A 112,242-nucleotide genomic window follows, 5' to 3' on the forward strand; every position below is an offset into this window, starting at 1 on the left:
TGACGTCTCCGAACAGGCGGGCCGGAAGAGCGGCAGCCGCGTCCTGAACCCACCACTGGCCTTCGTCAAATCCAGGGAGCATGGTCACGGACCCATGCAGCAAGGTCCGTACCGTTCCGGTTGCAAGGGCCTCACCATGCAAGCGGGCAGCCCAGCCTTCGGGATCGGATTTCACGGTGAGATCGAGCGCCGGTTCCACACTGATGGCAGCCGCCATGGCGCGCGCCGTGTGTTCGCCGTAGGCGTTAATCCAGCGTGTCACCAGCCAGGGCGGCAGGTCGAGCATCTCGGCTTTGACTTCGTCGATGAGCGGTTGCCCTTCTCGTGCGCAGCGCCGCAGCACCGCGTTGACAAGACCGGCATATTTCGCGGCCCGGCGGTCTGCCTGCACCAATCGCACCGACAGATCGACCGCGGCATGATCCGGTACATCCATCCAGAGAATTTGCGCGGCGCCGATCAACAGCGCGCTCTGTGCGCGCGGAGCGTCGGTCGGGACGCCACGGTCAAGCAGCCGCGAGAGGACATGGCCGAGGGTGCCGAGCCGCCGCAGGATTGTCGCCACCAGGCGGCGCATCAATGCGCGGTCCCGGTCCGACAGCGTCTTCAATCCTGGATGCGCGCCGGTGCCGTCGAGCTGATCGTCGAGCATGCGTCGCTTGTGCAGCACGCCATCAAGAATGTCGGCCGCGATCCGGCGCGCTGCGAGGCCGGGTACCTCGGTCGGCGGAGCGAATCTCGAAGGCTTCATGTGCAGAAAACAGTCTGTGAATGGGAAAATCGCGACGGACGTCGCAACGAAGGCCATGTGGTGGCACGTGAATATGCCAAATGTAAGAATCCCAATGTGCAGCAAGTGGAAAGCGTGGGAAGAGACGCGGCTGGAACGCTCTTATGCAGAAAAGTTTTGGCCGTTTTGTAACGGCCGTAAGTGCCTTGCATTTTTGATAAATTGCATGCTTTCCATACGGTTGGCCAAGCCTTGAACCGTTATACTGCGCGGTTAGATTTGGAAAGCTAGATCGGCTTCAACAGGATTTGTAACGATGGACGATCATACAGTTCGGAAGCCATTGCCGCCGGCCGCTCAACGCGCATTGGCGGAAGCTGAAGAGCGCCGGCAAAAAGCTGCTCAGGAAAAAGCGCAGCCGGCTCCGAAAGAATTCGACGGCCCCAAGGGTCCGGAACCGACACGATTTGGTGATTGGGAAACCAAGGGGATCGCTTCGGACTTCTGAGGCGTCGCTTGGACGGAAATAAAAAGCCGCCCGAAGGCGGCCTTGGTTGCTCAAGGTAGATCCCAAAATCAGCGGGTCATCACGACCGTCGTGCCGACGTTCACGCGTTCAAACAAATCGCTGATGTCCTCGTTGAACATGCGGACGCATCCGTACGAGACATAGCCGCCGACTGAATTGGGACGGTTGGTGCCGTGAATGGCATACTCGCCGCCGGCCAGCGTCATCGCGGCAACGCCCATCGGGTTCGAAGGCGAGCCGCCGGCAATCACGTCCGGAATGCTTGGGTTATCGCGCTTCACATCGGCAGGTGGCGACCAGGCCGGCTGACGGTACTTTCCATCGATGCGTGTGGTTCCAGCCCACTGCTTTCCTGGCTTGCCGACACCGACCGGATATCGGATCGCGCTTCCGTCACCGAGAACGTAATACAGGCGCCGTTCTTTCGTTTTCACGACGATGGTGCCTGGCCCATAGCCGACAGGTGACGCCACAACGTCTGGCCGCGCTTGCGCAGCTGTTCCCATCAAGCCGATCACCATGGTGACCGCTAGCGCCACCGTGAATTTACGCAACATTCCAACCTCCGATGCACTCCGGGCACCCCGGTGGGATGAACGGAACTGTCATTGAATCGCTTAGCCGCCACTGTGGAGGACGAGGTTCAACATGCGGCTAGTCCGGCGCTCGCAATATGGCGCCGGGCGCGGGCATAAAGAGAAAATTACAGGGTCAAAGTAAATGACCGGGAAACAACACCCTCCTGCAAATGCCCTTAAAAGCAGGACCAGTTGCTGACATTTGCGTGAGCCCGGCCCTAGCAGGCGATGGTCAAGCGAGCGTGAACGCCTCATGCACGGCGGATTGTACCGCGCCGCCGGTCACCGCGCCGCCGCCTGCAACATAGATCCAGTCGCCGATCGCGGCTGCGCCGACCGCGTGACGAGGTGTCGGCATTGGCGCATGGCTTCGCCACGCGTCCGTTGCCGGATCGTAGCTTTCCATTTGGCCGAATACCTTGCCTTGGGTAATTTGCCCGTTGCGGACGATCCCTGCCTCGCCGCCCATCGCAAACAGCCTGTCGCGATAAACCACAAGCCCGTGACCGGAACGCGTGGTTGGCAGCGGCGCCCGCGGTTCCCAGGTGTCGCGTTCCGGCAAATACACGTGATGCAGATCGGTGTTGTACTCGAAGGTGTTGAAGCGGCCACCAATGATATGGATCACGCCGTTGTATGCGACACAGCCCACATGATCGCGTGCACCGGGTAGCGCTTTGAGCGTCGTCCACTTGTCGGACTGCGGATCGTAGACTTCGTGCCAGCCAACACTGGCGCGCTCCATCGTCGGCTCCGACGCGCCGCCGATCAGATGAATGCGGCCATTCAACACGACTGCAGCACCGGCACCGCGTGGACGAGGGAGCGGGGCGATCTTGTCCCAGCGGTTGTTGGCGACGTCGTAGGCGAACGAGTTGTGGTCAGGATTGCGATTCTGTTCGATGAAGCCGCCAAGCGCATAGACGCGGCCGGCATCAGCCGCCACCGCAACATGGTTTGCGCCACGCGGCAACGGCGCACCATTGAGCCATTGATCCGCGGCAGGGTCGTAGATGTGATGGTAAGCGCGATCGACGCGACCTTCGCCGTAGCCGCCGACGATGTGAACGCGGCCCGCCCAAGCTGTGGCCCATGCCATCTCGCTACGAGGAAGCGGCAGTGCCGCACGGGTTACCCATTTGCCCGGCGCACCTTGCGGTGCGGGGCTATCAGTGACGCGCTGGGCCTGTTCGTCCGGTGTGATGTGATGCGGTGCGCCGCTTCGCAGATTGGCAAAGGGATCAGCTGAAGGCGCGGCTTGCGGGAGTGGTGCGTGCTGATGCTGCGCATGCTGGGCGCGGACCGATGTGGCACCAAGCGCGAGCGCTGCACCGGCGATGAACGTCCTGCGATCCATGGCTGTCCTCCAAGACCCGTATGATTTGAGAGTATCACGAACCGCATATGACGAGAGCGACTGCGCATCAGGTAAAAATCGTCGCATCGTGTGCGTTCGCCAGAACCGAAGAATTTCGACTTAAAAGCAAATGGCCGGGACAAGCCCGGCCATCAGGAGTCTAAATCATTGGCGGTCTAAACGCCTTATGCGCTGGCTTTCTTGTTTTGCCGATTGTGGACGAGATCTTCGACGACGGCGGGATCAGCCAATGTCGAGGTGTCGCCCAGGCTCGAGGGTTCGTCTTCGGCAATCTTGCGCAGGATGCGGCGCATGATCTTGCCGGAGCGCGTCTTCGGCAGGCCAGGTGCAAACTGAATCAGGTCTGGCGACGCGATGGGGCCGATATCCTTGCGCACCCACGCGACCAATTCCTTGCGCAGCGTTTCAGTGGGTTCGACACCCTTCATGAGCGTCACGTAGGCGTAGATGCCCTGGCCCTTGATGTCGTGCGGATAACCGACGACAGCGGCCTCAGAGACGCATTCGTGCGCCACCAGCGAGCTTTCAACTTCCGCCGTGCCCATGCGGTGACCGGAGACGTTGATCACATCGTCGACGCGACCGGTGATCCAGTAATAACCGTCGGCATCGCGGCGGCAGCCGTCGCCGGTGAAGTATTTGCCTTTGTAGGTCGAGAAATAAGTCTGCTCGAAGCGGGCGTGATCACCGTAGACCGTGCGCATCTGGCCCGGCCATGAGCGTGCGAGGCAGAGGTTACCCTGGGTCTCGCCTTCGAGGACCTTGCCGTCCGCATCCACGATTTCGGGAACGACACCAAAGAAAGGCCGCGTCGCCGAACCGGGCTTGAGCTTCGTTGCGCCCGGCAGCGGGGTGATAAGAACACCGCCGGTTTCGGTCTGCCACCACGTGTCCACGATCGGGCAGCGGTTGTCGCCCACCACGCGGTAATACCATTCCCATGCTTCGGGATTGATCGGCTCGCCGACCGAGCCCAGCAACCGAAGGCTCGCACGCGAGGTCTTCTTCACAGGATCATCGCCTGCCTGCATCAGCGCGCGGATCGCTGTGGGCGCGGTGTAGAATGTGTTGACCTTGTGCTTGTCGATGACCTGCCAGAACCGCGAATTGTCCGGATAGTTCGGCACGCCTTCGAACATCAGCGTGGTCGCACCGTTGGCGAGCGGCCCGTAAAGAATGTAGCTGTGACCCGTGACCCAACCGACATCCGCGGTGCACCAGTAGATATCGCCTTCGTGATAGTCGAAGACGTATTGATGCGTCATCGACGCGAACACGAGATAGCCGCCGGTGGTGTGGAGCACGCCCTTCGGCTGGCCGGTCGAGCCCGACGTGTAGAGAATGAACAACGGATCTTCCGAGTTCATGTGTTCCACGGGACAGTCGGTGGTCACCATGTCAGCTGCTTCGTGGTACCAGACGTCGCTAACCGGGTTCATCTCAACCTTACCGCCGGTGCGGCGCACGACAATCACATGGTCGACGCCGCCGACCTTGGCAATCGCCGCATCGACATTGGCCTTGAGCGGAATCTTCTTGCCGCCACGCACGCCCTCGTCGGCGGTGATGATGACCTTCGATTTGCAGTCGATAATACGCTGCGCGAGGCTGTCGGGCGAGAAGCCGCCGAACACCACCGAATGGATGGCGCCGATGCGCGCGCAGGCGAGCATGGCGTACGCCGCTTCAGGAATCATCGGCATGTAGATGGTAACGCGATCGCCCTTGGCCACATTCCGTAGCCGCAGGATGTTCGCCATCTTGCACACTTCGTCGTGCAATTCGCGGTAGGTGATCTTCTTGGAGTCGGCTGGATCGTCGCCTTCCCAGATGATCGCAACCTGATCGCCACGCTTTTCGAGGTGGCGATCGATGCAGTTATAAGCTGCGTTCAGCACGCCATCTTCGAACCACTTGATGGAAATGTTGCCGGGCTCAAAAGAAACGTTGTCGACCTTCGTGAAGGGATGAATCCAGTGAACGCGCTTGGCTGCTTCCTCACCCCAGAAGCCGGTCGGGTCCTTGATCGAGCGCGCGTACATCTCTTGATATTTGGCGTCATCGATATAGGCGCGCTTCGCCCATTCCGCGGATACATCGTAAACTTTATCGGACATGATTTCCTCCCAACGCCGGGCGAGTGAACGCCCACAATTCATCAGTTTCTGTTCGCTCTATTATGCTGTCACGGGGCCAAGCGACAAGGCGCCAAATATAGCACTTTGGTCAGGCTGCCGGGTTGACCGACGAGCCGGAGGGCTCGCAGCGTTTCCTTTAAAGCGTCCACACCGCGGTTTGCTTGATGTCGGCATCCTCGAGGTCACGGGTCACCGGTACACTGTAATCGGCAATACGGCGCAATTTGTCGCGGGGCAGGTAACTGCGTCCCGGATCGCCGATCAATACGGTAGCGCCGTTTGCGGCATGCCGCTGCACAAAATCGAATGCGCGCTGCGCAGTGTCGCGCTCGTAAAAGATATCACCCGCAAGGATGATGTCCCAGGCGCATGAGCTCGTCCCGAGAAGCAAGTCTTCTTCCGTGACGGACACATGAACGTGGTTCCGTGCGGCATTGAGCTTTGCTGCTGCACACGCGAAGGCATCGATATCGGCAATTGTCACCGCTGCCGCTCCCGCCTTCATGGCGGCGATACCCACGAGGCCAGAACCGCTGGCAAGGTCGAGGACAGCTTTGCCTTGAACAAGAACAGAGTGATCCAGGATATGCCGTGCCAGCGCCTGGCCACCGGCCCAGGCAAATGCCCAGAACGGCGGCGGCAACCCCGCTTCTCCAATTTCTTCCTCGGTCTTGTGCCAGAGCGGCACGGCTTCATCCGCGACGTAGAGTGAGATCTCAGGGGCGAGTGGGACAGGACGAAGTCGGGTATTGGCGCGGATGAATGCGTCTTTGTCGGTGATGGCGTGGCTCTGTTCCACAATTGCCTCAACGTCGGTTGCTACGGCTCAAAGCCCGCCCATCTTGCAAATCAGCTTCCACTCCTCCGGCTTCACGCTCTGAACTGAGAGGCGTGATAACTTCAGCAACTCCATCTCAGCGAGCTTTGTCTCGGCTTTAGCGGAGACCAGCGTGACAGGGGTCTTCAGCGGTTTGTCGGCGGCAATATCGACGCAGACGAACTTGCCGGTCTCGTCGGTCGGATCCGGATAGTGCTCGCGGACGATCTCCACGATGCCGACAATCTCTTTGCCTTCGTTGGAGTGATAAAAGAAGGCGCGGTCGCCTTTCTTCATCTTCATCATGTTCAGCTTCGCGGTGTGATTGCGTACGCCGGTCCATGCCTCGCCTTTGGCCCCTTTTGCCACCTGCTGATCCCATGACCAGACCGAAGGTTCGGATTTCACCAGCCAATAAGCCATCGTTCCTGTCCTCTTTATCCTTCAGCCTTGAATGGCCGTGTCAGCAGCATGTCGATCGCTTCGTTGATCGTCAGCGCGCTGCCAAGAACAGCGGCCACGGCGCTTGCGATCGGCATTTCGACATTTTTCTGGCGCGCCAGCTCAACCAGCACAGGTGCTGTGAACTCACCTTCAGCGAGCTTGCCTTTTGGTGGCGCCTCGCCGCGCCCAAGTGCGACGCCATAGGAGAAATTGCGCGACTGTGAGCTTGAACAGGTGAGAAGCAAATCACCCAATCCTGAGAGACCTGAGATCGTCTCGGGCCGTGCGCCACAAGCACGACCAAGACGCATCAGTTCGGCAAATCCCCGCGTCGTCAGTGCGGCCTGTGCGGAGGCGCCGAGCTGCTTGCCCGCGACGATGCCGGCGGCAATCGCCAGAACGTTCTTTGCTGCGCCGCCGATCTCAACGCCGCGCACATCCGTGCTGTGGTAGGGCCGGAATGTATCCGAACCGAGCGCGTGCACCAGCGCGGTGGCAATTGTCTCATCAGTGGCAGCGAGAGTCACGGCTGTCGGCAGACCGCGCGCGACGTCGACATCAAAACTTGGTCCAGACAGAACCGCAGGCACGGCCTGTGGTAAAACCTTCGCGATAATTTCTGTCATGAATTGATGCGTGCCGCGCTCGATGCCTTTGGCGCAAACGATCGCAGGAATATCTTTCGCGAGGTGTGGTGCAAGCGATGTCGCGGCCTCGCGCAGGCTTTGGGCCGGTGTGACAAGCAAAAGGGCGTCGGCCACAGCGGCTTGCTTGAGATCGCTTGTCACGGCCACGGATGCTGTAAGCTTTATATTCGGAAGCCGCGGATTTTCCCGCGTACGTGAGATTGCTTCCGCTGCAACGGGATCACGCGCATAAAGAGTCACATTGCGCCCGGCGCGGGCGGCAGCATTCGCCAGCGCCGTGCCCCAGGCGCCAGCGCCGATCACCGAAATGTATTGATACGAAGGCATGGCCATCCGGGTGATCAATGCCGTGCGCGGGTGTTGGTGAACTTTGCAGGCGTCTGCGTGTTTTCGTCCAATCGCCAGCGGGCACGAGGCGCAGTGTCCATATCGTCGAGCAAGCCGAGCGCGAGTCGCTCCGCGCCTGCCCATGCGATCATCGCGCCATTGTCGGTGCAGAGTGCGGGCGGCGGAACGACCAGCGTCGTCTGTGCCCTGTCGGCGATCGCCTGCAACGCGCCTCGAATCGCGACGTTGGCGGCGACACCGCCTGCGGCGACAAGGGCGCTCGGGGGACCGAATTGATCCTGAAATAACCTCAAGCCGACACGGATACGATCTGCGGTTAGATCGAGCACCGCGGCCTGAAAGCTCGCGCAGAGATCGGCGATATCCTGCGGCTCGAGTGGATCCAGTCGCGCGGCTTCGTTGCGCACGGCCGTTTTCAACCCGGACAGGGAAAAATTCGCGTCAGGCCGGCCGACCATCGGACGGGGAAAGGGGAAGCGCATGGGGTCGCCATACACGGCGAGTTTCTCGACCTGAGGTCCTCCCGGATAGGGGAGGTCCAGCATTTTTGCGACCTTGTCGAAAGCCTCGCCGATGGCGTCGTCCAACGTGGTACCGAGGCGGACATATTGTCCGACACCGAGCACGGCGACGATCTGCGTGTGACCGCCCGAAGCCAGGAACAGGCAATAGGGGAACGGCAGCGGAACCGTCAGACGTGGCGTGAGCGCATGCGCTTCCAGGTGGTTGACGGCAATGAGCGGTGTGCCGTGGACGAGAGCGATGGCTTTTGCCGTAGTGAGGCCGACAATCACGCCACCGATCAGGCCGGGACCTGCGGCGGCGGCAACGCCCGTCAACGCATCGAACCGCGTGCCGGCATCTTCCATGGCGGTGCGGATGATGCCGTCGAGCATGTCCACATGGGCGCGCGCGGCGATTTCCGGAACCACGCCGCCAAACGGCGCATGTTCCTCGATCTGTGAACGCACCACATTGGACAGGATTCTGCCGCTGCCGTCGCCACGGCGTTCCACCACTGCGGCCGCAGTCTCATCGCAGGTGGTTTCGATCCCCAGCACCAGTGTGGGTTTGCCGTTTGTCAATTTCAGTCCTTGCCTTCGCGATCAAACCGGCGTTTCCCTTGTCCGTCTCGCCAGGGGCATTCGGCGCTGTGCCAACCTGGCGTCATCCAAAGGGATCATAAGCCATTCATGATCTTTAAATGGTCCTTGGGGTTCATAACGTGAAATCGTCATGCAGGCCATCCTTGCGTGAGCTTGTTGGAGCCCAAGTTGCTGGAGTCATGCATGGCCGTTCTCGTGACACGTCCCGCACCTGACAATCAAAGGACGGCGGCAGCTCTGCTTGCGCGGGGATATCACGCATTGTTGTCGCCGATGCTTCGTTTCGAAGCTGTCGCGTTCCAGGATGACGGTGCCGCATGTGAAGGTATCATTCTGACCAGCGCCAATGGGGTTCGCGCGCTTATCCATCACCCCGCGATGGAGCGCCTCGTGGACTCTCCTGCATTTACAGTGGGCGACCGGACGGCGGAGGCTGCGCGGCAGGCAGGATTTCGCAACGTCATCAGCGCAAAAGGGGATGCCGAGGCGCTGAGCGAACTTGTCATTAAGGCGGCTACCGCAGGGAAGATAAAACAAGATGCCGTGCTCTGTTACTTCGCGGGCGCTGATCGGGCGCGTGATTTCTCCGACGACCTTGGCGCGCACGGCTTTGAGGTCACCACCCGTACGGTTTATCGCATGGCTCCGGTGCGCGATTTATCGCCGGAGGTAAGCGGAGCTTTTGCTTCAGGCGAAATCGATGTGGTGCTGCATTATTCCCGTCGAACTGCGCGGGCGTTTCTCGCTGCCACACGGACCGATGGTATCGAAATTTCGGCCTTGGCTTTGCCGCAATGTTGCATCTCCGATGCCGTTGCTGCGGTGCTGCGCGAGGCAGGTGCCACGCAGATCATTGTGGCGCGCACGCCTGATGAAGAAGCTGTTATCGACGCCCTTGTGCGGTGTATCTGACGTTCGTATCAGAATTGGCCACACGTTCATCATACGAACGTCAGATACAAAACCGCACTAGATTCATGATTTTGCTAGTGTCCCTCAGGTTCTGACATTCGTAAACGAGCTAGCCGCAAACAGATACGAATGTCAGAACCGGGACACTCGACAGGACAATGCAACCATCGTTGCGGTAAAATATTCGCGTCGAATCTGATAGGTTTCGGCGACAGGAGTAAAGTTCGATGGATGACAACAAGCAAGACGATGCAGGTACGCCGCCTGCGGGAGGTTCGCGCAAGCGGCCGCCGCCAACCATCGAATTAACCGCCTCGGATGTTTCCGAAAGTCCCCAGCCCGCCGGGGAAGCGCAAGCCGCTGGACCGGACGACGTAAATCAGTCCGAACAAACACCGCCAGAAAATCGTGATGCCAACAACAAGCCAGCGCCGCGGAAATTTTCGACGCGATCTCGCCTGCTGTTGGTGACCTTACTCGCCTCCGCGGCAGCAGGCGCCTTTGCCGGGGGGCTCGTGCTCGGCGCGGCCTATATCGCAGGGTGGCAAAACGCGGCACCTCAGCCTGTTGTCTCTTCACCGATCGCGGCAAATGACGTATCCGCCAGGGCAGACATTGCTGCACTAGATACACGTGTCGCAAAAGTAGAATCGAACGCGACGAAGGCCGCCTCATCTTCGGTTGATGCCGCTGTGATTGCGCGCATCGATGCATTGGAAAAATCGATCACCTCGTTGCGAAACGACATCACGGCGGCTCGCGGCCAAAGCGAAAAGGCGGTTGCCGCGCTCGACGACATCAAATCCGCCCCGCGCGATAGCGCTGCACCATCAGTGGATGTATCGGCGATCGAACAGCGGCTCGATAAAGTCGAGCAGGCAACTGTCGCTTTGTCAGCTGTTGCGAATGCTCCGGCGCCTGCACCTGCACCGCAGCCGCCGGCGGAAGATCCGGCGCTGCGCCGTGTGGCTGCGGCAACTCTGTTAGACTCTCTGGTTCGTCAAGGCGAGCCGTATGCTGCCGCGCTCAATGCGGCCAAGTCGTTTGCGAGTGATGCTGATAAGCTAAAACCTCTCGACGCCTTCGCTGCAACGGGCGTACCGTCGTCACGTGCCTTACTGCGTGAGTTGGAACCGTTGTTGCCGAAGCTCGCATCTAAGCCGGAAGCTGCGCCGGCCTCAACAGGACTATTTGATCGCTTGCGGCAGAGTGCTGCGAAATTGGTTCGAATTCAAAGAACGGATGTTGCGGCCAGCGGCAATGATGCTGTGATTGCGCGTGTAACGACGGCGGCTGCGCATTCCGATCTCGATGCCGCAAAGCGTGCTGTGATGGAGTTGCCGGCGGCCGATCGCGCGCCCGTGCAATCATGGATCGAGAAGGTCGATGCACGTGATGCCGCGCTCGCGGCGTCCCGGCAATTTGCGTCAGATACGATGACAGCGCTTTCAGCCCCGGCGCGATAGGTAGTTTCGATGATCCGGATCATTTTGTTTCTTTTTCTAGTCGGTGTAGTTGCTCTCGGTGCTGCGGTCATTGCGGATCAAACCGGCGATGTCACGCTGTCATGGAGCGTTTGGCAAGTTCAGACGTCACTGCCGGTGCTGGCATTGGCGTTTGTCATCATCGTGTTTGTGGCGATGCTGCTCTGGTCGATGATGAGTGGTGTCCTCCGAACGCCTGAGCGGATCCGCCGGGGACGGCGTGATCGCCGTCACGCACGTGGGCGTCATGCCATCACGCAGGGCCTGATTGCGATCGGCACCGGCGATCATTTCGCCGCTCGTCGCCATGCGGATGTTGCGCGGCGTCTGGCGAAGGAAGATCCGTTAGCGATGCTGTTGCATGCCCAGTCGGCGCAACTCAACGGTGACCGCGAGGGTGCGCAGCGCGCCTTCCATGCCTTGGCTGAGCGCAAGGATACGCGCCTGCTCGGTTTGCGCGGCCTGTTCATCGAGGCGCAGCGGCGTGATGACGTCGTTTCCGCTGTCGCGTTGGCGGAGGAAGCGCTGAAAGTCGCGCCATCTGCAGCGTGGGCGTCGCATGCGGTGCTTGGCTTTCGTTGCAGCCGTGGCGATTGGGATGGTGCGCTGAAAATCCTGGAAACCGATCTGGCTTCCGGATTGATCGAGCCCGCGGCTTACAAGCGTCAGCGCGGCGTGTTGTTGACGGCTCGCGCGCTCGATCTCGAGACGAAAGACCGTGATCGTTCGCGCAACAGCGCAATGGAAGCCGTCAAGTTTGCGCCAACGCTGGTCCCTGCAGCGGTGCTGGGGGCAAAGTTTCTCAGCGAGCAGGGGCAGGCGCGCCGGGCTATGCGAATCGTCGAGGATGCCTGGAACCTACAGCCGCATCCGGACCTCGCGGATGCTTACGCCCACATCCGTCTCGGCGACTCGGCGGTTCAACGGCTGGCGCGAGTCGAGAAGTTGGCGGCAATGTCGCCAGGTCATATCGAGGGCGCACTTGCCATCGCTCGCGCAGCGATTGATGCGGGCGAGTTTGCTCGGGCCCGCGAGGCACTCAAGCCATTTATCGAGGCTCCCACTCAGCGCGTTGCGATCATGATGGCGGAGCTGGAACGCGCGGAGCATGGCGATGGCGGCGAGGCGCGAAGCTGGATGCTGCGCGCGGTTCGCGCTGCGCTGGATCCGGTGTGGACCGCTGACGGCTATGTGTCGGATCTCTGGCGGCCAGTGTCGCCGGTCTCCGGCCGCCTGGACGCGTTTCAGTGGCTGACGCCAGTGGCGGCGCTGCCATCGGACAAGGTGCCCGTCATCGATGCGGACATCATGAAGATGAAGGCGATTGTGAGCGAGCCCGTGATTGCGCCGCTTCCTCCCACGCTGACCAGGGCAGAAGACGCGGAGGAAGCGAAGGACGCGAAAGAAGATGTCTCGTCCGTGGCCGAGACAATTATCCAGGACAATTCGGTGACCCTAGAAAACGCGACAGTTGTTTCGGAGCCCTCAGATCCAGCACCCGCTGTTTCGTCGCCTCCCCCACCTCCGCCACCCGTCGGGGAGGTCGCGCCGCCGGTGTTCCGCCCGCGCCGCGAGCTGGAGAAGGCCCAGTCCATTCCGGCCGTCATCCCGATCATCCGGGCGCCGGATGACCCGGGCGTGGAGGATGAGATTCGCCGAGACGAATTTGACGATGAGATGAAACCGAGCGGCGCCCAGGAGGGTGGCTGGCGAGGATTTTTGTCCCGACTTGTCAGTTGATTAGCGGTTTCACGCGCTGATGTTCTTGCAAAGCAGCGCGTGGGCCGATATCAGGTGCGGGTACCGGTTCTGGGTCTGCCGCAATAGCTCAGTTGGTAGAGCACGTCATTCGTAATGACGGGGTCACAGGTTCGAGTCCTGTTTGCGGCACCACCGGGCGCCCCACAAAAAATAAGCGCGTCATCGGCCGTACTGCAGCGACCTCAGCGCCTATTGGAAACTCAATCCCTTGATTGTCCCGCACGGCGCCACTGTGCCGGTGTGACGCCCATGCGTTGCTTGAACGCGCGCTGAAAGGCGGCTTCCGATTGATAGCCGACGGCTTCTCCCACAGCTCCGACCGAGGCCGATGATGTCCGCAGTTCATTGGCGGCCAGCGTCATGCGGATATCGGTCAACAGATCGCTAGCGGAACGGCCCAGCCGTTCCTGGAAATAGCGCGCGATGGTGGCGCGGGACATGTTGCAGAGCTCTGCTAGCTCCGGAAGCGTCCATGGGCGTGCAGGTTCAAGAAACAACGCTCTCAAAGCGGGAGCGAGGCGAGGCTGACTGGCGAGAGCCAGCAAGCCCGTCGGCGCTTCGTCTGATTCGCCGGAGAAGCGCAGGGTCAGAGCGAAAAGCGCGGCGGAAAGGGCATTGAGCATGGCCTGCCCGCCGAGGTTTTCGCTGCCGGCCTCCGCCCGCATCAACTCCATCAGGGCTGTGAGCTGAGCGCCCGTTCCCGACGCTGTCGCGTTGTTGTCAGGTTTCGTCGTGCTTACAATCAGACGTGGAGGCAGGTAGCTCAACAAAAGGCGATCGTGCGGTGGCGCGAGGATGAAGCGCCCGCAGAGCATATCCAGCCGCGCACCGGTGCCTGCATTCTCGCTGATGATGAAGTTCAGGCCGTCGCGATTGTTGGCCTTGCCCGGGCGGCGTCCGCTGCCGTCGTGCAGAACGTGCGCGCCGCCATGGGGCAGCAACAGGATATCGCCAGCAGTCAGATGCTGCGGCGGGCCACCGTCCAGGTCATCCAGCACCGCCGAGCCGCCAACAATCACGTGATACGGCATCTCTCCCCGCTCGGACACCTCGTAGGCCACGCGCCACGGCGCACCGTAGTGGCAGCGCAATTCGAGCTGCCCGCTGACGGGCATCATTGTGAGGAGGTTACTAAGCCAATCCATCGAGGAGCCTTCAAGATGAGACGATTGAGCATATCATTGAGATAAACGAATATCAACAGTCTCAATTCCGCTCTGTAGGGTGACACCGTTGCTTCAACAAACCCTCGCACAAAGGAGTGTCACCCATGACCCGCATTGCTAACCCTTCCGTTGAATCCGCCGCCACCGCTGAAGTCTATGCCCAGATCAAAAAGGCCGTTGGCAAGGTGCCGAATACTTTTGTCGCTATCGGCGCTCACGGCCCTGCCGCGCTGAAGGCGATCCTGCAGGCCGATGCCGTGCTCGCGACTAGCACGCTGAGCAAGCAAGATCAGGAAACCATCAAACTGCTCGTCAGCGAAGTTGCAGGTTGCGACTACTGTGTCGCTGCGCACTCCCTGCTCGGCAAAATGACGGGTCTCGCGCCTGATGTTCTGAAGCAGATCCGTGCGGGCCAGCCCACGGGCGATGCCAAGCGCGATGCTCTGGTTCGCTTCGTCGGCAAGCTGGCAAAGACGAGCGGCACCATCAGCGACGAAGAGTTCTCGGCCATCAGAGCCGCTGGTTACACCGATCAGCAACTGGTCGACATCAGCCTGGCGATTGCCGTGACGACCTTCACCAACGTCTTCAACCGCATCAATGACACCGCCATCGACTTCCCCGCAGTCGCTTGAAGCGACGCGGCCGGCAAAGTCACGGCTTCACACAGATTAGGAATGGAACAATGAACACTCTCATCAATATTTTGAATCGGTCCGGTCTTCTGAAGGACGACCTCGACTACCACCTCGTTCGTGCCTCGATGGTGATCATCTTCCTGTTCTTCGGTTATCAGAAGTGGTTCGAATACGAAGCGCAGATCCTGATTCCCTACATCAGCAACGGCCCGCTGATTTCCTGGATGTACCCGGTGTTCGGTATTCGCGGCGCCAGCACGTTCCTCGGTGTCGCTGAGTGGACCTTCGGTGCCCTTATCTTCGCCGGTTTCTGGAATAAGACGGCGGGCATACTCGGTGCGCTGGGATCGATCGCGACCTTCATCGGCACCGTCACCATCATCCCCTTCATGCCGAATGGCTGGGCTGAATCCGCCGGAGGTTTCCCGGCAATGGTCGGCAACGTTCCCTTCCTGATGAAGGACGTCGTTCTTCTTGCTGCATCAGTCTACTTGTTGAAGCAAGATGTCGTGCGAGTGTCGGCCGCACACGGCTGACATGGTCATGGGTCTGATGCAGCGGCCGGCGGGATCAACAGTCCCGCCGGCCACTGCATTTCTTTATGCCGTTTTGCGCGGTGAGCACGAGATATCCTGGATCAGTGAGATCGCCGATCGCGTTTTGAGTGCTTGCGCGGGGCGGTTTTCACGTCGGGAGGCGCCGTTGGCTGGAGTGCTTTACGAGATTCAACCAGCGCGCGGTCATATCCTGGAGATGTTGTGGTCGTCGGCGGTCGCGCTGCCGCCGGTGAGACTGCGAACCAGCAAGCAAATGTGAGCATTGCACACGCTATTCCAGTCTTGGGGGCCATCTTCATAGGCACCTTCTGTTTGTTCGGCAAATCGATGAGTGGGCTATCCGAGCTTAGACATCGCGCGCTCTGCGTCCAGAGCATAACCCCCTGCGACAAACATCCTTACCCGTGTTGGTCGCGAAGTCGTTGCGATCTCCCTGCGCCTGTGTCGAAATGCGTTTCGCGCGGGAGCCACGGCGAATTGATCGAAAACGGCCGCCTGGCAGCTATAGGTGTGTCGGGCGACCATCCACTTGCCGCACTTGCGCGTTGTAGTGCTATCGAACCGCTGAAGGGTGAGGCGCCGCGTGAGCATTGCAGAAAGTTTTGATTCATCGAATCAACGAAAGCCGCTGATCCCGCCGCGGCCGCCGCTGGCGCCGGAGAATCTGACAGCGCTCGACCGCTTGTCTCTGATCCGTAGAAACGCGATCGCAAGCTGGGGCAAGGAAGCGTACGAAGAGGACATCGTCAGAGGACGATTCTTCCGCCGCAGCAGCTTCATCCTCAATACGCCGGAGGCAATCCGGCATGTTCTGGTCGATAACTACGAAAACTATACCCGGACGCCTGCCGGCTTCCGCGTCTTGCGGCCGATCCTCGGTGAGGGGCTTTTGCTCGCCGAGGGTCGCGCCTGGAAGACCCAGCGCCGGACGTTGGCGCCCGCTTTCTCGCCGCGTGCGGTCCCGCTGCTCGTGCCGCATATGGTGTCCGCCATCGATGACGCGATCGCCGCTCTTGATGCCAAGCGCGGCTTGCCCGTTGATCTGCGTGAAGCCATGCAGCATCTCGCGCTGGATGTCGCCGGGCGCACGATGTTTTCATTCTCGACTGCGCGACATGGTGCGGCGCTGCGAGGCTTCGTCAACGATTACGGCGAACGTCTCGCGCAACCGCAATTCCTTGATCTACTATTGCCGCTCGGCTGGCCGAGCCCGAAGGATATTTCGCGCGCGCTCTTCCGGCGCAAATGGACTCGCTTCATGAGCATGCTTATTGCTGAGCGAAAGGCGATGAGGGTGGAGAGCGGCGCTCCACGAGATTTGTTCGATCTGATGGTGGCGGCACGCGATCCCGAGACCAATGAGGCGTTCACAGACGCTCAGCTCGGTGATCAAGTCTCGACGATGATCCTTGCGGGTCACGAAACGACGGCGACGGCGCTGTTCTGGGCGCTCTATATTCTGTCGCTCGATCCGTCGACACAGGAACAGGTTGCCCAGGAAGCAAACGCTGCGGTGCTTTCAGGCGGTGCGCTGGATATTTCCCAGCTCACGTTGACCCGCGCTGTCATCGACGAAACCTTGAGGCTCTATCCGCCAGCGTTTCTGATCGTGCGGGCCGCCCTCGGACCGGATGTGGTGGCCGGCATGGCGATTGCGCGCGGAGATGTTCTGATGGTGGCGCCGTGGGTCTTGCATCGGCATGAAAAGCTTTGGCGCGATCCTAATGCGTTCGAGCCGATACGCTTTCTCCCGGGCAGTCCGCAGCCCGATAAATTCGCCTACCTGCCTTTCGGGGTCGGTCCGCGTGTTTGTATCGGCGCACAATTTGCAATCACCGAAGCAACGCTGGCGCTGGCGAAAGTAATCGGGACATTCAAAGTCGAGCTTCTCGACAAGGCGCCGATCTCGCCGATAGCCGTCGTGACCACGCAGCCTGATCGCTCCCCGATGTTTCGGGTCGAGCGACGCTAGTCTTTAGGCACGTTGCGCTGCAACGGAATGAATTTCCTAGGGTGCGCGCTATCCGCATTATTCCAAAGTCGGATGAAAGCTTAACGCAAGGCGCGTCGTAGCGTCGCATCACGCCGATCATTGTTGCAAATCCCCAGCGCAAGCCCTTGTCTTGCGATCAATCACAAGAAGCCAATCAAAACGGCTGACTTAAGCAGGGGAGAACACAATGACCGAATCGAAGAAAGACAAGCCGACACGCCGCCGCTTTTTGAAAGCGGCGGCGGCCGGTGCGGCTGCGACTGTCGCAACACCGGCGATCGCGCAATCGCAGGGACCGATCAGCATGCGCTGGCAGAGCACATGGCCGGCGAAAGATATCTTCCACGAGTACGCGCTGGACTACGCCAAGAAGGTCAACGACATGACCGGTGGCGATCTCAAGATCGAAGTGCTGCCCGCGGGCGCCGTCGTTCCGGCGTTTGGCCTGCTCGACGCAGTCTCAAAGGGGACACTCGACGGTGGACACGGTGTGCTCGTCTACCACTACGGCAAGCAAACTGCGTTGGCCTTGTGGGGATCCGGGCCCGGTTACGGAATGGACGCCAACATGCTGCTCGCCTGGCACAAGTATGGCGGCGGCAAGGAGTTGCTGGCAAAGCTTTACGCGTCGATCGGCGCAAACGTCGTCTCGTTTCCCTATGGGCCAATGCCGACGCAGCCACTTGGCTGGTTCAAGAAGCCAGTGACCAAGTCGGACGATCTGAAGGGCACAAAATTCCGCACCGTCGGCATCTCGATCGACGTGTTCACCGGCCTGGGTGCCGCGGTCAACGCGTTGCCTGGTGGTGAAATCGTCTCGGCGATGGATCGCGGCCTGCTCGATGCGGCCGAGTTCAACAACGCATCGTCGGACCGTATTCTCGGTTTCCCTGATGTCTCCAAGATCTGCATGCTGCAGAGCTATCATCAGAATGCCGAACAGTTCGAAATCATGTTCAACAAGACCAAGTACGACGCGCTGCCGGAGAAGATGAAGGCGATCATCGCCAACGCGACGGAGGCTGCGAGCCAGGACATGACGTGGAAAGCGATCGATCGCTATTCCAAGGACTACGAGGAGATGCAGACCAAGGACAAGGTCAAATTCTACAAGACGCCTGACTCGGTCCTGCAGAGGCAGCTTGAGGTTTACGACGAGGTTGTCGCCAAGAAGTCTACGGAAAATCCGCTGTTCAAGGAGATCGTCGAATCCCAACTGGCGTTTGCCAAACGCGCAACGCAATGGGAGCAGGATACGGTGGTCAACCGGCGCATGGCTTATAATCACTACTTCGGGCCGAACGCCAAGAAGAAGACCTAACGGAATCACCTGCTGCGATTGGGGCATCATCCGGGATCAAAATCCCGGGTGGTGCTTCGTATCGTTTCAAGAATTTTTGACGATCCTCATACTTTGGCGGGCGCACGCACATGAAAGCGCAGCGTTTATTATACACCATCGACGGTATCAGCACGTGGACCGGAAAGATCGCGGCGTGGTTGATCATCGGCCTGATGACTCTCGTATGTCTCGAGGTCTTCAAGCGCTACATCATCAACATGCCGACCGCGTGGATCTTCGATGCGTCGAACATGCTGTACGGCACACTGTTTATGCTCTGTGGCGCGTACACGCTGGCGCAGAACGGCCACGTGCGCGGCGATTTTCTCTACAGTTCGATGCGTCCACGCACCCAGGCCTTATTGGACTTTGTGCTCTACATTGTGTTTTTTCTGCCCGGTATCGCCGCCCTCGTTTATGCCGGTTGGGACTACGCCTACGACTCCTGGCGCATCAATGAACATTCGAACGTCACGGCCGATGGCCCTCCGGTCTACCACTTCAAATTCATGATCCCGCTCGCGGGCGCATTGTTGCTGCTGCAAGGCCTGGCGGAAATCATGCGCAGCGTCATTTGTCTCAGGACAGGAGTATGGCCGGAACGTCTGAAGGACGTCTCCGAGATCGACGTGGTGGAGGAGCAACTCGCTCAAAGCCAGTACGTCGATGAAGCATCACGCAAGATGGCGATCGAGCAGGCGCAAAATATTGAAGAGAGCGCGCGGCAACGCGGCATGGGCGGGGAATTGAATCGATGAGCGATCCGGCACTTGGACTTTTGATGCTCGGGCTCATCGTGGTCGTCATCATGATGGGTTTCCCGACGGCCTTCACGCTGATGGGCCTCGGCATGTTCTTCGGCTTCTTTGCCTATCATCGTGCCGGAGAAGCCTGGGGCGATAATCACATCTTCGACCTGATGGTCCAGCGCACTTACGGCGCGATGACCAACGACGTGCTGATCTCCATCCCGCTCTTCGTGCTGATGGGCTACGTGATGGAACGCGGCGCGCTGGTGGACAAGATGTTCTATTCGATCCAGCTTGCGTTCCGCCGCGTGCCTGCATCGCTTGCTGTGGCGACGCTGATCGTCTGTACGTTCTGGGGGATCGCCAGCGGCCTTGTCGGCGCGGTGGTGGTGCTCATGGGCGTAATTGCCTTCAACCCGATGCTGAAGGCCGGTTATGACGTGAAGCTTGCTTCGGGCGTCATCACTGCGGGCGGTACGCTCGGTATTCTGATTCCGCCATCGGTCATGATCATTGTTTACGCTGCCGTGGCGGGGCAGTCGGTCGTCAAACTTTACGCGGCGGCAATGTTCCCGGGATTTTTCCTGGCGTTGCTCTACCTGATCTACATTATCGGGTGGGCATTGCTGAATCCCAAGATCGCACCAAAGCTGTCCGAGGAAGAGACACGTGTGCCGGTGCGGCCTTGGGTCAGTCAGCTTCAGCAAAGCTACTCCCGCAAATTGCTGCCGGCGTTGCTCGCAGCGGTGTTGGCGCCGTCGAAGGCCCTGGCAATCACGGCTGACGGCGTTCACGTCGGTTACAAGATGTTGCTCAAGAACCTCGGCTTTGCACTGGTTCCGCTGGTGCTCACGTTGGGAACGTTGTGGGGCGCATGGTGGTATGTTGTGATCCACCAGCAGCCGGATATCGCGTCACCGACCGCGACGGCCGTCGAGCAACTCGGCAGCGGGGCAAGCCAGTCAACGGAGCCCGCAGAAGAAAAGCTTGAAGAGCTGGGTGGTTCGGCCGGCGCCGCGAGCAGTGAAAAGGAAGGTGCGTCCGAGACCCTACAGCAGATGGGCAGCGCTGAACTGCAGAAGGGCGGAACAGCAGCCCCTGTGGCGGCGGGGCCGCCCCCGCAGTTCTACACTTACTTTGCCTTTACGGCGGCGATCCTGCTGCTGCTGCTGTTTTACTATTATTGGACCATGGAAGCGGAGCAGTTCGAGGTTCTTCGGCTGCTGATCACGTCGGTGATGCCGCTGGGCATCCTGACGGTGATAGTGCTTGCAGTGATCCTGCTCGGAATCACGACCGCCACAGAGTCGGCTGCTGTCGGAGCGGCCGGTGCTTTCCTGCTCGCCTTCCAGGCGCGAACCCTGGACTGGAAGCGCACCAAGGAAGCCGTCTTCCTGACGGCGAAGACGACGTCGATGGTGTGCTGGCTGTTCGTCGGCTCTGCCCTGTTCTCGGCAGTGTTCGCCATCCTCGGCGGGCAGGCGCTGCTGGAAAGCTGGGTGCTGTCGCTGAACCTGACGCCACTTCAGTTCATGATCCTGTCGCAGGCGATCATCTTCATTCTGGGCTGGCCGCTGGAATGGACCGAGATCATCGTGATCTTCGTGCCGATCTTCCTGCCGATGCTCAAACATTTCGGCATCGATCCGATCCTGTGGGGCGTGCTGGTGTTCGTCAATCTGCAGGCGGCATTCCTGTCGCCGCCGGTAGCGATGTCGGCCTTCTATCTGAAAGGAGTGGCGCCATCCCACGTGACGCTCAATCAGATCTTTGGCGGCATGATGCCCTATATGTTGATCGTCATCATTTGCATGGTGCTCATGTACATATGGCCGGGTCTGACGCTTTGGCTGCCGGAGTATCTCTACGGCAACTGAGGGGTTGCGTTCTGGCCGCGCCAGAATGCCCGCGGATGATACGAAAATGTGACAGGCGGCCGTTTCACCGGCCACCTTAGGCCACCTTAGGCCGCCTTAGGTCGCATGGATTGCTTGGATACGCGTCCGTTCTGCCGTAAAATCCGGCCATGAGCGACGTCCAATCACTTTTCTCTGTCCTGAAGCAGACTGCCGATCCGAAGGTGGTCAATGCGATCCAAGATCTGATCAAGACCGGCGCTGATCACGAGCTGAATCGAATCAATCTGATCGAATTCGCCGCCAAGGCGGATCTCGGTGAAGAGCCGGTTATATCGGCATTCCTTCATGCCTCGCGGCTCGGCATTTTCGACCTGACATGGAATGTACTATGTCCGGGATGCAGCGGCGTGCTGGGTGCGCACGATACGCTGAAGCAATTACGTCCTGAGGACTATCACTGCGGTCTGTGCGCGGCGGGTTATGAACCTTCGGTCGACGATCAGGTCGAGGTGGCTTTCACAGTCAGTCCGCGGGTGCGACGCATCGCGGCTCATGATCCGAACACCCTGCCGAACTGGGATTACTGGCGTCAGATCTTCTGGAGCTCGGGTATCGATATCTCAGAAGATTCCTTCGGGCGCCTCGTTGATGAGGCGACGCTGGAGGCGATCGAACTGCCACCCGGGGAAAAGGCGGTGCTGCCGCTTCAACTGCCTGCGGAGTTCGTGATCGTGTTCGAGCCCGTCACGCATTCGGCGCTGTTCCTCGATGTCAGAGGCGAGCCATCGCGTGAGAAACAGACAGCGTCGATGACCTTCGACGGTGTGCATGCTCCGACGGGCACGATTCCCATGCATCCGGGCCCGTTGCGTCTGTCGCTGGAAAATCAGACCGACGCGCGTGTGCTGCCTTCGGTCTGGATTGCGGGCGAAGCGCTGCATGACCTGCTCGGCAAGCGCAAGCCAATTGTCACCGCGAAGCGGATTCTCGCCAATCAAACGTTCCGCGACGTTTACAAGGCCGACAATCTGAACATCGATCAGCGTCTCAAGATCACCTCGCTGACATTCCTGTTTACCGATCTCAAGGGCTCCACCGCACTTTACGAGCGTGTCGGGGATCTAGCTGCCTTTGACCTTGTCCGAGCCCACTTCCGCGCGTTGCTGGAGATCATCGCATCTGAGGCTGGCGCGGTGGTGAAAACCATCGGCGATGCGGTGATGGCGACCTTTGTGCGACCCGAACAGGCCATCGCGGCGGGACTGCGCATGCGCAAGGCCATGGATGCGTTGAACGAAGAGCGTGGGACGCAGGATCTGCTGGTCAAGATCGGCATCCATGAAGGGGCATGCCTTGCGGTTATGCTTAACGAGCGGCAGGACTATTTTGGACAGACGGTAAATATCGCCGCGCGGGTCCAGGGGCAGGCCGGCGCACAGGCGATCAATGCGACGGGGGCGGTGGTAAAATCCCCGGCGGTGATGGAGCTTTTACGCAAGGCCAATCTATCCCCCGTCGAGAAAAGCGTGGAACTGCGCGGAATTTCCGACAAGGTCGTGATCTACGAAATCCCGTGACGGGTACCCCAATAAATCCTCTTTTCGGCTATAGCCCGGATGGGTCATGGCGACCCGGGAACCCCTGCAAACATTGCCAGAGTTTCATTTTCAGGCCATAGAACATCAAGGTGCCGTACTTTAGAACACTGGGCATCTGCCCTCCTGCTCCCGATTGCAAAGATTGATGCTGGACAAATTACGCCACTTTATCGCGGACGTTGTTTCCCCCTCCGGACATGAAACCCGCACTTTCGGTGATGGTGACTACCGTCTGGCGGCGACAGCTCTCCTGATTCATGTAATCTCGCTTGATGGGCCACCTTCAGAGGTTGAGAAGCGAAAGCTGCATACTTTGCTTGAAACGCGCTTCGCGCTCGATCCTGGGACGGCGGACAAATTGATTGCGGACGCAACTCTTGTCGAAGGGGAGGCGGTTGATCTTTACCACTTCACCAGCGTCATCATGCGTTCTGTCGATGAGGTGGGCCGGCTGCGCATCATTGAGATGATGTGGGAGTTGGTTTATGCGGATGGGAATGTCAGCGAGTTCGAAGACAACATCGTGTGGCGCGCCGCGGATTTGCTCGGCATTTCGTCGCGTGATCGTGTCAACCTCAAACGTCGTGTCGCAGACAGTCAACTGACGCCCGACAAGGCAACGTAATTCTGCAGGCTTCCGTCTTGGTATAAAGCTGCTTCCTGTCTTTCAGTTTCTGACATCCAGAAAATCCGGACCACATTGAAGTATAGGTATGACTGAACGCGTCACGTTGATCACCGGAGCTTCATCGGGCATCGGCGCAGAACTGGCGCGGATTTTCGCCACGCATGGCAATCGGATTGTTTTGATTGCCCGCCGCTCTGATCGCCTCAGGCAACTCTCGGACGAGATTGTTGCTGCCGGTGGTCCGAAGCCATTCGTCATCACCTGCGATCTGCACCAGCCCGATGCCTGCGACCTGATCGCCGCGACGCTGGCGAAGATGGGCGTCGAGGTTGAAACGGTCGTCAATAATGCAGGCTTTGGCCTGTTCGGCGAGGCCATGGAGCTGGATCGCAACCAGCAGCTCGCCATGGTGGATCTCAACGTTCGCGTCCTGACCGATCTGTCGCTGCGGTTCGCCGAGAGCCTGGTCCGCCATCGCGGCGGTATCCTCAACGTCGCCTCGATTTCAGCATTTCTGCCTGGTCCCCGGATGGCGGTGTACTACGCCACCAAGGCTTATGTGCTGTCCTTTACCGAAGCCATGCGTGGCGAACTGGGCCCGAAGGGGGTTCGGGTGACGGCGCTCTGCCCCGGACCGGTCCCGACGGAATTTCAGGGCCGGGCGGGATTCAGCCCCGGATTTGATTCGGCTGTGCTCAATGTTTCGGCGGCAGCGGTGGCAAGAGCCGGTTACCGTGGCCTAATCGCCAACAAGCGGCTGATCTTGCCGGGCGTCGGCGTCCGGATGATCCCGTTTTTGCTGCGATTTGCCCCACGCAGCCTGGTGTTGGCTTCGGTCTCCAAGGTCCAGCGCAAGCGCGGCTAGTCTCGCTCCAGAGCGAACTCTTGAACCGCGGGGCTAGCGCAGGCCTTCTTTGCGACAGTACGGCAACAAAATATTTCCAAATTTGGTATTCGATACGTTAGCTTTATTGCGCCGGGACTGCCCAACGAAGAAAAAGCATGTTGCCACCTGACAAGGATCGAGCGTTCGTCGCCCCAAAGCAGCCCCGTCTAACGCAGGTTGGAGGCTTTGCCTCAACCAAGGCTCTTCCCGACACCCTTCCAGTCCTGATCGTTTTGCATGGCCCGTTGTCGACCCCAGGCCGGGTGGGAAACGCCCTGCGAGCCCTTGGCCACCCGCTCGACATCCGCCGCCCGATTCTCGGTGACGCATTGCCCGCCACGCTCAAGGGCTATGCCGGAGCAGTGGTGTTCGGCGGTCCGATGAGCGCCAACGACAGCGACGACTTTGTCCGCCGCGAGATCGATTGGCTGGCGGTTCCGTTAAAAGAGAACAAGCCCTTCCTAGGGATTTGCCTGGGTGCTCAGATGCTGGCGAAGCATCTCGGGGCACGGGTCGCTCCACACCCGGAAGGCCGCGCTGAAATTGGATACTATCCGATCCGACCTACGGACGTCGGCCACAAAGCCTGCAAGCACTGGCCGGCCTACGTCTATCACTGGCATCGGGAGGGATTCGATCTTCCGGTGGGGTGCGACTTGCTGGCGGAAGGCGATGACTTCCCAATTCAGGCGTTTCGCACCGGACGCGCCTTCGGCATCCAGTTTCATCCCGACGTGACCCAGGCCATGATGCACCGGTGGACCACGCGTGGTCATGAGCGAACGTTCATGCCCGGCGCACAATTGCGTGCCGCGCATTTCGCTGGCCGCATGGTTCACGATCTTGCTGAACGCGCCTGGCTCTCTGCCTTCCTGGACAACTGGCTGCACCGTCCGCCGCGTTTCGCTGCCGCGACGAACGATGCGGAAATGATCTCGATCGCATCGCTCGCGGCGGAATAACGGCTACTCTGTCGCGCGGGTGACGATATCGATCTCCGATGTCAGCGTGCGATGCACGGGGCATTTATCGGCGATTTCGAGCAGCTTCTTGCGCTGTTCCGCATCGAGATTGCCTTCCATCGTAATCGTCCGATTGATGCGGCTGATCATGCCTTCCTGCGTCTCGCAGGTTTCGCAGTCCTTGGCGTAGATCCGGCTATGCTTCAGCGTCACCGTGGTGCGCTCCAGCGGGATCGATTTTCGCTCAGCATAAAGCCGCATTGTCATGGATGTGCAGGCCCCGAGACCCGCAAGCAGGAAATCATAAGGACCCGGTCCGCTATCGAGGCCACCCGCGTCGACTGGCTCGTCGGCAATGACACGGTGCTTGCCAACCAGAATCTCCTGCTGCAGTTTGCCTGCACCTGTTTCGCGAACGACAACTCCCTCAGGAATTGCATCCGCGGATGGCGCGTCAGCTGCAGCCGGCGCGTCGAGAAAACGCGCCGCCCATGCTGCTATCATGTCGGCCACGTAAAGAGCGTCCTGTTTCTTTGTCAGCAGATGATCCGCTCCAGCCAGTGAAACGAAGCTCTTGGGGTGTTTGGCTGCGATGAAAATCTTGGTCGCATTGTCGATGCTGACGTAATCGTCGGTCGGGGCATGAAAGATCAGCAGCGCTTTGTGGAGTTTGGCGACGATGTCGAGCAGGCGGTGCTCGGCGACGTCATCCAGAAACTCGCGCTTGATCCGGAACGGCCGTCCCGACAGCGAGACCTCGACTTCGCCCTGTTCGCGGATCGCAGGAATGTGGTCCTTGAAAAGATGAGTGACGTGAGCAGGGTCTGAAGGCGCTGCGACTGTGGCGACGCATTTCGCTTCCGGAATTTGTGCTGCCGCCGCCAGGATCGCCGCACCGCCGAGGCTGTGGCCGATCAGGATCGCCGGTGCCTGGTGCGTCTTGCGCAGATGATCCGCCGCCAGCACCAGGTCCGCGATGTTGGACGAAAAGGTGCTGTTGGCGAATTCGCCTTCGCTGGCGCCGATGCCCGTGAAGTCAAACCGCAATGTCGCAATGCCGTGCTTCGCGAGCCCGTCGGCGATACGCTTGGCTGCGAGTACGTCCTTGCCGCAGGTAAAGCAGTGCGCCAACAGGGCGTAGGCGACAGGCTCGCCCGACGGAAGATCGAGGGATGCAGCCAGCATCTGGCCATCTGAGCCCGGAAATTGAAATCGTTCGGTGGGCACGTGAGGCTCCTTGGTTCGCAATGGCGCGACAGGCCGCTCTGCCGCGGCCGGTTACTACACAGTCTAATGCATCGAGATGTCGGAAGGAAAAACCGCTTTCGGCGGATGGGTATTTGGTGGAGCCAGGCGGGATCGAACCGCCGACCTCGTCATTGCGAACGACGCGCTCTCCCAGCTGAGCTATGGCCCCTTATCTCGGCAATACCGACCGATAAGTGAGGCCATTTACAATCCAGGACAACGCCAAGTCAAGAACGGCCGCCCCCCCGTTTTCGGGCGTCCTTCACGGGAAACCTCCCTTGTTTGCGGGGCAGCGAACCGGTATTGAGGCAATAGTTCCTCACGCGAGCCAGATCCGCCATGCGCGCCATTCTCGACATCATCCTGATCGTTCTCAATCTGTATGTCTGGTTGCTGATCGCATCGGCCATTTTGTCCTGGTTGATCGCCTTTAACGTCGTGAACACGCGCAACCAGTTCGTCGCCTCCGTGGCAGAATTTCTCTACAAAATCACCGAGCCGGTCCTGCGTCCCATCCGCAACATGATGCCGAATTTCGGCGGCCTCGATATCTCGCCGATCATTGTCATCCTGATCATCATGTTTATCCAGCGCGTGATCGAATATTACATCTACCCCAACGTGATCTGATTATCGGGACGGATCGTCCTTGACGCTGCCGTGGCGATTTTCCGTTCAGGGCGTCAGCGTTGCGATCCGGGTGACGCCCCGCGGCGGTCAGGACGCGGTCGACGGAATTGAAACACTGGCCAACGGCCGCAGCGTGCTGAAGGTACGCGTCCGCGCCATCGCCGAGGGCGGCGAGGCCAATCGGGCCGTGATCGAATTGCTTGCCAAGGCGCTGCGGGTGCCGAAGAGCAGTGTACGTGTGATGTCAGGCGTAACGTCACGGCTCAAGCAGATCGCCATCGACGGCGATCCGAAAAAATTGGGCGATGCCCTGCAAAGTTTCACGGAGATAAAAGAACTCTGATGTCAGCACGGATCATCGATGGAAAAGTAATTGCCGCCGACCTGCGTACGCGTGTTGCCGAAGAGGTTGCGCGTGTGAAACGCGAGCACGGTCTGACGCCGGGCCTGGCGGTAGTGCTCGTCGGCCATGATCCCGCCAGCGAAGTCTACGTCCGCAACAAGGCGAAGCAGACTGAAGCTGCCGGCATGACATCCTTCGAGCACAAGCTGCCGGCCGATACATCGCAGGCTGATCTCATGGCGCTGGTGGCGAAGCTCAATTCTGATCCCACGGTGCATGGGATTTTGGTGCAATTGCCATTGCCGGCCGGGCTCGATTCTCAGGCTGTCATCAATGCCATCGATCCGGCCAAGGACGTTGACGGTCTCAATCCGATCAATGCGGGGCGGCTCGCCAATGGTCTGCCGGCGCTGACGCCATGTACGCCGCTGGGCTGCATTATTTTGACCAAGACGGTGCATGCCTCGTTAGAGGGTATGAATGCCGTCATCATCGGACGGTCGAACCTCGTGGGTCGCCCACTGGTGCAGTTGTTGCTGAACGAAAACGCGACCGTGACGATCGCGCATTCGCGGACACGCGACCTTGCCGACATCTGCCGCCACGCAGACCTTGTGTATGCGGCGGTGGGCCGGCCGGAAATGGTCAAGGGAAGCTGGCTCAAGCCGGGCGCCACTGTGATTGACGTCGGCATCAACCGCTTGCCGGGGGCTGATGGAAAAAATCGGCTGGTGGGCGACGTCGCCTATCAGGAAGCGTTGGATGTCGCGGGTGCCATTACCCCTGTGCCCGGCGGCGTCGGGCAGATGACGGTGGCGTGCCTGCTGGTGAATACGCTCCGGGCGGCTTGTGCCATCAAGGGTCTGCCTGCACCGAGTGTTTAGCTATCGCCCGTCATAAAAAAGCGGAGCGTGTTCGACGCTCCGCTTTATTTTGGTCACGCTTTACTTCGCCTTCTTGGCGCGCTCGATACCTTCGAGGATCAGCTTGCGGGCTTCCTCGGCATCGCCCCAGCGGAGCACCTTCACCCACTTCTTGGGTTCGAGATCCTTGTAGTGCTCGAAGAAGTGCTGGATCTGATGCAGGGTGATGTCCGGCAGATCGCTGTAGTTCTTCACCTTGTCGTAGCGCTGCGTGAGCTTGGATGACGGCACCGCGATGATTTTTTCGTCGCCGCCGGCTTCATCTTCCATGAACAGCACGCCGACCGGACGCACGCTCATCACGGCGCCGGGCACGATCGCGCGGGTATTGGCCACCAGCACATCGCAAGGATCGCCGTCGTCGGATAGCGTGTGCGGAATGAACCCGTAATTCCCCGGATAACGCATCGCCGTGTAGAGGAAACGGTCGACCACCAGCGTGCCGGCTTCCTTGTCCATTTCATATTTGATCGGCTCGCCGCCGACTGGAACTTCGATGACGACGTTGACGTCTTCGGGTGGGTTCTTTCCGATAGAAACTGCGTCGATACGCATGACAAACCTTGGTGAGTGTTTCAGGCAAATAAACTGGAACCCGCCAGATGCGTCGGCATCATGGCGGGAACCAGTTCGATTAGTGGGAATGCAGTATCAGGCCGTCCAGGCGAAAGCGACCTTGTCGAGCGATTTGCCGCCAAATCGTTCAGATGAACGGGCAACCATGCGCCCGCCGAGGGTCCGGTAGAATTCGACAGCCGGCTCGTTGTCCGACAGCGCCCAGATAACCATGCTCTTTAGGCCGCTTTGGACCAGATCGCGTTTTGCCGCTGTGAACAGGCGGCGACCGAAACCGAGGCCCTGGAACTCAGGACGCAGGTAAAGCTCGTAAATCTCGCCTTCGAAGTGGAGGCTGCGTGCGCGGTTACGCCCGTAATTGGCATAGCCGGCGATCTTGTCGCCGAAGGACAACACGCTGACGCGGCTGCCCTTCCGGATCGCGCTATCCCACCACTGCGGGCCGCGCCGATTAATCAGTTTTTCGAGTTCGGCACCGGGGATAATGCCCTGATAGGCAGAACGCCATGCTTCGTCATGCGTGGCAGCAATTGCTGACGCGTCTGACGCTTTGGCCGGTCGGACCTCGATAAGGATCGTGCTCATGGATGCAATCAAAGCAAGTCGCGGGCTGGGCTTCAAGGTCCATCATTAATTATCAGTTAATATGTGAGCTTTTTGCATCACGTCTTGCGGCGTCTGTTTCGAAAAGGGACACAATTGCCTGCAGATCCCGGTGGCGCGGCCGGTGGCGGTGGATAATTATCCGCATCGCAATGATTGAAATCAAAATCTCCCAGATTATCGGCCTGTTTTTGTCGGTTAGTTTTTTGCTCGTTGCACCGGCGGTAGCTGAGGTGCAGCTCGGGCCACAGAACAACGAGACGTTTGCTTATCGGCGGCAGGAGTGGCTGGTGCCGAGCGGGGACCCGATCACACCTTCGCGAGCCGTGTTGTTTCGCCCAGCCGGACAGGGGCCTTTCCGTCTCGCAATCATCGCCCACGCGTCGATACAGAACCCGTTGCAAAGAGCGCAAATGCCGCAACCGGAATATTCCGGGTTAGCTGCCGCCTTGGTGGCGCGTGGATTTGCTGTGCTGGTTCCGCAGCGGCTGGGCCATGGCAAGACAGGCGGCCCTTACCTTGAGGACCAGGGCGAGTGTGACAATGCCGAGTACACGCTCTCCGCGCACAGAACGGGGGACACGATCCTCACCGCGTTGCGCTACATGCACGCGCAGCCGTTTGTGCGAAAGGATGCCGCTGTCGTCTTGGGTCATTCCGCCGGAGGGTGGGGCGCACTGTTTTTGGCGAAGCAGGATCCCAAAAATATTTCTGCCATCATCGTATTCGCGCCCGGGCGCGGCGGCCGCGCCAATGATCGTGCCGACAACGTCTGCGCGCCGGACAAGCTGCTCGCGGCGGCAGGGAGCCTTGGTGACGGTGCGCGTATTCCAGTGACGTGGCTGGTGTCGGAGAACGATTCCTATTTCCCGCCAGCATTATCTCAGCGCATGGCCGACGCTTTTCGCGACGCCGGCGGCAAGGTTGATTTTCGTGTGCTACCGCCCTTCGGCAACGAGGGCCACTGGCTGGCGGAAAGCAAAGAGGAAGGGTTGCTGTCGTCACTCACCGCGAACGTATCGGGACTGAATGTGCCATCGTCCGCGGGGCAGGATCGAAGCACCGCAAAACGGCGCTGACGATTATCGTCATGTCACGCTGTCGATAAAGCGGCCATCACTTCCTTTGCGGCGCGCACGCCGCTTTCCTGTGCACCATGAGCTGTGGTGAAGAAATTCGGTGACGTCGCCTCGCCTGCGAAGAACAGGCGGTCATCGACCGGCGCCGCCAGTGTGGCGCGATCATCGGAATGACCCGGCAGGGCATGCGAGTAGGAGCCGAGCGCGAGCGGATCGTGCGCCCAACGCGATTCTCCGATCGGCCGAACTTTTTTGCGAAAATCGGCGCCGATCAGCGCGACAAGTTCATCGATAGCCTGCGCTGCAAGCGCGCCTTCACCGGCATCTTCAAGCTGGCGCGCGAAGGTGCCGCCGAAAAATCCAGCGATACAGGGCTGTCCGAGGGGCCGCAGGTGATAGCTACCGGTGCCAGCGCGGTCGAGGGCGCCGTAGAGATGGCCGTCACGCGGCAACGATTCGGAGTCGTCCAGTGCCAGCATCACCTTGTCGGCAAGGCCGAGCGGGAGGCCTGCCGCTGCTGTGACTTTCTCTGGAATGGCGGGATGAAAACGAATCGACTCGTTTGCAATCAGGTTAGTCGATGCTGTGACGATCACTTTGTCCGCGGTCAGTGTGCCGCGCGAGGTTTCTATCCTGATCCGCTGGCCGGAATGATCGATCAGCGTGACGTGCGTGTTGAGCACGACCTTGCAGGGCGCACCATAGGCGGCAATCAGGGCGCCATAGCCCTTGCTGAGTCGCCAGTTCACGCCGGTGTCTTCATAAGCATCAAAGTCGTAGGTCGAAACCTGGTCCAGCTCGCAACCGTTGATGTAGGTGCTGATGGCATCGATCTGCGCGTTCCAGCGATTGCCCGGCTCGAGCCATTTGCTCGCGACGGTATCTTCCGGAAGGTCAGATGCTGCTTCGATGCGCGCGTCGAATTCATCCATCGCCTTCAGAAATTCATCGCGCTGTTCGGGCGGGAAGCCGAGATTGAGACTCTGCTCGCGCCAGCGCGGTCGCGTCTTGTCGATCGCGAATCCAAGTTCGTCTGCGATCGTCACGAACGGATTTTTGTCTGCTGAATGCAGCCACTCGCAGCCGACATCGAAGATGATGTTGTTCTCAAGAGTGACCGTATGGCTGCGGCCGCCGATCCGATCGCGCGCTTCGAGAATGAGGATGGAGAGCGATGAATCTCCCAGCGTGCGAGCCGCGGCAAGGCCTGCCGCACCGGCTCCGATAATTGCAACGTCGATATGGGACGGAAGGGACATGGCGGCGGTCATACTGTCATAAAATGTTGGAAGCGAACGACATTATGGCGAATTCAATATCACCCGTCATGTGCCGGGTTGTGATGGCCGCACTGCTTTACCAGTAACTTCATAAAAAATGGCCGGGACAAGCCCGGCCATTTGTTTACAGATGACAGATCGTTGAAAGCGTTAGCTTGCAAGAGCTTCCTTGCTCTTTTCAGCGCGCTTGCGCTCGTTCGGATCGAGGTGGCGCTTGCGCAGCCGGATCGACTTCGGTGTGATCTCGACCAGTTCATCCTCCTCAATGTAGGCGAGCGCCTTTTCCAGCGTCATCCGAATCGGCGGCGTCAGGCGTACCGCTTCGTCCTTCGACGTGGTGCGGATGTTGGTGAGCTGCTTGCCCTTGAGCACGTTGATCTCGAGGTCGTTGTCGCGGGTGTGCTCGCCGACGATCATGCCTTTGTAAACCTTCCAGCCGGGCTCGATCATCATCGGACCGCGGTCTTCCAGCTTGAACATCGCGTAGGCAACCGCTTCGCCCTGATCGTTCGAGATCAAGACGCCGTTGCGGCGGCCCTGGATCTCGCCCTTGTACGGCAGGTAGTCATGGAACAAACGGTTCATGATCGCTGTGCCGCGGGTGTCGGTCATCAGCTCGCCCTGATAGCCGATCAAGCCGCGGGTCGGAGCGTAGAATACCAGACGCAAACGGTTACCGCCGGACGGGCGCATCTCGATCATCTCGGCCTTGCGTTCGCTCATCTTCTGCACGACCACGCCGGAGAATTCCTCGTCGACGTCGACGACGACTTCCTCGACAGGCTCCAGAATCTTGCCGTTCTCGTCCTTGGTGAACACGACGCGCGGACGCGAGACGGAGAGCTCAAAACCCTCGCGGCGCATGTTTTCGATCAGGATCGCAAGCTGCAATTCGCCGCGTCCGGAGACTTCCATCGAATCCTTGTCGGCGGCCTCGACCACGCGCAGCGCGACGTTGCCTTCGGCCTCACGCAGCAGGCGGTCGCGAATGAGGCGGCTGGTGACCTTGTCGCCTTCCGTGCCGGCGAGCGGTGAGTTGTTGACGATGAATGACATCGACACGGTTGGCGGATCGATCGGTTGCGCCTGGATCGGCGTCTCGACCGACGGATCGCAGAACGTGTCGGCGACAGTGCCCTTGGTGAGACCTGCGATGGCGACGATGTCGCCGGCTTCGGCGAGATCCACCGGCTGCCGCTCAAGACCACGGAACGCGAGGATTTTTGTGATGCGGCCGGTTTCGACCACCTTGCCGTCGCGCGACAACACCTTGACCGCCTGGTTGGGCTTCACCGAACCGGATGCGATGCGGCCGGTGATGATGCGGCCGAGATAGGGATTGGCTTCCAGGATGGTGCCGAGCAGGCGGAACGGACCTTCTTCCACCACTGGTGGCGCGACATGCTTGATCACGAGGTCGAACAGCGGCTTCATGCCGACGTCATGGGATGCATCCGGGCTGTCGGCCATCCAGCCGTTCTTGCCCGAGCCGTAGAGAATCGGGAAGTCGAGCTGCTCGTCAGTGGCGTCGAGGGCAGCGAACAGGTCGAACACCTCGTTGACCACTTCAGTGATCCGCGCGTCGGGACGGTCCACCTTGTTGATCGCGACGATCGGCTTGAGGCCGAGCTTGAGCGCCTTGCCGACCACGAACTTGGTCTGCGGCATCGGGCCTTCGGCAGCGTCGACGAGCACGATCACGCCGTCGACCATCGACAGAATGCGCTCGACCTCACCGCCGAAGTCGGCGTGGCCGGGTGTGTCGACGATGTTGATCTGGGTGTCTTCCCATTGCACCGAGGTGCACTTGGCGAGAATGGTAATGCCGCGCTCTTTTTCCAGATCGTTGGAATCCATCGCGCGTTCGGTCACGCGCTGGTTCTCGCGATAGGTGCCGGACTGCTGGAGGAGTTTGTCGACGAGGGTGGTCTTGCCGTGGTCGACGTGAGCGATGATGGCGATGTTGCGCAGATTCATGGGTCTTCTTCTGGTTTAACGGTCTGGGTGCCCTAAAGCGGGTTCAACAAAGCTCTGGCCTTGCGCTCTACGACGCGGGCCGGTGTCACCTCGTCTGAAAACGCGCTGGGGCAATCCCTGCAAAAGCAAACCCGGCCCAAAAGGGACCGGGTACTCGGACGCGTTGCGGCGCAATATAGTCAGAAATCGCCGGAAAACAATGCACATTCGGGGATTTGGTTAGCCCATTTTGGGGTCCAAAGTGATCGACCAAAGGGCCGTATCGGCCCTATCCCGGAGGGTCACGGTCATTTGGCCCGTCGCCCCCTCGACTTTGACATGGCCGAAGAACTGGAAACCTTCCGATGGCGGCAGGTTCTGGCGGTCAGCCCCCGGAGCCTTCACGAAACGCACCTCGGGGCCAAACGTGTTGTCCATGGCTCCTGGGCCGAAAGTTCCGGCGTGGAAGGGGCCGGAGACGAACTCCCAGAACGGCTCGAAGTCCTGGAATTGGGCCTTGTCGGGATTGTAGTAATTGGCGGCGGTGTAATGGACGTCAGCCGTCAGCCAGACCGTGTTGCGGATGCCGGCGGTCTTGATGAAACGCAGCAGGTCGGCGATTTCGAACTCGCGGCCGCGCACCGGACCGTCGCCCTGGGCGAAGGCTTCGGAGCCCTTCTTTGCAGTGGCATCGTCATACACGATGATGCTGAGCGGCATATCGGACGCGATCACCTTCCAAGTCGCTTTCGACTTCAGCAATTCGCGCTTGAGCCAGGCCAGTTGGTCCGGCCCGATGAAATAAGCATCCGGCCCATAACTTGTCTGCAGGTTCTCACCGTTCGGGCCGCGATAGCTGCGCTCGTCCAGCATGAACACGTCAACATGTGGGCCGTAGTTGATGGTCCGGTAGACGCGGCCCGGTTCAACGATGCTTTCGCGCATCGGATACATTTCGTGGAACGCTTTCGCTGCGCGTGCCGCGAGCAGCGTGATGTCGCGTTCTTTGTATGTGGCCGGCAGCTGCTTCGACAGCGACCAGTTGTTGGTCACCTCGTGATCGTCCCACTGCACGAAGATCGGCACTTCGGCGTTGAAGGCGCGGACGTTGTCGTCGAGGAAGTTGTACTTGTGCGCGGCGCGGTATTCGTCGAGCGTTTCCGCGACTTTCGCCTTCTCGGGAATGGTGATGTTTTTCCAGACCTTGCCGTTGTCGAGTTTGACTTCGGACGGAATGACGCCGTCAGCGTAGATCGTATCGCCGGAATGGATCAGGAAGTCGGGATTGTGCTTGCGCATTGAGGCGAAGGTGAACATGCCGCCATCGTCTGGATTGATGCCCCAGCCTTGTCCGGCGACGTCGCCGCCCCAGACAAAGGACACGTCGCGGCGGCTTGCCGGTGCGGTGCGGAAGCGGCCGACCACAGGCTCGCCGACGATGTTGATGTGAGACAGGTCGCGAAAGCGGGCGCGGTAGAAGATCGTCTGATCGGACGGCAGGTCCTCGATCAGCATCTTGGCGGTGAAATCGTTTTCCGGCATCGCATTGATCGGTGGTAGCGCGCGCGCGTCCTTGAACGACTCTGTCGTCGAAACCTCGACCATCAGCTGCGCCGGGCGGTCGGCACGTGCCCACACTACGCCGCTATCGACGTTGACGTCACCCGACTGCACGCCGTGAGATACCATCGGGCGATCAGCTGCCCGGCTAACGTATGGCAAAGCGATGCCGCTCGCTGCGGTGATGCCGCCCGCGGCAGCAGTTGTCAGAAAACGTCGGCGCGTCATGCGAAGGGTCACGAAAGCCTCCAGAGGTGTGCGCGAGTCCAGCCCACGACTCAGCGGCCGGCACCATGCAACGTGAGCCTGACAGAATAAGGAAGGTTATGTGACGCCTTGGCGAAACGACCTAAGAAGAAATGCATAGAACATATCGACAAGCGATATGGGTCGCTCGGCGCTGCGTAAGTCTGCGAGAAGTCTTCAGGCCACTTGAGGCCGGGGCGCGCGGGTCGGAGGTTCCGGCATCTGCAGCAGAAATGCCTTCCGGTCGGCCACCGCATTGTGGAACTGCTCCAGCGCAATGCTGAATGCGGTCAAGGAGCCCTCTTCTATCGCACCGTCCTCAAAGCAGTGCAGGGTGCTGGTCATGATCTCATCGGCTTCGGCCTGCATCGCGTCCAGTTCCTCCATGGAGGTGGACTTGCGGGCGGCCGAAAGCATTTCCAGCAAGCGTTCCCGCAATGAGGAATTGGTGACGCGCTCGTCCTTGCGCAGATAGCTCGCAAACCACGCACCGGCGGAGCCGAGTGCGGACAGCAACATCAAGCTGCCCCAGATATAATCGCTGTATTTGTCGAGGAAGGTTTTTTCTTCACCGTCGACATAGGCGGCCGCACCAGGATGTGCGGGGATCGCGGCATCTTTGTCGGTGTCCGGCGTTTCAAGTTTCGCGGAGAGCGGGAATTCGTTCTGGATGCTTTGGCGGATCGCGAACAATTGACGGGTGAGCGCGCCGACGGTCGTCTCCGACAGCGAACTGCGCGCAACGATGTGGTGATCGAACGTAATGGTATCGATCTTGTCGTCGGGCCGAGCTGGATTCGCGCCAAATGTTCCTGCGGGGATTTCGCCGGAATCATAAGCCGGGTATTTTTGCGCGATCGCATCGGCCGTATCAATCGACAGGAAGGTGACCTTCTTGTCCTTCACTGTGGCAGCGATCGCGTCGGAGGTGATTTTGCTGTTGAGCGGGCCGACGGCAAGAAAGGCGTCGATCTTCTCGGTTTTAATAGCGTCGGCAAAACCGGTGGTGCTGAACTGAACGGTCTGCACGCTGTCGAAATTTACGCCGGATTGCGTCAGGATCACCTTCAGTAAATTGATGTTGGCCGGAGTGCGGCCGATCACGCCAATGCGTTTGCCCGCGAGTTGCTCGATCTTGGTGATGGCACCCTTGCGCTGGGTGCCGGGGACCCACAACACCGCGAAGTTCTTGCGAATGCTGGCAACGGCTTGCGCATTCTTCGGCAGGTCGAGATCGCCGCGCACGACCGCGAGGTCTGTGGTGCCCGCGCTCAGACTGGCGGCGCTCGCGGTGGCCCCTTCAGTGACGATCGGCCGCAGCCTGACATAGCTGCGATCACGCGAGAACATTTGGGCCATGGATTGAATGACCTTCACATCGTCGCTGTTCGGCGGACCGACTGCGATCCGCAGGTGGACCGCACGCGTCATGTAATAGGTCGTCCCGCCCACGGCAGCCACGGTGGCGAGCACCGCCGCGATGACGATCAGCAACGCTTTCGATTTACGGGACCTTAGCGTGAGGGTGCCGGGCGTCTTGGCCGGGTCCAGCGCAGGTCTGGAAAACATGTCACTGATGCCCATTGTTCGTCACGCCTGTGGGGTCGCGTCGGAACTCTAGCAAATGGATAGCATATCCGGTGATTCCATGGTGTTCATGGTTAGCAGCCTTCAAGGCTTTTTTATCGAGTGGCACGTCCTGCTCCCTACGACGTTCTAGTATCCCGATTCCGAAGTTCGCACAGGTTTGCGGCTGGCTTGGATGCGAGCTTCGGAACCGGGATACCAGCAAGCCTATGATTCTAGGGCCGCTTTTGGATTTGAAGTTCTTCATAGAGCTTGCAGCTACACCCGGAAGAATTTCAAATCCGCGGCACCAGGACGGAACGCAGGTGCGCGCGGTAAAGTTCAGGTGAAGGAGGTTAACATGGTTGAAAAGCTGTCCCTCGAGGCGCGGAAGACCGCGATAGCAAGTCTTAACGGTTGGTCGGACGTACCCGGTCGCGACGCGATCGCGCGAACCTTCACCTTTCGGAATTTTAATGAGGCCTTTGGCTTCATGACCCGCGTTGCGCTGATCGCCGAGAAGAACGACCACCACCCCGAATGGCGCAATGTCTACAAGACCGTCGAGGTGGTCTTGAGCACCCATGACGCAGGCGGTGTGACCCAGCGTGACATCGCGCTGGCCGAAGCGATGAACAAAATCGCCGGCTAGCTGTTGTGGCGCCCGGTGGGAATTTCCACATAACAAAGGACAGCGGCACGCTGCCGATGGGTGAACCTGGGAACCTGATGATGGCATCAGACGACACCATGCATTTCGGACCGGCCGACGAGTTGGCAAAGGATCCTGAGCGCCTACGCAAGCGCTTCTGGACCAAGTTCAAGCGCGTCGTCGCCAGCCTGCCGTTCGCCGAAGAGCTGCTGGCGGCTTACTATTGCGCGTTCGACCGCGAAACGCCGCGCCACGTTCAGGTCTCGTTGCTTGGCGCGCTTGCCTATTTCGTGCTGCCGTTCGATTTCATTCCCGACGTTCTCCCGGTGCTTGGATTCACCGACGACGCTGCTGTGCTGGCAACGGCTATTCGGATCGTGTCGAGCCACATACGGCCAGATCATCATGAAGCTGCACGCACCGCGCTGAAACGTGTGCTGGACAAGAAAGACTGAGAGCAGCTTAAGCGCCGCATGTTCGTGATGCTTAGCTTGGAAAGATCCAGACAAGAAAAAACGCGCGGGTTTTATCCCGCGCGTTTTTGTTGCGTTGAAGATCAGGGGTGAAGGATCACCTTGCCCATGGCCTGACGCCCGGCAAGAACCTTCAGGGCGTCGGCGGTTTGCTCCAGCGGGAAGGTGCGATCGACGTGAGATGAAATCTTGCCTTCTGCTGCCCACCGCATCAGCTTTTCGAGATTGGCGCGGCCGTCCTTGGGATCGCGCCGCATGTACGCGCCCCAGAACACCCCGCGAATATCGCAGCCCTTGAGCAAGGCCAGGTTGAGCGGGATTTTTGGAATTTCGCCGGCGGCGAAGCCGATCACCAGGAAGCGTCCCTTCCAGGCTAGCGAGCGAACACCGGCTTCGGCATAGGCGCCGCCAACCGGATCGAACACGATGTCGATTCCCTTGTCGCCGCCAATGCGCTTGAGCGCCTCCTTCAAATCTTCCTTGGCGTAATTGATGGTCAATTCGGCGCCATGCTGTTTGGCGAATTCGAGCTTCTCGTCGGAAGACGCACAGGCGATGACCTTGAGGCCGAGCAGCTTGCCGAGTTCGCACGCAGCAAGACCGGTGCCGCCGGCGGCGCCGAACACGGCGAGGGTTTCGCCCGGCTTCGGATCAGCGCGATCCTGCAGCGCGTGCAGTGCCGTTCCGTAGATCACGATGATGCCCGCGGCGCGGTCGAAATCGAGATTGTCTGGGATCTTCACAACTGACGATGCTGGCAGTGCGATCTTCTGACGCGCTCCGTTGTGTCCGCATGAGGCTGCAACGCGATCGCCGGGCTTCACATCGATGACGCCGGCGCCGACGCTTTCCACAACGCCTGCGATCTCTGCCGCCGGTGAAAATGGAAACGGGGGTTTCACCTGATACTTGCCCTGGATCATTAGCAGGTCGAAGAAATTCAGCGCCGCCGACTTGATAGCGATGACGACTTCACCGGGACCTGCAACCGGTTCGGGAATATCGCTCAACACGAGATCATCAGGACCGCAGAACTGCGAGCAGAGAATGGCTTTCATGAACACACCTGGAATGGAGGCCAACCGGAGTCGAGAAGAAGATGCGCGAGGAATTGTTCATGGCGGATTTGAGGCCGGTCCACAATTCAATTCGCTTCTCCCGTACATTGCGCGTAACCTTGTGGCCCCGCAACCGCCTTTCCAAAAAGAGATTTCCTGTTTATTTCATAAATGGAATCTTCACCGGCAAAGGGCACGTTCGAGACGGGATCATGGAGCGAGGGCTAGCAATGCGAGGTCTGCGAATACCGATGCGGCAAGTGTTAGCCGTGCTGATGACCGGCTTGCTCGTGTGCGGCTTCTCTGGTCTTGCACAATCACAGACGACATCGAAGGCGGGGTCTGCGAAGTCGAAAGCTCCTGCGGCAAAGTCAGGTGCTGCGCCGGCAAAGCCTGCCGCTGTACCGACGGTGGGTGGCGCGGAGCCATCACTGGTCGGACAGTTCGGCACATGGGGTGCTTACACTGCAACGCCAAATGGCAAGAAGGTTTGTTTCGCGTTGGCGAAGCCTGCATCCTCGAAGACCAATCCGCCGAATCGGCCGCGCGATGCAGCGTATGCGTTCATTTCGACTCGTCCCGCAGAAAAGGTCACGAACGAAGTTTCGATCATGATCGGCTATCAATTGAAGCCGGGCTCGGAAGGAACGCTCGAGATCGGCAGCGCGCGCTACGCGATGTACAGCCAGGGTGACGGTCTCTGGATCAAGAACGCCGCCGAGGAAGACCGCATGGTGGATGCGCTGCGCAAGGGCGCGGATGCCACCGTCAAAGGTGTCTCGTCCAAGGGCACCGAGACCATCGATGTTTTCCCGCTGAAGGGCCTCTCCCAGGCGCTCGACAAGCTGGCGCAGGAGTGCCGGCGATAGGGGCATTCCCGACCCGGACCAAAAAGCTCTGAAAAATTAAAGCTTTAGAACGGCGGTTGATGTTATAGAGCGGCATCAGTATTTAAAGCGCTCACCGGATTAACCGCCATGACCACTTCTTCACCCGAGGCTGCGCGCGCGCCTGTATTGGCGCGCGGGGTTCCCTTGGAAAAGACAGCGCTCGAAGCCTATGTGCCGCCGGAGCAGCCGTCACTGATCGGCTTGTCGCGCGCCGAACTGGCCGAAAAGCTCGGAAGCGTCGGCGTCTCTGAGAAGCAGCGCAAGATGCGCGCGCAGCAGCTCTGGCACTGGATGTATGTGCGTGGTGCGGAAACGTTCGACGAGATGACGAACGTCTCGAAAGACATGCGTGCGGAGCTCGAAAAGCATTTTACGGTAGCGCGCCCTGAAGTTGTCGCCGAGCAGATCTCCAATGATGGCACGCGCAAGTGGCTGCTGCGGCTGCCGAGCGGTCATTCGTCCGAGCGGCCGCATGAGGTCGAATGCGTCTACATTCCCGAGACGGATCGCGGCACGCTGTGTGTGTCGTCACAGGTCGGCTGCACGTTGAACTGTTCGTTCTGTCACACCGGCACGCAGCGTCTGGTGCGCAACCTCACCGCGGGCGAGATTGTCGGGCAGGTGATGGTCGCGCGCGATCGTCTCAATGACTGGATCGATCGCGAGACGCCGAACGGCAATCGCCTCGTCACCAATGTGGTGATGATGGGCATGGGTGAGCCGCTCTACAATTTCGATGCGGTGCGCGATGCGCTGCTGATCATGTCGGACAATGAGGGCATCGGCATCTCACGGCGGCGGATCACGTTGTCGACATCCGGCGTGGTGCCGAACATCGCCCGCATGGGCGAGGAGACTGGCGTAATGCTGGCGATCTCGCTGCATGCTGTCCGCGACGATCTGCGCAATGAACTGGTGCCGCTCAATCGCAAGTATCCGATCGCTGAACTGCTCGATGCCTGCCGGGCTTATCCCGGCTCGTCAAACGCGCGGCGAATCACGTTTGAGTATGTGATGCTGAAGGGCGTCAACGATTCACTCGATGACGCCAGGCTGTTGGTGAAATTGCTCAAGGGCATTCCGGCCAAAATCAATCTCATTCCGTTCAATCCATGGCCCGGCAGCAAGTATGAATGTTCGGACTGGGAGCAGATCGAGAAGTTCTCTGAATATGTCTTCAATGCCGGATATTCGTCGCCGGTGCGTACGCCGCGTGGTCGCGATATTCTCGCGGCTTGCGGGCAGTTGAAGTCGGAAACCGAAAAGCTCTCGGCACGCGAACGCCAGGCGCTGCGTGCCATGGCGATGACGGATTGATCCGCGATGGCGCTGATCGGCCGGCTGTTCGCGATTTTCTTCGGCTTCCTGGCGGCGTGTTTCGTTGCAGGAGCCGTCATCGTATATATGCTGCTGTTTCCTGAAATGGACATGCAGTCGCTTGAAGTCGACAGCGGCGCTGTGAATCTCGTCCTCGGCTTCGGCTTTATTCTTCTGAGTGGCTTTGCATTGCTGCCGGCGCTGATTGCCGTCCTGATCACCGAAGCGTTTTCGATCCGGCACATCCTCGCTTATGCGGTTGCAGGCGGCGTCGCGGGCTTGTGCTGCTATCTCGCGTTCATTCCGTTCGATACCGTTACCATGACGTTTGAGGGCATCATCCGCCGCCATCTCGAAGTGATGGTGGGCTCCGGCATTCTCGGTGGCGTGGTTTATTGGATGATTGCGGGACGTAACGCCGGCGCGTGGCGCACGGCATCGGTTCCAGCGCGGCGGCAATCTTAACCCTTCGCCAAATTCCACGATTTGATGCCGCTTTCCATCATGTGTCGTCTCGGCTAGACAGCACCCATGAACAGGACTGGTCTTTTCATTGCACTGGGGCTGACGCTTGTCGTCGGATTGCTGTTCGGACTCTATCCCGAGCTCGACATCAAGATTGCCGCGCTGTTCTTTGATGCAGCGACGAAAACATTCCCCTTAAAAGCAAGCACATGGGCGGCCATTGCGCGAGATGGCGCGATGTGGGTGGCATGGGCCTTCGTGCTGCCGGCGTTGATCACCTTCGTCGTGAAGTTGCTCCGGCCAGTCAAGCCGCTGATGATGTCCGGCCGCGCGATGGTGTTTCTGCTCGTGACAATGCTGCTTTCGGCGATCGTGCTGTCGAACATTGTATTCAAGGGCTATTGGGGCCGACCACGTCCCGTTGTCGTCACGCAGTTCGACGGCAAACTGGATTTCGTGCCGTGGTGGGATCCACGCGGCAAATGCCCGAAGAACTGCTCTTTCTTCTCCGGTGAAGGCGCGACTGCATTCTGGACTTACGCACCTGCCGCGCTGACCCCGCCGGCGTGGCGGCCAGCGGCTTATGTTGCTGCAACAGCATTCGGCCTTGCGACAGGAGGCCTGCGGATGGCATTCGGCGGCCACTTCGCCACCGATGTGCTGTTCTCGGGGATTGTCTCGTTTCTTGTGGTCTGGCTCGCTTATGCCTTGATCTATCGCTGGCCGTCCACCCGGCTGACGGATTACGGCATCGATATCTGGCTGACGCGCTTGGCGTGGCCTGGCTACCGCTGGCGGCAAAAACTGCTGGGACGGGACATTGGCGACGCGCCCCGCATTCGCCCCGGAACGGATGCCCCGAACAATGGGCAGGTCCCATCGGATAGCACCCGCGCGGCTCTCTGATCTTGCGTCAGAGGGCGTTCCGCATATAGTCCGGCCAAATTCGCTAGTGTCCGGGTTCTGAAATTCGTATCAGATCCACCGCACTAGGCCGTTTGCCGCAAATTCCATAGGATTTTCATGAGTAAAAATGTGAAGAAGGTCGTGCTCGCCTATTCGGGCGGGTTGGACACCTCGATCATTCTGAAATGGCTGCAGACCACCTACGGCTGCGAGGTCGTCACCTTCACCGCGGACCTCGGCCAAGGCGAGGAACTCGAGCCGGCACGTCAGAAGGCGCTGCTGCTCGGCATCAAGCCGGAAAACATCTTCATCGAAGACTTGCGCGAGGAATTCGTTCGCGATTACGTCTTCCCGATGTTCCGTGCCAACGCGGTGTATGAGGGGCAGTACCTGCTCGGCACCTCGATCGCCCGTCCTTTGATCGCCAAGAAGCAGATCGAGATCGCGGAAAAGACCGGCGCCGATGCCGTTTCTCATGGCGCGACAGGCAAGGGCAACGATCAGGTTCGCTTTGAGCTTGGCTATTACGCCTTGAAGCCGGATATCACCATCATCGCGCCATGGCGTGAATGGGATCTGCGGTCGCGAGAACAGCTGATCGCGTTTGCTGAGCAGAACCAGATTCCAATCGCAAAGGACAAGCGCGGCGAAGCGCCGTTCTCGGTGGACGCGAACCTCCTGCATGCGTCGTCCGAGGGCAAGGTGCTGGAAGATCCTGCGCAGGAAGTGCCTGACTACGTCTATTCGCGTACCATCGATCCGCAGTCGGCACCTGATACGCCCACCGTCATCTCCATCGATTTCGAGAAGGGCGATCCGGTCGCCATCGACGGCAAGAAGATGTCGCCTGCCACCTTGCTGGCGAAGCTCAACGAGCTCGGCAAGGCCAACGGCATCGGCCGTCTCGATCTCGTAGAGAATCGTTTCGTCGGCATGAAGTCGCGCGGCATGTATGAAACGCCAGGCGGCACTATCCTGCTGCAGGCTCATCGCGGCATCGAGCAGATCACGCTCGATCGCGGCGCAGGGCATCTGAAAGATGAGCTCATGCCGAAATATGCCGAGCTGATCTACAACGGCTTCTGGTTCTCACCCGAGCGCGAGATGCTGCAGGCCGCGATCGACCACAGCCAGCAGCTCGTCACCGGTCAGGTTCGGCTCAAGCTCTACAAGGGCAACGTCATTCTCATTGGCCGTGATAGCCCGTATTCGCTCTACGATCAGGACCTCGTCACCTTCGAGGAAGGTGCCGTGGCTTACGATCACCGCGATGCCGCCGGCTTCATCAAGCTCAATGCGCTGCGCCTGCGTACGCTCGGACAGCGCAAGAAGAAGCTGGGATTGTAAGTATCCTGGACTGCTGTTGACACAATTCCTCTCCTGGCACCGCGTGTCGGGAGAGACGAACTCATGAAATGGGACTCCACATGGCATGGGAACACGTAGCGCCGGACGGCGAAATCTTCTCTCCTCATCTGTATCCCAACGGGCTTTACCGTGTGGCAGATCCTGCCTTGGGCGACGTGAAGCATCACGCCAAGAACCAGCTTTCAGCCAGAGAAGATCAGATTGAAAGTTATTTGCAGCGCGGTTTCTGGTTGCGCATGAAAGGCGATGTCGGCGGAAAAGTGAACCTGATCCCGCCCGCTGAGATCAAGCGGACTTGATTCAATAGTCGCCATTGCAGGCAGTGATATCTGCGACATGGTGATGCAGTCGTGGATGAGACGGGAGTCATCTCGGCGGGATAGTCGAATGCTATAGGTTTGTACTGCGGGTAAACAGCGTTACCCGCTCTGTGCAATCCGGGATGTCGATAATGTCCAAGCCAATAGCGGCTATTGCCGTCGTGGCCTTCCTTTCAGCATCGTCCGCATGGGCGCAAACGATCTACCCGATCGACCGCGCCGAAATTCTTTCCGGCGCGCGTTTCGACTTCAAGGTCGAGTTTCCGGATCGCGTTGAGGCCGACAAGATCAAGGTTCTGATCAACGGCGAAGATCACGCTGCGGCGTTCGGCCGGTCCGCGGCTTATGTCGCGCGTGAGGACGACAAGGATCAGTCGGCGTTGATCCTGCGCGATGTTTCTCTGTCAAAGCCCGGTCGCTACATCATCGAAGTCAGTGACGGCGAACGCAGCCGCGCCGTGTCGTGGAACGTTTACGGCACGGGACTGCGCAAGGCGAAGAATGTGATCCTGTTCATCGGTGATGGAATGTCGCCCGCGCATCGCGTCGCCGCGCGTCTGTTGTCCAAGGGAATCGCGGAAGGCAAGAGCCTCGGCAAACTCGCCATGGACGACATGCCGCATATGGCGCTGGTGGCGACCGCGGGCTCGGATTCCATCATCACCGATTCAGCGAATTCTGCGAGTGCCTACGCCACGGGTCACAAGTCTGCGGTCAACGCTATGGGCGTTTATGCCGACCGCACTGCCAATCCGTTCGATGATCCGAAGGTTGAGACCATCACCAGCCTCGCGAGACGGCAGCGTGATCTTGCAATCGGGATTGTCACCAACACCGAGATCGAGGATGCGACGCCTGCGGCGATGTTGGTGCATACGCGTCGCCGCGCTGCTTACAACGAGATCGTTGAGCAGTATTTCGCGGCGAAACCGGACGTGCTGATGGGCGGTGGCCGCGCGAATTTTCTGCCGCAGAGCGCGGGCGCGGCGTCGAAGCGCAAGGACGATGTTGATTACGTCGCACGTTTTCGCGATGTTGGTTACGCTATGGCGGCGACGGCAGGTGAGCTCAGCGCAGTGGCTGCGAAATCCGACACGCGCAAACTGCTGGGCCTGTTTGCGCCCGGCAACATGGACGGCGTGTTGGATCGAAAGTTCTTAAAAGGTGGCAGCGTTGCGAAATTTCCGGAGCAGCCTGATTTGACCGAACAGGTGCAGGCCGCGTTGACTATTCTGTCGCGTAACGAGGCTGGCTTCTTCCTGATGGTGGAGTCCGGCCTTATCGACAAATATGCCCACGCGCTCGATATGGAACGCTCGGTCTACGACACCATCATGCTCGACAACGCCGTCCGGCTGGCGCGTGACTGGGCCAAGAAGAACGGCGACGAGACTTTGATCCTTGTGACGTCCGATCACAATCATCCCAATAGTCTTGTTGGGACGATCAACGACGATATGGCGGCGGCATCCGACAAGCCGTTACGCGAACGTATCGGCGTCTATGAGAAGGCCGGCTTCCCGAACTATCCAGCGCCCGACGAGGATGGTTATCCATCAAAAGTGGATGTCAGCCGGCGGCTCGCGATCTTTTCCGCAAGCCTCCCGGATCACTACGAGACCTTGCGGCCGAAACTCGACAGTCCGAACGAGCCGACCGAGAAGGGTGACGCCCCGAATACCTACAAAGCCAACGAGAAGTACAAGAGCGTCCCGGGAGCGGCGCTTCGGCTCGGCAACCTCCCGGCGATGATGGGGGCGAGCGTGCATTCCGGCGAAGATGTGATTCTGACTGCGATGGGACCGGGCAGTGAGCGGGTGCACGGTTCGCTGGATAATACGGATGTCTTCCGCATCATGGCGGACGCGCTGGGCCTTGCACCGCAAACACCGTAGCGCTTCTTTCGCTCAAGTGGGGCTGTGGAACTATCAGCTTTCAGTCAGCCCGCGACAACATGCGGCACCTCTCTCGGCTAGCCGAAAACATTGTCCATCCAACATAGAAGCGGATCAGCGCTCGGAGAGCTTCCATGGCCAAATACCGCCACAGCCTGCCGCAGATGGAAAGCATGACGTTCCTCAGCGATGGCGGCATGGAAACAACGCTGATTTTCCATCACGGGATCGACCTGCCTCACTTCGCATCATTCGTTCTGCTCGACACGCCAGACGGCAGAAAGCATCTGGTCGACTACTACGAAAACTATCTCGCCATCGCGCGGGATCATCGGGTGGGCTTCGTGCTGGATACGGCAACGTGGCGCGCCAATGCTGACTGGGGCGGCAAGCTCGACTATGACTCGCAAGGACTGAGGGCGATCAACACCGCGGCGGTCGCGATGTTGGAGCGTCTGCGCGACAAATGGGAAACGAGCGATACGCCTTGCGTGATCAGCGGCGCGGTTGGTCCGCGTGGTGACGGCTACAAGGCCGGCCGCATGGATGCGCGTGAGGCAGAAGATTATCACCGGCCCCAGATCGAGGCGTTTGAGACGGCCGGTGCCGATATCGTCACGGCCTACACGATGAACAATGTGGATGAAGCGATCGGCATCGTGCGCGCCGCGAAAGCGTGCGATATTCCATGTGCGATCTCTTTTACGGTTGAGACAGATGGCCGTCTTGCCACAGGCTCGACCTTGCGTGAGGCTGTTGAAACAACAGATGCCGAGACGGGCAGCTATCCCGCCTACTACATGATCAATTGTGCGCATCCGATGCATTTCGAAAGCGCTCTTAAGACGGGTGAGTCCTGGTTGTCGCGGATACATGGTGTCAAGGCTAATGCATCAACGAAGAGCCACGCGGAACTTGATGAATCCGAGACACTCGATGCCGGCGATCCGGTTGATCTCGGGCGCCGCTACAATGACCTGCGGCGGTCAATTCCGACAATGCGGATTCTCGGCGGTTGCTGCGGCACGGATCACCGCCATGTCGCAGCGATCTGCGAGGCCTGCCTGCCGCCACGCGCGCTCAGCGCTTGACCACAAAAAATGGCCGGGATTGTCCCCGGCCATTTTGATTTCTTGAATGGTTGATCAGCGTGGCGGTGCGGTGCCCGGAGGAGGCGGCGGCAGTGATGCCTGCCCACCATTCAGCAAAGGCGTGATGTTACGGATGGTGACGCGCCGGTTGATACGGCTCGGACCGTCCGTCTGCTCCTTTAAGTACTGCTCGCCGTAGCCCTGCGAGGTGAGATTTTCCGCAGGCACACCGAATTGCTGGGTCAGCAACGTTGCAGCGGACTCGGCGCGTCGATCTGACAGCGACAGATTGTCGATGTCGCTGCCGACCGCGTCGGTATGTCCTTCGATCAGGAATACCGCGCGCGGATTGCGCTGGATCGCACGATTGAGTCCGTCCGCGATCGCTTGCAGCTTCGCTGCCTGATCGGGCGGAATGTCCCATGATCCAGTCTCGAAGTTGATGGTGTCGAGATCGATACTCGGCATGCGCTGACGGACCGACGGGCTGTAGCGGATTTCGTCGAGCGAGTATGCCCGCTCGATGCGGTCCACCGGTGGCGCGATCAGCGTGTCGTAGATCAGCTCAGGCGGCGCGCCTTCGGCTTCGACGATATAGCGATCCTGCGGGATGCGAAGTACCGGCGGCGGTAGCGCCACGAAGAAGCCGCCGATGCCGCGTGGACCGCGAGGCCGGTTGTCGATGATGATCACCTCGCGCCCGTCCGGACCACGCCGGATGCGGCGAAGCAATCCACCATCGGGATCGTTGACCGTGATGATCTGCGAGCCGTCCGGGCGAACCACAATGGTTTGCATGTCGTTGCCCTGGCGGGTCACGCGGACGTCACGCGCGCCGTACCGGAAGCGGTCGACATCATTGTGCCGGACGAAGGATTGCCCGTTGGGATCCTGAACGATCACGCGGCCCGGTTCGGTGATGACCGTGCGTCCGCCGACCGTCGATTGCTGGCGCTGGCTGCGGAAATCATCCATCCGTCCAACAGGGCGCATACCAGGCTGTTGTACCGGGATGGGAGCGGCCTGAACCGCAGGTGCTGGCGGCAACGGTGCTGCTACCGGCGCTGCAGCTGGCGCAGCTGGTGTGCCTGCCGGCATGCCGGGCGGCGGCGCGAAGCGCTGCGTGCGACGTTCTCCGGGTTGGCCGGGCGCAGGTTGTTGACCCGGTGCAGGTGCGGTGGCTGGAGCTTGCGGAGCTGCGCCTGGCGCAGGCGCCGCAGAGGGACGTGCACCGGGCTGGCCCGGAGCAGGTGTCGGTGCGGCAGCCGGAGGCGTCGCCGGCCGTCCATTCGGCGCGGTCTCGGGGGCGCGTTGAGGCGTGACATCGCGCACGCCGGGGGCGACAGGCGCTGCATTCGGAGCCTGCTGCCGTTGAAACTGCGGTGCTGCCTTCTCGGCGGGACCCGGAGTTGGGTGAGGGGCTGCGGCCGGCGGCGCGCTTGTCGAAGGTGCTGCCTTTGGTGCCTGGGGCGGCGGTGGAGGAGCTGCTTTTGGAGCCTCAGGCGCGGGCGCGGCCTTGGGCGCCGCAGGAGGTGGCGTTGGGGCAGCTTTGGGAGCAGCCGGTGGTGGAGCAGCATGCGGCGGTGCGGGCGGTGCCGGAGGCGCGGCTTTCGGCGCAGCTGGCGGAGGCGGCGCAGTTGGATGAGCAGGAGGTGCGGGCGGCGCTTTTGGTGCGGCGGCAGGAGGTGCGGCGTGCGGCGGCGGTGGAGCAGCCTTCGGTGGTGCAGGAGGCGCTGCCTTGGGTGGCGCTTTCGGCGCAGCCTTTTGATCTTCGGGAGCTGGCGCTGCCGCTTGTGCAACGATGAAAGAGGACGCCGTCTCGGCATGAGCCGAAAGATGTGGAATCTGCGCGGCTGCGATTGCAGTCGTCGTCAGCAGGATCATTCGAAAGTTTTTCATGTTGTCCTGTGTGTGAGGGGAGAATCAGTGCGGGAGGATGCCGCTCTCAGCATCGCATATTTGTGCTCGATGTTTAGCCGATAGTGATTAGGCGGCAGCAATGTGGCGAAGCTGCTCGATGATTCGACTATTTTGCATGGAACGCGAGATTGCTGCATCGGGAATGAATGGGCGTTAAGTTTCGTTGCTGAAATCGACATCGCTCATAGCGACATCGGCTCACCGAAACCCGTGCTTCCTTGTCTAGCTCTTGCGATGCTCGCGCGACTTGCGGGATTAGGTCTGCGGCTTCGGTCCACGAACTGGGAGCTCGTCAGGCGTGCGACCGGGAAGCTCGTTCGGATGCGATGGCTCCGCCGGATCATTCATTGGCGGCGGCACTTCCGGACGTGGATTGCCGGGTGGGCTTTCAGATGGCGGCTCGGTTGGTTGTCCCGGAGTAGACGGTGGAATCTCTTCCGGATCACCCATCGTCGAAATATTCACCATCACATCGCAACCTTGCGGTTCTCGCCCATATCGGGACGCGAACCCGTCATTGCCGCAACTGCCATCTTCACTGTGCTCACGACCTTCCCCGGCGTGTCCCAATATTCCGCGTGTGTTGGTTCGACTTTGAGCAGACAAATGTTCGGATCATCCGCGGATGACCACCATGCTTTTGCCCATGGAGACCAGAGCTCCTTGATCTTCGCGCGATCGTTGGAAACGGATGCTTCACCGGTGATGGACACATACTTCTCGCTGCTCGTGTCAGCGAAGGCGAGGCACACTGTCGGAAATTTCCTAACGTCATCGTCCTTGTGGTGTCGCTTGTCGGCAAGGAAATAGAACGCGTTTTCATCGCGGGCGACATGCGCACTCATTGGCCGCGAATGCGGCTTCTCACCGTCCCAGCTCGCGAACATCGCGATGGATATCTTGTCTGCCAATTCCCATACGCGATCTGATTCGCTCATCGTTATCTCCTTTGATTCTGGAGTTAACGTTCAGGTGAATGCGATGTTCCTCAGGAACCACGTTGACAGCGACATCGAAACGTCGTGACAGTGATTGCGGAACAAGGAGCTGGAGTGTCGATGCCGTTTGCTTACTGGTGTGTCTTGATCGCAGCGCTGCTGCCGATTGTCTGGGCCAAATATGCGAAGACGGGATTCGTTGGCGACAATCGCCATCCGCGGGACATCGTCGACAGTTTGCCGCCACAGAAGCGCCGCGCCTATGCCGCGCATCAGAATGCGTTTGAGAGCTTCCCGTTCTTTGCTGCCGCTGTGATCATTGCCATCACGCAGGGGGCGTCGGTTGGTGTGGTGAATGCACTTGCCGGATCGTATGTCCTGCTGCGCATCGTGCACGGATGCCTGTATGTTAGCGATCAGCCGTCGTTGCGCTCACTCGTGTTCGCAGCGTCGTTCGCTGTGAACATCGCAATCTTTCTGTCGCCGATCTTCAAATAGATCATTCAGGCGCGTGGCAGACGGCCTCGATGTTGTGGCCGTCATGATCGAACACGAATGCTGCGTAGTAGTTCGCATGATAGTGCGCGCGTAGACCGGGTCCGCCGTTATCTCGTCCACCCGCAGCAAGCGCTGCTTTGTGAAAGGCATCGACAGCGGCGCGATCGTCAGTCGTGATGGCGATGTGAACGGGCTTGTTGAGCCCGCCTTCCCCCCCGATCCAGAAATCCGGCTTGCCGTTGATCCCGAAGCCTGCTGCGGGAGCATCGTTCTGGTCCTGGCTCACCTCCATGATGAGGCTGTAACCAAGCGGTGCGAGAGCCTTGGTATAGAAAGTCTTCGCGCGTTCGTAGTCGGAAACAGGGAAGCCGATGTGGTCGATCATGCGAGCCTCTTGTAAGAACTAGAAGCGGTCAGCGTCGTACCAAGAGCGTGTTGCTGCGTGTCTTGCCGGCGACAGCATAGCCCCGCGAAATCATATCGGCGATGCAATCGTCGAGCCATGCCTTTCGTTCCAGATGCTCGATGGCGATCGCCTGCGGCCAAAGGGATTGCGGCGCATCACGGAAGAACCCTGTCAGCACACGGTCTTCATAACCTTCCACGTCGATCTTGAGTGCGTGTACCTGCGTAATTCCGGCATCTTGCAGGATTGTTAGGAGGCGATGTGCCGGTACTTTGAAACCGGTGGTGGTCGAGATGTGACTGGCGCCGAGGTTCTCGCCGTCGGTCTCAATCATTAGTTCGCCGTCGATGTCGCCGGCGGCAGCCCGGACGAGGGTCAGGTTTTTCAAAGCCGAAGCCGTTGCATTAAATGCGAGCCGCGCGTTACTGACGGGATGTGGTTCGATTGCAATGACGCGGCCTGTGGCTCCGACGTGCTTTGCGAGCGCGACGGCATAGGTGCCGACGTTGGCGCCGACATCAATGAAAGTCGCTCCTTGCGGAGCGTGCTCGCGGAGGAAATCGAGTTCGGGAAGATTGTAGTCGGGGTTGAACAGCGCGCCGCGCTCTGTACCGCTCGCCAGATGATGCAGGCGGAATGATGCGCCCTGATAGGTCGCGTCAATAGGGCCTGCTCCCAACAGATGGACGAGCCGCGACAGCCAGGGGCGGAAGGCGCCGCGCTTCAGGCCGGAACCATGGGCGGCTGCGATGACGAGACGTTGCATAGCGTTTGGCGCGTGTGCGCCGAACGGTTCTTGGTCGCTGTGAGATTGGTTGCTCATTCAGGTTTCATCGCGCGGGAAGCAGCACGATTCAAGAAGAAAAGCGAGGTGGAGGCGAACTCCGGCCTTCTGCGTCCTGAAATCCAACCTTATCGTCCTTACTGAATCTGCTGCCTGCCGGGCCACATCCGCCGCAGGACGGAGGTCTTGAGAACATAGTGATGAAGGAGCGCTGCGATTGCATGCAGCAGCGCGACAGCCATGATGACATTCGCACAGAGATCATGCCAATTGTTGATCGTCTTCCGTAAGTCGCTGTCACCCATCCTTGGAAACCGCCAGATGTTGAATATTGGCGATGCGTGGGTGAACACGTTGATCACACCGAGCACGACGACGGCAGCGAGGAGCAGATAGAGCAACCAGTGGACGGCGCGGGCCAGCAACTCGAGTGTGCTGTGATCGACAGAGGGAAGTTTCCGTCCGTTCGTCACTCGCCAAACAATCCGCGCGATTAATACACAGGCTAGCGTCGCACCGAGCAGGATATGCACCGACCACATATCGAGCCGCAGTGGGCCTCGCGGCATAAAGCCGATTGTTCGACCCATCAGCCAAAGGATCGAGACGAGGGCCGCTGTCGCCCAATGTAGCCGGATCGTAACTTTGTCGTAGGTGTCGGGGACGGTGTTGATGGATGCGAGTGTCGTGTCGTTCTTCATTTGGTCGGGTAATCTGCATTTGTGGGAAAGAAGGGCCAAAACGGCCCACAACTTATCTACGCTTGTAAGTAGGGACGATGACGTATTCGCGGGTGCTCACGTAATCCTGATGGGCCGCAGTTAGATTGCTTCTAATGCGGATGGTCCGCTGGGATCAGCAGAAACGCACTGAAAGATGCCGCCACGCACGCCAGCGCGCCTGCAATTGCGGCGCCTTTTGCCGCGGACAGAAGCGCTGGCCCGGTCATGACCAGCACCGATCCAATCAGCGCCGTTGCGACCAATCCGCCATTGCGTGCGACAGCGCTGTTCAATCCGGATGCCGCGCCGACGTGAGGCGGATCGACGGACATCAGAACTGCGGTTGTCAGTGGCGCAACGCTCGTTGCCATCCCCACCGCGATCATCACCATCGCGGGGAATACATCCTGCCAATAGTTTTCGCCTTGTCCCATCCGAAGTAAGAGCAGAAAGCCGAGGGCGACAATGATCGGCCCAAGGGTGAGGGGCATACGTGGCCCGATCTTCGCAGAGAACGCACCGGTGACCGGCGAGGCGAGGGCAATCACGAGAGGGAGCGGCAACAGCGCGGCGCCCGCGCCGGTCGCTGAGTAGCCGCCGGCCGTAATGAGCACGTAAGGCACCACCACAAACACGCCGCCGAGCGCGCCATAAAGCAGGAAAGTCAGCAAGGTCAGTCCAACAAAGCTTGGGGATCCGAACAACGCGAGCGGCAGCATCGCCCCTTCGCCGCAACGGTGCTCGAACAGCACAAACCCGGCCAGAAGAAGAATGCCCACGAACAATGTTGCCAATGCAGGCAGCGACCAGCCGTATGCGGAGCCTTGCGTCAGCGCCCAGGTGGTCACACCAAGCCCAGCAGTTGCAAGGAGCCCGCCGATCCAATCCAACGATTCAGAATCGCGATCTTGATCTGCAGGGACAAAGACGTATGTCAGCGCGATAGCGGCCGCTGCCAGCGGCAGATTGATCAGGAAGATCAGCCGCCAACTGCCGACATCGATCAGCCATCCGCCAAGAACCGGTCCGATGGCGCCGGCCGCGGCGCCGACAGCGGCCCAAATCCCGATTGCACGGCCTTTGGCTTCACCGGAAAAGCTTTGTCCTAGTATTGCGAGGCTGTTCGGCATCAGCATCGCGGCGCTGACGCCCTGTAGGAATCGCGCGACGAATAGCGCGGTGAGATTTGATGCGAGCGCGCAAGCCAGTGAGGCGAGCGCGAACAGCGCCACGCCTGCGATCAGCAAACGTCTACGGCCATAGCGGTCGCCGGCGGCTCCGCCCAGGAGAAGCAGCGCGCTTAATGGCAGCAGATAGGCGTTCACGATCCACTGCAGGTCGCTGACATTGGCCTTGAAGCTTGCGCCGATCGCTGGAAGGCCAACATTCACGACCGATCCGTCGATGAGCGCTAAACTCGAGGCGAGGACCGTGCTGGCAATGACGAGCCGGGGATGGCCGGTCTCACGCGCGCAATCCGCAGCTTTTGCGGCTGCGACATCGCAGGATGCGTACAGGCCGTTGCTCATGGTTGCTTGTACGAAAATTCGCTGAACGAAACAAATGAGTCGGGATGCTGCCAAGCCGCGATCCGCTGTTGCGTCTCGCAGGGAATCGTATGAGCGGAGGAACTAGGCCTGAAATAATTTGAGGCGGTGAAAGCAATTTCACCGCCTCAAGACTACGTTGTCGCTTGTGACGGAACTCGATCGCCAACGCGGCGAGCAAGTTCTTCCTGAAGATCAAACCTGCCGTTCGACCATTTTAAGCTTGAGGTCGGCGATCGCCTCAGAAGGATTAAGCCCCTTCGGGCACGCCTTGGCGCAGTTCATGATGGTGTGGCAGCGATAGAGCCGGAACGGATCTTCCAGATTGTCGAGACGTTCGCCCGTGGCTTCATCGCGGCTGTCGTTGACCCATCGGTCGGCCTGCAGCAGAGCAGCGGGGCCGAGGAAGCGTTCGCTGTTCCACCAATAGCTCGGGCAGGATGTCGAGCAGCATGCGCAGAGGATACATTCATAAAGACCGTCGAGCTTCTTGCGATCTTCAGGAGACTGCTTCCACTCCTTCTGCGGTGTCGCCGTCGTGGTGTGGAGCCAGGGCTCGATCGACGCATACTGCGCGTAGAAGTTGGTCAGATCCGGCACAAGGTCTTTCACCACCGGCTGGTGCGGCAGCGGATTGACCTTCAATGCGCCGTCGTCGACATCGTGCATCGATTTGGTGCAGGCCAGCGTGTTCTGGCCGTCGATGTTCATGGCGCATGAACCGCAAACGCCTTCACGGCAGGAGCGGCGGAAGGTCAGCGTCGGATCGATGTTGTTCTTGATCCAGATCAGACCGTCGAGAACCATCGGGCCGCAATCGTCGGTGTTGACATGATAGGTGTCGACACTTGGATTTTTGCCGTCATCCGGATTCCAGCGATACACCTTGAACTCGCGCGTATTCACAGCACCGGCTGGCTTCGGCCACTCCTTGCCGCCGGTGATCTTCGAGTTCTTCGGAAGTGCGAATTCAACCATCTCTCGGACTTTCGCTTAGGCGTTCGTTAAATCAGGCGATCAGTACACACGCGCTTTTGGCGGGATGTACTGGACGTCGTTGGTCATCGTGTAGTCGTGCACCGGCCGGTAATCGATAGTCGACGCTCCCTTGTCGTCCATCCATGACAGCGTGTGCTTCATCCAGTTCTTGTCGTCGCGCTCGGAGTAGTCCTCGCGGGCGTGAGCGCCGCGGCTCTCAGTGCGGTTTGCTGCCGAGTCCATGGTCACGACGGCCTGAACGATCAAGTTGTCGAACTCGAGGGTCTCGATCAGATCGGAGTTCCAGACCAGCGAACGATCGGACACTGCAATGTCTTTAATGCCACCGTGCACCTTGTGGATCAGATCCTTGCCTTCGTTGAGAACTTCGCCGGTGCGGAACACCGCGCAGTTGTTCTGCATCACCCGCTGCATGTTATCGCGCAGCTTCGCGGTCGGCGTGCCGCCGGACGAGTAGCGATAGTGGTCAAGGCGGCTGAGAGCGAGGTCGGCAGAGTTCGCCGGCAAATCCGGCTGCTTCGCATTCGGCGTCAGCTTTTCGGCGCAGCGCAGTGCGGCGGCACGGCCGAACACCACGAGGTCGATCAGCGAGTTCGAGCCGAGGCGGTTGGCACCATGCACCGACACGCAGGCCGCTTCGCCGACAGCCATCAGGCCCGGCACGATTGCATTGTCGTCGCCGTTCTTCTTGGTGACGACTTCGGCGTGGAAGTTCGTCGGGATGCCGCCCATGTTGTAATGCACCGTCGGCACGATCGGGATCGGCTGACGGGTGACATCGACGTTGGCGAAAATCTTGGCCGATTCCGAGATGCCGGGCAGGCGCTCGTGCAACACCTTCGGATCGAGGTGATCCAGGTGCAGATAGATGTGATCCTTGTTCTTACCGACGCCGCGGCCTTCACGGATTTCGATAGTCATGGCGCGAGACACCACGTCACGCGAAGCAAGATCCTTCGCGGAAGGAGCGTAGCGCTCCATGAAGCGTTCGCCTTCGGAATTGACGAGATAGCCACCTTCGCCGCGCGCACCTTCGGTGATCAGACAGCCTGAGCCATAGATGCCGGTCGGGTGGAATTGAACGAACTCCATATCCTGCATCGGAAGGCCCGCACGCAGCACCATGCCGCCGCCGTCGCCGGTGCAGGTATGAGCCGAGGTGCAGGAGAAGTAGGCGCGACCATAACCGCCGGTGGCGAGGATCGTGGTCTGTGCGCGGAAGCGATGCAGCGTACCGTCATCAAGCTTGAGCGCGATGACACCGCGGCACACGCCCTGATCGTCCATGATCAGATCGATGGCGAAGTATTCGATGAAGAATTCCGCCGAGTGGCGCAGCGCCTGGCCATACATCGTATGCAGCATGGCGTGACCGGTGCGGTCGGCCGCGGCGCAGGTCCGTTGAGCCTGGCCCTTGCCGTAATCGATGGTCATGCCGCCGAACGGGCGCTGATAGATCTTGCCGTCTTCGGTACGGGAGAACGGAACACCCCAGTGCTCCAGTTCGTAGACAGCTTCAGGTGCATTGCGCACCATGTATTCGATCGAGTCCTGATCGCCGAGCCAGTCCGACCCCTTCACGGTGTCGTACATATGCCAGCGCCAGTCGTCCTTGTGCATATTGCCGAGGGAGGCCGAAATGCCGCCCTGAGCAGCAACTGTGTGCGAGCGAGTCGGGAACACCTTGGTGATGCAGGCCGTGCGCAGGCCGGCCTCGCTGCAGCCGACAACGGCGCGCAGACCAGCGCCGCCGGCGCCCACAACAACGACATCAAAAGTGTGATCTTCGATCGCGTAGGCTTGGCCGTTGGCGGCCGGAGCGCCGTTGGCTTGGGTGCCCATGCGTTAAACTCCAGATGAAAGTTTGAGAATGGCATAGATCGACGCGAGGCCGACCGCGAACGAGAAGAACGTGTTGGCGATGATCAAGGCCAGCTTGAGCTTCTCGTCGGTGATGTAGTCTTCGAGCACGACTTGCATGCCGATTTTCATGTGCCAGACGCTGGCAATAACGAAGAGGATCAGGACAACAGCCACTAGCGGCGAACCGAGGATCGCTGCTGCGCCGGCCTGATTTCTGCCGAGCATCGACATAATCACGATGATGACCGGTACAATAAGCAGGACCATCGCGATCGCGGTCACGCGCTGGCGGAAAAAGTCCGAGGTGCCGCCGTGAGCGGAACCGAGATTGCGGACTCGGCCGAGCGGCGTGCGCATCGACTTCTTCACGGAACCGTTGGTGTCTTGCGCGCTCATCGTCCGCCTCCGACCGCATAGGCGACGATCCACAGAACGATCGTCAGAGTGATGCCCCCGATTAATGCCGCGCGGGTCAGCCATTCGCGCTCGCTGGCACCAAAGCCGTAGCCGAGGTCCCAGACCAGGTGGCGGATACCGCTGAGCATGTGATGGATCAGGGCCCACGTGTAGCCGAACACGACGATGCGGCCGATCCAGCTGCTGGTGAAGGCCTGGAGATTGGCATACGCACCGGGGCCGGAAGCGGTAGCGATCAACCACCACGCCAACAGCACGGTACCGGCGTAGAGGGCGATACCGGTGATGCGGTGGACAATGGACATCGCCATCGTCAGCGTCCAGCGGTAGGTCAAAAATGGTGAAAGAGGGCGGTCGATCCTGGGAGCCATTGAGCAACTTTGACGGTTTGCGGCGAAAAAATGGTGCCGACTTTTTATGCGGGATCGGGTTAGAGGATTTCTATTTACGAAGTGACAAGATTGAGCGCAACGCAGAAATCACTATGTAGCGAATCTTCGGTCACTTCTTGATTCATCCGCAAATATTGCTGGTATATTGGATATTGGTATGCCAGGACGCTGTTGTTTGCCCGGTGAAATGAATCGAAATTCATAAATATCGCGAGGCTCTGCCGGGTTATTCTTTTTCCAGGGTCATGGGCGGCACAGGCATTGGATCGAGCCACTGGTCAGTCAGGTAGTCGATGAAGGCGCGAATTTTTGGTGACGACAGTTTTGTATGCTGGAAAACCATATGCACCGGCGCGGGCGGACGCTCGTAGTCGGCAAGGATGCGCTTCAGTCGACCGGAAGCGATATCATTCGTGACCTGCCATGACGGCACGCGCGCGATGCCGACACCGCTTATAGCTGCTGAGACGAGAGCATCGAGACTGTTGGCAGAGAACCGGCCCGAGACGGTGACGGTCTTGCGCTCACCAGAAGATCGAAAGCGCCAGTCCGCAGCACCGGGCGTTTCGGAAAAAATCAGACAGTCGTGATCGCTGAGTTCTGCAGGCGTTTGCGGAGCCCCGCGCCGCGCAAGATAATCCGGCGCAGCGCATAGGATCATGTGTACGTCCGCCAACTTGCGCGCGACGAGTTGGGAGTCGGGCAAGCGGCCGACTCTGATTGCGATATGAATGTTGTCCTCAACAAGATTGATCGCGCGATCAACCAGAAGCAGATCAATCGCAACGGATGGGTGGCGAGCCAAAAACGCCGGTAACTTTGGAGCCAACAGCATCCGTCCGATCAGCACCGGTGCGCTGACGTGCAGGCGCCCCGTCGGTTCGCTCTGTCCAGAGGACAGTGCGAACTCAATGTCCTCCAACTCACTGAGGATCGTCTTGGCGCGATCATAAAGCAGTCGCCCGTCCTCTGTGAGAACCAGGCTTCGGGTCGTTCGTCGGAGGAGCTGCGTTCCTAGTTTTTCCTCCAGCGCAGTGACCTGCCGGCTGACGGACGTCAAAGACGTCGGAATCGCGCGAGCAGCCGCCGACAGGCTGCCTGTCTCGACAACCTTCACAAACGTGGCCATGGCGGCAAACCGGTCCATTCCCGCAATCTTCCGCTATTCGCAAGAGATATTGTCAGAAAGGAAGGATAATCCCGTTCTGCGGAAGGGTATAGGCTGCGTGCCAGACCATGACCCGGTGGAGCGGAGAATGAATCACGCAATCTGGATGAGGGGGCGTAACGACCGCCAAAATGACGATGACACGTTCGTCACTGTCCTGGCGTTTTCGCTGACCGGATTGCTTGGTTGCCTCGTTTCGCAGGCGCCGTTAGATGGTCCAGCCTTCACTCTCGTCAGGTCAATATTGATCCTGGCATCCGCTCCCATTACCGCGCTGACAGGCTTCATGTTCGGAGCCGGGCAATGATGACCAATTCTCCCTAGAAACATCAGGCAGCAAATACATGATCGCCGGGGTTAGCTCATCCGAACTTCTTGAATTGGCTGTGTTGTTGCTCGGCACCGGGGCGGCCGCCGGATTTCTGGCCGGTATCTTCGGCATCGGCGGCGGGGCGGTTCTGGTCCCCGTCCTCTATGAATGTTTTCGCATAGCTGGTGTGCCGCTGGATGTGCGGATGCCCCTCTGTGTCGGCACCTCCCTTGCCATCATCATTCCCACATCGATCCGCTCCTGGCGTGCCCATCAGGCGCGCGGCTCGGTCGACATGGACATCCTGAAGCGCTGGGCAATTCCGGTTCTGGTGGGTGTGATCGCAGGCAGCGTCATCGCCAGATACGCGCCCGAGCGGCTATTCAAGTTCGTCTTCGTCGCCGTGGCGTGGTCGGCGGCGGCCCGATTGCTGTTTGGCCGCGAAGACTGGCGGCTCGGGAAGGACTTTCCAACCGGGTTTCTTATGCGGGCGTATGGCGCGATCATCGGCCTGCTCTCGACGCTGATGGGTATCGGCGGCGGACTGTTCGCAAATCTGGTGATGACGCTCTATGGCCGTCCGATTCATCAGGCGATCGGCACCTCGGCGGGATTGGCAGTGTTGATCTCAATTCCCGGCGCGCTGGGCTACATCTATGCCGGTTGGCCGGCGGCGACGCGATTCCCTGAAGTTGCCGCGCTGCAGTTGCCGTTTGCGGTCGGCTATATCTCGCTGATCGGTGCAGTCCTTGTCATGCCGACAAGCCTGCTGGTGGCGCCGCTCGGTGTGAAGGTTGCGCACCTCATGTCGAAACGGCAGCTTGAAATCGCGTTCGGCCTTTATCTGGTAACCGTCAGCATGCGCTTCGTCATCAGTCTGACGACGGGATATTGAGCGAACAACATCCGTGCCGCCGTATGCTTTAGCGACAACGGCACCGAGTTCGCACGAATGCGCCTACGACTTGTAAAGCCCGACATAGGTGTCGCGCAGAACGTTCTTCTGCACCTTGCCCATGGTGTTGCGGGGCAGGTCGTCAACGAACAGCACGCGCTTCGGCATCTTGAATTTGGCGAGTCGTCCTTCGAGCGTGTGGAGCACAGCCGTTTCATCCAACGCTGAGTTCTTGTCTTTCACGATGACCGCTGTGACGCCCTCGCCGAAATCCGCATGCGGCACGCCGATCACCGCGCTTTCGATCACGCCCGGCATCGCGTCGATTTCGGATTCCACTTCCTTCGGATACACGTTGAAGCCGCCGGAAATCACGAGGTCCTTCCCGCGGCCGAGAATATGGACGTAGCCACGTTCGTCGATCTTGCCGAGATCGCCGGTGATGAAGAATCCATCGTCTCGGAATTCCGCCTTGGTTTTCTCCGGCATGCGCCAGTAGCCCTTGAACACGTTGGGGCCTTTCACTTCGATCATGCCGATGGAATCGCGCGGCAACTCCTTGCCGGTCTCCGGATCGGTGACACGCGCCGATACACCTGGCAGAGGGAAGCCCACGGCGCCTGGCACGCGGTCGCCGTCGTAAGGATTTGACGTGTTCATATTGGTCTCGGTCATACCGTAGCGCTCGAGCACGGCGTGTCCGGTGCGAGCCGACCACTCACGGTGCGTGTCGGCGAGCAATGGTGCAGATCCCGAAATGAACAGGCGCATATTGCTGGTCGCTTCGCGGGTCAGCGCCGGGTTCTGCAGCAGGCGCGTGTAGAACGTCGGAACGCCCATCAGCACCGTGGCGCGCGCCATCAGCTTGATGATCTGGTCGGCATCGAATTTGTTCAGGAAGATCATCGATGCGCGCGAGAACAGTGTCACGTTGCTGGCCACAAACAAGCCGTGCGTGTGATAGATCGGCAATGCGTGAATCAGGACGTCCTGATCGGTAAAGCGCCAGACGTCGATCAGCGTCAGCGAGTTCGAAGCGAGATTGTCGTGGGTCAGCATCGCGCCCTTGGAGCGGCCCGTTGTGCCCGATGTGTAAAGAATCGCGGCGAGATCGTCGCCGGAGCGTGCGACGGTCGCAAACTCGGCGCCGGCCTTCGCCGCGCCGTCCGTCAGCGAACCTTTGCCGTTTGCATCGAGCGTATCGACCTTGGCGTTGATCTTTGCGGCAATCGCGCCAATGCCCTCGGCCTTTGATGGATCGCACACCACCAGCGACGGCTCGGCATCACCGATAAAATATTCCAGCTCGTTAAGCGTGTAGGCGGTGTTGAGCGGCAGATAGACCGCGCCCGCGCGCACGGATGCCAGATACAGCACGAGCGCAGGCACGGACTTTTCGGTTTGCGCTGCAACACGATCGCCTGGCTTGACGCCTCGCGACACGATGAAATTCGCCATTTGCCCCGATTGCGCGATCAAATCGCCGTAGCTGATGTGGCGACCGTCCGTCTCGATGGCGAGCTTACCGGGATCGGTCAGGCCATCAAACAGGCGGGAAAACAGGTTGGCGTTGGCGGTGGTGTTCATGCATCATCTCGGAACAAGGCGTGATCGGTTTGGAAACGTCATTAGCAAAACCATCCTTTGGAAGGCAACGGAGACGACCAATATGAGCGATAACAAGAAACGCGTGGCCTGGATTACGGGTGGGGGAAGCGGCATCGGTCTCGCGGGTGCCCAGGCGCTGGCGGCGGAAGGCTGGACGGTTGTGATCTCCGGGCGCCGCAAGGACGTGATCGACACGGCAGCGGCGGATATCGCGAAGACCGGAGGCAAGGTCGAAGCGATGGCTCTTGATGTCGGCAATGCCGACGACGTCAATGCGGTCGCTCAGGCCATCGTAGCCAAGCATGGCCGCATTGATCTTTTGGTCAACAGCGCTGGCTTGAATGTGCCGAAGCGGAGCTGGGATGATGTGACGACGGAAGGCTGGGACAAGGTCGTCGACATCAATCTCAACGGTTTGATGTATTGCATGCGCGCTGTGCTGCCGACGATGCGCGCGCAAAAGGATGGCTGCATCATCAACGTCGCATCGTGGGCAGGGCGTCACGTTTCGAAGTTGACCGGTCCTGCCTATACGGCAACCAAGCATGCGGTGCTCGCGCTGACGCACTCGTTCAATATGGAAGAATTCCGGAACGGGCTGCGGGCATGCTGTCTGTCACCCGGCGAAGTTGCGACGCCGATCATGAAGTCGCGTCCGGTGCCGCCGAGCGCCGAAGACATGGCGCGGATGCTGCAGCCCGAAGATCTCGGGAAAACCATCGCATTCGTCGCGAGCATGCCATCGCATGTCTGCATGAATGAAATCTTGATCAGCCCAACATGGAACAGAAGCTTCCTCACGGCGACGCTGTAAGCGCTCTCTTTATCGAAGGAAGCGCTCCACGTATCGCAGGGTTTAAAGTTTCAGATTCTGCGAAATTTATTCTTTGAAACGCGCCGCTGGATGTCCGCGTAACTCGGATATCGGCGGCGCGGTGCTTTGTGAAAGTCACCGCCGCTGGCAAACGCCCGGCGGTTCTCGCCGGGATGTTCAATCACCGGGAGACGATTGATGTCCAAGCTCAGCTCAACACGCATCGCATTTCTATCGGCCGCCGCATTTGCTGCAATGACGGTCAGTGTCGTTGCGCCCGTTCAGGCGCAAGACAAGATGATGAAGAAAAGCGAATTGTCCGGCGAGAAGACCGTGATGGTCGGTGGCGCGCCGATGTATCGCACCAAGAACATCGTCGAAAATGCCGTGAATTCGAAAGACCACACCACGCTTGTCGCGGCGGTGAAGGCTGCTGGTCTGGTCGATACGCTCTCCAGCAAAGGCCCGTTCACTGTCTTTGCGCCGACCAACGCGGCATTCTCGAAATTGCCTGCCGGAACGGTTGATACACTGGTGAAGCCCGAGAACAAGGCGACGCTGACCAAGATCCTGACCTATCATGTGGTTCCGGGGAAGATGGAAGCCTCCGACCTTACCGACGGCAAGAAGCTCAAGACCGTCGAGGGGGAAGAGCTCATTGTGAAGAATGCTGGCGGCAAGGTGACACTCACCGATGCCAAAGGCGACGTATCGACGGTCACCATTGCGGACGTGAATCAGTCCAACGGTGTCATTCACGTTATCGACACAGTGCTGATGCCGAAGTCCTGACATCATCGAGATGTGGTTCGTTTCCTCTCCCGATATCGGGAGAGGAAACCTTCACATTCGGGATGGCATCGTCTGAGATGCCCGCTCGCGCGTTCGTGAACGATGCTTTGCGGCGTTTCATCGCTGTCCGGACGCTTTTTCCTGACGCCACAGCGTAACAAGACTAGAATATCATCGTATTGTTGGTGTTAGTGACTTCATCGGAACGGAAGCGCTCATGTCCAGCATTGCTACCCACCATTCGGAAGCGGAACACGTCGCCACACCTGGGAAGGTGATCCAGCCCGCCTGGGTGAGGATCGTTCACTGGGTCAATGCCGTCGCCATGGTCCTGATGATCATGTCCGGCTGGCAGATCTACAACGCGTCCCCGCTGTTCAATTTTACCTTCTCCCACTCGATCACGCTGGGTGGCTGGCTCGGTGGCGCGCTGCAATGGCATTTCGCGGCGATGTGGCTGCTGATGGTCAACGGTCTTGTCTATCTGTCGCTGGGATTGATCACCGGGCGGTTCCGCAAAAAGCTTTTGCCGATTTCTCCAAGCGGTGTGCTTGGCGACACCAAAGCAGCACTCACCGGCAAACTTTCACACGCTGACCTCTCAACCTACAACCAGGTGCAGAGGCTGCTTTATGCCGGCGTCATCGTCGCCGGTATCTTGATCGTGCTGTCAGGGTTGTCGATCTGGAAGCCGGTGCAGCTGCAATGGCTCACGGCCCTGTTTGGTGGCTATGACTTCGCGCGCTACGTCCACTTTACCTGCATGGCTGCAATCGTCGGCTTTCTGGTGATCCATGTCGCTCTCGCGATCGTGGTGCCGAAAAGCCTGCGCGCCATGATCATTGGCCGCTGATTTCAAAGGACATCGATCATGGGTCTTAAACGCAAACTCATCATCCCCGGCGTCGACAAGAAGCTGCTTGTTAAGGATGCCACGAAGCTGATGCCGGATTTAACGCGTCGCCGGTTCCTTGTGGGCGGTGCAAGCCTCGGCGCATTGACGATGCTGACAGGCTGTGACGTCACCGACAGCTTCTCCGCGGAATCGCTGCTGGTGCAGATTTCCAAGTTCAACGACGGCGTGCAGCATGCGTTGTTCAATCCAAATACGCTGGCGCCCACCTATCCGGAAAGTGCGATCACCAGGCCGTTCCCATTCAACGCTTATTATTCTCAGGATGAGGCCCCCCAGATCGATGGCAAGACCTGGAAGCTCGAGGTTCGTGGACTGGTCGACAACAAGAAGTCCTGGACGCTTGAGGAGCTTTATCAGCTGCCGCAGGAAAAACAGATCACGCGTCACATCTGCGTGGAAGGTTGGAGCGCGATCGGAAGCTGGACTGGCACACCCTTGCGCCACTTTCTGAAATTGATCGGTGCCGACACCCGCGCGAAATATTGCTGGTTCCAGTGCGGCGATCAGGACGGCTACAACAGCCCGCTCGATATGGCGACGGCGCTGCATCCACAGACGCAGATGACCTTCAAATTCGGCGACGAGATATTGCCGACCGCTTACGGCTATCCGATGAAGATTCGCGTGCCCACCAAGCTCGGATTCAAGAACCCGAAATACGTGGTCTCGATGGAAGTCACCAATGATTACAAGGGTGGCTACTGGGAAGATCAGGGCTACAACTCGTTCAGCGGCAGCTAATTGGTTTAAAGGACGTCATGCCCGTTTCGTGCCGGGAATGACGACAGACTCTTCGCGCCGTGATTTGCGGGATCGCAACTTGTCGAGACAGGTGCGTGCGACAACCGTGGTCAGCCGGCCGCCGAAATTGGCGACGTCGCTGGTGTCGGCGCGGCTCAAACTCAGCCATGCTTCTCGGATCGCGTCGCCGGCTTCGTTCGGGGAACCGAGCATGCGGTAGGCAACAGCCCGCAAGTGATTGCGATTGGCCTCAAATTGCTCTGCCAGAATTTTCGTCTCGCCCATCGGTCACATTCCTTCATCGCCATTCGTCATAGCCCTGACGAATGAGCCGTGGCCGACGTGACAGGCTCTCGGGGCCATTCGTTGGAATGGGAACCGGACGCTTTTGGCGTCCTGGTCCAGCAAGACGAACAGGAGATCATGATGCAAGCTCGAATCACTAACCCCGCCCTCGTTCTTCCCGACGCATTGCAGGCGCTGCAAGCCCTGAACAAATCGATTGAAAAGGACGGAGTGCCCTATGCGACGCATAAGCTCATCCAACTGCGCGCGAGCCAGATCAATGGTTGCGGCGTGTGTGTTGATATGCACGCGCGTGAACTCAAGAAGGCCGGGGAGAAAGACGAACGAATTTTCGCGGTCGCGGCGTGGCGGGATACGCCCTATTTTAACGACGCCGAACGCGCCGCTCTGGCACTCGCGGAAGCGGTCACCCGAATTGCGGATCAGGCCGATCCGGTACCGGATGCGATCTGGCACGAGGCGGCGAAGCACTACGACAAACAGGCGCTTGCGGTTCTGGTCGTCTCCATCGCGCTGATCAATGTATGGAATCGGCTCAATGTATCCGTCCGGCAGATTGCCGGCGCAGCCTGGAATTGAGTGACGCGATAGAGATCAGCCGAAGAGCCTTGCTTAAATAATATCTCCTCGCGTTGTGCGGGGAGATATCAGTTGATCGGACCGTGCCTCTTTTCGGGAGTGATTGGTCCGATTGCCCCAAAATCTTGCCGGTTTCGCGGCTGGCCGGGGTGGCAATGATGTCTTGCCAAGAGTGCAGCGGCGTTTTAGCACTTCGCGCGAACATTCCACGAAACCTGTAAGGCAATCGAATATGGCGACCCATAAGCTGCTGCTTCTTCCCGGCGACGGTATCGGCACTGAAGTGATGGCGGAGGTCAAGCGCCTGATTGACTGGCTTGGCAAGCGTGGCATCGCGCGTTTCGAAACCGAAACCGGCCTGGTGGGTGGTGCGAGCTACGATGCCGACAAGGTTTCCATCACTGATGCGACCATGGCGCTGGCACAGGCCGCGGATGCGGTGATCTTCGGCGCGGTTGGCGGCCCGAAATGGGATTCGGTGCCTTACGATGTGCGGCCGGAAGCCGGGTTGCTGCGGCTGCGCAAGGACATGGCGCTGTTCGCAAACCTGCGCCCCGCGATCTGCTATCCGGCCCTTGCCGATTCATCGAGCCTGAAGCGCGATGTTGTCGAAGGCCTCGACATCATGATCGTGCGTGAACTCACCGGCGGTGTGTATTTCGGCGAGCCGAAGACCATTACCGATCTTGGCAACGGCCAGAAGCGTGCAGTCGATACGCAAGTCTATGATACTTACGAGATCGAGCGCATTTCTCGCGTCGCATTCGAGCTTGCGCGCAAGCGAAACAACAAAGTCACCTCGATGGAAAAGCGCAACGTCATGAAGAGTGGCGTGTTGTGGAACGAGGTCGTGACGCAGGTTCATCAGCGTGAATACAAGGACGTCGCGCTCGAGCATCAGCTCGCAGACTCAGGCGCCATGCAGCTGGTGCGCCAGCCAAAGCAGTTCGATGTCATCGTGACCGACAACCTGTTTGGCGACATCCTCTCGGATATCGCGGCGATGCTCACCGGCTCGCTCGGCATGTTGCCGTCGGCCTCGCTTGGCGAGGTCGATCCCAAGACCAAGAAACGCAAGGCGCTGTATGAGCCGGTGCACGGTTCGGCGCCGGATATCGCCGGCAAGGGTCTCGCGAATCCCGTCGCGATGCTCACATCGTTCGGCATGGCGCTGCGCTATTCGTTCGACATGCAAAAGGAAGCGGATCTCATCGACAAGGCGATCGCCTCCACGTTGGCCAAGGGTCTGCGCACCGGCGATATCAAGTCCGAAGGCTCGAAGGTGGTCAGTACCTCGCAGATGGGCGAAGCCATCATTGGCGAGCTTGAGGCGCTCACGGCATAATTGGCGGCTAGCGGAGCGGATTTGATGTTCGCTACCCTGCTTGCCGCGAATTCGCGATGCGAACGTCAAATCCCAAAGCTCCGCTAGAATCTTATATTTGCTAGTGGTCTTTCGATTCTAACGTTCGCAAGAGTGCCCGCCGAGACGGGATGCGAACGTTAGAATCGGACCACTAGCTTACCAGTTGATACGAAAATGCCCGGCGGTGAGCCGGGCATTTTGCGTTGGAATCGAATGAAAATCAGTACAGCGGAAACTGCGTCGGAAGGCCCGTGTCCCACTGATCGCCGACCGGACGGCGGTTCATGTACTGAGGATCGATATGCTTGCCGTAGTTGTAGCCCGGCGGGAAAGCGTAGTCAGTGAACTTGCGTTCACCAGGTACCACCTCGGTACCGGCGTCGAGCCACGAGCGACGGGTGATGTACACGCGGGTGCGGCCGGACTTGTAGGAATAGTTCTGCGGTTTGCGGGGCGGACCGTCATAGGTCTGGCTGCCCTCAACATTCTGCCTGCGGGGTTGTGCGCTGGCTTCGGGGGCGCCAAGGCTGATCGCCGCAACAGCTGCGGTGGCGAGCAGGACCGCCCAAGTTTTTGCGCCAGAAATCTTCAAAGCCATCATGTCCTCACGGGATTCCAAATTTGGATCTTATTTAGCCGTTCCGGTCGCGGCCCCACAAGGTGAAATGGGCCACACTTACGCACAATAAAGGGCCGGGCGTCGAAAATGTTTCATGAATGACAGGGCGTTAGATGCTGCCCCTGAGAACGGGCTCCTGTGGGCCAGTTGCCCAGTCCGTCGAGGAGGCTGCCGCGGCACAATCCGAACGCCGCAATTCGGCCCGTGCAAACAGTTCGGCCATTTTGGGGTCGTTGCCCGCTGACAGCAGAGTCAGGCGATTCAGCGCGCAGCCTAAGAAAATGCGTTGCGCACTTGCAGAGCTGGCATGACAGGACCAGCCGCTCAGCCGGACTTTGGGGGCTTCAAAGGTCTTCACGAAGCCGAGACATGCCTGGCTTGCAGCGGGAGCACCGCTGAACCGGAGCAGGTCAACCGGCCCGAATTTGGTATCGATGATGCCGGCCGTCTGCGCTTCTCCTTGGCCGGCGGGGCCCATGCGCGAGCCAAGATCGGCATTCGGGGCGGCAAACGCGCCAAGTTCGTTGCCCGGCCGATAAATCTCAATTTCAGCTGTTGGCGGTTCGTCGGCGCTGGCAGACCAGCGCAAAATGTCCTTACGGCCCCCTTGGGGATGCCGAAGAATATCATAACTGCCTGTTTTCTTGACCAAATCCAGGTGGCTGACAGCAAAGGCCGGATGTGGCCGGCTGGCCGGTGTCCAGCCGCGCAAGGAGGGCCGTACCATCTCGGTTTCGGCGGGAGCTGCGAAAAACAGGTCTGCGAGAATCGCAGTGAGCACGGCCAGTCCCGAACAGTAGGCCATCAATCGCACAATGACCTCGCGTCGCCTGAGGGCGAAGCTACGGAGGGCTGGATGAATGGCGGAAGTATCTGGAACTTGATCGATAGCGATCGGAGACATGCGGCGCGTTCTGCTTCCTGAAACGGCGTCGCTGTTCCCGTCCGGATGCGGATTTCATCCGCTTCACAGCTGAGCTAGAGTGATTCGACATCGCTTCTGCGTTGTATTTGCGCCGTTTTTCGCATAGAAGCGCTGCCTCTTCCCTTTCCGCAGACGGCGGGGGCGAAGCTTTTTTCTTCGGAGAGTCAATGATGGGTTACAAGGTGGCCTGTGTGGGAGCGACCGGCAATGTAGGCCGGGAAATGCTCAACATTCTGGACGAACGCAGCTTCCCGGCCGATGAGGTCGTGGCGCTGGCATCACGCCGCAGCACCGGCGTCGAAGTCTCGTACGGCGATCGGACTCTCAAAGTCAAAGCTCTCGAAAATTATGATTTCAGCGATGTCGATATCTGCCTGATGTCGGCGGGCGGCGAAGTCTCGAAGGAGTGGTCGCCGAAGATCGCGGCCGCGGGCGCTGTGGTGATCGATAACTCGTCCGCATGGCGCTACGATTCGGACGTGCCGCTGATCGTGCCTGAGGTGAATGCGGATGCCGTTGCCGGCTTCACAAAGCGCGGCATCATCGCCAACCCGAATTGCTCGACGGCGCAGCTCGTCGTTGCACTGAAGCCGCTTCATGACGCGGCAACCATCAAGCGCGTCGTGGTTTCGACCTATCAGTCCGTGTCGGGCGCGGGCAAGGATGCGATGGACGAGTTGTTCTCGCAAACCAAGGCCGTCTACACCAATAGCGAACTGGTCAATAAGAAATTCCCGAAGCGTATCGCCTTCAATGTCATCCCTCAGATCGACGTGTTCATGGAGGATGGCTACACGAAGGAAGAGTGGAAGATGATGGCCGAGACCAAGAAGATTCTCGACCCCAAGATCAAGCTCTCCGCCACCTGCGTGCGCGTGCCGGTGTTCATCGGCCACTCAGAAGCGATTAATATCGAGTTCGAGAAGCCGATCTCTGTCGATGAAGCCCGCGACATCCTGCGTAAGGCGCCAGGTTGCCTTGTGATCGACAAGCGTGAGCCGGGTGGTTACGCCACGCCGTACGAATGTGCGGGCGAAGATGCCACCTACATCAGCCGCATCCGCGAAGATGCGACAGTGGAGAACGGCCTTGTGCTGTGGTGTGTTTCCGACAACCTGCGCAAGGGCGCGGCGCTCAACGCGATCCAGATCGCGGAATGCCTCGTCAACCGCAAGCTGCTGCAGCCGAAGAAAAAAGCGGCGTAAACAGATAGGGCCGATCAGATGACAGAAACGCCATCGGATCACAGGCCCTCAGCATCGGACGATCAACCCAACTCCGGCCTCAAGCGTGCAGAACTCACGTTTGAGGCCGTGTTGTTTAACAGCCGCTGGTTGATGGCGCCGTTCTATTTCGGTCTTGTCGTCAGTCTTGCTGTGCTGCTCTACAAGTTCATTGAGATTCTGATCGAATTTATTGTGCACGCACCGTCGGCCAAAGAGTCGGACATCATCCTCGGCGTGCTGTCACTGATCGATGTGTGCCTGACCGGCAATCTCATCCTCATCGTCGTGTTTTCAGGCTACGAGAATTTCGTGTCGCGGATCGATCCACGCGGTCATCCGGACTGGCCGGAATGGATGACCAAGGTGGATTTTGCCGGGCTCAAACAGAAGTTGCTGGCGTCGATCGTTGCCATTTCAGCCATCCAGGTGCTGAAGGCGTTCATGAATATCGACGCGACGTTTGATACCCAGAAACTAGCTTGGCTTGCCGGCATTCACGTGGTCTTCGTGCTGTCGACCCTGCTGATTGCGTGGTCGGATCGCCTCGGGGGCGATCATGGCAATTCGAGAAAAGCCGCGCATTGAAACTAAATGCGCGATGCCTCTCGCTATGCAGGTTTCACCGCGTGGAACTCGCCATTTGATTGGTCGAGGACAGACAGCGATCCTTTCGCGACACCAAAATAGGCGCCGTGTAGGTGGAGCTTGCCGCGTTCGACAAGGATCTTCACGCAAGGAAATGTCATCAGGTTCTTGAGGCTGGTTGAGACGGCTTTTTTCTCCAGGCGTGTGATGAAATCCTGCAGATCTTCGTTACGCCCGCGTGCCGTTTCCTCCAGCGTCGGCTCAAGGAGAGACATCCATTTGCCGATGAAATCGCCCGGTGACAGCGGTGCTGAATCCTGAACCAGCGCCTTCACACCGCCGCACTGGGCGTGTCCCAGCACGACAATGTGTTTGACGTGCAGCACCTGCACCGCGAATTCCAGCGCGGCCGAAACGCCATGCGCGGCGCCGTCGGGTGCGTAGGGCGGCACGAGATTGGCGACGTTGCGTACGACGAACAGTTCTCCCGGGCCGACGTCAAAAATCACCTCAGGGGACACGCGGGAATCGCAGCAGCCGATCACCATCGTTTCGGGGGATTGTCCGTCCTGGGACAACTCGCGGTAGCGAGACTGCTCCATCGGCAGGCGTTGGGTGGCGAAGGATTGATAGCCGGAGATCAGACGTTCGGGAAAAGACGACATGGGCACCTCGCGGATTGCTGCAAACGTGGCTAACCATATGCCACGCTTTTGAACAAGCCTTCCGGACCGCGCGCCGAAGTGGTATCGCGTTCCGATCTCATCTTACAGGAAATAGCCATGTTTCGTCCGCGTCGCAGTGTTTTGTTCATGCCGGGCTCCAATGCGCGGGCGCTTGAAAAAGCCCGCAATCTCCCCGCCGACAGCATCATTCTGGATCTTGAGGACTCGGTCGCGCCGGACGCCAAAGCAGCCGCGCGGGAGCAGATAGCGGCTGCAGTTGCTGCGAAAGGTTTCGGCAAGCGCGAAATCATCATCCGCATCAACAATCTGGAGACAGAGTGGTGGCAGGACGATCTGGCCATGGCTGCCAAAGCGCAGCCGGATGCGATCCTGGTCCCCAAAATTTCGACCCCTGAGGACATCAAGAAGGTTGAAAGCGAGCTCCGTAAACTTAACGCAGATCCTGCCGTCCGCATCTGGGCGATGATCGAGACGCCGCTGGCAGTGCTCTCCGTGCAGCAGATCGCAGCGCAGGCCCGTGAGGGTGACAAGCGTCTCGAGGCCTTCGTGATGGGGCCGAATGACATCGCGCGTGAAACGCGCATGCGGATGCTGCCTGGCCGCGCAGCAATGATCCCGCTGTTTTCTCACTGCATCATGGCAGCTCGCGCCTACGGCGTGGAAATGCTGGACGGCCCTTATAACGACATCAACGACATCGCAGGCTTCGCCAAGGAATGCGCGCAGGGCCGCGATATGGGATTCGATGGCAAGACGCTGATTCATCCGGGGCAGATCGATGCCGCCAACGCCACTTACACGCCGCCAGCGGATGAAGTTGCGCGCGCACGCAAGATTATGGGCGTGTTCGAGCTGCCTGAAAACGTCAATAAGGGCGTCGTTCAGCTCGATGGACAGATGGTCGAACGTTTGCACGTCGAAATGGCTAAGCGCACTGTCGCTATCACCGATGCGATCGCAGCTTTGAAGGTGCACTGAAGCGAAACGCGAGACATTCCATCTCAAACAAAAATGGCCGGGTTTCCCCGGCCATTTTCACGTTGAGTGATCTGTTTTGCTTACAGCCAGGGTCGCTCGGCTCGTTCTTTCGTCTCGAACACGTCGATCGACTTGCTCTTTTCCATCGTCAGGCCGATGTCGTCGAGACCATTAAGCAGGCAGTGCTTGCGGAACGGATCGATCTCGAACTTGAGCGTGCCGCCGTCGGGACCACGGATTTCCTGCTTCTCGAGGTCGACTGTCAGCGTTGCGTTCGAGCCGCGATCGGCGTCGTCGAACAGCTTGTCGAGGTCATCTTGGGAGACGCGGATCGGCAGAATGCCGTTCTTGAAGCAGTTGTTGTAGAAAATATCGCCGAACGACGTCGAGATGACGCAGCGGATGCCGAAGTCGCCGAGCGCCCACGGCGCGTGCTCACGGCTCGAACCGCAACCGAAATTATCGCCGGCCACCAGAATTTTCGCCTTGCGATAGGCGGACTTGTTGAGGATGAAATCCGGATTTTCGCTGCCGTCGTCCTGGTAGCGCTGCTCGGAAAACAGACCCTTACCAAGACCGGTGCGCTTGATGGTCTTGAGGTATTGCTTCGGGATGATCATGTCGGTGTCGACATTGATGATCTTGAGGGGTGCGGCAACGCCTTCGAGGGTGGTGAATTTGTCCATATCTATCCCGTGAACCAGCTGCGGTTTCGCCTGTTTTCATAGATATATCATTATGGCCGTCAAGCCATCAAAGCCGAATGAGGATTGTCTTATGGCCATGGCGCGGGCGTTTTTCCGGGGGAGTTTGGCTGCTTGCGCGGCTGGAACCGCCCTCTCGCTGTCGATTTCGGGGGCAAGCGCGGACATTTGGTGCCGGCGCGACCTCGACCGCGACAACCCGGTTTGCATGTTCAAAGATGCGCGGGACTGCATATCTGCTGCGGTTATTATGGGGGGCGTCTGCGAGCGTCAGAAGCTGGGGAATAGCACCGCGAAATCTTGTGCTTCGTCCCGCACCCGTTCGGCAAAAGGGCGCCGTTCCGGCCCCTCGGCATGCGATGCAGGCTAAAGCGTTTTCGAGCGAAGGCTACCGGTTCGCGTGAAGAAAACGCGTCAAAACTAGAAACTCTACCCTGCGGCCGCTTCGATGGCTTCCATATCGTCGTCGGACAGCCCGAAATGGTGACCGATCTCATGAATCAGCACGTGGGTCACAATTTGGCCGAGCGTTTCGTCGTGCTCGGCCCAGTAATCCAAGATGGGGCGACGATAGAGCCAGATCATATTCGGCATAGGGGCAACATCGCTGTCGCTGCGGAACGGCAGTCCAACGCCCTGAAACAGGCCGAGCAGGTCGAATTCGCTTTCGGCCTTCATTTCGCGCAGCACGTCATCTGACGGAAAGTCGTCCACCTGAATGATTACGCCCGCGCACAGATCACGAAAATGCTTTGGCAGCCGCGCGAATGCATCGTGCGCCATGCCTTCCATCTCAGCGAGGGTCGGTGACTTTGCGGACGGCCACATGCACTCCTGTTTAGAAGGCCTGCGCGGGAAGTCCAAGGGGCGGAAACGCTCCGGATGGCTGTCCCGGAGTTGACGTAAAGGTCGCAATCGGAGAGTTTCCGGCTCCACCCAGAGTGGAGATGGGACAGGAAGACGCATGATGACGCGGACATCGATCATCCTCGGAGCCGCTTTGGCTGGGCTGTTTTTGGCTGCGCCCTCTGGGGCCCGCATCGCATCTGCCGGCGAAGAGGTTTCCCCCGCCGTCACGAAACTGACCGCCGAGGAATTTTCAGCTCAGAGCCGCAAAGTGCTCCGGCGCGCGCGCCGCGTTCCGGTTTACGGTGGGTCCAGCTCCAGCCAACCGGGCCCAAACTCTGTACGGATCTGCAATGCTTGGTACGAGCAGGAATATCGGCCGAGCGGCACCGTCGTTGTGCCACGCATGCGTTGCTACTGGAGCGGCTGATACATATAGACGCGGATCAAATTTTCGCGCGAACGTGTGTGGCACCTTGCCATCGATATCCAAAATATGTTCGGCGCTTTTTACAAGCGATATACGCTTCAAATCCGCTCCAACGCATTCAGAGATGTGAAAGCTTTACGACACTCTCTGCCGATGTGTTCATCTTTGCGGCGATAGTATTCACGTCGCATTCACGTCTCCTTTCCTAGCCTGCAGCGACTGCTCTGCTTGAAGGGAGAACAATCAAGATGAGTCTCAGGAAATTTTTTGGTCTTGCGGTTGTCGCTGGCTTGCTGGCGTTCGCGATGCCATCCGAAGGCGCCCAAGCGCTGTCACTTGCCAACCCCGCATCTGCCGCGACAACACAGCACGCAGGTGATTTCACGACGGCTGTGCACTGGCGTCGTCATCACCATCACCGCCGCTGGCATCATCATCGCTGGCATCGCCATCATGGCTGGCACCGTCGTCATCACGGATGGCACCGTCATCACCACCACCATCGCCGCTGGATTTGATGATCGGGCGTGCGCGTCTGTAGGTAACGTGCGTTGCTTCTGACGTGTTGAGATAGACCGGAAGGAGAGTTGAAATGAGGAAGTTTGTGGGAGCCGCGGTTGTTGCTGCCGCTCTTTCATTCGTTGGTTGGGTTTCGCTTGTGCCTGCCAGCGCTGCGCCGCCAGTTGCGACAGTATCGCCAGGCTATGACGCAAGACTGGCCGAGACGCGATCGACGGATATCAGCGCACGCCGCTATTACCGTGGCTATCATCGTCCTTACTATCGGCGGTACTACCGTCCGTATTACCGGCCCTATTATCGCCCGTACTACCGCCCCTACGGATATTCTCGGCCCTATTACGGCTATCGTCCGTACTACTACCGGCCTTATCCTTATTACGGTTACGGCGGATACGGCTATGGTCCGCGCTTCTACGGACCAGGCTTCGGGTTCGGCTTCCGCTTCTGATCTTTTAGAACTAACGCGCTTTCTTCACGCGAACTAGTGTCCCGATTCCGAAGTTCGCACAGGCTTGCGGCTTGTTCGGATGCGAACTTCGGAATCAAAGGGCACTAGCAAGTCTGTAATGCTAGTGCCGCTTTTGGATTTGAAGTTCTTCATCGAGCCCGCCGCTTCATTCGGAAGAACTTCAAATCCGCGGCACTAGGCGCGCCACTTCGCTCGAAACGCTTTGAAAACAAAACAGGCGCTCTAATGAGCGCCTGTTTTTTTGTGATTTGTTTTGAGCGATTAAGCCGAAGGCCACTCACGAATATCGACGAAGTGACCCGCAATCGCGGCTGCAGCGGCCATGGCAGGCGACACCAAGTGAGTGCGGCCCTTGTGGCCCTGACGTCCTTCGAAGTTGCGGTTCGAAGTCGACGCGCAACGCTCTTCCGGCGCCAGCTTGTCGGGGTTCATCGCAAGGCACATAGAGCAGCCTGGTTCGCGCCATTCGAATCCAGCCTTGATGAAGATCTTGTCGAGACCTTCCGCTTCGGCCTGCTCTTTCACGAGACCTGAACCCGGCACGATCATCGCGTTGACGTGGCCATTGACGGTGTGGCCCGCGGCGATCTTCGCAGCCGCGCGAAGATCCTCGATACGGCCGTTGGTGCATGAGCCGATGAAGATGCGATCGAGCTTGATATCGGTGATCTTCGTGCCGGCCTTCAGGCCCATATAGTCGAGAGCGCGCTGCTTCGAGAGACGCTTGGCTTCGTCTTCGATCTTCGCGGGATCCGGCACAAAGCCAGCGATCGACGCCACGTCTTCCGGCGAGGTACCCCAGGTCACGATCGGAGGCAGCTTGGCGGCATCGAGGCGGATTTCCGCATCGAAGTGTGCGCCTTCATCCGTGCGCAGCGTTTCCCAGTAACGCACCGCGGCATCCCATGCCGCGCCTGTCGGCGACATCGGACGACCTTTCAGGAATTCATACGCCTTCTCGTCCGGCGCAATCAGGCCCGCGCGCGCGCCGCCTTCGATCGACATGTTGCAGACCGTCATGCGGCCCTCCATGGTCAGCGCGCGGATCGCGTCGCCGGCGTATTCCAGCACATAGCCGGTGCCGCCTGCTGTGCCGATCTCGCCGATGATCGCCAGGATGATGTCCTTCGCGGTCACGCCGTCCGGCAGCTTGCCGTCGACGATTGCGCGCATGTTCTTGGCTTTCTTCTGGATCAGCGTCTGCGTTGCGAGCACGTGTTCGACTTCCGATGTGCCGATGCCGTGTGCCAACGCACCGAATGCACCGTGTGTCGACGTGTGGCTATCGCCGCAGACAATCGTGGTGCCGGGCAAGGTGAAGCCCTGCTCAGGTCCGATGACGTGCACGATGCCCTGACGCTTGTCGTATTCGTTGAAGTACTCGACGCCAAATTCGCGTGCATTCTCGGCCAGCGTGGCGATCTGCTCGGCGCTCTCCGGATCAGGATTGGGCTTGGAGCGGTCGGTGGTCGGGACATTGTGATCGACCACGGCGAGGGTTTTGTTTGGCGCGCGAACCTTGCGGCCAGATGAGCGCAATCCCTCGAACGCCTGCGGCGACGTCACCTCGTGGACAAGATGCCGATCGATGTAGAGCAGGCAGGTGCCGTCGGGCTGCTCGTCAACCAGATGATCGTTCCAGATCTTGTCGTACAGGGTGGTCGGTTTTGCCATTTTGAGGGTCGTCCGATGGTGTGCGTGATGCGCCTGCGGCGCCAATTTGGTGTGGCTTTTTACTCGCTTAAACCCGAAGGTAAAAGTATTCTAAGTAGATATTAGCTACGCAAGGCCGCACAATGTCCCCACGCCCGCCGGTCGCTCCCTACCTGACCGTTTCGCCCGCTGCCGGGGCCATCACCTTCTACACCGCTGCTTTTGATGCGAGGCAAAAGGCACTGATGCCGGCGCTCGATGGCATGCGGATCATGCACTGCGAGCTGGAAATCAATGGCGCCTCAGTTTTCGTGGCTGACGCCTTTCCCGAATTCGGAAGTTCCCGGACGCCTCTCCCGGGAGAGCCGGTCACCATGTCGGTCAGTCTTGAATTCGCGACGGCCGACGAGGTGGATACAACATTCGCGCGGGCGACCAAGCTTGGCGCAAAAGGCGAGCTGACGCCGACACACTCGTTCTGGGGGACGCGTACGGCGATTATCCGTGATCCGTTCGGCCATCGCTGGATCATGAACGGACCGCTGTCGTCGAAATAATGCGACACCTAGTGCGGTGGATCTGACGTTCGTATCAGTATTGACCGCGAGTCCGTGATACGAACGTCAGATCCATAACCGCACTAGATTCATATTTTTGCTAGTGTTTCTTTGGTTCTGACATTCGCAAAGTGCCCGCTGCGAAGTGATACGAATGTCAGAACCGGAACACTAGCTTCCAACAAAAAAGCGCGGCAGAGCCGCGCTTTTTGCATTCCCGAATTTTTCAGCGATTACTCGGCTGCAGCTGCGGCCTGACGATTGTCCTGCTTCTCGACGATGCGCGCCGACTTGCCGCGCAGGCCACGCAGGTAATACAGCTTGGCGCGACGCACCTTGCCGCGACGCACGAGCTTGATCGAGTCGATGTTCGGCGAGTAGATCGGAAACACACGCTCTACGCCTTCGCCATACGAAATCTTGCGAACGGTGAAGCTCTCATTGATGCCACCGCCGCTGCGGCCGATGCAGACGCCTTCATAGGCCTGCACGCGCGTACGCTCACCTTCCTTGACCTTGACGTTCACGATGATCGTGTCGCCCGGTCCGAACTCCGGAATCGTCTTTCCGGCGGAAAGCTTCTCGAGCTGCTCTTGGTTGAGCTGTTGAATGATGTCCATCGCAAAACTCCATCGGCGGCGCGCCCGAAGGGGCTGCGCAGGAAATTCGTATCCAGCACGTGCACGGATTGGCCGCTCATATACGCGAAAGAGAAGGGGTTGTCACCCTTCCGTCGTGTTTTTTCGTCGCCCCGAGGGGGCGTTTCGACCCTGATAGGCGGTCCAGAGATCCGGGCGCCTGGTTCGGGTCAGGGCTTCCGCCTCGGCCCGCCGCCAAGCGTCGATTTTGGCATGGTCGCCGGAAACGAGAATCTCGGGAACCGTCCGGTCCTCGAAGACCTGCGGGCGGGTATATTGCGGGTATTCGAGCAGTCCGTCAGAAAAACTCTCGTCGGTTCCGGAGGATAGCTTGCCCATGACCCCCGGCAGAAGCCGCACGCAAGCGTCAATGAGCGCCATTGCGGCGATTTCGCCCCCGGATAGGACGTAATCCCCGATCGAGACTTCCTGGAGCTCTCGGGCATCAATCACCCGCTGGTCGATCCCTTCGAACCGGCCACACACGATCAGAGGACCGGGGCCCGCAGCCAGCTCGGCGACCCGCGACTGGGTCAGTGGCCGACCGCGCGGGCTCATCAGCAGTTTCGGTCGTTCCGTTGAAGTGTCTGCGGCGTCGATAGCGGCCGCTAGCACGTCTGCCCGCAGCACCATACCGGGGCCACCGCCCGCCGGGGTATCGTCAACGCTGCGGTGTCGATCAGTGGCCGCAGCACGGATGTCCTTTGCGTCCAGCGCCCAGAGGCCTGTCGCCAGCGCCCGACCAGCCAAGCTGATACCGAGCGGGCCGGGAAACATCTCCGGAAACAGCGTAAGGACTGTGGCGTGCCACATTGTCAGGGCTCCAGCGTCTTTAGCTCAGGCGTCCTGCGGACTGTCGCCTTCGATTTCATGCGGAAGCTCGACCACGACATGGCCGTTTGCAAGGTCGACCGTGGGCACAACGGTGTTATTGAAAGGTAGCAGGAGGGTGGGGCCCTGCGCGGGGGCGATTTCGATGATGTCGCCGGCGCCGAAATTATGGATGGCAAGCACCTTGCCGATCTCGTCACCCTTCGTATCGATTGCCCGCAGCCCGATCAGATCAGCGTGATAGTACTCGCCTTCATCGGTCTCGGGCAGCCGGTCACGGGGAATGTAGAGTTCGATGCCGTTGATCCGTTCTGCGTCGTCGCGAGTCGTCACGCCCTTGAGCGTTGCCACGAGATGATCCTTGGCCACACGGGCGCGCACCACTTCAAATTGACGCGCGCCATCCTTGGTCGAAAGCGGGCCGTAGTCGACGACCGCCATAGGGTCTTCGGTAAACGGCCACAACTTCACCTCGCCGCGCACACCGTGCGCAGCGCCGATTTTTGCAACGCAGATCAGCGCCGCTTTTGTCACGCGAGTACGCGATTAGCCCTTGGCCGCAGCTTCGGCGTTCGCCTTGCGCTCCTTGCGCGGCACAGCCTTTTCCGGGTTGTTGCGCGCGGTGCGCTTGGCAACGCCGGCGGCATCGAGGAAACGCATCACGCGGTCTGACGGCTGCGCACCCTTGGCCATCCAGGCCTTGACCTTCTCCATGTCGAGCTTCAGACGCAGCTCGCTGTCCTTCGGCAGCAGCGGGTTGAAGTGGCCGAGACGCTCGATGAAGCGGCCGTCACGCGGAAAGCGCGAGTCGGCAACGACGACATGGTACACAGGGCGCTTCTTGGTGCCTGCGCGAGCGAGGCGGATCACAACTGACATTCTCTTCTCCGTTGGTGTGTTCGTTTGTTCTGAAAATTACTGGTTATTTCTTCTTGCCGAGGCCCGGGAATCCGCCGAGGCCAGGCAATGTGGGTTTCCCAAGTCCTGGAAGACCGGGAAAATCTTTCGGCAGCGAAGGTGCGCCCTGCGGAATGCCGCCGGGCATCTTCTCTGCAAGTTGTTTCATCGCTTCGGCCGATGGCATACCGCCGCCGCCAAAGCCCATCATCTGCGCCATGCCCGCGAGCGGACCGCGCTTGCCCTGTCCCATGGCCTTCATCATGTCGGCCATATTCCGGTGCATCTTGAGCAGCTTGTTGACTTCCTCGACTTTGAGGCCGGCGCCGGCAGCGATGCGCTTTTTACGGCTGGCCTTGAGGATGTCGGGATTGCGGCGCTCATCGCGCGTCATCGAATCGATCACAGCGATTTGACGCTTCACGACCTTCTCGTCGAGATTCGCTGCCGCAAGCTGGTTCTTCATCTTGGCGATGCCGGGCATCATGCCCATCAGGCCGCCAATGCCGCCCATGTTCTGCATCTGCGTCAGCTGGTCGCGCAAATCCGAAAGATCGAATTTGCCCTTGCGCATTTTCTCGGCGACGCGCGCGGCTTTCTCGGCATCGATGTGCGCAGCCGCTTTTTCGACGAGAGAGACCACGTCGCCCATGCCGAGAATGCGACCGGCGATGCGTGAAGGATGGAAATCTTCGAGAGCGTCGGTCTTTTCACCGGTACCGATCAGCTTGATCGGTTTGCCGGTGACAGCGCGCATCGACAATGCAGCGCCGCCGCGTCCGTCACCATCGACGCGGGTCAGCACGATGCCGGTGAGATTGACGCGCGCGTCGAATGCGCGGGCGAGATTCACTGCGTCCTGACCGGTCAGCGAGTCCGCGACGAGCAGAATTTCATGCGGGTTGGCGGCTGCTTTGACCTGCGCCGCTTCGGTCATCATCTCTTCGTCGAGCGTGGTGCGGCCGGCAGTATCCAGCAGCACAACGTCATAGCCGCCCAGTTTACCAGCCTGCAGCGCGCGTTGCGCGATCTGGGTCGGCATCTGGCCCGCGACAACAGGCAGCGTGTCGATTTCAAGATCGCGGCCAAGGACTGCGAGCTGTTCCTGCGCGGCAGGGCGATAGACGTCGAGCGACGCCATCAGAACTTTTTTCTTGTCGCGCTGGGTGAGCCGGCGCGCGAGCTTTGCAGTGGTGGTGGTCTTACCGGAGCCTTGCAGACCGACCATCATGATTGCGATCGGTGCGGGGGCGTTGAGATCGATCTGCTGGCCGTCGGAGCCGAGCGTGTCCACGAGCTGATCGTGGACGATCTTCACGACCATCTGGCCCGGGGTCACCGACTTGACGACGGTCGCGCCGATGGCCTGCTCGCGGACCTTGTCGGTGAACGAGCGCACGACCTCGAGCGCCACGTCCGCCTCAAGCAGCGCGCGGCGGACCTCGCGCATAGCGGCGTCGACATCGGCTTCCGTCAGCGCACCGCGCCGGGTCAGCCGATCAAGAATTCCGCCAAGCTTTTCCGACAGATTGTCGAACATCGCTGCGCCGTATCCTGTTCTTCAGCTCCGGGATGGAGCAGAATTTCCAAACACATTTACGCCCGAGGGCGCACAGCGCTGTCGGGCGTTGGCCTCCGGCGTCCAGCACCGGTCGGCGGGTCGAAAAGAAATTCTTTCCGAGAATTGCGGCGGTTAAAGCCTCCGGAGGCCCAAAAGTCAAGAAAAGTCCGAAAAAGCAGGTTTGGGCGCTGAGTTGCGGGAGGGCCGTGGGAACCCTAACTGTGGCCCTACCCACCACTCGGGGCCTAGTGTTCCGGTTCTGACATTCGTATCACCTCGCAGCAGGCACTTTACGAATGTCAGAACCAAAGGAACACTAGCAAATACAAAACTTTAGTGTGGCTTTTGGCTCTGACGTTCCTTCAAGAGTGCGCAGCAAAACTGAAAGGAACGTCAGAGCCGCCGCACTAGGGGCCCATGAAAATTACCCGCCGTCGTGTTTTTGGTCTGCTTGCCGGTGCCGCTGTTGCCGTGGGGCTACCCTCTGTCTGGATTTCCCGCATGAAAACCTATGCCGGCCCTCCCTCGGATCACTTTGACGGAACTCACTTTTTTGACCCCGACGGCGCGCCTCCGAGGGAGTTCTGGGAGGTGCTGCGCTGGCAGCTCACCAAAAAGTCCGCCAAATGGCCCGAAAAGGCGCCGAGCGGGCACTCAGACGTGCCTCCTCCCCAGGTCACGGGCAACAAAGTGCGCTTTTCCTATGTCGGTCATGCGAGCTGGCTGATCCAGATGGCAGGGCTCAACGTGTTGATCGATCCGGTCTGGTCGGAACGCTGTTCGCCGGTCAGTTTTGCGGGACCGAAGCGCGTCAACGAGCCGGGCATTCCGTTCGACAAGCTGCCCGCCATCGATGCGGTGCTCGTTTCGCATGGGCACTACGATCATCTCGACATCGCGACGCTGTCGAAGCTGGCGGCGAAATTTTCGCCGCGCGTCATCACCCCGCTCGGCAACGATGTCACGATGAAATCGTACGACAGCGCGATCCGGGCTGAGGGGTTCGATTGGAATGATCGGATCGAGCTCGGAAACGGCGTCGCAGTGACGCTGGTATCAACGCGGCACTGGACCGCGCGCGGATTGTTCGATCGCAACAAGGCGTTGTGGGCAAGCTTCGTGCTGGAGACGCCGGCAGGTAAAATCTACGCCGTCGGCGATTCAGGATACGGCGACGGCAAACATTTTCGCCGGGTGCGCAAGGCGCATGGCCCGCTGCGTGCCGCACTCCTGCCGATCGGCGCTTATGAGCCGCGCTGGTTCATGCGTGACCAGCACATGAATCCGGAAGATGCGGTGAAGGCGTTGGGCGACTGCGGAGCGGAGTTAGCGCTGGCGCATCATCACGGCACGTTTCAACTCACCGACGAGGCGATCGATGCTCCCGTGAAGGATCTTGCGATTGCGCTCGATGCGGCCAACGTACCACGCGACAAATTCGTCGCGCTGAAGCCGGGTCAGGTTTTCGAGATTTAGATGAGCCTTACTTCGGCTTCAGCTCGTACGACACGCTGATGGTCACGCGCAGTGTTTCCTCGCCTTGCGCCACAGGAGCTCCAGCTGCAACCCCAGCCGCCATCTTGCGGTAGGGAATGGGGCCGGGCGTGCTTTCTTCCGATATGCTCAGAGGTGCGCCAATCGTGACGTCAGCGGCGCGCGCATAGATTTCGGCCTTGCGACGCGCGTCACCGATTGCTTCGCTGCGTGCTTCATCGAGTAGTTTCGAGGCTTTCGAGACCATGAAACTGATGCCGCTGATCTCGTTGGCGCCGGCTCCCACCAGCACGTCGATGGTTTCAGCCACCTTGGTGATGTCGCGAATCGTTACCGTCACGCGATTGCTGGCGCGGTAACCGACGATCTGAAACGGCGCGTTGGCATTGCGGCTCGCAGCACTCTGCGGCGACAATGACAGGCGAGACGTCTGGATGTCTTTTTCTGCAAGGCCTGCGTTTTTCAATGCCAGCAACACAACGCCCATTGCCTTGTTGTTGGCGTCGCTGGCTTCGCGGGCGGTCTTGGCTTCGGTCGTCACACCGCTGTCGATCTGCGCGATATCCGGCGGCACCGAAATGGTCGCTTCGCCATTGACCGTAATGGTTGGCGGCGAGTTTTGTCCGAACGCTGACGAGGCCGTGCAGGCGAAAGCGATAGCGACAATGGCGGAACGGGCGCGCATTATGGGACTCCAGATGTTCATTTAAGCGGCACGAACACGTTGATGACGAGTTTGTCCTCCGTCGTGTTCAACGGGTCGGTCACATATTCCTCGATGAACGTATCTTTGGCCTCGAGCTTCTTCTCGTCGAGATAATTGGTAATCGCTTCGTAGGTGTTGTCCATGTTGTCATACGATCCGCGATGGACGAACTTCAGCGTCGGGCCCTCCGGTGATGTGCCGATGCTCATCCCCTTGGCGAGGTTTTTCGGATCCTGATCGACCGGAATTTCAGCCTGATAAGTGAAGCCGTTGTCGTCGGTTGACGTATAGACGATCACGACAGAGCCGGCAGGCTTGATGTTCTGCTTGTCCAAAAATGCCGAAAGCGTTTTCAGCGAGCTGACGATTGTCTCGAACGCCGAATCCCAGGTGGCTGCGCCCTTCAGTATCAGCACCTTCTTTGCAGTCAGGGTTTGCTCTTCGCCGAAAGGATCGGCGGACTTTACGGTCGGCGGGGTCGCCGATGGTGCCTCCGCTGCAGGGGGCGGCGCAGCCGGCGGGGTTGCAGGCGTCTGAGCCGTTGCAGGCGGAGCGATCGGAGCCGGTGTCTCGGCTGTGGGCGCGGGTGGGGTGGCCGGGACGGCAGGTGTCGCAGCTGGTGGCGGTGGCGGTGTTTGAGCCGGAGCAGGTGCGGCTGGAGGCGCCGTCGTTTGCGCCGGTGTGGTTGTCACCGGCGGATTGGCCGGTGCGGGTGGTGACTGCGCGAGGAGGCTACCCGGAAGATCGGACCATACTGCTGCTGCCACGACGGCCGCCATGACCACCAGGATCAAAACGCGGGTATTGTTCATGTGGCGGTCTCCATTGGCGCAAAAACATAACTATTGGTCGAAATCAGGTGCGTAGATATTACCACGAACCACTTCGCTTCCGACAGGCATGCGGGCAAAGTGGGGCCATAGTCTGACTTCACGCCTCTGGCCAATTCCATCGGCATTCGCCATATACACCGGTGCCCGACCGGACATTTGCTTCGTTTTGCATGGTCTTGAGCGACTTGCGACCTAATACACCGGGCATAGGACATCACCATGAGCGACCTCGCCAATCACAGCTTCGCTAAGATGAACGGTATCGGTAATGAGATCGTCGTCGTCGATCTGCGTGATTCGGCTGTCAAAATTAAGCCTGAGGAAGCTCGCGCAATCGCGTCGCCCGCGGGTGTCCCTTACGATCAATTGATGGTGTTGCACGCCCCGCGGACGCAGGGCACCAGCGCCTTCATTCGAATCTACAACAATGACGGCTCGGAAGCCTCCGCCTGCGGCAATGGCATGCGCTGTGTGGCGCGGCAGGTGTTCGCTGAAACGGGCAAGGACGCGCTGACATTCGAGACGCGGGCCGGCGTACTGAATTGCTGGCAGGGCCCGTCGTCCGGGCTTTACACCGTGGACATGGGACCGCCGAAGTTCGGCTGGCAGGATATTCCACTGGCGGAGGAATTCCGCGACACGCGCTCCATCGAGTTGCAGATCGGCCCCATCGACGCGCCGGTGCTGCACACGCCATCCGTGGTCAGCATGGGCAATCCGCATGCGATCTTTTGGGTGGACGACGTCAACGCCCATGATCTTGAGCGCTTCGGGCCGTTGCTTGAGAACCACCCGATCTTTCCCGATCGCGCCAACATCACGCTCGCGCAGATTGTCGATCGCGAACACATCGTCATGCGCACGTGGGAACGCGGTGCCGGCCTCACCAAGGCCTGTGGCTCGGCGGCATGTGCCACAGCTGTGGCCGCCGCGCGTCTGCGCCGCACGGAGCGGACAGTGCATATGACTTTACCGGGTGGTGAACTCACAATTGAATGGCGCGAGAAGGATGACCACGTGCTGATGACCGGCCCTGCGGCATTTGAGTTCGAGGGGCGTTTCGATCCGGCGCTGTTCGCCAGCGTCGCCTGAGATGGCGGTCGATGTCGTCACATTCGGTTGTCGTTTGAATGCCTTCGAATCGGAGGTGATCAAGCGTGAGGCCGAGGGAGCCGGCATCGGCGACGCTGTTGTCATCAACACCTGTGCCGTCACCAACGAGGCTGTCGCGCAGGCACGCCAGACCATCCGTAAGCTCCGCCGCGAACAGCCGGATGTACGGATCATCGTCACCGGGTGTGCTGCGCAAACCCAGGCGCAGATGTTTGCCGAGATGAGCGAAGTCGATCGCGTGCTCGGCAATGACGAAAAGATGCGCAGCGAAGCCTGGCGTGCGACGCGCGTGGTGTTTGATGCGTCAATGCTTGATATGCCGGCGGATCGGAAGATCGCGGTGGCCGACATCATGGCGGTCACCGAGATGGCGCCGCATCTGGTTGAAGGATTCCACGCCAGCCTTCCACGTGTATTCGTGCAGGTCCAGAACGGCTGCGATCATCGATGCACATTCTGCATCATCCCTTATGGCCGCGGTAATTCGCGCTCCCTGGCTATGGGTGTTGTGGTCGATCAGATCCGTACCCTCGTTGACGCGGGGCATGCCGAGATCGTCCTGACCGGCGTTGATCTGACGAGTTATGGTGCGGACTTGCCGGGCGCACCCAAGCTTGGGACGCTGACGAAGCAGATTCTCAAGCATATTCCCCATTTGAAGAGGCTGCGCATCTCCTCGATCGATTCCATCGAGGTCGATCGTGACCTTCTGGATGTCATCGCCAGTGATGAGCGACTCATGCCGCATTTGCATCTGTCCCTTCAGGCCGGCGATGATCTTGTCCTGAAGCGCATGAAGCGGCGTCATTCGCGCGCGGATGCAGTCGAGTTTTGCAAACAGGTGCGCCGGCTGCGGCCCGGCATTGCGTTTGGCGCTGACATCATCGCGGGCTTCCCAACCGAGACCGAAGAGATGTTCACGCGCTCGCAGACCCTTGTCGAGGAATGCGATCTGACGTTCCTGCACGTGTTTCCCTATTCGCCGCGTCCCGGCACACCGGCGGCTCGCATGCCCCAGGTTGACGGGCGCACGATCAAGGACCGTGCGAAGCGCTTGCGGGCGACCGGCGAAGCGGCGTTGCGCCGCAGGCTCGATGCAGAAGTTGGAAGTACGCGGCAGGTGCTGATCGAAAGCGGAACTCAGGGCCGCACCGAACACTTCGTACCGGTTGCCATCGAAGGCTTCGTGCCGGGATCGATCCAAACCTTGAAAATAGCCGGCCACGATGGCGCGCGGTTATTCGGCTGAGTTGGCTGTTTCCTGTGTGAGAATCTGATCGCCCGTCCATCCGCAAGCGCGCAGCCGCTCGTGAAGATGCGCTGGTGCGGGGGCGACCACTCGCACGGGCGGTTTGTTCTTCGAAAGCGGAATCACGATTTCGCGCGCGTGAAGATGCAAGGTGGGTTCACCGAAACGCGGACCATTGCCGTAAATGTTGTCGCCAACAATCGGCCAGCCGCTGGCGGCAGAGTGCACGCGCAATTGGTGTGTCCGTCCGGTAATCGGCTCCATGGCGAGCCAGGTCATGCCGTTGCCGCGCCCGAGAACTTTCCATTTGGTCAGGGACGGAAACCCGTTCGGATCGGGTTTTTGCCACCATCCTCGTTCTTCATTGAGCCGGCCGAGCGCAATATCGATTTCGCCCTCGTCTGTGGCAGGTCCTCCTTCCACAACGGCCCAATACGTCTTGGAAACCTTGCTGTGCTTGAACAGGAGATTGAGCGAAGCGGTCGCCTTGCGGTGGCGTCCCAGGACGAGACAACCCGAGGTGTCGCGATCGAGCCGATGCACGAGAACCGGCGGGCGCGGCAGGCCGAAGCGCAGGGCGTCGAACGAGGCTTCCAGATTCGCGCCACCTTTGGGGCCGCGATGCACCGGAATACCCGCCGGTTTGTCGATCACCAGCATCAGCCCGTCGCGGTGAAGCACGCGGGCCAGAATTTCGTCTGGTGTCGGTTGCGGCGTATCCATTTTTGCAGGCGGCTTTCGTTTGATGTCCGAACCGGGTAACACACCCTTCCTATGAGTGACAGTACACAAGACCAACCGAAGCAAAGCTGGTGGCGGCGCCTGTCCGCCGGTTTGAAGCGCACGTCGAGTTCGATCGGCAGTGCGGTGGCGGATCTCGTCACCAAGCGGAAGCTCGATGGCGCGATGGTCGAGGACATCGAAGATGTCCTGCTGCGTGCCGATCTCGGAACCGATGTTGCCGCGCGCATTGCGGAAGCCGTCGGCAAGGGACGCTATGACAAGTCGATATCGGCCGACGAGGTCTCCGCGATCGTTGCCGCCGAGGTGGAAAAGGTTTTGGCGCCGGTCGCGAAGCCGCTGGAGATCGATGCGAGCCAGAAGCCGTTCGTTATTCTCGTTGTCGGCGTCAACGGTTCCGGCAAGACCACGACGATCGGCAAGCTTGCTGCAAAATTCTCGAGCGAAGGCCGTAAGGTTATGCTGGCTGCGGGTGACACATTCCGCGCCGCGGCGATTGAGCAGTTGAAAATCTGGGGTGAGCGGACGAAGTCGCCGGTGATTGCGCGCGCGCAAGGATCGGATTCCGCAAGTCTTGCATTTGAGGCGTTTGAAGCCGCAAAGGCCGACAACCGTGATGTCTTGTTGATCGACACCGCCGGCCGACTGCAAAACAAGACAGAGTTGATGACCGAGCTGGAAAAGGTCGTGCGCGTCATCAAGAAAGTGGATTCGTCGGCGCCGCATGCCGTGCTGCTGGTGCTCGATGCCACCGTCGGCCAGAACGCGTTGTCGCAAGTCGATGCGTTTCACAGGACTGCTGGCGTTACAGGTCTTGTCATGACCAAGCTCGACGGCACTGCGCGCGGCGGCATCCTTGTCGCGCTCTCAGCCAAATACAAACTCCCTGTGCACTTCATCGGTGTGGGCGAAGGGGTCGATGATCTCGCGCCGTTCACCGCCCGCGATTTCGCCCGCGCCATCGCCGGGCAGGAAAACTAGAGGATAGCCGAGTTGGAAAAATCCGCGCCGCACCCGCTGTTCAAGCTCGCTACCGAACTTGGTCCCCTGCTGATTTTCTTCGGGGCGAACGCGAAGTTTGGACTCTTCGTCGCCACTGGCGCATTCATGGTTGCGGTGGTCGCTGCCATCATTGCATCTTATGTGGTGACGCGGCATGTGCCGTTGATGGCGATCGTGACAGCGGTGATCGTGCTTGTGTTCGGCGGGCTGACGTTGGTGCTGCACGATGAGACATTCATTAAGGTCAAGCCGACAATCATCTATGGACTGTTTGCTGCGACGCTCGGCACTGGGTTGCTGCTCGGCCGGTCTTTTATCGCCGTTATGTTCGATCAGATGTTTAATCTGACGCCGACCGGCTGGCGGCTTTTGACCATTCGCTGGATGGTCTTTTTCGCAGGCATGGCGGTGCTCAATGAGGCCATTTGGCGGACGCAGACCACTGACTTCTGGGTCGCGTTCAAAGCGTTCGGCGTGATTCCGATCACGGTGATTTTCGCGATGCTGCAGACGCCGCTGATCAAGCGCTATCACCTTGAGCCCGAAACAGATGAAGCGAGCGACATCGAGCGCGGCGACATCAGCAAAGGCTAAATGGGCGAAATTATTGATGGCGCGCAGCGCTTAGGAACGCGCGTTCAGCGCCTTGCCGATTTCGGTCTTCAGCACGCCGTTGAGATTGTCCGGCGTAATCGGGCCGATCAGTTTATAAACGATGGTGCCGTCCCGCCCGATCACGAACGTCTCGGGCACGCCATAGACCCCCCATTCGATCGCAGCGCGTCCATTGGCATCCACGCCCACTGCGCTGAAGGGATTGCCGTAGCGGCCGAGAAAGCGGCGGGCATTGTCATCGGCATCCTTGTAGTTGATGCCGATGACCCTGATGCGCTTATCCTGTGCCAGTTGCAGCAGAAGCGGCGCTTCGTCGTGACACGGCACGCACCACGAAGCCCAGACATTGACGACGCTGACCTGCCCTTTGAAGGCAGCCGGATCGAGCCCTTGCACCTGCACGCCATCGGCCATCAGTCCTTGCAGCGCGGGCAGGTTGGTCTGTGGCGCGGGATGGCCGATCAGCGCGGATGGAATGCGCGACGGATCGCCTGAGCCGAGCCTGAACCAGAACAGTCCGGCGAGCAGTACGAAGACGACCAGCGGCAAAGCCACCAGCCAGGAGCGTCGCGGCTGACGTGTGGAGGGGGTGTCGGTGCTCATGATGATTCGCCTGATCTTTGCGTCGAGCGGCGCGTCACGCCGCGGGCTTCGAGATCACGCAAGGCCTGCTTCTGCTGGCGGAAGTCGAACGCGATCCAGACGATCAGCGCCACAACGACAAACGCCACGAGGCCATAGGAGGTGACGATGAATGGCGCATAAGGACCGAGCGACATGAGATCAGGCGCCCTGCTTGCTTGCTTGCATCATCTGCAGCGACCGCACCCGTCGTCTCAGCACTTCGTTGCGCATCGCTGCGAGGTGCAGTGTAAGAAACAACAATGAAAACGCCACGGCCATGATCAGCAGCGGAATGAGGAATGCGCGATCCATAGTCGGGCCGCCCATGCGGATCACCGACGCGCCTTGGTGCAGCGTGTTCCACCAGTCGACCGAGAACTTGATGATCGGAATGTTGATCGCGCCGACCAGGGTCAGGATGGCGGCCGCGCGTGCCGCGCGTGAAGGGTCTTCCACCGCGCGCCAGAGCGCCATGATACCGAGATACATAAGAAACAGGATCAGCACCGAAGTCAGCCGGGCATCCCATTCCCAATAGGTGCCCCACATCGGTCGGCCCCACAGCGATCCGGTCACCAGCGCAAGAAATGTGAAAGCGGCGCCGATGGGAGCAGCGGCTTTCGCTGCGACGTCAGCGAGCGGATGCCGCCAGACCAGCGTGCCGAGCGCGGCGACACTCATCACGCCCCAGACGAACATCGACAGCCACGCGTTCGGGACGTGGATGAACATGATCTTCACTGTCGCGCCCTGCTGATAATCGTCGGGCGCGAGGGCCGATTGATAAAGACCGATTGCCAGCAGGATTGCCGTCAGGCCGGCCAGCCACGGCAACACGCGTTCCGTCAGAGTGAGGAACCGTGTCGGATTAGCGAGGTCGATCAGCTTCATAGCGTTCCTGATAATCGCGACTAGCCCGTCAAGCAATGCATCCCGTCGATGCCGCGGGCGCGCTTCCGTAAGAGTTGATAGCGGCGTCATGTGACATCTCAATCCAGCCCTTGTCGAAGGCTGGCCGCCGCGGCGAATGGCCCGACCACAAAACTGACAAGGGACAGGGCGCAGAGGATCGAAAACGGTGTGCCGAATGGCGCTGAACCGCTGATGGCCGCATTCGAGGCTGCGACCCCGAAAATCAGGACGGGAATCGAGAGCGGCAACACGACCACCGCGAGCAGCAATCCGCCCCGGCGCAGCGTGACCGCAAGCCCGGCCCCGATCATGCCGATAAAGGTCAACGCCGGAGTTCCAACCAGCAGTGTCAACATGACCGCGAAGGTCGCCTGCGCGTCCAGATTCAGCAAAATTCCAGCCAGGGGCGTGGCAACGATCAGGGGGATGCCGGCGGCGAGCCAATGCGCAATGGCCTTGGCGGCACATGTCAGCTCCAGCGGCGTGCGGCTCATGGCGATCACATCAAGCGAGCCATCGTCCTGGTCGGCCGTAAACAGGCGGTCGAGGGTCAACAGGCTCGCCAGCATGGCGCCGAGCCAGAGGATCGCAGGGCCGATGCGCTTCAATAGCGCCAGATCCGGCCCGAGCGCGAAAGGCATGACCACCACGACGGTCACGAAGAACAACAAGCCGATCAGCGCGCCGCCGCCGGCGCGGAGCGCGATCCGGATGTCGCGGCGAAGGAGGGCTACGAGCGCTGTCATGTGGCGCCTCCGATCCGGAGTTGCCGCGTGGCTTCGAGTTCAACATGCGTGGCGGCGACGATCAGTCCGCCGTTGCGCTGGTGATTCGCCATGACGCCGGCGATCATGGCCTGACCGCTGGTGTCGAGGGCCGTTGTGGGTTCATCGAGCAGCCAGATCGGACGTTTGACGGCGATGAGCCGCGCGATCGATAGCCGCTTGCGCTGGCCGGCGGATAAATAGGCGGCTGGTAGGTGGGCGGCATGGCCAAGCCCGACCGCCTCAAGGCTCGCAAGCGAATCGGTCGTTTCGCCGCCGAGAAAATCCCGCCAGAAATCCAGATTTTCCAGCACGGTGAGCGACGGTTTCAGCGCGTCTCGATGGCCGAGATAGTGGACCTGCTCGGCGACGGTGAGTTCTTGCTCGCCGCCTTCAAGTCCGATGCTGCCATCCGCAACTTGCAGCAGCCCTGCAATCATCCGCAGCAGAGAGGATTTGCCCGCGCCATTCGGGCCGACGATGGCAAGCGCCTCGCCGGCAGCCACCGTGAAATCCAAATTGGCGAAGATCTCGCGCCCGCCGCGCTCACACCTCAAACCGCGCCCCGATAGTCTCATAGTGCGGAACCAATGACCTCAGGTGAGAAGGGCTGACGTCTGGGCAAACGCAGACGAGATGAGCGGACAATCCATAGCGTGTGTGGTGGACAGACTGGAAAGATTCTATAAAACCGGAACTTGATGCAGCACACAACCAACCCCTGCAGACCGCCCGGTCCAGCCCCATTCAATCTGCCTCGGACGGTATCTGGATGCCTTTCACCAGGTGTCTCCAACTTCTGAATCGGGATCGCTCACATGCCCTCGCTCGACAGCTTCAAATGCCAAAAAACCCTCAAGGTTGGCGCAAAAACGTACGTTTATTACAGCCTGCCCACCGCCGAAAAGAACGGCCTCAAGGGTATTTCGAAGCTGCCTTACTCGATGAAGGTTCTGCTCGAGAACATGCTGCGCAATGAGGATGACCGTACGGTCAAAAAGGCCGACATCGTCGCCTTCTCGAAGTGGGCCAGCAAGAAGACTCTCGAGCACGAAATCGCATTCCGTCCGGCCCGCGTGCTGATGCAGGACTTCACCGGCGTTCCGGCGGTGGTTGATCTCGCCGCCATGCGCAACGCGATGAAGGCGCTCGGCGGCGACGCTGAGAAGATCAACCCGCTGGTTCCGGTCGATCTGGTGATCGACCACTCGGTGATCGTGAACTTCTTCGGTGACAACAAGGCCTTCGGCAAGAACGTCGCCGAGGAATACAAGCAGAACCAGGAGCGCTACGAGTTCCTGAAGTGGGGCCAGAAGGCGTTCTCGAACTTCTCTGTTGTGCCGCCCGGCACCGGCATCTGCCATCAGGTCAATCTGGAATATCTGGCCCAGACCGTCTGGACCAAGAAAGAGAAGCTCACCGTCGGCAAAAAGACGGGTACTTTCGAAGTCGCTTATCCGGACTCGCTGGTCGGCACCGATTCGCACACCACCATGGTCAACGGTCTCGCCGTGCTCGGTTGGGGCGTGGGCGGTATCGAGGCTGAAGCTGCAATGCTCGGCCAGCCGCTCTCGATGCTGCTGCCCGACGTGGTCGGCTTCAAGCTAAAGGGCCAATTGAAGGAAGGCGTCACCGCGACTGACCTCGTCCTCACCGTGACCCAGATGCTGCGCAAGCTTGGCGTGGTCGGCAAGTTCGTCGAATTCTACGGACCCGGCCTCGACCATCTCTCGGTGGCTGACAAGGCGACCATTGGCAACATGGCGCCGGAATACGGCGCGACTTGCGGCTTCTTCCCGGTCGACAAGGCGGCGCTCGATTATCTCAAGACATCGGGCCGCGCGGCAGCACGTGTTGCCCTGGTTGAGAAGTATTCCAAGGCGCAGGGTCTGTTCCGCACCTCGGCCACTAAGGATCCGGTCTTCACTCAGACCCTCGTGCTGGACCTGAAGGATGTTCAGCCTTCGCTCGCCGGCCCGAAGCGTCCGGAAGGTCGCGTGGCTCTGGAAGCTGTGGCGAGCGGCTTCGAAACCGCCCTCACCAATGAATACAAAAAACCTACCGATCACGACCAGCGTTTCGCCGTCGAAGGGCGTAAACACGATCTCGGCCATGGCGACGTGGTGATCGCAGCGATCACCTCCTGCACCAACACTTCGAATCCGAGCGTGCTGATCGGCGCCGGTCTGCTGGCGCGTAAGGCTGCGGCCAAGGGCCTGAAGGCCAAGCCCTGGGTGAAAACTTCACTGGCTCCCGGCAGCCAGGTGGTTGCCGAGTATCTCGCGAATTCCGGCCTACAGAAGGACCTGGATGCGGTCGGCTTCAACCTCGTTGGCTTCGGCTGCACCACCTGCATCGGCAACTCGGGTCCGCTGCCGGAAGAAATCTCGAAGACGATCAACGACAATGGCATCATCGCTGCTGCAGTGCTGTCAGGTAACCGCAACTTCGAAGGCCGTGTGTCGCCGGACGTCCAGGCAAACTATCTCGCCTCGCCGCCGCTCGTGGTGGCTCACGCGCTCGCGGGCACGGTGACAAAGAATCTCGACACCGATCCGATCGGCACCGGCAAGGACGGCAAGCCGGTGTATCTCAAGGACATCTGGCCGACCTCGAAGGAAATCAACGCCTTCATCAAGAAGTTCGTCACCTCGACTATCTTCAAGAAGAAGTACGCTGACGTATTCAAGGGCGATACCAACTGGCGCAAGATCAAGACCACGACGAGCGATACCTACAAGTGGAACATGAGTTCGACGTATGTGCAGAATCCGCCTTACTTCGAAGGCATGAAAATGGAGCCTGAGCCGACGACCGACATCGTCGATGCACGTATCCTTGCCATGTTCGGCGACAAGATCACCACCGACCACATCTCGCCGGCCGGCTCGATCAAGCTGACTTCGCCCGCGGGCAAGTATCTGTCCGAGCATCAGGTGCGTCCGGCCGACTTCAATCAGTACGGCACGCGGCGCGGCAACCACGAAGTGATGATGCGCGGCACGTTCGCCAACATCCGCATCAAGAACCACATGCTTCAGGCTGCCGATGGCAGCATTCCGGAAGGCGGCTTGACCAAGCACTGGCCGGACGGCGAGCAGATGCCGATCTACGATGCTGCGATGAAGTACCAAGAGGAGCAGGTACCGCTCGTGGTGTTCGCGGGTGCGGAATACGGCAACGGTTCGTCCCGCGACTGGGCGGCAAAGGGCACTCGTCTGCTTGGCGTGCGCGCGGTGATCAGCCAAAGCTTCGAACGTATCCATCGTTCGAATCTCGTTGGCATGGGCGTGCTGCCGCTGACTTTCGAGGACGGAGCGTCATGGCAGTCGATCGGCCTGAAAGGCGACGAAAAGGTCACCATCCGCGGCCTTCAGGGCGATCTCAAGCCGCGCCAGAAGCTGACGGCGGAGATCGTCGACGCTGGCGGTTCGCTGAAGCGCGTTTCACTGCTTTGCCGTATCGATACCCTCGACGAGCTCGAATACTACCGTAACGGCGGCATCCTGCATTACGTGCTGCGTAAATTGGCAGCCTAGGGCTTGCCAACGCAACCGTGAACAGGCTCACTGCGACGTGAGTAGAAGCTTAAGGGAAGGCGGCCTATCACAGGGCCGCCTTCTTCATAAGGCAACTGAGTTAAAACGAGGACAGTGGACGTGAACCATCGAGACTCCAGCGCAGAAACGAAAGCGGTGGGCAAGCTTGCCCAGCGGCTATCGCATTTGCTCGGGGTCTGCATGGTTTTTGCCATGGCCACGCCTGCTGGAGCTGATCCGCGTGCGGTGGTCGAGCTGTTCACGTCACAGGGTTGCTCGTCGTGTCCACCGGCAGACAAAGTTCTTGGTGATCTTAGCAAGGACCCGTCTGTCATCGCGTTGAGCTTGCCGATCGATTACTGGGATTATCTCGGCTGGAAGGACACTCTGGCAGATTCTCGTTTCAGTGCGCGCCAAAAAGCGTATTCGCATGTGCGAGGCGATCGCGGTGTCTATACGCCGCAGGCTATTGTCAACGGCTCGGCGAACGTTCTCGGCAGTGACAAAGCCGGTATCGAGACAGCAGTAAGCAGCACCAAGGGTGTTGATGGCACAATGTCGGTGCCGGTTACGATGACGAGGTCCGGTCGCCAGATCAATGTCTCGGTCGCGGCCTCGGATACCGCAGGCCGAAGCGGCGAAGTCTGGATCTGCGCTGTGTCGAAGGCGGTTCCCATTACGATTGCCAAGGGTGAAAACCGCGGACATCAGATCACGTACCATAACGTGGTACGGAACATACTGAAGGTCGGCGACTGGAACGGCAGCGCAAATAGCTGGAGCGTGCCGATCGAGAATATCGCGCGCGAAGGCGTCGATGCGGCCGCCGTCTATGTTCAGGACGGTAATCGCGACAAGCCCGGGCCAATGCTCGGCGCAGCTTTTACCTCCCTTAACTAATCGGAAACTTCTCAGCCGCGCGCTGGCGCCGGCGTGGTTTCGATAATCCCCCCGTTGCCAATTCTTTTACACGCACCCGGGCGAGACGTGCAGCGGTCGCCGCTAGCCAACAAAAAAGGCCAGCTTTCGCTGGCCGGAAAGATTGGGGATCTACCTGACTGCGAAGAATTCGACCCGATCCTATCGACCCCGGGGGGCTGGGGGCTGAGGAATCCGGTGCCAAAAGGACCGGGTCAACGCAGTGTTTTGTTATTCGCAGCCCAGAGCGGCGGCGTATTGGCCGAATTCAGGCAGCATTATGATTTCGACTAAACTGGCCGTGATTGTTCCGTGAGCAGCCAGTAGCCGGTGGATAGCGAATATCAAATCCACTCCACTGGCTGCCCCGAACGCCATTTCAAGCTTGCAGGCCCCGCCAGACCGGGGGACTATGTCGGTTAAGTGACAGGAGGCGCCGATGAATCCAGGCGAGACAGATCCCAGCGAGATTCGGGGGCCGGAGCGCAGCACCACGCCGCTCCCGCCCCAGAGCGTAACCTTCAACCGCCTCGAACTGAATCGTATCCTCAACCTCTACGGGCGCATGGTTGCCGATGGCGAATGGCGTGATTACGCCATCGATTTCCTCAAGGACCGGGCAGTGTTTTCGATTTTCCGTCGGTCATCGGAAGTGCCGATTTATCGCATCGAGAAAGACCCGCGGCTGGCGCGCAAACAAGGCGCCTACAGCGTGATCGCGGCCAGCGGACAAATTCTGCGTCGTGGTCACGAACTGGAGCGTGTGCTGCTGGTCATTGATCGCAAGCTCGCTCTGGTCTGAGGGTTTACGCCGGAACGGTGGTTGCTCCGGCCCCGAGCGCGCGTTGCATCATCACCGTATCGAGCCACCGCCCGAATTTGAATCCGACATTCGGGTGCGTTCCGATCATCTGAAATCCGGTCCGGGCGTGCAGGGCGACGGAGCCCGCATTCGCGGAGTCGCCGATGACTGCGATCATCTGGCGATAGCCGCGGACTTCCGACTGCGCAATCAGCTCGATCATCAACGCTGTTCCGATGCCGCGACGATGGCTTGAGGGCGCCAGGTAGACGGAATTTTCCACTGTGAAGCGATAGGCCGGGCGGGGGCGATAGGGGCCCGCATAGGCGTAGCCCACCACCCGTCCTTCAATCGTTGCCACGAGGTACGGAAAGCCCCCCTCTTGAAGGGCATTGAACCGCCGGGTCATCTCGGTGGTGTCTGGAGGGGTCAATTCGAAGGTCGCCGTGCCGGTGCGGACTTCGTGATCGTAGATATTGGTGATGGCTGGAATGTCCGCCAGAGCGGCGGACCGGATCGCGGGATTTGACATGGGGAGCAGCTTAATTTTGCGCCGCGCAAAACAAAAGCCCCGGCTTTTGGCCGGGGCTTTCCTCAGATCTATCGATCCTGATTAATCGCGCTGTCCGAGCAGCTGCAGCAGCAGCGTGAACAGGTTGATGAAGTTCAGGTAGAGCGAGAGTGCACCGGTGATCGCCGCACGCTCTGCAATGTCACCACCCTGACCAGCGTAGCCGTAGATGTAGTCGTTCTTCAGGCGCTGCGTATCCCAGGCGGTCAGGCCCGCGAATACCAGCACGCCGATCACCGACACCACGAACTGCAGCATCGAGCTTGCCAGGAATATGTTCACCAGGCTCGCGATGATGATGCCGAACAGGCCCATCATGAGGAACGAGCCCATGCCGGTCATGTCACGCTTGGTGGTGTAGCCGTAGAGGCTCAGCGCACCGAACGAAGCCGCCGTGATGAAGAACACCCGCACGATCGAGGAGTGGGTGTAGACAAGGAAGATCGACGACAGCGAGATGCCCATCAGTGCCGCGAACACCCAGAACAGCAACTGGGCTGTCGCGGGCCGCAGGCGGTTGATGCCGAACGAGATGGCGAACACCATGACGAGCGGCGCAAGGATGAACACCCACTTCAGCGGGCTGACGAACATGGCCACGCCAAATGACGTCAGGTAGGTGTTGCCGATCCTGCCGGCGGCGCCGGCAGCATCAGGCGTCACCGCGCCCATGTAGACGCCGAGTGCGGCGAGGCCAGTGATGGCCAGGCCGATCGCCATGTAGTTGTAGATCTTGAGCATGTACGAGCGCAGGCCCGCATCCACGGTCGCGGCATCAGCGCGCCCGGCGGCCCGGCCGAACGGAGAATTATAATTACGGTCCAAGTCCGACATTGTCGAAACCTCTTGGTTGACTGACGAACGCGAAGGGTCTGCGCCGTCAGCTATGAGTCCTTCCCGGAGACCGAATTGATAGACCATTCCGTGATGGCATCAAGCCGAATTCCGAACCCGCTCAGTATGTGGGAAATTAACACACACGACGCAAGCTTGGGCGCGCGGCTGAATGTCGCAAAACCAGCACACGCCTGCTACATATTGTCATAAGTTTCGCAGCACCGTCGCGGGTTTTTGGTTAAGGGCAAGTAATGTTCCCGCGAGCCCGAGACCGACCGTCACGACGAGTGCTGCCACCACCACGATAGCCGCGCTTCCGGCCTGCCAGACAAAGCTCAAGGTCATGAGGCGTGTCACAATCTGCCAGGCGGCGATTGATCCAACGGCTACCCCGAAGATGGCGGTGGCCAGGCCGATGATGAGGTATTCGAGTGCATACGCGCCCAACAACCGTGTGCGCGTCGCGCCCAGCGTCTTCAGGATCACCGCATCATAGACGCGATGCCGATGCCCGGCCGCCAGCGCTCCGCCCAGCACCAGAAGGGCTGAAATCAAGGTGACTAGACTGGCCCCGCGAATAGCCAGAATGAGATTTGTCACAACTTTCCCGACGGACTCGAGGGCCTCGCGGACCCGGACGCTGGTGACATTCGGGAAGGCCGCCGCCACCGCCTTGACGAGCTTGGCGTCGCTCTCGGTACTGGCGTTGTGCTCCGTCAAAGTTGCAAGGTCGGTATGCGGCGCGCCGGAGAATGCCTTCGGCGAGTAGACCAGGACGAAATTGATCCCGAGACTTTGCCAGTCCACGTTCCGCAGGTTGCTGATCTTGGCCGTGATATCGCGGCCCAGCACGTTCACGGTGATGTCGTCGCCGACCTTGAGGTGAAGCCCTTCGGCGATCTTCTTTTCAAGCGAGACGAGCGGCGGGCCGCTGTAGTCGGCGCTCCACCACTCTCCCTCGACGACCTTTGAACCACGTGGCACCTCGGTGGCGTAGGTCAGGCCACGGTCGCTTTGCAGGACCCAGGCAGTATCAACACCGGGCTTGATCTCTTCAGCTCTGACGCCGTTGGCTGCCACGATGCGGCCGCGCAGCATCGGCACGGACGCGATGTTGGCGTTGGGCGCTTTCTCTTTCAGGAAGTCCGTAAAATTCCCGGCCTGCGCGGACGGAATGTCGATGAAATAGAAGGATGGTGCGTGCTCCGGCAAAGACGCGGCAAACTGCCGCCGAAGATTGCCGTCGATCTGGGTCACGGTCACCAAAACCGCGAGCCCGAGTCCGAGCGATATCACCACGGACGGCGTTAAGGCACCCGGCCGATGAATGTTCGCGATCGCGAGCCGCAGCATGGTCAGGCGCGGGCGCGGCAAGCGTCTCGCCAGAGCCATCAACGCGAATGCGGTCGCACGCAGAACGATGAAAACGCCGATCGATGAGACGACAAAGACAGTCGCGACACGTTTGTCGTAGGCGAGACCAATTGCAATTGTGATCAGAAGCGCGATCACTCCGGCCATCAAAACGAGATAACGCCGTCGCGGCCAATGAAATTCCGATGTCACGCTTTCGCGAAACAACGTGGCCACCGGCACATCGTGAACTTGAGCAAGCGGCCACAGTCCGAAAGCGAGCGCCGTCAGAAGGCCGTAAACAAACGACAGTGCAAGTTCGCCGGGGTGGAACGTCGGATCGACCGGCAGCGGCAGGATATGTCCGAAGACGCCGACGATGACAAATGGCAATGCCGCGCCGATCACGAGTCCGATCACTGATCCGACAGTCGCGAGGATCATCACCTGTGTCAGATAGATCGTGAATACCTCGCGGCCGGTCGCGCCAAGCGCTTTGAATGTCGCGACGACATCGCGCCTGCGGTCGAGATGGCTTTTAACGGCGTTGGCGACGCCGACACCGCCCACCAGAAGTGCGGCAAGGCCGACCAACGTCAGGAATTGCGTGAACCGTGTAATGTTGCGCTCGAGTTGCGGTGACGCGTTGCTGCGGCTGCGGATCTCCCATCCCGCTTCGGGCAAGGCCTTTTGCGCCTCATCTGTGAGCCTTTGCGACGCAAGTTCGGTGTTTGCGGTATCCGGCAGGCGGACACGATACACCCAGCGTACCAGCGAGCCCGGTTGCAACAGGCCCGTTGCGCGTAAAGCGTCCTCGCTGATGAGGAAGCGTGGTCCCAGGCCGACGCCGGACGCGAGCTTGTCGGGCTCAGCTTCAATGGTACTGCGAATCTGGAAGTTGGCGCTTCCGACGGTGACATGATCGCCGATCTTCAAGCCGAGACGGGCCAGCAAGATCGGATCGGCGCCAGCCCCGAATACCCCGTCACGTTGTGCCAGCAAATCATGGACAGGTATCTGCGGCGTAAGTGAGAGCTCGCCGAGCATCGGATAGCTGTTGTCGACGGCTTTCAAATCGATCAGGGCAAATTCACCGCTGGTCGACCGCGCCATCGCGCGCAAGAAGGCGGCGGATGAGATCTGACCATGAGCATCAAGGAAGTCGCGCTCTTGCCGAGTTGCTTCGCGTTGGATCAATGCGAAGGAAAGGTCGCCGCCAAGCAGCGTGCGCCCTTGATGTTCAAGTCCTTCGCTGAGGCTTCCAGAAACCGAGCCCACGCCGGCGATGGCCATGACGCCGAGTGCGATGCAGGCGATGAAAACGTAGAAGCCGCGCAAACCGCTACGCAATTCACGCACCGCGTAACGGATTGCGAGACTCAACATGCGGTTGGCTGCCACTGGCATAGTCGCCGCCGTCACAGGGTTGCTTTCTCCGCCCAATGCCTGTCGATTGTCGGTCCGTCGATCCGGCCCGAACGTAGACGAATGACGCGATCGCAGCGCTGCGCCAGATTGATATCGTGGGTGACCAGCACCAGCGTCATGCCGCGCTCGAGATGCTTGGCGAACAACAGATCGACAATCTGTTTGCCCGTGGCCTCATCGAGATTGCCGGTTGGTTCATCGGCCACAAGGATGGCGGGGTCGGGCGCAAGCGCGCGTGCGAGTGCGACGCGCTGTTGTTCGCCGCCGGACAGCTGCGAGGGATAGTGGTGCAAGCGTTCGCCGAGCCCGACATCCGTGAGTTCTTTGGCGGCGCGCGTCGAGGCATCTGCGCGGCCGGCAAGCTCGAGCGGGACAGCAACGTTCTCTAGCGCCGTCATGGTCGGAATGAGATGGAATGATTGAAAGACAATACCGACGTGCCGACCGCGAAAGCGGGCAAGGGCATCTTCATCGAGGTCATTGAAAGAAATTCCGTTGACCACCACTTTTCCGCTGTCAGGACGCTCTAATCCCGCCATGACCATGAGGAGAGTGGATTTACCCGATCCCGAGGGCCCGATCAGGCCGACGGTTTCGCCGGAAGCAACGCTCAGGCTGATGTCCTTCAGGATGTGAACGCGCGCGGCGCCGCTTCCAAGTGAAAGGTTAACGCCTGAAACAGAAATGGTATCGGATGTCACGCTCGAGGATTCAATGAAACTGTCCATGGATATGTCATATGGGGCTTTGGGCCGCGGGGTCGAGGGGCTTGCGCGTGTGTTCATGGTCGCAGCGGCGGGGATAATGATGGCGATGTCGGGGCCGGCACGGGCGCAGACGCCCGATGTCAAAAATGTGAAGCCGATCAAGCTGGCCGTTCTCGGCGATTCATTAACGGCTGGTTACGGATTGCCTGCGTCGGCGGCCTTTCCCGTTCGCTTACAGAAAGCTCTGCAGGAGAAGGGAATCGCGGTCGACGTCCTGAATGCCGGGGTATCAGGCGATACCGCCACCGGCGGGCGTGACCGGCTCGACTGGTCGATACCTGACGGAACGGAGGCCGTGATCGTCGAGCTCGGCGCCAATGACGCGCTGCGCGGCGTTGATCCTGCGACGACCCGTGCGGCCCTTGAAGACATCCTGAAAAAACTGAGGGCGCGGAACATCGCGGTGATGTTGTGCGGCATGTATGCGCCACCAAACCTGGGCGCGGACTATGGCGCAAAGTTCAACGGCATCTATCCCGATCTCGCGAAAGCCTACAATGTTCCGCTGTACCCGTTCTTCCTGGATGGCGTTACGGGTGATGCGAAACTGACTCAGTCTGATGGCTTGCATCCGACTGCCGCCGGAGTGGACATCGTTGTTCAGCGGATTCTGCCCACCGTTGAGGCATTTCTGAGAGATCGTGGACCGGCAGGCTGATTCGGATAGGAACGCCAGATCCACCGCATAGCGGCCTGAGGCGTCCATGAAGGATTTTTGCCGTTCCCGTGATGGTCGCTTCGCACTGTCATGGCACTGCGGTAAAAATAACGACGGGTGATTCGTGATCCTCTTCCGCATCGAGGAGACCTGTGATGCCACGTTTGTTCACCGGACTGGAAATTCCCCCCGACATTAGTGAGAAGCTTTCGAGTCTGCGCGGCGGATTGCCGGGCGCGCGCTGGATTGATCCTGAAAACTATCACGTGACGTTGCGCTTTATCGGCGACATCGACGGTTTGGCTGCCAACGAAATCGCGTCCACTCTCTTCCGAATCAACCGCAAGCCGTTCGAGGTGGAGGTCCAGGGGCTGCAGAGTTTTGGCGGCAAGAAACCGCGTGCCGTGGTGGCATGCGTTGTACCAAGCAAGCCGCTGATGGAACTACAGGCCGAGCTCGAGCGCCTGATACGACGCCTCGGGCTGGATCCCGAAGGACGCAAATTCATTCCCCATGTGACGCTGGCGCGGTTGCGCGATGCATCCGACCGAGACGTTGCGGACTATCTGTCGCTGCGCGGCTATTTCCCGAAGCGCACGTTCATGGCCTCGCGCTTTGTTCTGTTCTCCTCGCGGACTTCGGTAGGCGGTGGTCCCTACGTTGTCGAAGCCCCCTATGCGCTGAGTGCATAGAGCGTTTCCACCCAGCAAAATCGAGGATTACCGAGGCGCGTCTCACCAAATGAGACCGCGATTTCGCGGTCTCGCACCTTTGTAGTCTTGCATTTTTCGCGGCGTTGAGGCCGTTAGCAGGTCATGAACGCCCCGACGCCCGCCTCCTTCCGCAGGCACTATCAAGCTCTCGTTGCCGCTGGCACAATCGAGGCCGATCCGGCCCAGGCCCAGGCTGTGGAGGCTTTTTCGGCGCTTGAGGCGCGGCTCGCAGGCTACAAACCAGGCCGTGGCGGACTGCTGCAACGGTTGTTCGCCGACAAGGACGCAGCTCCGATCCGAGGCCTCTACATTCACGGTGAAGTCGGCCGTGGCAAAACCATGCTGATGGATCTGTTCTTCAATGACAGCTCCGTCGCGCATAAACGCCGCGCGCATTTCCATGAATTCATGGCCGACGTCCATGAGCGCATTCACGGCTTTCGCCAGAAGATCGAGCGCGAGGAAATCTCCGACAGCGATCCGGTGCGGCTCGCGGCCAATTCGATCTTCGACGAGGCATGGCTGCTCTGTTTCGACGAGTTTCACGTCACCGACATCGCGGACGCCATGATCCTCGGCCGGCTGTTTTCGCGGTTGTTCGAGCTGGGAACGGTTGTTGTCGCGACGTCGAACGTTGCGCCGGACGATCTCTACAAGGGCGGCCTCAACCGGGCGTTGTTCCTGCCCTTTATTGAGCAGTTCAAGGCACGCATGGATGTCCTGCGGCTCGATGCGCGAACCGATTTCCGCATGGAGAAGCTTGCCGGCATCAAAATGTGGCTGGTGCCTGCGGATGACGCGGCGAAAGCCGCGCTCGATCAAGCCTGGGTCAAACTCACCGGCGGCGCAGCCGCCCGTCCGCTCGATGTCACCATCAAGGGGCGGGTGCTGCACATCCCGCATTCGGCGCACGGCGTTGCGCGCTTTCCGTTCGCGGATTTGTGCGAGAAACCGCTTGGGGCTTCGGACTATCTGCGGCTTGCGCGTGACTACCATACGTTGATCATCGACCGGATTCCGGCGATGGGCTACGAGCAGCGTAACATCGCCAAGCGGTTCATCACGCTGATCGATACGCTTTACGACAATGCTGTGAAGCTTATGGCGTCCGCGGATGTCGACCCACTGTCGCTCTACACCGCGACGGAGGGGATCGAGGCGAACGAATTCAAGCGCACGGCGTCACGCCTGATTGAAATGGGCTCTGAATCGTATCTGGCACTGCCCCATGGCCGCAGCGATTCGACCGCCAGTGGCGCCACCACCGGCCTGGTTGAAACCTGATGCCAAGGGTGGAGGCCAAGCGCGGATATCACGCGTCAGGCCTACCCGATGCTTTATTGGGCGCTGGGCGACTTGAACGCGTCTCGCGAAAGGTCTAACCAGCCGTCCAGACTTTCCCTCTCCTTCCCAACGTCGACTTCAAAGGACAGATTTCCCATGGCACGTGACAAGATTGCGTTGATTGGCTCAGGTCAGATTGGTGGCACGCTCGCTCATCTCGTTGGCCTGAAAGAGTTGGGCGACGTGGTCATGTTCGATATCGCGGAAGGCGTTCCGCAGGGTAAGTCGCTCGATATCGCGCAGTCGTCCCCGGTCGACGGCTTCGATGCCCACTTCTCGGGCGCGAACTCCTACGAGGCGATTGACGGCGCCAAGGTCGTGATCGTCACCGCCGGCGTTCCCCGCAAGCCGGGCATGAGCCGCGATGACCTTCTCAGCATCAACCTGAAGGTCATGGAGCAGGTCGGCGCGGGCATCAAGAAGTACGCTCCCGACGCTTTCGTGATCTGCATCACCAACCCGCTCGACGCCATGGTCTGGGCACTGCAGAAGGCCTGCGGTCTGCCGCACAAGAAGGTCGTTGGCATGGCCGGCGTGCTCGACTCGGCTCGCTTCCGTTACTTCCTCGCCGATGAATTCAACGTGTCGGTCGAAGACGTCACCGCGTTCGTGCTCGGCGGCCACGGCGACACCATGGTGCCGCTGGCAAAGTATTCGACGGTAGCCGGCATTCCGCTGCCGGACCTCGTCAAGATGGGCTGGACCTCGCAGGCTCGCATCGACGAGATCATCGATCGCACCCGCAACGGCGGCGCTGAAATCGTCAACCTGCTCAAGACCGGTTCGGCCTTCTACGCGCCGGCTGCTTCCGCGATCGCGATGGCGGAAAGCTATCTGCGCGACAAGAAGCGCGTGCTGCCTTGCGCCGCCTACCTCAACGGCGAATACGGCGTGAAGGACATGTATGTCGGCGTTCCGGTCGTCATCGGATCGAAGGGCGTTGAACGCGTCGTCGAGATCGAGCTCGCTGGCAAGGACCGTGAAGGTTTCGACAAGTCTGTCGGCGCCGTGCAGGGCCTGGTCGACGCTTGCAAGAAGATCGCTCCCGATCTTCTCGGCAAGTAAGGTCCGCACTTCAGCACTGTTTGTCTGATTGAGCGCGATCCGGTGGAAAGTCCTCTGGATCGCGCCTTAAAATCCTCAGAGGCGATCCATGAATATCCATGAATATCAGGCCAAAGCGGTGCTGAAGGAATTCGGCGTGCCCGTGTCGCGCGGCGTGCCGATCCTCAAGGCGTCCGAAGCTGAAGCTGCCGCGAAAGAACTCGGCGGTCCGTTGTGGGTGGTGAAGAGCCAGATCCACGCTGGCGGCCGCGGCAAGGGTAAATTCAAGGAAGCATCGGCCGGCGACAAGGGCGGCGTTCGCCTCGCCAAGTCTGTCGATGAAGTGAAGCAATTCTCCCAGGAGATGCTCGGCGCGACGCTGGTGACCGTTCAGACCGGCCCCACCGGCAAGCAGGTCAATCGCCTCTACATCGAGGAAGGCTCCGACATCGAGAAGGAGTTCTATCTTTCCGCGCTGGTCGATCGCGAGACATCCGAAGTTGCTTTCGTCGTTTCGACTGAAGGCGGCATGGACATCGAGAAGGTCGCGCACGACACACCGGAGAAGATCGTGACGTTCTCGGTCGATCCGGCCACCGGCGTGATGCCGCATCACGGCCGCAAGGCCGCGCAGGCGCTGGGTCTCAAGGGCGAACTCGCCAAGCAAGCTGAAAAGCTGATCGCGCAGCTCTATGCGGCGTTCGTCGCCAAGGACATGGCGATGCTCGAGATCAACCCGCTCATCATCACGAAAGACGGCAACTTGCGTTGCCTCGATGCCAAGATCTCGTTCGATTCGAACTCGCTCTATCGCCATCCGGACATTGTCGAACTGCGCGACACCACGGAAGAAGACGCGAAGGAAATCGAAGCGTCCAAGTATGACCTCGCCTATATCGCGCTCGAAGGTTCCATCGGTTGCATGGTGAACGGCGCCGGCCTTGCGATGGCGACCCTCGACATCATCAAGCTCTACGGCGAAAGCCCGGCCAACTTCCTCGACGTCGGCGGCGGTGCCACCGAAGAGAAGGTGACCGCAGCGTTCAAGATCATCACCTCCGATCCGAACGTGAAGGGCATTCTCGTCAACATCTTCGGCGGCATCATGAAGTGCGACGTCATCGCACGCGGCGTCATCGCCGCGGTGAAGGCTGTTGGCCTTAAGGTTCCTCTGGTTGTGCGCCTCGAAGGCACCAATGTCGAAGAAGGCAAGAAGATTATCCGTGAATCCGGCCTCAATGTTCTGCCCGCCGACGATCTCGACGACGCTGCGCAGAAGATCGTCAACGCCGTGAAGGGAAAGTAAGCCGATGTCCGTCCTGATCGACAAGAACACCAAAGTCATCTGCCAGGGCTTCACCGGCAAGAACGGCACTTTCCACTCGGAAGCTGCGATCGCTTACGGCACCAAGATGGTCGGCGGCACGTCGCCGGGCAAAGGCGGCACTAAGCACCTCAACCTGCCGGTGTTCGATACGGTTGCTGAAGCGCGTGACAAGACCGGCGCCGATGCCAGCGTGATCTACGTTCCGCCGCCAGGTGCGGCCGACGCGATCTGCGAAGCCATCGATGCCGAAATCCCGTTGATCGTCTGCATCACCGAAGGCATTCCGGTGCTGGATATGGTGCGGGTGAAGCGTTCGCTGTCGGGCTCGAAGTCGCGCCTGATCGGACCGAATTGCCCGGGCGTTGTCACCGCTGGCGAATCGAAGATCGGCATCATGCCGGCTAACATCTTCAAGCCGGGCAACGTCGGCATCGTGTCGCGCTCCGGCACGTTGACTTATGAAGCTGTGTTCCAGACCACCCAGGCCGGTCTCGGCCAGACGTCGGCGGTCGGCATCGGCGGTGATCCGGTCAAGGGAACCGAGTTCATCGACGTGCTGGAGATGTTCCTCGCCGACGACAAGACCGAGTCGATCATCATGATCGGTGAGATCGGTGGTTCAGCTGAAGAGGACGCAGCTCAGTTCCTCAAGGACGAAGCCAAGCGCGGCCGCAAGAAGCCGATGGTCGGTTTCATCGCCGGACGTACGGCCCCTCCCGGCCGTCGTATGGGCCATGCCGGCGCGATCGTCTCCGGCGGCAAGGGCGATGCAGAGTCGAAGATCGCAGCGATGGAAGCGGCTGGAATCACAGTCTCGCCGTCGCCCGCTCGTCTTGGAACGACGCTTGTCGAAAAGTTGAAAGGCTAGTTCAGTCCTTCGTTCTTTTCAGCGCGAAGTTTTGCCCTAAATAGGGTAAAAGGTGCGGCCCAATTAAAAAGCCGCCGCCCAAACCGGGCAATTTCTCCCGGTTTTTCCGCGCGATGCCAAGAATCAGGACGCGATCATGTCTCGCCAGGACGCGAATGCAAATTTCGCTATTACCTCCTTCCTCGACGGCGCCAACGCCACCTACATTGACGATCTCTACGCCCGCTACGAAAAAGATCCTTCATCGGTCGATTCCGAGTGGGCGGATTTCTTCAAGAGCCTGAAAGACCAGCCGGCGGACGTTCAGAAGAACGCCTCCGGCCCGTCTTGGGAAAAGGCCAACTGGCCCACGACCCCAAAAGACGATCTGACGTCAGCGCTCGATGGCAATTGGGCCCAGGTCGAGAAGGCCGTCGGCGACAAGATCGCGGCCAAGGCACAAGTCCCCGGCAGCGGGTTTACCGCCGCCGATGTTCAGCAGGCGACGCGCGATTCGGTCCGCGCCCTGATGTTGATCCGCGCTTACCGCATGCGCGGCCACTTCCACGCTAATCTCGACCCGCTCGGCATCGAAGGCCAGAAGGATCATGAGGAGCTCGATCCGCGGTCTTACGGCTTCACCGACGCGGACCTCGACCGCAAGATTTTCCTCGATCACGTGCTGGGTCTGGAAACCGGGACGCTCCGCGAAATCGTCGCGATCTGCCAGCGCACCTACTGCCAGACGCTCGGCGTCGAATTCATGCATATCTCCAATCCGGCGCAGAAGGCCTGGATCCAGGAGCGCATCGAAGGGCCGGATAAGGAAATCAGCTTCACTCGTGAAGGTCGCCGCGCGATCCTGATGAAGCTGGTGGAAGCCGAAGGCTTTGAGAAATTCTGCGACATCAAATTCACCGGCACCAAGCGCTTCGGCCTCGACGGCGCAGAATCGCTGATCCCGGCGCTGGAACAGATCATCAAGCGCGGCGGCAACCTCGGCGTGAAGGACATCGTCGTCGGTATGCCGCATCGCGGCCGCCTCAACGTTCTCACCCAGGTTATGGGCAAGCCGCACCGTGCGCTGTTCCATGAATTCAAAGGCGGTTCGGCCAACCCTGACGAGGTCGAGGGTTCGGGCGACGTGAAGTACCACCTTGGTGCGTCGTCGGACCGCGAGTTCGATGGCAACAAGATCCATCTCTCGCTGACCGCCAATCCGTCGCATCTCGAAATCGTTGACCCCGTGGTGCTCGGCAAGGTCCGCGCCAAGCAGGACCAGAATGGTGATCCGCCGGATCAGCGTATCTCGGTGCTGCCGCTCCTGATGCATGGCGATGCTGCATTCGCAGGTCAGGGCGTTGTGGCGGAATGCTTCGCGCTGTCGGATCTGAAGGGATATCGCACCGGCGGTTCGCTGCACTTCATCGTCAACAACCAGATCGGTTTCACGACCTATCCGCGCTATTCGCGTTCGTCGCCGTATCCGTCGGATGTGGCGAAGATGATCGATGCGCCGATTTTCCACGTCAACGGCGACGATCCGGAAGCGGTGGTGTTCGCCGCGAAGGTGGCGATCGAATACCGGCAGAAGTTCCATAAGCCGGTCGTCATCGACATGTTCTGCTACCGTCGTCACGGCCACAATGAAGGCGACGAGCCCGGCTTCACCCAGCCGGTGATGTACAAGAAGATCGCGACCCATCCGTCGACGCTCGACATCTACGCCAAACGCCTGATCGTTGATGGCGTCATGACCGAAGGCGAAGTCGAAAAGGCCAAGGCTGATTGGCGCGCACGGCTCGATGCCGAGCTGGAAGCCGGTACCGGCTACAAGCCGAATAAGGCTGACTGGCTCGACGGCAAGTGGGCAGGCTTCAAGTCGGCAGACCTGGGTGAAGACCCGCGCCGCGGCAACACCGGTGTTGCGATCAACGAACTGAAGGACATCGGCCGCAAGATCACCAAGGTGCCGGACGGTTTCCGTGTTCACCGCACGGTGCAGCGCTTCCTGGAGAACCGCCTGAAGGCGATCGAGAACGGCGAGGGCATCGACTGGGCAACCGGCGAAGCCCTGGCGTTCTGCTCCTTGATGCAGGACGGCCATAACGTTCGCCTGTCCGGACAGGACTCAGAGCGCGGCACCTTCTCGCAGCGTCACACGGTGCTGTTCGATCAGGAAGACGAGAGCCGCTATACGCCGTTCAATCATCTCGGCGAGAATCAAGGACGCTACGAGGTCATCAACTCGCTCTTGTCGGAAGAAGCAGTGCTCGGCTTTGAGTACGGCTATTCGCTGGCCGAACCGAATGCTCTCTCGATGTGGGAAGCGCAGTTCGGCGACTTCGCCAACGGTGCGCAGGTCGTGTTCGACCAGTTCATCTCCTCGGGTGAGCGCAAGTGGCTACGTATGTCCGGTCTCATCTGCCTGCTGCCGCACGGCTACGAAGGCCAGGGACCGGAGCATTCGTCGGCCCGTCTCGAGCGCTTCCTGCAGATGTGCGCGGAAGACAACATGCAGGTCGCCAATCTGACGACGCCTGCGAACTACTTCCACGTCCTCCGCCGTCAGCTGAAGCGCGAGATCCGCAAGCCGCTGATCCTGATGACGCCGAAGTCGCTGCTGCGCCACAAACGTGCAGTGTCGAAGCTCGACGAAATGGGGCCGGACACTTCGTTCCATCGCGTGCTGCGCGACGATGCGGAGAAGGGCGGCGAGATCAAGCTCGTTTCGGATGACAAGATCCGTCGCGTCATTATCTGCTCGGGCAAGGTCTATTACGATCTGTTCGAGGAGCGCGAGAAGCGCGGCATCAACGACATGTACATCCTGCGTGTCGAGCAGCTTTATCCTGTACCGCTGAAGACGCTGGTGCAGGAGCTGGAGCGCTTCAAGAAAGCTGAAGTGGTCTGGTCTCAGGAAGAGCCGCGCAATATGGGTAGCTGGTACTTCATCGAGCCATACCTGGAGTGGGTGCTCAATCAGATCGGCGCTACTCACAAGCGTCCGCGCTACGCCGGCCGCGCCGCTGCCGCAGCGACCGCGACGGGTCTGATGTCGAAGCACCTGGCGCAACTTAAAGCGCTGCTCGACGAAGCTCTCGGCTGATGAACAGATGCCCGCCTTTCGCGGGCATCTAATTCTTCGGCATCTCACGTTCCCGTCTTTTGATTTGTTTGAAGCGCTGACGGCGGGCCACGCCGCTCACGTCGCAAGAGGAAGAAAAAATGGCTGAAATTCGCGTTCCGACACTCGGCGAGTCCGTCACCGAGGCTACCATTGGCCGCTGGTTCAAAAAGCCCGGCGATGCAGTGGCCGTCGATGAACCCTTGGTTGAGCTCGAAACCGACAAGGTGACTATCGAAGTCCCGGCGCCGTTCGCCGGCACGCTTGGCGAAATCGTCGCCAAGGACGGCGAGACCGTCGCGGTCGGTGCGTTGCTCGGTCAGATCACGGAAGGTGCGGGTGGCGCGAAAGCGGCGGCAGCTGCTCCTGCCGCAAAAGCTCCGGAAGCGCCCAAGGCTGCACCCGCTGCGGCTGCTCCGGCTCCAGCGCAGAAATCTCCCCCAACTGACGCGCCGCTGGCGCCGTCGGTGCGCAAGCTCTCTGCTGAAAGCGGCGTTGATGCGTCGACCGTGCCGGGCTCCGGCAAGGATGGCCGTGTGACCAAGGGCGACATGCTCGCCGCTATCGAGAAGGCCGCGTCGTCGCCGATGCCGGTGAGCCAGCCGGCAGCGGTTCAGGTCCGCGCACCGTCCCCTGCCGACGATGCTGCGCGTGAAGAACGCGTGAAGATGACCCGTCTGCGCCAGACCATCGCGCGCCGCCTCAAGGACGTGCAGAACACCGCGGCCATGCTCACGACCTTCAACGAGGTCGACATGACCAACCTGATGGCGCTGCGCAGCCATTACAAGGATCTGTTCGAGAAGAAGCACGCCACCAAGCTCGGCTTCATGGGCTTCTTCGTGAAGGCCTGTGTGCAGGCGCTGAAGGAAGTTCCGGCGGTCAACGCTGAAATCGACGGCGGCGATCTGGTCTACAAGAACTACTATCACATTGGCGTCGCGGTCGGCACCGACAAGGGTCTTGTGGTGCCGGTGGTGCGCGAATGCGATCACAAATCGCTTGCCGACATCGAGAAGGGCATCGCGGACTTCGGCAAGAAGGCGCGCGATGGCCAGCTCAAGATCGAGGACATGCAGGGCGGCACCTTCACCATCTCGAACGGTGGTGT

113 protein-coding genes, 2 tRNA genes and 1 pseudogene (2 of these 116 only partly in view) are annotated in these 112,242 nt (G+C 59.7%); 61 read left to right on the forward strand and 55 right to left on the reverse strand.

The window, feature by feature from the left end:
* Positions 1–751: the 5' portion of an RsmB/NOP family class I SAM-dependent RNA methyltransferase gene (locus ACZ5C3_RS01060; protein WP_464034613.1), read on the reverse strand. The gene continues 602 nt to the left of window position 1, outside the view; 751 of the gene's 1,353 nt are visible here — the first part of the coding sequence; it begins with the start codon at positions 749–751; its stop codon lies off the left edge, out of view.
* Positions 752–1,046: 295 nt separating this feature from the next.
* Between ACZ5C3_RS01060 and ACZ5C3_RS01065 the strand changes: the two genes are divergently transcribed.
* Positions 1,047–1,238 carry a DUF1674 domain-containing protein gene (locus ACZ5C3_RS01065; RefSeq protein ID WP_464034615.1) on the forward strand — a complete coding sequence of 64 codons (192 nt, stop codon included), beginning with the start codon at positions 1,047–1,049 and terminating at the stop codon, positions 1,236–1,238.
* Between the two features lie 68 nt (positions 1,239–1,306).
* Here the strand turns inward: ACZ5C3_RS01065 and ACZ5C3_RS01070 are convergent, their stop codons facing one another.
* From ACZ5C3_RS01070 to tsaD, 7 genes are all read right to left on the reverse strand, one after another.
* Complete coding sequence (locus ACZ5C3_RS01070) at positions 1,307–1,816, reverse strand: L,D-transpeptidase (protein ID WP_464034617.1); 510 nt, start codon at positions 1,814–1,816, stop codon at positions 1,307–1,309.
* Between the two features lie 253 nt (positions 1,817–2,069).
* Positions 2,070–3,194, reverse strand: a complete 1,125-nt coding sequence (locus ACZ5C3_RS01075) for a Kelch repeat-containing protein (protein ID WP_464034619.1) — start codon at positions 3,192–3,194, stop codon at positions 2,070–2,072.
* 185 nt (positions 3,195–3,379) lie between these two features.
* Positions 3,380–5,332 (reverse strand): acetate--CoA ligase, encoded by a 1,953-nt coding sequence (acs, locus tag ACZ5C3_RS01080; protein ID WP_464034621.1) that lies wholly within the window; start codon positions 5,330–5,332, stop codon positions 3,380–3,382.
* 157 nt (positions 5,333–5,489) lie between these two features.
* Positions 5,490–6,152 (reverse strand): class I SAM-dependent methyltransferase, encoded by a 663-nt coding sequence (locus ACZ5C3_RS01085; protein ID WP_464034623.1) that lies wholly within the window; start codon positions 6,150–6,152, stop codon positions 5,490–5,492.
* A gap of 27 nt (positions 6,153–6,179) precedes the next feature.
* On the reverse strand, positions 6,180–6,593 hold the full coding sequence (locus tag ACZ5C3_RS01090) for an EVE domain-containing protein (RefSeq protein ID WP_464034625.1): 414 nt from the start codon (positions 6,591–6,593) through the stop codon (positions 6,180–6,182).
* 14 nt (positions 6,594–6,607) lie between these two features.
* The gene (locus tag ACZ5C3_RS01095; RefSeq protein ID WP_464038464.1) at positions 6,608–7,588 is read right to left on the reverse strand and encodes an NAD(P)H-dependent glycerol-3-phosphate dehydrogenase; all 981 of its coding nucleotides are present in this window, start codon (positions 7,586–7,588) and stop codon (positions 6,608–6,610) included.
* Positions 7,589–7,602: 14 nt separating this feature from the next.
* Positions 7,603–8,694 (reverse strand): tRNA (adenosine(37)-N6)-threonylcarbamoyltransferase complex transferase subunit TsaD, encoded by a 1,092-nt coding sequence (gene tsaD / locus ACZ5C3_RS01100; RefSeq protein WP_464034627.1) that lies wholly within the window; start codon positions 8,692–8,694, stop codon positions 7,603–7,605.
* Positions 8,695–8,898: 204 nt separating this feature from the next.
* Here tsaD and ACZ5C3_RS01105 point away from each other — a divergent pair, with 204 nt between their 5' ends.
* From ACZ5C3_RS01105 to ACZ5C3_RS01120, 4 genes are all read left to right on the forward strand, one after another.
* On the forward strand, positions 8,899–9,627 hold the full coding sequence (locus ACZ5C3_RS01105) for a uroporphyrinogen-III synthase (RefSeq protein ID WP_464034629.1): 729 nt from the start codon (positions 8,899–8,901) through the stop codon (positions 9,625–9,627).
* A gap of 227 nt (positions 9,628–9,854) precedes the next feature.
* Complete coding sequence (locus ACZ5C3_RS01110) at positions 9,855–11,093, forward strand: COG4223 family protein (RefSeq protein ID WP_464034631.1); 1,239 nt, start codon at positions 9,855–9,857, stop codon at positions 11,091–11,093.
* A 9-nt stretch (positions 11,094–11,102) separates the two neighbouring features.
* Complete coding sequence (locus ACZ5C3_RS01115) at positions 11,103–12,851, forward strand: heme biosynthesis HemY N-terminal domain-containing protein (RefSeq protein WP_464044442.1); 1,749 nt, start codon at positions 11,103–11,105, stop codon at positions 12,849–12,851.
* 77 nt (positions 12,852–12,928) lie between these two features.
* Positions 12,929–13,004: transfer RNA gene (locus ACZ5C3_RS01120), tRNA-Thr, on the forward strand.
* A 68-nt stretch (positions 13,005–13,072) separates the two neighbouring features.
* Here ACZ5C3_RS01120 and ACZ5C3_RS01125 read toward each other — a convergent pair.
* Positions 13,073–14,017, reverse strand: a complete 945-nt coding sequence (locus tag ACZ5C3_RS01125) for an AraC family transcriptional regulator (RefSeq protein ID WP_464044443.1) — start codon at positions 14,015–14,017, stop codon at positions 13,073–13,075.
* A 125-nt stretch (positions 14,018–14,142) separates the two neighbouring features.
* On the opposite strand from ACZ5C3_RS01125, the gene ACZ5C3_RS01130 reads away from it, so the two are divergent.
* The 10 genes from ACZ5C3_RS01130 to ACZ5C3_RS01175 all read left to right on the forward strand — a co-directional run bounded on the left by ACZ5C3_RS01130 (position 14,143) and on the right by ACZ5C3_RS01175 (position 25,250).
* The gene (locus ACZ5C3_RS01130) at positions 14,143–14,673 is read left to right on the forward strand and encodes a carboxymuconolactone decarboxylase family protein (protein ID WP_464034632.1); all 531 of its coding nucleotides are present in this window, start codon (positions 14,143–14,145) and stop codon (positions 14,671–14,673) included.
* Between the two features lie 50 nt (positions 14,674–14,723).
* The gene (locus ACZ5C3_RS01135; protein ID WP_464034634.1) at positions 14,724–15,212 is read left to right on the forward strand and encodes a YkgB family protein; all 489 of its coding nucleotides are present in this window, start codon (positions 14,724–14,726) and stop codon (positions 15,210–15,212) included.
* Between the two features lie 604 nt (positions 15,213–15,816).
* Positions 15,817–17,205: a cytochrome P450 gene (locus ACZ5C3_RS01140; RefSeq protein WP_464034636.1), complete on the forward strand. Its 1,389-nt coding sequence runs from the start codon at positions 15,817–15,819 to the stop codon at positions 17,203–17,205.
* Positions 17,206–17,413: 208 nt separating this feature from the next.
* Complete coding sequence (locus ACZ5C3_RS01145) at positions 17,414–18,547, forward strand: TRAP transporter substrate-binding protein (RefSeq protein WP_464034637.1); 1,134 nt, start codon at positions 17,414–17,416, stop codon at positions 18,545–18,547.
* 110 nt (positions 18,548–18,657) lie between these two features.
* Positions 18,658–19,326 (forward strand): TRAP transporter small permease subunit, encoded by a 669-nt coding sequence (locus ACZ5C3_RS01150; RefSeq protein WP_464034639.1) that lies wholly within the window; start codon positions 18,658–18,660, stop codon positions 19,324–19,326.
* Complete coding sequence (locus tag ACZ5C3_RS01155; protein ID WP_464044444.1) at positions 19,323–21,194, forward strand: TRAP transporter large permease; 1,872 nt, start codon at positions 19,323–19,325, stop codon at positions 21,192–21,194. Before ACZ5C3_RS01150 ends, ACZ5C3_RS01155 begins: the two co-directional genes overlap by 4 nt.
* A 149-nt stretch (positions 21,195–21,343) precedes the next feature.
* Positions 21,344–22,753: a DUF5939 domain-containing protein gene (locus ACZ5C3_RS01160; protein ID WP_464034641.1), complete on the forward strand. Its 1,410-nt coding sequence runs from the start codon at positions 21,344–21,346 to the stop codon at positions 22,751–22,753.
* A gap of 166 nt (positions 22,754–22,919) precedes the next feature.
* The gene (locus ACZ5C3_RS01165; RefSeq protein WP_464044445.1) at positions 22,920–23,399 is read left to right on the forward strand and encodes a tellurite resistance TerB family protein; all 480 of its coding nucleotides are present in this window, start codon (positions 22,920–22,922) and stop codon (positions 23,397–23,399) included.
* Between the two features lie 88 nt (positions 23,400–23,487).
* Complete coding sequence (locus ACZ5C3_RS01170) at positions 23,488–24,267, forward strand: SDR family NAD(P)-dependent oxidoreductase (RefSeq protein ID WP_464044446.1); 780 nt, start codon at positions 23,488–23,490, stop codon at positions 24,265–24,267.
* Positions 24,268–24,404: 137 nt separating this feature from the next.
* Positions 24,405–25,250 (forward strand): glutamine amidotransferase, encoded by an 846-nt coding sequence (locus ACZ5C3_RS01175; protein WP_464034642.1) that lies wholly within the window; start codon positions 24,405–24,407, stop codon positions 25,248–25,250.
* 3 nt (positions 25,251–25,253) lie between these two features.
* Here the strand turns inward: ACZ5C3_RS01175 and ACZ5C3_RS01180 are convergent, their stop codons facing one another.
* A complete protein-coding gene (locus ACZ5C3_RS01180; protein ID WP_464034644.1) occupies positions 25,254–26,477 on the reverse strand; it encodes a bifunctional alpha/beta hydrolase/OsmC family protein in 1,224 nt (407 codons plus the stop codon).
* A 114-nt stretch (positions 26,478–26,591) separates the two neighbouring features.
* Positions 26,592–26,667 (reverse strand) — tRNA-Ala (locus ACZ5C3_RS01185).
* Positions 26,668–26,837: 170 nt separating this feature from the next.
* Here ACZ5C3_RS01185 and ACZ5C3_RS01190 point away from each other — a divergent pair.
* The 3 genes from ACZ5C3_RS01190 to folD are packed head-to-tail and all read left to right on the forward strand — an operon-like array spanning position 26,838 to position 28,355.
* The gene (locus tag ACZ5C3_RS01190; protein ID WP_424628880.1) at positions 26,838–27,128 is read left to right on the forward strand and encodes a YggT family protein; all 291 of its coding nucleotides are present in this window, start codon (positions 26,838–26,840) and stop codon (positions 27,126–27,128) included.
* 19 nt (positions 27,129–27,147) lie between these two features.
* A complete protein-coding gene (locus tag ACZ5C3_RS01195) occupies positions 27,148–27,471 on the forward strand; it encodes a DUF167 domain-containing protein (protein ID WP_464034646.1) in 324 nt (107 codons plus the stop codon).
* Positions 27,471–28,355, forward strand: coding sequence for a bifunctional methylenetetrahydrofolate dehydrogenase/methenyltetrahydrofolate cyclohydrolase FolD (gene folD, locus ACZ5C3_RS01200; protein ID WP_464034647.1), 885 nt, complete (start codon positions 27,471–27,473; stop codon positions 28,353–28,355). The genes ACZ5C3_RS01195 and folD overlap by 1 nt, the downstream gene beginning before the upstream one ends.
* 60 nt (positions 28,356–28,415) lie before the next feature.
* On the opposite strand, the gene ppa is transcribed toward folD, so the two are convergent.
* Together ppa and ACZ5C3_RS01210 are read right to left on the reverse strand one after the other, a co-directional pair.
* Complete coding sequence (gene ppa / locus ACZ5C3_RS01205) at positions 28,416–28,949, reverse strand: inorganic diphosphatase (RefSeq protein WP_464034649.1); 534 nt, start codon at positions 28,947–28,949, stop codon at positions 28,416–28,418.
* Between the two features lie 96 nt (positions 28,950–29,045).
* The gene (locus tag ACZ5C3_RS01210) at positions 29,046–29,555 is read right to left on the reverse strand and encodes a GNAT family N-acetyltransferase (RefSeq protein WP_424628884.1); all 510 of its coding nucleotides are present in this window, start codon (positions 29,553–29,555) and stop codon (positions 29,046–29,048) included.
* A gap of 170 nt (positions 29,556–29,725) precedes the next feature.
* Here ACZ5C3_RS01210 and ACZ5C3_RS01215 point away from each other — a divergent pair, with 170 nt between their 5' ends.
* Positions 29,726–30,652, forward strand: a complete 927-nt coding sequence (locus ACZ5C3_RS01215) for an alpha/beta hydrolase family protein (protein WP_464034650.1) — start codon at positions 29,726–29,728, stop codon at positions 30,650–30,652.
* A 14-nt stretch (positions 30,653–30,666) separates the two neighbouring features.
* Here ACZ5C3_RS01215 and ACZ5C3_RS01220 read toward each other — a convergent pair whose 3' ends face one another.
* The 4 genes from ACZ5C3_RS01220 to ACZ5C3_RS01235 all read right to left on the reverse strand — a co-directional run bounded on the left by ACZ5C3_RS01220 (position 30,667) and on the right by ACZ5C3_RS01235 (position 37,278).
* Positions 30,667–31,911 (reverse strand): flavin monoamine oxidase family protein, encoded by a 1,245-nt coding sequence (locus ACZ5C3_RS01220; RefSeq protein ID WP_464034652.1) that lies wholly within the window; start codon positions 31,909–31,911, stop codon positions 30,667–30,669.
* A gap of 171 nt (positions 31,912–32,082) precedes the next feature.
* Entirely contained in the window at positions 32,083–33,909 is a 1,827-nt protein-coding gene (gene typA / locus ACZ5C3_RS01225) for a translational GTPase TypA (protein ID WP_464034654.1), read from the reverse strand.
* 219 nt (positions 33,910–34,128) lie between these two features.
* Positions 34,129–35,676, reverse strand: a complete 1,548-nt coding sequence (locus tag ACZ5C3_RS01230; protein WP_464038465.1) for an alkaline phosphatase D family protein — start codon at positions 35,674–35,676, stop codon at positions 34,129–34,131.
* 195 nt (positions 35,677–35,871) lie between these two features.
* Positions 35,872–37,278, reverse strand: coding sequence for a TAXI family TRAP transporter solute-binding subunit (locus ACZ5C3_RS01235; protein WP_464034655.1), 1,407 nt, complete (start codon positions 37,276–37,278; stop codon positions 35,872–35,874).
* A 328-nt stretch (positions 37,279–37,606) separates the two neighbouring features.
* Between ACZ5C3_RS01235 and ACZ5C3_RS01240 the strand changes: the two genes are divergently transcribed.
* Both ACZ5C3_RS01240 and ACZ5C3_RS01245 read left to right on the forward strand, forming a co-directional pair.
* Positions 37,607–37,912, forward strand: a complete 306-nt coding sequence (locus ACZ5C3_RS01240; protein ID WP_464034656.1) for a 4a-hydroxytetrahydrobiopterin dehydratase — start codon at positions 37,607–37,609, stop codon at positions 37,910–37,912.
* A gap of 80 nt (positions 37,913–37,992) precedes the next feature.
* Positions 37,993–38,367 carry a YkvA family protein gene (locus tag ACZ5C3_RS01245; RefSeq protein WP_464034658.1) on the forward strand — a complete coding sequence of 125 codons (375 nt, stop codon included), beginning with the start codon at positions 37,993–37,995 and terminating at the stop codon, positions 38,365–38,367.
* Between the two features lie 101 nt (positions 38,368–38,468).
* Here ACZ5C3_RS01245 and ACZ5C3_RS01250 read toward each other — a convergent pair whose 3' ends face one another.
* Positions 38,469–39,443, reverse strand: a complete 975-nt coding sequence (locus ACZ5C3_RS01250) for an NADPH:quinone oxidoreductase family protein (RefSeq protein WP_464034660.1) — start codon at positions 39,441–39,443, stop codon at positions 38,469–38,471.
* 251 nt (positions 39,444–39,694) lie between these two features.
* Between ACZ5C3_RS01250 and ACZ5C3_RS01255 the strand changes: the two genes are divergently transcribed.
* From ACZ5C3_RS01255 to ACZ5C3_RS01290, 8 genes are all read left to right on the forward strand, one after another.
* The gene (locus tag ACZ5C3_RS01255; RefSeq protein WP_464034661.1) at positions 39,695–40,312 is read left to right on the forward strand and encodes an invasion associated locus B family protein; all 618 of its coding nucleotides are present in this window, start codon (positions 39,695–39,697) and stop codon (positions 40,310–40,312) included.
* A gap of 108 nt (positions 40,313–40,420) precedes the next feature.
* Complete coding sequence (gene rlmN, locus ACZ5C3_RS01260; RefSeq protein ID WP_464034663.1) at positions 40,421–41,650, forward strand: dual-specificity RNA methyltransferase RlmN; 1,230 nt, start codon at positions 40,421–40,423, stop codon at positions 41,648–41,650.
* A 6-nt stretch (positions 41,651–41,656) separates the two neighbouring features.
* Positions 41,657–42,115, forward strand: a complete 459-nt coding sequence (locus tag ACZ5C3_RS01265; protein WP_464034665.1) for a hypothetical protein — start codon at positions 41,657–41,659, stop codon at positions 42,113–42,115.
* Between the two features lie 66 nt (positions 42,116–42,181).
* Complete coding sequence (locus ACZ5C3_RS01270) at positions 42,182–43,021, forward strand: phosphatase PAP2 family protein (RefSeq protein ID WP_464034667.1); 840 nt, start codon at positions 42,182–42,184, stop codon at positions 43,019–43,021.
* Between the two features lie 117 nt (positions 43,022–43,138).
* Complete coding sequence (locus ACZ5C3_RS01275; protein ID WP_464034669.1) at positions 43,139–44,368, forward strand: argininosuccinate synthase; 1,230 nt, start codon at positions 43,139–43,141, stop codon at positions 44,366–44,368.
* 80 nt (positions 44,369–44,448) lie between these two features.
* Positions 44,449–44,688, forward strand: coding sequence for a hypothetical protein (locus ACZ5C3_RS01280; protein WP_464034670.1), 240 nt, complete (start codon positions 44,449–44,451; stop codon positions 44,686–44,688).
* A gap of 152 nt (positions 44,689–44,840) precedes the next feature.
* A complete protein-coding gene (locus tag ACZ5C3_RS01285) occupies positions 44,841–46,604 on the forward strand; it encodes an alkaline phosphatase (protein ID WP_464034672.1) in 1,764 nt (587 codons plus the stop codon).
* Between the two features lie 134 nt (positions 46,605–46,738).
* Entirely contained in the window at positions 46,739–47,695 is a 957-nt protein-coding gene (locus ACZ5C3_RS01290; protein ID WP_464034673.1) for a homocysteine S-methyltransferase family protein, read from the forward strand.
* 54 nt (positions 47,696–47,749) lie between these two features.
* Here the strand turns inward: ACZ5C3_RS01290 and ACZ5C3_RS01295 are convergent, their stop codons facing one another.
* The 3 genes from ACZ5C3_RS01295 to ACZ5C3_RS01305 form a co-directional block, all read right to left on the reverse strand.
* The gene (locus ACZ5C3_RS01295) at positions 47,750–49,594 is read right to left on the reverse strand and encodes an OmpA family protein (protein WP_464044447.1); all 1,845 of its coding nucleotides are present in this window, start codon (positions 49,592–49,594) and stop codon (positions 47,750–47,752) included.
* 276 nt (positions 49,595–49,870) lie between these two features.
* Complete coding sequence (locus ACZ5C3_RS01300) at positions 49,871–50,083, reverse strand: hypothetical protein (protein WP_464034679.1); 213 nt, start codon at positions 50,081–50,083, stop codon at positions 49,871–49,873.
* Positions 50,083–50,553, reverse strand: a complete 471-nt coding sequence (locus ACZ5C3_RS01305) for a pyridoxamine 5'-phosphate oxidase family protein (RefSeq protein WP_464044448.1) — start codon at positions 50,551–50,553, stop codon at positions 50,083–50,085. Before ACZ5C3_RS01305 ends, ACZ5C3_RS01300 begins: the two co-directional genes overlap by 1 nt.
* 120 nt (positions 50,554–50,673) lie before the next feature.
* Here ACZ5C3_RS01305 and ACZ5C3_RS01310 point away from each other — a divergent pair, with 120 nt between their 5' ends.
* Positions 50,674–51,051, forward strand: a complete 378-nt coding sequence (locus ACZ5C3_RS01310; RefSeq protein WP_464038466.1) for an MAPEG family protein — start codon at positions 50,674–50,676, stop codon at positions 51,049–51,051.
* Position 51,052: 1 nt separating this feature from the next.
* Here ACZ5C3_RS01310 and ACZ5C3_RS01315 read toward each other — a convergent pair whose 3' ends face one another.
* The 9 genes from ACZ5C3_RS01315 to ACZ5C3_RS01355 all read right to left on the reverse strand — a co-directional run bounded on the left by ACZ5C3_RS01315 (position 51,053) and on the right by ACZ5C3_RS01355 (position 59,328).
* A complete protein-coding gene (locus ACZ5C3_RS01315; RefSeq protein ID WP_464044449.1) occupies positions 51,053–51,436 on the reverse strand; it encodes a VOC family protein in 384 nt (127 codons plus the stop codon).
* A gap of 28 nt (positions 51,437–51,464) precedes the next feature.
* Positions 51,465–52,280 (reverse strand): FkbM family methyltransferase, encoded by an 816-nt coding sequence (locus ACZ5C3_RS01320; protein WP_464034681.1) that lies wholly within the window; start codon positions 52,278–52,280, stop codon positions 51,465–51,467.
* A gap of 98 nt (positions 52,281–52,378) precedes the next feature.
* A complete protein-coding gene (locus ACZ5C3_RS01325) occupies positions 52,379–52,942 on the reverse strand; it encodes a cytochrome b (RefSeq protein WP_464034683.1) in 564 nt (187 codons plus the stop codon).
* 131 nt (positions 52,943–53,073) lie between these two features.
* A complete protein-coding gene (locus ACZ5C3_RS01330) occupies positions 53,074–54,492 on the reverse strand; it encodes an MFS transporter (RefSeq protein ID WP_464034684.1) in 1,419 nt (472 codons plus the stop codon).
* Positions 54,493–54,705: 213 nt separating this feature from the next.
* Positions 54,706–55,488, reverse strand: a complete 783-nt coding sequence (locus ACZ5C3_RS01335) for a succinate dehydrogenase iron-sulfur subunit (protein ID WP_464034685.1) — start codon at positions 55,486–55,488, stop codon at positions 54,706–54,708.
* 39 nt (positions 55,489–55,527) lie between these two features.
* On the reverse strand, positions 55,528–57,351 hold the full coding sequence (gene sdhA / locus ACZ5C3_RS01340; protein ID WP_464034687.1) for a succinate dehydrogenase flavoprotein subunit: 1,824 nt from the start codon (positions 57,349–57,351) through the stop codon (positions 55,528–55,530).
* A 3-nt stretch (positions 57,352–57,354) separates the two neighbouring features.
* Entirely contained in the window at positions 57,355–57,768 is a 414-nt protein-coding gene (gene sdhD / locus ACZ5C3_RS01345) for a succinate dehydrogenase, hydrophobic membrane anchor protein (RefSeq protein WP_464034688.1), read from the reverse strand.
* Positions 57,765–58,160 carry a succinate dehydrogenase, cytochrome b556 subunit gene (sdhC, locus tag ACZ5C3_RS01350; RefSeq protein WP_464034690.1) on the reverse strand — a complete coding sequence of 132 codons (396 nt, stop codon included), beginning with the start codon at positions 58,158–58,160 and terminating at the stop codon, positions 57,765–57,767. The genes sdhD and sdhC overlap by 4 nt, the downstream gene beginning before the upstream one ends.
* Positions 58,161–58,407: 247 nt before the next feature.
* Positions 58,408–59,328, reverse strand: coding sequence for a LysR family transcriptional regulator (locus tag ACZ5C3_RS01355; protein WP_464034691.1), 921 nt, complete (start codon positions 59,326–59,328; stop codon positions 58,408–58,410).
* Between the two features lie 109 nt (positions 59,329–59,437).
* Here ACZ5C3_RS01355 and ACZ5C3_RS01360 point away from each other — a divergent pair, with 109 nt between their 5' ends.
* Both ACZ5C3_RS01360 and ACZ5C3_RS01365 read left to right on the forward strand, forming a co-directional pair.
* Positions 59,438–59,656 (forward strand): hypothetical protein, encoded by a 219-nt coding sequence (locus ACZ5C3_RS01360; protein WP_464034692.1) that lies wholly within the window; start codon positions 59,438–59,440, stop codon positions 59,654–59,656.
* Between the two features lie 37 nt (positions 59,657–59,693).
* Positions 59,694–60,554, forward strand: a complete 861-nt coding sequence (locus tag ACZ5C3_RS01365) for a sulfite exporter TauE/SafE family protein (protein ID WP_464034693.1) — start codon at positions 59,694–59,696, stop codon at positions 60,552–60,554.
* 63 nt (positions 60,555–60,617) lie between these two features.
* Here ACZ5C3_RS01365 and ACZ5C3_RS01370 read toward each other — a convergent pair whose 3' ends face one another.
* Positions 60,618–62,141, reverse strand: a complete 1,524-nt coding sequence (locus tag ACZ5C3_RS01370; protein WP_464044450.1) for a malonate--CoA ligase — start codon at positions 62,139–62,141, stop codon at positions 60,618–60,620.
* A gap of 82 nt (positions 62,142–62,223) precedes the next feature.
* Between ACZ5C3_RS01370 and ACZ5C3_RS01375 the strand changes: the two genes are divergently transcribed.
* From ACZ5C3_RS01375 to ACZ5C3_RS01390, 4 genes are all read left to right on the forward strand, one after another.
* Positions 62,224–62,976, forward strand: coding sequence for an SDR family oxidoreductase (locus ACZ5C3_RS01375; RefSeq protein WP_464044451.1), 753 nt, complete (start codon positions 62,224–62,226; stop codon positions 62,974–62,976).
* A 198-nt stretch (positions 62,977–63,174) separates the two neighbouring features.
* Complete coding sequence (locus tag ACZ5C3_RS01380; RefSeq protein WP_464034695.1) at positions 63,175–63,768, forward strand: fasciclin domain-containing protein; 594 nt, start codon at positions 63,175–63,177, stop codon at positions 63,766–63,768.
* Positions 63,769–63,985: 217 nt separating this feature from the next.
* Entirely contained in the window at positions 63,986–64,621 is a 636-nt protein-coding gene (locus tag ACZ5C3_RS01385) for a cytochrome b/b6 domain-containing protein (protein ID WP_464034696.1), read from the forward strand.
* A gap of 18 nt (positions 64,622–64,639) precedes the next feature.
* Complete coding sequence (locus ACZ5C3_RS01390; RefSeq protein WP_464034698.1) at positions 64,640–65,425, forward strand: molybdopterin-dependent oxidoreductase; 786 nt, start codon at positions 64,640–64,642, stop codon at positions 65,423–65,425.
* 33 nt (positions 65,426–65,458) lie between these two features.
* On the opposite strand, the pseudogene ACZ5C3_RS01395 reads toward ACZ5C3_RS01390, so the two are convergent.
* A pseudogene (locus ACZ5C3_RS01395) lies at positions 65,459–65,710 on the reverse strand (sigma factor); the annotation flags it as partial.
* A gap of 141 nt (positions 65,711–65,851) precedes the next feature.
* Here ACZ5C3_RS01395 and ACZ5C3_RS01400 point away from each other — a divergent pair.
* Together ACZ5C3_RS01400 and leuB are read left to right on the forward strand one after the other, a co-directional pair.
* Positions 65,852–66,310 carry a carboxymuconolactone decarboxylase family protein gene (locus ACZ5C3_RS01400; RefSeq protein WP_464034700.1) on the forward strand — a complete coding sequence of 153 codons (459 nt, stop codon included), beginning with the start codon at positions 65,852–65,854 and terminating at the stop codon, positions 66,308–66,310.
* Positions 66,311–66,542: 232 nt separating this feature from the next.
* Entirely contained in the window at positions 66,543–67,655 is a 1,113-nt protein-coding gene (leuB, locus tag ACZ5C3_RS01405; RefSeq protein ID WP_464034701.1) for a 3-isopropylmalate dehydrogenase, read from the forward strand.
* Positions 67,656–67,896: 241 nt separating this feature from the next.
* Here leuB and ACZ5C3_RS01410 read toward each other — a convergent pair whose 3' ends face one another.
* Together ACZ5C3_RS01410 and ACZ5C3_RS01415 are read right to left on the reverse strand one after the other, a co-directional pair.
* Entirely contained in the window at positions 67,897–68,274 is a 378-nt protein-coding gene (locus ACZ5C3_RS01410) for a hypothetical protein (protein ID WP_464034703.1), read from the reverse strand.
* A gap of 130 nt (positions 68,275–68,404) precedes the next feature.
* Complete coding sequence (locus ACZ5C3_RS01415; protein ID WP_464034705.1) at positions 68,405–69,199, reverse strand: hypothetical protein; 795 nt, start codon at positions 69,197–69,199, stop codon at positions 68,405–68,407.
* A gap of 191 nt (positions 69,200–69,390) precedes the next feature.
* On the opposite strand from ACZ5C3_RS01415, the gene ACZ5C3_RS01420 reads away from it, so the two are divergent.
* Together ACZ5C3_RS01420 and ACZ5C3_RS01425 are read left to right on the forward strand one after the other, a co-directional pair.
* Positions 69,391–70,425: an aspartate-semialdehyde dehydrogenase gene (locus tag ACZ5C3_RS01420; protein ID WP_464038467.1), complete on the forward strand. Its 1,035-nt coding sequence runs from the start codon at positions 69,391–69,393 to the stop codon at positions 70,423–70,425.
* 18 nt (positions 70,426–70,443) lie between these two features.
* Entirely contained in the window at positions 70,444–71,031 is a 588-nt protein-coding gene (locus ACZ5C3_RS01425) for a TIGR00645 family protein (protein WP_464034707.1), read from the forward strand.
* A gap of 23 nt (positions 71,032–71,054) precedes the next feature.
* Here ACZ5C3_RS01425 and ACZ5C3_RS01430 read toward each other — a convergent pair whose 3' ends face one another.
* Complete coding sequence (locus ACZ5C3_RS01430; protein ID WP_464034709.1) at positions 71,055–71,696, reverse strand: carbonic anhydrase; 642 nt, start codon at positions 71,694–71,696, stop codon at positions 71,055–71,057.
* Between the two features lie 117 nt (positions 71,697–71,813).
* Between ACZ5C3_RS01430 and ACZ5C3_RS01435 the strand changes: the two genes are divergently transcribed.
* Positions 71,814–72,695: an HpcH/HpaI aldolase/citrate lyase family protein gene (locus ACZ5C3_RS01435; RefSeq protein WP_464044452.1), complete on the forward strand. Its 882-nt coding sequence runs from the start codon at positions 71,814–71,816 to the stop codon at positions 72,693–72,695.
* Between the two features lie 80 nt (positions 72,696–72,775).
* Here ACZ5C3_RS01435 and leuD read toward each other — a convergent pair whose 3' ends face one another.
* Together leuD and ACZ5C3_RS01445 are read right to left on the reverse strand one after the other, a co-directional pair.
* Positions 72,776–73,381, reverse strand: a complete 606-nt coding sequence (leuD, locus tag ACZ5C3_RS01440; RefSeq protein ID WP_464034711.1) for a 3-isopropylmalate dehydratase small subunit — start codon at positions 73,379–73,381, stop codon at positions 72,776–72,778.
* A gap of 447 nt (positions 73,382–73,828) precedes the next feature.
* Positions 73,829–74,227, reverse strand: a complete 399-nt coding sequence (locus ACZ5C3_RS01445) for a metallopeptidase family protein (protein WP_464038468.1) — start codon at positions 74,225–74,227, stop codon at positions 73,829–73,831.
* A gap of 136 nt (positions 74,228–74,363) precedes the next feature.
* On the opposite strand from ACZ5C3_RS01445, the gene ACZ5C3_RS01450 reads away from it, so the two are divergent.
* The 3 genes from ACZ5C3_RS01450 to ACZ5C3_RS01460 all read left to right on the forward strand — a co-directional run bounded on the left by ACZ5C3_RS01450 (position 74,364) and on the right by ACZ5C3_RS01460 (position 75,645).
* Complete coding sequence (locus ACZ5C3_RS01450; protein WP_464044453.1) at positions 74,364–74,675, forward strand: hypothetical protein; 312 nt, start codon at positions 74,364–74,366, stop codon at positions 74,673–74,675.
* A 336-nt stretch (positions 74,676–75,011) separates the two neighbouring features.
* Complete coding sequence (locus ACZ5C3_RS01455; protein ID WP_464034714.1) at positions 75,012–75,236, forward strand: hypothetical protein; 225 nt, start codon at positions 75,012–75,014, stop codon at positions 75,234–75,236.
* Between the two features lie 31 nt (positions 75,237–75,267).
* The gene (locus ACZ5C3_RS01460; RefSeq protein WP_464034715.1) at positions 75,268–75,645 is read left to right on the forward strand and encodes a hypothetical protein; all 378 of its coding nucleotides are present in this window, start codon (positions 75,268–75,270) and stop codon (positions 75,643–75,645) included.
* A gap of 282 nt (positions 75,646–75,927) precedes the next feature.
* On the opposite strand, the gene leuC is transcribed toward ACZ5C3_RS01460, so the two are convergent.
* Positions 75,928–77,340 carry a 3-isopropylmalate dehydratase large subunit gene (gene leuC / locus ACZ5C3_RS01465; RefSeq protein ID WP_464034716.1) on the reverse strand — a complete coding sequence of 471 codons (1,413 nt, stop codon included), beginning with the start codon at positions 77,338–77,340 and terminating at the stop codon, positions 75,928–75,930.
* Positions 77,341–77,462: 122 nt separating this feature from the next.
* Between leuC and ACZ5C3_RS01470 the strand changes: the two genes are divergently transcribed.
* A complete protein-coding gene (locus ACZ5C3_RS01470; RefSeq protein WP_464034717.1) occupies positions 77,463–77,876 on the forward strand; it encodes a VOC family protein in 414 nt (137 codons plus the stop codon).
* A gap of 233 nt (positions 77,877–78,109) precedes the next feature.
* On the opposite strand, the gene rplS is transcribed toward ACZ5C3_RS01470, so the two are convergent.
* From rplS to ffh, 5 genes are all read right to left on the reverse strand, one after another.
* Positions 78,110–78,496 carry a 50S ribosomal protein L19 gene (rplS, locus tag ACZ5C3_RS01475; RefSeq protein WP_464034718.1) on the reverse strand — a complete coding sequence of 129 codons (387 nt, stop codon included), beginning with the start codon at positions 78,494–78,496 and terminating at the stop codon, positions 78,110–78,112.
* A gap of 102 nt (positions 78,497–78,598) precedes the next feature.
* Positions 78,599–79,327: a tRNA (guanosine(37)-N1)-methyltransferase TrmD gene (gene trmD, locus ACZ5C3_RS01480; RefSeq protein ID WP_464034719.1), complete on the reverse strand. Its 729-nt coding sequence runs from the start codon at positions 79,325–79,327 to the stop codon at positions 78,599–78,601.
* A 24-nt stretch (positions 79,328–79,351) separates the two neighbouring features.
* Entirely contained in the window at positions 79,352–79,879 is a 528-nt protein-coding gene (gene rimM / locus ACZ5C3_RS01485) for a ribosome maturation factor RimM (protein WP_464034720.1), read from the reverse strand.
* A gap of 12 nt (positions 79,880–79,891) precedes the next feature.
* The gene (gene rpsP, locus ACZ5C3_RS01490) at positions 79,892–80,224 is read right to left on the reverse strand and encodes a 30S ribosomal protein S16 (RefSeq protein WP_464044454.1); all 333 of its coding nucleotides are present in this window, start codon (positions 80,222–80,224) and stop codon (positions 79,892–79,894) included.
* 43 nt (positions 80,225–80,267) lie between these two features.
* Positions 80,268–81,782, reverse strand: a complete 1,515-nt coding sequence (ffh, locus tag ACZ5C3_RS01495; protein WP_464034721.1) for a signal recognition particle protein — start codon at positions 81,780–81,782, stop codon at positions 80,268–80,270.
* Positions 81,783–82,220: 438 nt separating this feature from the next.
* Here ffh and ACZ5C3_RS01500 point away from each other — a divergent pair, with 438 nt between their 5' ends.
* Positions 82,221–83,279 (forward strand): MBL fold metallo-hydrolase, encoded by a 1,059-nt coding sequence (locus ACZ5C3_RS01500; protein ID WP_464034723.1) that lies wholly within the window; start codon positions 82,221–82,223, stop codon positions 83,277–83,279.
* 7 nt (positions 83,280–83,286) lie between these two features.
* Here the strand turns inward: ACZ5C3_RS01500 and ACZ5C3_RS01505 are convergent, their stop codons facing one another.
* Together ACZ5C3_RS01505 and ACZ5C3_RS01510 are read right to left on the reverse strand one after the other, a co-directional pair.
* A complete protein-coding gene (locus ACZ5C3_RS01505; RefSeq protein ID WP_464034725.1) occupies positions 83,287–83,982 on the reverse strand; it encodes an SIMPL domain-containing protein in 696 nt (231 codons plus the stop codon).
* A 17-nt stretch (positions 83,983–83,999) separates the two neighbouring features.
* A complete protein-coding gene (locus ACZ5C3_RS01510) occupies positions 84,000–84,815 on the reverse strand; it encodes a GyrI-like domain-containing protein (protein ID WP_464044455.1) in 816 nt (271 codons plus the stop codon).
* 240 nt (positions 84,816–85,055) lie between these two features.
* Here ACZ5C3_RS01510 and dapF point away from each other — a divergent pair, with 240 nt between their 5' ends.
* Positions 85,056–85,928 (forward strand): diaminopimelate epimerase, encoded by an 873-nt coding sequence (gene dapF, locus ACZ5C3_RS01515; protein WP_464044456.1) that lies wholly within the window; start codon positions 85,056–85,058, stop codon positions 85,926–85,928.
* A gap of 1 nt (position 85,929) precedes the next feature.
* Positions 85,930–87,198, forward strand: coding sequence for a tRNA (N(6)-L-threonylcarbamoyladenosine(37)-C(2))-methylthiotransferase MtaB (gene mtaB, locus ACZ5C3_RS01520; RefSeq protein WP_464034726.1), 1,269 nt, complete (start codon positions 85,930–85,932; stop codon positions 87,196–87,198).
* Here the strand turns inward: mtaB and ACZ5C3_RS01525 are convergent.
* Positions 87,187–87,921 (reverse strand): RluA family pseudouridine synthase, encoded by a 735-nt coding sequence (locus tag ACZ5C3_RS01525; protein ID WP_464044457.1) that lies wholly within the window; start codon positions 87,919–87,921, stop codon positions 87,187–87,189. The genes mtaB and ACZ5C3_RS01525 overlap by 12 nt on opposite strands.
* Before the next feature lie 51 nt (positions 87,922–87,972).
* On the opposite strand from ACZ5C3_RS01525, the gene ftsY reads away from it, so the two are divergent.
* Positions 87,973–88,920 carry a signal recognition particle-docking protein FtsY gene (ftsY, locus tag ACZ5C3_RS01530; protein WP_464034728.1) on the forward strand — a complete coding sequence of 316 codons (948 nt, stop codon included), beginning with the start codon at positions 87,973–87,975 and terminating at the stop codon, positions 88,918–88,920.
* 12 nt (positions 88,921–88,932) lie between these two features.
* Positions 88,933–89,535, forward strand: a complete 603-nt coding sequence (locus ACZ5C3_RS01535) for a septation protein A (protein ID WP_464034729.1) — start codon at positions 88,933–88,935, stop codon at positions 89,533–89,535.
* 30 nt (positions 89,536–89,565) lie between these two features.
* Here ACZ5C3_RS01535 and ACZ5C3_RS01540 read toward each other — a convergent pair whose 3' ends face one another.
* From ACZ5C3_RS01540 to ccmA, 5 genes are all read right to left on the reverse strand, one after another.
* Positions 89,566–90,159, reverse strand: coding sequence for a DsbE family thiol:disulfide interchange protein (locus tag ACZ5C3_RS01540; RefSeq protein WP_464038469.1), 594 nt, complete (start codon positions 90,157–90,159; stop codon positions 89,566–89,568).
* Positions 90,156–90,335 (reverse strand): heme exporter protein CcmD, encoded by a 180-nt coding sequence (gene ccmD, locus ACZ5C3_RS01545; protein ID WP_464044458.1) that lies wholly within the window; start codon positions 90,333–90,335, stop codon positions 90,156–90,158. The genes ACZ5C3_RS01540 and ccmD overlap by 4 nt, the downstream gene beginning before the upstream one ends.
* A 4-nt stretch (positions 90,336–90,339) precedes the next feature.
* Positions 90,340–91,071 carry a heme ABC transporter permease gene (locus ACZ5C3_RS01550; RefSeq protein ID WP_464034731.1) on the reverse strand — a complete coding sequence of 244 codons (732 nt, stop codon included), beginning with the start codon at positions 91,069–91,071 and terminating at the stop codon, positions 90,340–90,342.
* Between the two features lie 98 nt (positions 91,072–91,169).
* Positions 91,170–91,838 carry a heme exporter protein CcmB gene (ccmB, locus tag ACZ5C3_RS01555; RefSeq protein WP_464034732.1) on the reverse strand — a complete coding sequence of 223 codons (669 nt, stop codon included), beginning with the start codon at positions 91,836–91,838 and terminating at the stop codon, positions 91,170–91,172.
* The gene (gene ccmA, locus ACZ5C3_RS01560; RefSeq protein ID WP_464044459.1) at positions 91,835–92,434 is read right to left on the reverse strand and encodes a heme ABC exporter ATP-binding protein CcmA; all 600 of its coding nucleotides are present in this window, start codon (positions 92,432–92,434) and stop codon (positions 91,835–91,837) included. Before ccmA ends, ccmB begins: the two co-directional genes overlap by 4 nt.
* 240 nt (positions 92,435–92,674) lie before the next feature.
* Between ccmA and acnA the strand changes: the two genes are divergently transcribed.
* The 3 genes from acnA (at position 92,675) to ACZ5C3_RS01575 (ending at position 97,115) form a co-directional block, all read left to right on the forward strand.
* Positions 92,675–95,395, forward strand: a complete 2,721-nt coding sequence (acnA, locus tag ACZ5C3_RS01565; protein WP_464044460.1) for an aconitate hydratase AcnA — start codon at positions 92,675–92,677, stop codon at positions 95,393–95,395.
* A gap of 201 nt (positions 95,396–95,596) precedes the next feature.
* A complete protein-coding gene (locus ACZ5C3_RS01570; RefSeq protein WP_464038470.1) occupies positions 95,597–96,295 on the forward strand; it encodes a DUF1223 domain-containing protein in 699 nt (232 codons plus the stop codon).
* 457 nt (positions 96,296–96,752) lie between these two features.
* Positions 96,753–97,115, forward strand: coding sequence for a DUF2794 domain-containing protein (locus ACZ5C3_RS01575; protein WP_464034736.1), 363 nt, complete (start codon positions 96,753–96,755; stop codon positions 97,113–97,115).
* Between the two features lie 4 nt (positions 97,116–97,119).
* Here the strand turns inward: ACZ5C3_RS01575 and ACZ5C3_RS01580 are convergent, their stop codons facing one another.
* From ACZ5C3_RS01580 to ACZ5C3_RS01595, 4 genes are all read right to left on the reverse strand, one after another.
* Positions 97,120–97,647, reverse strand: coding sequence for an N-acetyltransferase family protein (locus ACZ5C3_RS01580; protein ID WP_464034737.1), 528 nt, complete (start codon positions 97,645–97,647; stop codon positions 97,120–97,122).
* Positions 97,648–97,728: 81 nt separating this feature from the next.
* Positions 97,729–98,520 (reverse strand): Bax inhibitor-1/YccA family protein, encoded by a 792-nt coding sequence (locus ACZ5C3_RS01585; protein WP_464034739.1) that lies wholly within the window; start codon positions 98,518–98,520, stop codon positions 97,729–97,731.
* Between the two features lie 207 nt (positions 98,521–98,727).
* Entirely contained in the window at positions 98,728–101,262 is a 2,535-nt protein-coding gene (locus tag ACZ5C3_RS01590) for an ABC transporter permease (protein ID WP_464034740.1), read from the reverse strand.
* A 32-nt stretch (positions 101,263–101,294) separates the two neighbouring features.
* The gene (locus tag ACZ5C3_RS01595; protein ID WP_464034741.1) at positions 101,295–102,032 is read right to left on the reverse strand and encodes an ABC transporter ATP-binding protein; all 738 of its coding nucleotides are present in this window, start codon (positions 102,030–102,032) and stop codon (positions 101,295–101,297) included.
* Here ACZ5C3_RS01595 and ACZ5C3_RS01600 point away from each other — a divergent pair.
* From ACZ5C3_RS01600 to odhB, 8 genes are all read left to right on the forward strand, one after another.
* The gene (locus ACZ5C3_RS01600) at positions 102,031–102,729 is read left to right on the forward strand and encodes an arylesterase (protein WP_464034743.1); all 699 of its coding nucleotides are present in this window, start codon (positions 102,031–102,033) and stop codon (positions 102,727–102,729) included. The two genes, ACZ5C3_RS01595 and ACZ5C3_RS01600, sit on opposite strands and share 2 nt — an antisense overlap.
* 155 nt (positions 102,730–102,884) lie before the next feature.
* Positions 102,885–103,421, forward strand: coding sequence for an RNA 2',3'-cyclic phosphodiesterase (thpR, locus tag ACZ5C3_RS01605; RefSeq protein WP_464034745.1), 537 nt, complete (start codon positions 102,885–102,887; stop codon positions 103,419–103,421).
* A 123-nt stretch (positions 103,422–103,544) separates the two neighbouring features.
* The gene (gene zapE, locus ACZ5C3_RS01610; RefSeq protein ID WP_464044461.1) at positions 103,545–104,726 is read left to right on the forward strand and encodes a cell division protein ZapE; all 1,182 of its coding nucleotides are present in this window, start codon (positions 103,545–103,547) and stop codon (positions 104,724–104,726) included.
* A 156-nt stretch (positions 104,727–104,882) separates the two neighbouring features.
* Entirely contained in the window at positions 104,883–105,851 is a 969-nt protein-coding gene (mdh, locus tag ACZ5C3_RS01615) for a malate dehydrogenase (RefSeq protein ID WP_464034746.1), read from the forward strand.
* 88 nt (positions 105,852–105,939) lie between these two features.
* Positions 105,940–107,136, forward strand: coding sequence for an ADP-forming succinate--CoA ligase subunit beta (gene sucC, locus ACZ5C3_RS01620; RefSeq protein WP_464044462.1), 1,197 nt, complete (start codon positions 105,940–105,942; stop codon positions 107,134–107,136).
* Between the two features lie 4 nt (positions 107,137–107,140).
* Entirely contained in the window at positions 107,141–108,025 is an 885-nt protein-coding gene (gene sucD / locus ACZ5C3_RS01625) for a succinate--CoA ligase subunit alpha (protein WP_464044463.1), read from the forward strand.
* Positions 108,026–108,161: 136 nt separating this feature from the next.
* Positions 108,162–111,113: a 2-oxoglutarate dehydrogenase E1 component gene (locus tag ACZ5C3_RS01630; protein WP_464034752.1), complete on the forward strand. Its 2,952-nt coding sequence runs from the start codon at positions 108,162–108,164 to the stop codon at positions 111,111–111,113.
* Between the two features lie 119 nt (positions 111,114–111,232).
* Positions 111,233–112,242, forward strand: the 5' portion of a protein-coding gene (gene odhB / locus ACZ5C3_RS01635) for a 2-oxoglutarate dehydrogenase complex dihydrolipoyllysine-residue succinyltransferase (RefSeq protein WP_464034754.1). Its footprint extends 235 nt past the window's final position; the window shows 1,010 of its 1,245 coding nt (coding positions 1–1,010); it begins with the start codon at positions 111,233–111,235; its stop codon lies beyond the right edge, outside the window.

Source organism: Afipia dichlorophenoxyacetatis, assembly GCF_055386385.1.

Coding starts and splice junctions, on each gene's coding strand:
- ACZ5C3_RS01300 (WP_464034679.1), bottom strand. CDS start 50,083: ATGGTGAATATTTCGACGATGGGTGATCCGGAAGAGATTCCACCGTCT.
- sdhA (WP_464034687.1), bottom strand. CDS start 57,351: ATGGGCACCCAAGCCAACGGCGCTCCGGCCGCCAACGGCCAAGCCTAC.
- ACZ5C3_RS01420 (WP_464038467.1), top strand. CDS start 69,391: ATGGGTTACAAGGTGGCCTGTGTGGGAGCGACCGGCAATGTAGGCCGG.
- ACZ5C3_RS01470 (WP_464034717.1), top strand. CDS start 77,463: ATGTCCCCACGCCCGCCGGTCGCTCCCTACCTGACCGTTTCGCCCGCT.
- ACZ5C3_RS01220 (WP_464034652.1), bottom strand. CDS start 31,911: ATGTCCCTTCCGTCCCATATCGACGTTGCAATTATCGGAGCCGGTGCG.
- ACZ5C3_RS01630 (WP_464034752.1), top strand. CDS start 108,162: ATGTCTCGCCAGGACGCGAATGCAAATTTCGCTATTACCTCCTTCCTC.
- zapE (WP_464044461.1), top strand. CDS start 103,545: ATGAACGCCCCGACGCCCGCCTCCTTCCGCAGGCACTATCAAGCTCTC.
- ACZ5C3_RS01590 (WP_464034740.1), bottom strand. CDS start 101,262: ATGTTGAGTCTCGCAATCCGTTACGCGGTGCGTGAATTGCGTAGCGGT.
- ACZ5C3_RS01285 (WP_464034672.1), top strand. CDS start 44,841: ATGTCCAAGCCAATAGCGGCTATTGCCGTCGTGGCCTTCCTTTCAGCA.
- ACZ5C3_RS01295 (WP_464044447.1), bottom strand. CDS start 49,594: ATGAAAAACTTTCGAATGATCCTGCTGACGACGACTGCAATCGCAGCC.
- ACZ5C3_RS01580 (WP_464034737.1), bottom strand. CDS start 97,647: ATGTCAAATCCCGCGATCCGGTCCGCCGCTCTGGCGGACATTCCAGCC.
- ffh (WP_464034721.1), bottom strand. CDS start 81,782: ATGTTCGACAATCTGTCGGAAAAGCTTGGCGGAATTCTTGATCGGCTG.
- ACZ5C3_RS01570 (WP_464038470.1), top strand. CDS start 95,597: ATGGTTTTTGCCATGGCCACGCCTGCTGGAGCTGATCCGCGTGCGGTG.
- ACZ5C3_RS01435 (WP_464044452.1), top strand. CDS start 71,814: ATGTTTCGTCCGCGTCGCAGTGTTTTGTTCATGCCGGGCTCCAATGCG.
- ACZ5C3_RS01070 (WP_464034617.1), bottom strand. CDS start 1,816: ATGTTGCGTAAATTCACGGTGGCGCTAGCGGTCACCATGGTGATCGGC.
- rplS (WP_464034718.1), bottom strand. CDS start 78,496: ATGGACATCATTCAACAGCTCAACCAAGAGCAGCTCGAGAAGCTTTCC.
- thpR (WP_464034745.1), top strand. CDS start 102,885: ATGCCACGTTTGTTCACCGGACTGGAAATTCCCCCCGACATTAGTGAG.
- ACZ5C3_RS01330 (WP_464034684.1), bottom strand. CDS start 54,492: ATGAGCAACGGCCTGTACGCATCCTGCGATGTCGCAGCCGCAAAAGCT.
- ACZ5C3_RS01095 (WP_464038464.1), bottom strand. CDS start 7,588: ATGCCTTCGTATCAATACATTTCGGTGATCGGCGCTGGCGCCTGGGGC.
- ppa (WP_464034649.1), bottom strand. CDS start 28,949: ATGCGTATCGACGCAGTTTCTATCGGAAAGAACCCACCCGAAGACGTC.
- ACZ5C3_RS01130 (WP_464034632.1), top strand. CDS start 14,143: ATGACCCGCATTGCTAACCCTTCCGTTGAATCCGCCGCCACCGCTGAA.
- ACZ5C3_RS01110 (WP_464034631.1), top strand. CDS start 9,855: ATGGATGACAACAAGCAAGACGATGCAGGTACGCCGCCTGCGGGAGGT.
- ACZ5C3_RS01430 (WP_464034709.1), bottom strand. CDS start 71,696: ATGTCGTCTTTTCCCGAACGTCTGATCTCCGGCTATCAATCCTTCGCC.
- mdh (WP_464034746.1), top strand. CDS start 104,883: ATGGCACGTGACAAGATTGCGTTGATTGGCTCAGGTCAGATTGGTGGC.
- ACZ5C3_RS01575 (WP_464034736.1), top strand. CDS start 96,753: ATGAATCCAGGCGAGACAGATCCCAGCGAGATTCGGGGGCCGGAGCGC.
- ACZ5C3_RS01310 (WP_464038466.1), top strand. CDS start 50,674: ATGCCGTTTGCTTACTGGTGTGTCTTGATCGCAGCGCTGCTGCCGATT.
- ACZ5C3_RS01410 (WP_464034703.1), bottom strand. CDS start 68,274: ATGGCTTTGAAGATTTCTGGCGCAAAAACTTGGGCGGTCCTGCTCGCC.
- rpsP (WP_464044454.1), bottom strand. CDS start 80,224: ATGTCAGTTGTGATCCGCCTCGCTCGCGCAGGCACCAAGAAGCGCCCT.
- leuB (WP_464034701.1), top strand. CDS start 66,543: ATGGCGACCCATAAGCTGCTGCTTCTTCCCGGCGACGGTATCGGCACT.
- ACZ5C3_RS01150 (WP_464034639.1), top strand. CDS start 18,658: ATGAAAGCGCAGCGTTTATTATACACCATCGACGGTATCAGCACGTGG.
- trmD (WP_464034719.1), bottom strand. CDS start 79,327: ATGTGGCACGCCACAGTCCTTACGCTGTTTCCGGAGATGTTTCCCGGC.
- dapF (WP_464044456.1), top strand. CDS start 85,056: ATGAGCGACCTCGCCAATCACAGCTTCGCTAAGATGAACGGTATCGGT.
- ACZ5C3_RS01170 (WP_464044446.1), top strand. CDS start 23,488: ATGACTGAACGCGTCACGTTGATCACCGGAGCTTCATCGGGCATCGGC.
- ACZ5C3_RS01255 (WP_464034661.1), top strand. CDS start 39,695: ATGCGGCAAGTGTTAGCCGTGCTGATGACCGGCTTGCTCGTGTGCGGC.
- ACZ5C3_RS01400 (WP_464034700.1), top strand. CDS start 65,852: ATGCAAGCTCGAATCACTAACCCCGCCCTCGTTCTTCCCGACGCATTG.
- ACZ5C3_RS01305 (WP_464044448.1), bottom strand. CDS start 50,553: ATGAGCGAATCAGATCGCGTATGGGAATTGGCAGACAAGATATCCATC.
- ACZ5C3_RS01335 (WP_464034685.1), bottom strand. CDS start 55,488: ATGGTTGAATTCGCACTTCCGAAGAACTCGAAGATCACCGGCGGCAAG.
- ACZ5C3_RS01245 (WP_464034658.1), top strand. CDS start 37,993: ATGGCATCAGACGACACCATGCATTTCGGACCGGCCGACGAGTTGGCA.
- ACZ5C3_RS01075 (WP_464034619.1), bottom strand. CDS start 3,194: ATGGATCGCAGGACGTTCATCGCCGGTGCAGCGCTCGCGCTTGGTGCC.
- ACZ5C3_RS01540 (WP_464038469.1), bottom strand. CDS start 90,159: ATGAGCACCGACACCCCCTCCACACGTCAGCCGCGACGCTCCTGGCTG.
- ACZ5C3_RS01270 (WP_464034667.1), top strand. CDS start 42,182: ATGAACAGGACTGGTCTTTTCATTGCACTGGGGCTGACGCTTGTCGTC.
- ACZ5C3_RS01600 (WP_464034743.1), top strand. CDS start 102,031: ATGGATATGTCATATGGGGCTTTGGGCCGCGGGGTCGAGGGGCTTGCG.
- ACZ5C3_RS01385 (WP_464034696.1), top strand. CDS start 63,986: ATGTCCAGCATTGCTACCCACCATTCGGAAGCGGAACACGTCGCCACA.
- ACZ5C3_RS01210 (WP_424628884.1), bottom strand. CDS start 29,555: ATGAGCACGATCCTTATCGAGGTCCGACCGGCCAAAGCGTCAGACGCG.
- ACZ5C3_RS01500 (WP_464034723.1), top strand. CDS start 82,221: ATGAAAATTACCCGCCGTCGTGTTTTTGGTCTGCTTGCCGGTGCCGCT.
- ACZ5C3_RS01505 (WP_464034725.1), bottom strand. CDS start 83,982: ATGCGCGCCCGTTCCGCCATTGTCGCTATCGCTTTCGCCTGCACGGCC.
- ccmA (WP_464044459.1), bottom strand. CDS start 92,434: ATGAGACTATCGGGGCGCGGTTTGAGGTGTGAGCGCGGCGGGCGCGAG.
- ACZ5C3_RS01190 (WP_424628880.1), top strand. CDS start 26,838: ATGCGCGCCATTCTCGACATCATCCTGATCGTTCTCAATCTGTATGTC.
- sucC (WP_464044462.1), top strand. CDS start 105,940: ATGAATATCCATGAATATCAGGCCAAAGCGGTGCTGAAGGAATTCGGC.
- ACZ5C3_RS01365 (WP_464034693.1), top strand. CDS start 59,694: ATGATCGCCGGGGTTAGCTCATCCGAACTTCTTGAATTGGCTGTGTTG.
- ACZ5C3_RS01370 (WP_464044450.1), bottom strand. CDS start 62,141: ATGAACACCACCGCCAACGCCAACCTGTTTTCCCGCCTGTTTGATGGC.
- ACZ5C3_RS01380 (WP_464034695.1), top strand. CDS start 63,175: ATGTCCAAGCTCAGCTCAACACGCATCGCATTTCTATCGGCCGCCGCA.
- ACZ5C3_RS01275 (WP_464034669.1), top strand. CDS start 43,139: ATGAGTAAAAATGTGAAGAAGGTCGTGCTCGCCTATTCGGGCGGGTTG.
- sdhC (WP_464034690.1), bottom strand. CDS start 58,160: ATGGCTCCCAGGATCGACCGCCCTCTTTCACCATTTTTGACCTACCGC.
- ACZ5C3_RS01105 (WP_464034629.1), top strand. CDS start 8,899: ATGGCCGTTCTCGTGACACGTCCCGCACCTGACAATCAAAGGACGGCG.
- acnA (WP_464044460.1), top strand. CDS start 92,675: ATGCCCTCGCTCGACAGCTTCAAATGCCAAAAAACCCTCAAGGTTGGC.
- ACZ5C3_RS01290 (WP_464034673.1), top strand. CDS start 46,739: ATGGCCAAATACCGCCACAGCCTGCCGCAGATGGAAAGCATGACGTTC.
- ccmD (WP_464044458.1), bottom strand. CDS start 90,335: ATGTCGCTCGGTCCTTATGCGCCATTCATCGTCACCTCCTATGGCCTC.
- ACZ5C3_RS01325 (WP_464034683.1), bottom strand. CDS start 52,942: ATGAAGAACGACACGACACTCGCATCCATCAACACCGTCCCCGACACC.
- ACZ5C3_RS01160 (WP_464034641.1), top strand. CDS start 21,344: ATGAGCGACGTCCAATCACTTTTCTCTGTCCTGAAGCAGACTGCCGAT.
- ACZ5C3_RS01065 (WP_464034615.1), top strand. CDS start 1,047: ATGGACGATCATACAGTTCGGAAGCCATTGCCGCCGGCCGCTCAACGC.
- ACZ5C3_RS01230 (WP_464038465.1), bottom strand. CDS start 35,676: ATGACGCGCCGACGTTTTCTGACAACTGCTGCCGCGGGCGGCATCACC.
- ACZ5C3_RS01235 (WP_464034655.1), bottom strand. CDS start 37,278: ATGGGCATCAGTGACATGTTTTCCAGACCTGCGCTGGACCCGGCCAAG.
- ACZ5C3_RS01450 (WP_464044453.1), top strand. CDS start 74,364: ATGATGACGCGGACATCGATCATCCTCGGAGCCGCTTTGGCTGGGCTG.
- ACZ5C3_RS01460 (WP_464034715.1), top strand. CDS start 75,268: ATGAGGAAGTTTGTGGGAGCCGCGGTTGTTGCTGCCGCTCTTTCATTC.
- ACZ5C3_RS01415 (WP_464034705.1), bottom strand. CDS start 69,199: ATGTCTCCGATCGCTATCGATCAAGTTCCAGATACTTCCGCCATTCAT.
- ACZ5C3_RS01595 (WP_464034741.1), bottom strand. CDS start 102,032: ATGGACAGTTTCATTGAATCCTCGAGCGTGACATCCGATACCATTTCT.
- ACZ5C3_RS01090 (WP_464034625.1), bottom strand. CDS start 6,593: ATGGCTTATTGGCTGGTGAAATCCGAACCTTCGGTCTGGTCATGGGAT.
- ACZ5C3_RS01320 (WP_464034681.1), bottom strand. CDS start 52,280: ATGAGCAACCAATCTCACAGCGACCAAGAACCGTTCGGCGCACACGCG.
- ACZ5C3_RS01360 (WP_464034692.1), top strand. CDS start 59,438: ATGAATCACGCAATCTGGATGAGGGGGCGTAACGACCGCCAAAATGAC.
- ACZ5C3_RS01585 (WP_464034739.1), bottom strand. CDS start 98,520: ATGTCGGACTTGGACCGTAATTATAATTCTCCGTTCGGCCGGGCCGCC.
- ACZ5C3_RS01525 (WP_464044457.1), bottom strand. CDS start 87,921: ATGGATACGCCGCAACCGACACCAGACGAAATTCTGGCCCGCGTGCTT.
- ftsY (WP_464034728.1), top strand. CDS start 87,973: ATGAGTGACAGTACACAAGACCAACCGAAGCAAAGCTGGTGGCGGCGC.
- ACZ5C3_RS01375 (WP_464044451.1), top strand. CDS start 62,224: ATGAGCGATAACAAGAAACGCGTGGCCTGGATTACGGGTGGGGGAAGC.
- leuD (WP_464034711.1), bottom strand. CDS start 73,381: ATGGACAAATTCACCACCCTCGAAGGCGTTGCCGCACCCCTCAAGATC.
- acs (WP_464034621.1), bottom strand. CDS start 5,332: ATGTCCGATAAAGTTTACGATGTATCCGCGGAATGGGCGAAGCGCGCC.
- sdhD (WP_464034688.1), bottom strand. CDS start 57,768: ATGAGCGCGCAAGACACCAACGGTTCCGTGAAGAAGTCGATGCGCACG.
- typA (WP_464034654.1), bottom strand. CDS start 33,909: ATGAATCTGCGCAACATCGCCATCATCGCTCACGTCGACCACGGCAAG.
- ACZ5C3_RS01215 (WP_464034650.1), top strand. CDS start 29,726: ATGATTGAAATCAAAATCTCCCAGATTATCGGCCTGTTTTTGTCGGTT.
- ACZ5C3_RS01315 (WP_464044449.1), bottom strand. CDS start 51,436: ATGATCGACCACATCGGCTTCCCTGTTTCCGACTACGAACGCGCGAAG.
- sucD (WP_464044463.1), top strand. CDS start 107,141: ATGTCCGTCCTGATCGACAAGAACACCAAAGTCATCTGCCAGGGCTTC.
- ACZ5C3_RS01550 (WP_464034731.1), bottom strand. CDS start 91,071: ATGAAGCTGATCGACCTCGCTAATCCGACACGGTTCCTCACTCTGACG.
- folD (WP_464034647.1), top strand. CDS start 27,471: ATGTCAGCACGGATCATCGATGGAAAAGTAATTGCCGCCGACCTGCGT.
- ACZ5C3_RS01165 (WP_464044445.1), top strand. CDS start 22,920: ATGCTGGACAAATTACGCCACTTTATCGCGGACGTTGTTTCCCCCTCC.
- ACZ5C3_RS01135 (WP_464034634.1), top strand. CDS start 14,724: ATGAACACTCTCATCAATATTTTGAATCGGTCCGGTCTTCTGAAGGAC.
- ACZ5C3_RS01355 (WP_464034691.1), bottom strand. CDS start 59,328: ATGGACCGGTTTGCCGCCATGGCCACGTTTGTGAAGGTTGTCGAGACA.
- ACZ5C3_RS01390 (WP_464034698.1), top strand. CDS start 64,640: ATGGGTCTTAAACGCAAACTCATCATCCCCGGCGTCGACAAGAAGCTG.
- ACZ5C3_RS01445 (WP_464038468.1), bottom strand. CDS start 74,227: ATGTGGCCGTCCGCAAAGTCACCGACCCTCGCTGAGATGGAAGGCATG.
- ACZ5C3_RS01115 (WP_464044442.1), top strand. CDS start 11,103: ATGATCCGGATCATTTTGTTTCTTTTTCTAGTCGGTGTAGTTGCTCTC.
- ACZ5C3_RS01125 (WP_464044443.1), bottom strand. CDS start 14,017: ATGGATTGGCTTAGTAACCTCCTCACAATGATGCCCGTCAGCGGGCAG.
- mtaB (WP_464034726.1), top strand. CDS start 85,930: ATGGCGGTCGATGTCGTCACATTCGGTTGTCGTTTGAATGCCTTCGAA.
- rlmN (WP_464034663.1), top strand. CDS start 40,421: ATGACCACTTCTTCACCCGAGGCTGCGCGCGCGCCTGTATTGGCGCGC.
- ACZ5C3_RS01265 (WP_464034665.1), top strand. CDS start 41,657: ATGGCGCTGATCGGCCGGCTGTTCGCGATTTTCTTCGGCTTCCTGGCG.
- ACZ5C3_RS01175 (WP_464034642.1), top strand. CDS start 24,405: ATGTTGCCACCTGACAAGGATCGAGCGTTCGTCGCCCCAAAGCAGCCC.
- ACZ5C3_RS01510 (WP_464044455.1), bottom strand. CDS start 84,815: ATGAACAATACCCGCGTTTTGATCCTGGTGGTCATGGCGGCCGTCGTG.
- ACZ5C3_RS01250 (WP_464034660.1), bottom strand. CDS start 39,443: ATGAAAGCCATTCTCTGCTCGCAGTTCTGCGGTCCTGATGATCTCGTG.
- ACZ5C3_RS01155 (WP_464044444.1), top strand. CDS start 19,323: ATGAGCGATCCGGCACTTGGACTTTTGATGCTCGGGCTCATCGTGGTC.
- ACZ5C3_RS01280 (WP_464034670.1), top strand. CDS start 44,449: ATGGCATGGGAACACGTAGCGCCGGACGGCGAAATCTTCTCTCCTCAT.
- ACZ5C3_RS01145 (WP_464034637.1), top strand. CDS start 17,414: ATGACCGAATCGAAGAAAGACAAGCCGACACGCCGCCGCTTTTTGAAA.
- leuC (WP_464034716.1), bottom strand. CDS start 77,340: ATGGCAAAACCGACCACCCTGTACGACAAGATCTGGAACGATCATCTG.
- ccmB (WP_464034732.1), bottom strand. CDS start 91,838: ATGACAGCGCTCGTAGCCCTCCTTCGCCGCGACATCCGGATCGCGCTC.
- ACZ5C3_RS01425 (WP_464034707.1), top strand. CDS start 70,444: ATGACAGAAACGCCATCGGATCACAGGCCCTCAGCATCGGACGATCAA.